Raw genomic sequence first — 115,343 nt, 5'->3', positions numbered from 1 at the left:
TTAAAGAGACATTAATAGAAAGTCTGTCTAAAGTTATATTAGAATCATAAGGATAAAATGAAAGTCTTCGAGCTGGAATAGCATCATATAATAATTCTTTAGAACGCTTTTCTTGTTTATTACAATATTGACAACATGGAAAAAGTAATTTAAAATTTATCGAGACAAAAGGGTATGTAGCCTTTGCTATTATATGATCATATTCTTCCCTATATTTTCCATCAGGAGGATTGAATGGATATATACCACAAAAAGGACAAATAATAAAATTACAATTAGCTTCATGAGTCAACGAATCGTAATGATGCTTAACTGTATTCCATTGATTTTCCATTAACATAGTTTGCGGATAATCATTCCACAAATCCTCAAAGTATTTTTTTAATTTGATAGAGATACTAGAATGCAATTGATCATATGTAATCAAATTATGAGAAAGGTTATCAAATACTGAAATACAATTGTTTTGTACTAAAGCTTCTTGAACCGTTATTTTTTCCCCAAAAGGTAATTTATGATAGCTTGTTACGATTTCTTTTAATGGATTCAATAACCTTACTTTCGAAGCATTGATAATGGTTCTAAAATCTGGATGAACTAGTTTTTCTTCATCAAACTCTTCCAAATCATAGTGAAAAATATTCTTGAATATATAATATATATGTTCATGGAACAGATATATCGGATGATCTATTTCTTTAAAACTAGTCAACATGCTTATCTGATTTTAATTCGTTTTCTTTCGCCATGAGATAACTGTAGGCATCAAATTTTTCAATAGATTCACCAAATGAAAGCAGTTCTTTTTTAACTCTTAATATATCATCCAAAGTATTTATACTCTTTTTCAAATTAATTAATGCTTTATTTGAAAAGTCAGAAATTGTTATGTCTCTATCAAATATAGTTTCCAAAATAAAGCTTACTGACGCTCCAAAAGTTTCAAATTCTGGATTTTCCAACTTCAATGCTTTACCTTCTCTTACAAACTTGTACACATTTTCTTTATGATTATCGCTAATAATAAATGGTGAGTGGGTAGTCATAATCAATTCCTGTTGGTGGATGTTTTCTGGATTGCCATCGGCATCATATTCTTTTCCCGAAACCTTATTGAGCATGGTCACCATTTTGGCACGCCATTTTGGATTAAAATGCGTGTCGGGTTCGTCCATCAAAAATAAACAGCCATCTTCTTCCATCATCATCACAGAGCCGATGACTTCGTTTAACTGATGCTCTCCGTCTGAAAGAGATTTGTAATACAGAATATCTTTTTTATTACCCTCATACTTTTGTCTTTTTATCCTAATTTTTTCAATCCTAAAAATTAATTCTGATGGGTCAGATTTGGATAATTCATCGGTGATGTTTATGGTTTTATGGGCATTGGTTACAAACTTTCGAGTGGCTTGTTTTTCTAGGAGCAAGTTCAAACTTTGCAATTCGTAAAAGGCTTGAAATAATTGAAACGCTGTTTTATAATGATGGTGAAACGCTTGATGAGTAGCTTCATTAATCACAAAGTCCAATATCAAACATTTCGCTGTGTTATCATCTCGCCAAGTAGTAGCGCAGGCTTTAAGTGGATTCCATAAAATTTGTTTTTCTTTTAAGATAGTTGCGGCTTCTTGAGTATTGTGCTTGTAGTTAAACGTAATGCGAAATGAATGCAAATCTTCTATACGAAAAATGCTTTTCAGATACTGTAATGGTGCCGTTTTGCCCAATAGCATATTGGCTATAAAAATGCTGTAGTTACTTTCGGTATCTAAAAAATATAAACGACGATTAGAACGTTTGTTTTCACTATTGACCATTTCTGTAAAGTAATGATACCGCAAACGAATAAATGGATTACTCAACAACTCATTTTGTCCCGAAGTGTAAGCAATAATTTTTGAAGGTAAAAATTGTCCGAAATCATCATCTATTACTGTAAACTTATCTTCTCCCACTAAAGAATAAGACATTTCCAAAAAACCTTCTAAATCTTTTTTGATACGCACATGAACCTCTTGTTGAATAGGGAAGTCTAGATTGATTACATCCTCTTTGAATTTATTTTTATAGATCGTATAAAAATTATTTTCTTTTCTGGGTAAAATATATTCTATCTCAAAACCAAAATTTTTATTTTCGATATAGGATTTTGGGGTTTCTTGTAGCTTTGTTCTTTCCAAATAATAAAAAATCTCTGCCAAGAGTTCTAGAAAATTGGATTTCCCACTACCGTTTAAACCAGCAAATACTTTGGTAGACAATTTACTGTCTTCCGAAGCGACATTAAATTGGTAATCAACATTTGCAGGCAAACTACGAAAGTCTTCTCCTAATATTTTAAGGCGTACTAGCTTCATCTTTTATATGGAAATAAATGCCAGAGCGTTCTTTTTTATTTTTTTTACTGAGGCTTTCTAAATCCTTTTCAGTAAAACTAATATCCGTAATGTTCTCTGTTTCGGCGTTATAAAATACTTGTTCTAACTGCAAAAAATGGTTTTCACTATCTAGAGCAGTTGCAATAAAGCGGTAAAAATCATCAGCATTTTCGTACTGTGGATTTTTCTTTTGTTCGGCAGAACTGTAATAGTTTACTTGTATGTCTAATTCCTTATCTAGAAAATTTAATATCATTTCTGCATTAAAATAATGCCCGCTAAAATGTTTTATTATACTATCTGCAATTTCTTTAAAGCTATAATGCTCCCAACTTTCTAAGTGTCTTAAAGCTTCGAAACCAAATTCTAATCCTTTGTCGTTTTTTTTAGATTTTACTTTTTCAACCTCTACTTTAGATACATCTTTTTGTTCAATAATAACAACAGGTTTATCTTTGGGTTCTTCCTTAATAACTTCAATTGGATTGGGTAGCAAACTCGCATCAAAAGGCACTTTGGAAAGGTCTATATCTCCCTCAAAAACTTTGTGGCTTATCGAGGCATATAATTCTTCCAAATCTTTTAACTGAGCTTCTTGCTCAGTTTTAATAATTTCTATTTTTTGAGCAATGTCTGCAAATTTATTTTGAAGATCTAAATCATAATAGGGGATAGTAATATTTCTAACTTTTGATAATCCTAAAAATGTTCTTCCTGCGTTCGTTGTTACATCTCGAAATTGTTTCTGTATAAATTCACTATTAATCATATCTGCCAAAAAAAAAGGATTAACTAGATCTTTATTTGGGGTAATTTTATTGAAGTTTTGAGACATAATTGCATCAGGAATTTCATTAGGAATTCTTAACGCATTACCTGATGAACCAACAGCTACAATAACAACATCGTCAGGTTTAATTTTACTTCTTTTTAACTCCTTTGCTTTTTTTAAACTAATGAATTTACTATCACTTAAATTAAGTCTACCATCTGTAATATTCTTACCTCTTAAAACTAAAACACCATTTGCAACATAATCATCAGAGGTTAAATTTGAACCGAAAGGTCCACTCGAAAGAGCATGCTGTTCATCTTTTGCTAAATCTTTTAAAGATATATCTTTTATTTTTCTCTCTTGATTAAACATTTGGTAAAAAGTAGCTTTTACCAATTCATCCAATAAATCAATGCCGTTTTTTCGTTCGGCAATGGTGGTTTCTATTTTTTCTAATAGATTAGCTATACGAATTTGATTTTCGTAGGATGGAAGTGGAATTTGTATATTATTAAGTTCACTACGTGTTAATTTCCCTCTAGTGGAGCCTTTTATATGGAAATTTAAATCTGCAAAATTTAAATAGTATCGTAAAAACTCTAAACTGGCTTCCCCGTTCTCTATCAACACGTGTGCATGGTTGTTTACCCATGTCTTACCGTCATAAATATTCGAGCAAACCTCATTTTTACCCCAACTTCCGCCGTCTTCAGCTACACAAAGAATTTTTTCATTAAAAATATATTCATCAATATAAGTAAGAATATTATTTGCTCCAATATATGGATATAACCCTTCTAAAGAAATTTTATATCTATCTATTGAGTTTAAAGGACGTCTTTTATAATCGAGATTAGTTGTTATATCTCCTAAAAATCTATATTCCATTACAACATATTTTCAAGTTCATTAATCAATATTGAAATATTATCTTGCTTTGATTTTAGGTCGATCATAATATCTGCCGTAGGTCGGTGTACTATTGCTTCATATACTTCTTCGCGGTAGCGGTTAAAACTCAAATCATAGCCTTGATCTACCAATTCTTGTTTGGGAACAAAGAAATAACGCTTGGTGCGATCTGTTGGGTTTTCTTGTTCACGCTTGTTGTAATGCTCTATAATTTTATGAACATCGCCATAATCACGATTGCCTTCTCTATCAAAACGGTCGTTGCGTTTATCATCCAAGGTTTTGCCATCGTGCTCCATATCATAAAACCATACACGCTCCGTTTCGCCACCTTTGGTAAAAATCAAAATAGCAGTAGCTACTCCTGCATAGGGTTTGAATACGCCCGAAGGTAGATTGACTACCGCTTTGAGTTCACATTTGTCCATCAATATACTCCGCACATTCTGAAAAGCTTTACCCGAGCCAAACAGCACACCTTGTGGAATAATCACACCTGCCGTACCACCCATACGAAGCATCTTGTAGATACGTTCCAAAAACAAGAGTTCAGTCTTTTTAGTATCAGTAGTAAAGCTTTCGTTGATTTCGGCTTTGTCCAGACTTCCAGTAAATGGCGGATTGGCGAGTACTACATGGTATTCGTTATCTTCATTGTAAAACTTACTCAGTGTATCGTTGTAGTCGATATTAGGGTGCTCGATACCGTGCATCATCAAGTTCATCAAACCTATACGAATCATATTTTGGTCGATATCAAAGCCATAGAATGTCTTTTTGTTCAACACTTCTTTCGAGGCATCATCTACCAATCTGTCTGCCAAAGTACCACGAGTGAAACCATAGTTATCTAATACTTGATGCTCAGGAGAGCTAAACTGTGTCAAGATATATTGGTAAGCTGCCAATAAAAAACCAGCTGTACCACAAGCAGGATCGGCAATTTTGTTGCCCAATTGCGGTTTTACCAATTCTACTAACATTTCTATAATATGCGTAGGCGTACGGAATTGTCCATTTTTACCTGCGGTGCTGAGTTGTTGTAAAAGGTATTCGTAAATATCTCCCTGAGCATCTACAAAGCGATCTTGGGCATGTAAAACTTCATAGATTTCATTGATCTTTTTTACCGCTTCTGTAAGCAAACTGGGCTTGGGTATAATGAAGACCGCATTGTCCATGTGTTTGGCAAAAGGAGAGTCAGTTTCGCCCAATGTTTTGATAAAAGGAAAGATACGGGTTTGCATTAATTGATACATTTCATCTGAAGGTTTGCGGGAAAAATTTTTCCAACGCAGTTCTTCTTTTGCAATGCTTTTATCTTCTTCCTCACCAGGTAAGAAAAATTTACCTTCAAAGATAGACTTGTATTCTGTTTCTAAAAATGCGGCATTTCCTTGTCGTTTTTGGTCATTCTCATCGAGTTGCTTCATAAACAACAAATATGTGATTTGTTGTATGGCATCGATTGGATTACTTAATCCACCTGACCAAAATTTATCCCAGAGTTCGTTTACTTTAATTTTAATTTCTTGATTATCCATTTTTAAAATTATGCTGCTAAAGCATTTATAAATTGTAATATTTCTTCCATCCTTTTTCCGTCAAAAACCCCACGGATTCCATTGGGATGAATTCGGGTAAATGGCGCAGAGATTAAATCTTTGCGTTCTACACTTCCCTTTTCTATCAGAAAAGTTTGCAAAAGTCTTAAAAAATCCAACTGTTTTCCACTCAAATCCGATTGATTGGCAATGAAAGTATCAAAAGCTTTAGTGATGGTCGTGGGCAAATCTTCTAAAATCTCGATTCCCAAAATATGTTTAATAAACTGCATCAAAGCAGCATTCCTATTGTTGTACACTTTTCTGAGCAAATCCACCGTAATGTGTGGACTTTCGTGTGACAGCAACCAAGTCAATTCTTCGATTTCTATGTCGGAGATAGGCTCATTGTCTTTTATTTTTTTCAGAATTGGCAAATCATTAAAGAGTATTTTTATCTTTTCTTCCACCATTTCCTTATAGCGTTCTATGCTTACGGCTTCTTGTTGGGGACCAAAAATTACCCTTTCTTTTTCTAAAAGTACATCTACAAAATTGTATTTAGCAGGAAGCATCCTCATCGTACCTTCACGGTACATCATTAAAGGAGCTAATTGCTCCACCAAATTAGATAATTTCTTTTCTGTGATGGTGTTCCAGTAATAATCTGTTTGTGCTTGTTGTATCAAGTCTTTATGTTTGGCAACCTTATTGAGACTTAAAGGCAATTCTGAGATCTCTTCGATGATGGCATTTTTCAAGGCTTCAAACTTCTTTTTTTCTTCTTGTAAATGTGCAATAGAAATTTCCAAGATGTCTTTTTCAAAACGCATGACTTTAAAATCTACTCCGCTAATTGTGCGAAACAAAGGACGGATATGTTCTTGCAAAAAGAGCAATTTGTCAGAGGTCAATTCTTTAAAAAAGGAAACCGCTTTTACTTGCTCTACTAAAGTAATAGCGTCTCTTATTACGATAGATTGCAAGGGTAAATCAGCAATTGCTTTTTTGACTTTATTTAATGTCGGTTCTACTACTTCTGCATCATCTAATTCTAAACCTATTGCTAACTTATCTACATACAAACCAAATAAACGCACGGGTAAAGGAATTTGACTACTGAGATTTTTTCCTTTAGGATTGAGTTTGAAATACTCAAAATTATCCCAACAATCTAGAATTAAAAAGGTATCTTTTTCAGTACACCAAGACTTTATTTTAGTCGGCTCTAACAAACGAGTGCCTCGTCCTATCATTTGCCAAAATTTGGTATACGAATAGACGGGTTTGGCAAAAACCAAATTTGTAATTTCTCGTACATCAATACCTGTATCCAACATATCTACACTGATAGCTATTCTGGGTAAATCTTGATTTTTGAATTGGTCTAGCAATCCACCTTTACCATATACACGAGGGTCATCGGAAACAATCACTTTCGCTAACTCTCCAGCATATTCAGCATAAAGTGAGTTAAATATTTCCTCGATACGTCTTGCATGTGCTTTGCTGATACAAAAGAAAATAGTTTTGCCGGGCAATACACCATTGTGGTCTTTAATGGATTCCTCCATAAATTCACGAACAATGAGTGTATTGGTGCCTTTATTGATTACCCTTCTTTCTAATTCGGTTCCTTCATAATTGATCTCTGCTACTTCCTTTCCTTCCAAAATCAACTTCTTTTGGTCTTCGAGAGAAATGGTTCTCTTATTAATACCTTCTACTTGAAACTTAGTTTTGATTTTCATTACCTGAAAATCGCTAAGGTAAGTCGGTGTATGGTTTACAGCTTCTTCATACGAATAGGCAAACGTAGGCAAGCCATCCTCACAATCAAAAAGCTCAAACGTATTGTGGTCTATCACATCGGTTGGTGTGGCAGTTAAGCCCAAAGTAATGGTATTGAAATATTGTAATATTTCTTGGTAAGTGTTGTAAATACTTCGATGGCTCTCGTCAACTACAATTAAATCAAAAAAATGCGGGCTTGTTTTAGTGTTTTGATTTCGTATCAAATTCAATATGGTGGGATAGGTAGAAACATATATTCTTCTATCCGTAGCAAAATTAGTTTCTTGATATTGAGGCCAACGCGGCTCATTTGGTAAATATTCTTTAAAATCATCTAAAGCTTGTCCTTGTAAAGCAATTCTATCTACCAAAAACAATACCTTTTCTATCCAACCGCCTCGCATTAAAGCATCAATAAGTGAGATTACAGTTCGGGTCTTACCTGTACCTGTCGCCATAACAAGAAGAAACTTAGAACGTTTTTTCTCTAAAGATTCCATTACAGAACGAATCGCACGAATTTGATACTCTCGCCCTGCAATTTTAGTATTGATAAATTCTTGTGATAAACTTTTACGATGTTTTCTTAAATAAAGATAACGTTCTAAATCGTCACGAGTCGGAAAACCATAAACTCTTTTTGGAGGATAGTTGTCTAAATCCCAAAAGTATATTTCATGGCCATTCGTATAAAAACAAAACGGCAATTCACCTCCAGACTGTTTTTGTAAATGATAACAATACTGTTTTGCTTGCTCTCTACCAATAGCGGCATCCACAATAGATTTCTTAGCTTCTATAACCGCTAATGGTTTACCATCCTTTCCAAGTAAAACATAATCACTAAATTCAGCCCTATATTTAATTACTGGTTCGTTAATAATGTGGAGATCTTCTGTAGATGTAGAAATTAAAAATTCTTCTATAACTTGAGTGCGATCATTGACATTCCAACCTGCTTTTAGCAGGTGACTGTCAATGATTTCTTTACAAGTAGATTTTTCAGTCAAAATAAAAGCACCTTAATTTCATGAAATAACTTTGATTTTTACTAGAATAGTACGATTAATAAATGACTTTTTCTAGTCTTTTATTAAAATAATCTGTTCCATTTTTAAGTAAATGTTCATAAATAAGCTCTGATAAGCCTTCCATGTAGATCGGCACATTTGCACCATTTCCCAAAAACTGATAGCTAAGTACCTTTAAACGATACTCATGCTGATCATCTAATATTTTAGAAATTTCTTGGTATATATAATTTTCTAATATATTGAAAGAATCAAACCTTTCTGTTTGCAATTGATAACAAAACTCTTCCCATACATTTAGTAACCCCAAGTCTGATCGCATTACATCTTTGGGAGCCGATTTTAAGCGCCTTTCAACTATTCTAATTATCTCGTCCAAATAGACGGCGGCAACTTCATCTATCAGACTCTCAGCAACTTTTAATTTACTCATCAGATATTAACTAGATCAGTAAAAGTATCAATAAATGCCCCACTTTTCAAGCTTCGCTCCATAAAAGTTTACATATGCGATTAGAATAGATTTAACTGCTATAAATTAAGAATATCAATAATAATTGAAACGGTAATGCGTACATAAAAAGAATGACTTAAATGTATGATTCAGACCTCCAACTCAACCCTCCTCTACCACCCAGCTTAACTTATCCCCCTGCTCCACGATCTCGCTTTCCACTTTAGGTTGCGCTACGAAATCGACGATTATACCATCCTTTACATGCGGGGCGTGAATAATTTCACCCGCATAATAATGCCGATCGCCAGAGCGGGCCGTACCTGTAAAAAATGAAATGCCCCATGGCGAAGATTAAAGCTTTATCGCCATTGTGGTATCTCCCCTAATCATTCCACTCCAGAATCTTTATAGGCATCGTATTTCTTCAGCTTAATTTCCACCATTCTTCTTTTTAAGCTGTTTAGTAGTTTGTTCTAAATGTTTTACGAAGTCTTGCTCTGCTTTAGAGAGTTCGTTTTTCAGGCTCTCTTTATAGTTGGTGTATTCTTCTTTGGCTTTGTTTAAAGCTTGTTGGTGGCTAACCGTACCGGCATGGGTTAAAATATCATTACCAGTCATTTGTAAAAAGTCATCAACTCGTTTTAGCCAATCTTGCATGTGCATGGGTTTGCGGTTTAAGGCTTGTAATTCGGCTACCTCCAAATAAGCCGTTACCATTCGGTTAAGCACATTGAGTTCTTGCTCATTTAAGTAATTTTTAGCAACTACAATTTCTTGTTGCGTAGGCTGTACGCCCTTAAAGTTCGTTAAGCCTAAAAAAGGTTTGGCTGCATCAATTCTACTATAAACCACTTCTGCGGCGGTTTGTCCATGTGCTGCCCAATGCATTTTGTTTTGTATGGTTTTAAAAAAGGTTTGCGAGGTTTCGGTATTAGGGTCGTAATCTATACTGGTGGCATACACGTCCAATACCTTGCGCCAAAATACTTTTTCAGAAGAACGAATGTCTCTAATGCGAGCCAATAGCTCTTCAAAGTAATCGCCACCACCTGCTTGTTTCAGCAATTCATCGTTTAGGGTAAAGCCTTTTACCAAATATTCACGTAACCGGGCTGTTGCCCATTGCCTAAACTTAGTCCCTTGTAAGCTTTTTACGCGATAGCCGACGGAAATAATTACATCCAGATTGTAGTAGTTAAATGCTTTTTGCTGAAATTCGGAATTTCCGAATTTCTTCATGGTAGCACTTTCTTCCAACTCTTTTTCTTCATAAACGTTTTTAATGTGTTCGTTTATGGTAGATTTTGCTTTTCCAAAAAGTAAAGCCATTTGATCTTGCGTAAGCCAAACGGTTTCGTTTTCTAAACGGGTTTGTATTTTGGTTTGCCCGTCTTCAGATTGGTATAAAATTAATTCTGAATTCATATTAAGCAAGGTTTAAAATTTCATGGATTAAACCATCACGCTCATTTTCAAATGCTAAAATATCGGCTGTTACTTCTTCAATTGCATCGGCATCTTCTTCTTCGTCCCGGTAACTTTTAAGTTTTATACCGAAACGGGAATCGATCACATCTTTATCATCTTTGATGTATTGCTGCTCACTTGCCCAACTTTTACCATAAGGCGGATTCGACAACATAAAACCGAACGTTGTTCCTGCAAATTCATCTGTTGATATGGAAACTAATTTATTATGTACTGCGGTATTCATTGTATGATTTTAAGGTCACAAAATAGCTTTTTTTAAATGATTAAACTAAATAACCATCGATAAAGCAAGCGTCAAATTTGATATTTTTTTTAGATACGCTCTACGGTTTTCCGTACCCTATACAAAAAATAAACTAATCTATTTTTAATTAAAACCCAAAACTAAATAACAGTAAACTCATTCCTCCTCTACCGCCCAGCTTAACTTATCCCTTTGCTCCACTACCTCGCTTTCCACTTTAGGTTGCCCCACAAAATCGACGATTATACCCTCCTTTAAATGCAGGGCGTGAATAATTTTACAAGCATAATAACGCCGGTCGCCAAAGCGGGCGGTACCGGAAAAGAAGGAAATGCTCATGGCAATGATTAAAGCTTTATCGCCCTTATGATTCAGGCTTAAGGATAAGACTGTTTTCGGAAAATGGCTGTTGCTTAAAGGTATAACCAGGTCATTCACTTCAATAATTTCGTAGCCGCCATCATCATCCAGGTCGAAATGAAAGCCCATAACCTGTAACCGTGCTTCGGTAGCCTTAGGATGCCGTTTCAGGAGCGATTCTATTTCGCCCTTAGGCAGAATAAGTTTTACTAATCCATCGGGTTCTATGCGCAAATCCGATTCGCTAAGCCATAAAGTTCCGAGGGGTTTGCCGCTGTTAAACTCGAAACCCTTAAGCAAAGCAATATCACCATCAATCAATTTTTTATGACCTGCCTGTTCCGCTGGGATGGTTTTAAAGATTTCGATAAAACGTTTGTTCAGGCGATTGAGGAGATCGCCATAAGCATAAAGCTTGACTAGCGGTGCAAATGCTTTTCTGATATAAGCGGCATTTCTGCTGGCCATGCCAAAATCGCGACTGCTTTTTTTGCTCGCTTCAGTTTGCTTTTTGTGGGCAGCTTTTTGCCTGACAACATCCGTATTTCCAAGTTTGTAAAAAACAAGATCGCCCAGTTGCCCGTTAATTTTGATAATTCCATTCTGGCTAGCCATAATTTTAGTATATTAGGTTAAACAAAAGGGATGATCACCCAATTTAATCAATCTCTGATTAAAAATCCAAAAAAAATATTCCAAACCCCACCTTTACGCCACATTTACCCCACGTTTCGGCCACCTTCCGGCCAGGCTTGCTCCTACCCTGCTGTATACTTAGTTGCATACTGCTTCGAACTCGCTTTGGTAAAATTAAGGCTTCGTTGAAGATCAGCCATGTCCGAAATTTGCATCGCTTTAGATTAGCGAGTTAACAATAGCTAAATAAAAGGTAAAGAGAAACATAGCTTAGGGTTATTTTGATGTATAGCGATGTCGGTATTTGGGTAAGGAAATGGTATGGGAGGCAAAATACAAAACGCCCGGATATATTAGCCACTCATGCCTTAAGGTTTCTGCCTGCACGGGATCCGATAGCTATCGGATGACGACCATATTAGAAAGTACAAAGATCTCTCCACTACGGTCGAGATGACGACCCAGCGTGCCCCTCAAAGGCCAAAAAACATATCTCTTCGAATGCCTGTCTCTGCTCCATGCTATCTGCACCCTGCTATCCGGCATAGGGTATGATGGAAGGAGAAAACGTTAAAGCTTTTGCACTTCCTTTCAATTACCGCTGTCCCAAGGCAGCACGCCCTCCCCGATTTTTCATCGGGGGCTTGTGCTGACGACCAAAAAAGCTTTGACGAATTTATCCGACATCAGATCCAAGCCTTGATTGTTTGTTTCTTTATCATCAAGGATAAAGAAAGAGCCCTTCGTTGGCTAACCGAGGCAAGCCCGAGCCTGTGGCTAAGAATAGCCAGCACATTAAGATTCCCGCCTGCGCGGGAATACCATCGTCATCTCGACCGCAGCGGAGAGATCTTTGTACCATAATAATATTCAAACCCCTATCAGAACCTTTCCCCTGAAAGAGAAAGAGCTAAAAGAAAAATTAATGCATTCTGCTATCTGCACCCTGCTATCCTGCATAGGGTATGATGGAAGGAGAAAACGTTAAAGCTTTTGCACTTCCTTTCAATTACCGCTGTCCCAAGGCAGCACGCCCTCCCCGATTTTTCATCGGGGGCTTGTGCTGACGACCAAAAAAGCTTTGACGAATTTATCCGACATCAGATCCAAGCCTTGATTGTTTGTTTCTTTATCATCAAGGATAAAGAAAGAGCCCTTCGGTGGCTAACCGAGGCAAGCCCGAGCAAAAAGCCATTTATAGCTAGTGAGTAAACATAAACATCTGCTAAAAACTTAGAGATCCTTCGTACCTCAGGATGACAGAACAACACAGTGATTGTGGTATAAATCGCAGATTACCATTAGTTTACCTTTTTATCTAGCAAAAAAGCAAAAGCCCTTCGGTGGCGGCGAACCGAAGCAAGACTGAGCGAAGGGCAATTTATAGCTAGTGAGTAAACATAAACATCTGCTAAAAACTTAGAGATCCTTCGTACCTCAGGATGACAGAACAACACAGTGATTATGGTATAAATCTCAGATTACCAGTAGTTTACCTTTTTATCAAGCAAAAAAGTAAGGGCCCTTCGGTGGCTAGCCGAGGCAAGACCGAGCGAAAAGCCATTTATAGCTAGTGAGTAAACATAAACATCTGCTAAAAACATAGAGATCCTTCGTACCTCAGGATGACAGAACAACACAGTGATTGTGGTATAAATCGCAGATTACCGGTAGTTTACCTTTTTATCAAGCAAAAAAGCAAAAGCCCTTCGGCGGCAGACCTTTACCGATTTTTCATCGGTAGCCGAGGCAAGCCAGCGCAGCTGTAAAATTTTCTGCAAGTGATGATACCATAAATGTTCGGAAGATGAATAGCAGTTTACATTATAAAGCTATGAGGGGAACTCCCCTCCTAATTTAGGAGGGGCAGGGGGTGGTTAACCATTCAGTAGCAGTTTTCAATGGATAAATCATAATCTTCCGAACAACTATGGTGATGGCACCAGCCGATACATTAAAACGTCTCTGTTGGTGAGCCACCAACCAAGGGTTCTGCAACAAGTTTCAAAGATTTCACTGTTTCGCTATGCAACAATCGAAATGACGAACCACTCGCATATTTTTTCCCTGTCCAACATAACAAAAAAACCATCCTCTTTTACTACCTTTGCGGCTCAAAATTTACAGTAGAATGAGTCAGTCCATTAAAATTAAAAACGCTTTAATTTCAGTATATTATAAGGATGGTTTAGAACCATTGGTAAAATTATTGGCCGCTCAGGGCGTTCAGTTATTCTCTACCGGCGGAACAGAGCAATTTATTAAAGATTTAAATTTACCCGTTACAGCAGTTGAAGATTTAACAGGATACCCATCAATTTTAGGTGGACGTGTTAAAACCTTGCATCCAAAAGTTTTTGGTGGAATTTTAAACCGCAGAGCGTTAGCGGGCGATCAGGAACAAATTGCAGCATACGAAATCCCTGAAATTGACCTGGTAATTGTTGACCTTTACCCATTCGAAGAAACTGTAAAAGCGGGCGGAACACCCGAAGAAATTATTGAAAAAATTGACATCGGCGGTATTTCACTCATCCGTGCAGCAGCGAAAAACTTCAATGACGTAGTGATTATCGCTTCCAAAAACGATTACCCAACTTTACAAGCACAACTCGAAGAACAAAATGGTGAAACCACTTTAGCCCAACGTAAATCATTTGCTAAAACTGCTTTCCATACCTCATCTCACTACGATACCGCCATCTTCAATTATTTCAATCAAGAAGAACCTCTTGATGTTTTTAAACAAAGTGTAACTGAAGCTAAAACTTTGCGTTATGGCGAAAACCCACATCAAGGTGCCGTATTTTATGGAAACCTCGATGCCATGTTTACCAAATTAAATGGAAAAGAACTTTCATATAACAATCTGGTAGATGTTGATGCAGCTGTAGCCTTAATTGATGAATTCGAAGATCCAACTTTCGCCATCTTAAAACATACCAATGCTTGCGGTATTGCCTCTCGTCCAACCGTAAAACAAGCCTGGATGGATGCATTGGCTTGCGACCCCGTTTCTGCTTTTGGCGGTGTTTTAATTACCAATGTGGAAGTAGATTTAGCTACCGCAGAAGAAATTAACAACTTATTTTTCGAAGTATTAATTGCACCTGCTTACCAGCCAGAAGCAGTAGAATTGTTTAGCAAAAAGAAAAACCGCGTTATTTTAAAACGTAACGAAGTTGAATTGAGTAAAAAGCAGTTCAAAACATTATTAAACGGCGTAATTGAACAAGATAAAGATTTAATTATCGAAGGTCCGGAACAAATGACGACTGTTACCGACAAAGCACCAACTGCACAAGAATTAAAAGACTTATATTTCGCTAATAAAATTGTAAAGCATACTAAATCCAACACTATTGTTTTGGTGAAAGATGATGTATTAATTGCAAGCGGTGTTGGTCAAACCTCACGCGTAGACGCTTTAAGACAAGCGATTGATAAAGCCGCTTCATTTGGTTTCAGTGTTAAGGGCTGTGCAATGGCATCTGATGCCTTCTTCCCTTTCCCTGATTGCGTAGAGATTGCTGCTGATACTGGCATTACAGCTGTTTTACAACCAGGTGGCTCTATTAAAGATGCAGATTCTGTTGCCAAGGCAAATGAAAAAGGTATTGCAATGGTGACTACCGGTGTTAGACACTTTAAACATTAGTTTATTTGGTTAGTGGTTAGATGGTGAATGGTTTAGGCAGTTGAGAATAAAAAACTAAAGACCTAAAAAACAAAAAAACCAATGAGGTTAAACAGGCAAGACTGAGCAACTAAAAACCAGCAAACTAAAAAACCAAAGAACTAAACAATAAAAAAGCTATTTTTACATTAAGAATAGTATAGATTTGATAAATAAAGAAATTAAAACTCATACATGGGATTATTCAATTGGTTTACGCAGGAAGTTGCCATCGATTTAGGTACTGCGAATACCCTAATTATACATAATGATAAAGTTGTTGTAGATGAACCATCTATAGTAGCTTTTGATCGCACAACAAACAAAGTCATAGCCATCGGCCGTCAGGCGATGCAAATGGAGGGCAAAACCCACGATAACATCAAAACAGTTCGCCCCTTAAAAGATGGTGTAATTGCCGATTTCAACGCTGCTGAGGCAATGATTAAAGGTATGATCCGGATGTTGAATGGCGGTAAAGGCTGGATGTTTCCTTCCTTAAGAATGGTAATTTGTATTCCATCAGGAATCACTGAAGTAGAAAAACGTGCAGTACGTGATTCTGCAGAGATTGCCGGAGCAAAAGAAGTGTACTTAATTCATGAGCCAATGGCAGCTGCTGTTGGGATCGGAATCGATGTAGAAGAACCAATGGGTAACATGATCATTGATATAGGCGGCGGTACTACTGAAATTGCGGTGATCGCCTTATCAGGTATCGTTTGTGATCAATCTATCCGCGTGGCAGGAGATAACTTCGATTCAGATATTGTAAATTATATCCGTCGTCAGCATAACATCATGATTGGTGACCGTACTGCAGAGAAAATTAAAATCGAAGTAGGTGCAGCATTACCTGAGTTACAGGATGCTCCTGCTGATTTCGCAGTTCAAGGTCGTGATTTAATGACGGGTGTTCCAAAACAAATCACAGTTTCTTATACCGAAATTGCACACTGTTTAGATAAATCGATCTCTAAAATTGAAGAAGCCATTTTAAAAGCATTAGAGATTACACCTCCGGAGCTTTCTGCAGATATTTACCAGACGGGTATTTATTTAACAGGTGGTGGTGCCTTATTAAGAGGCTTAGACAAACGTGTTGCAGCAAAAACAAAATTACCAGTACACGTTGCCGAAGATCCACTTCGTGCCGTAGTTCGTGGAACAGGTATTGCGTTGAAAAACATTGGCGGATATAAATTCTTAATGCAATAAGCGCAGTTACGAATGTAGATTTTAGATTGACGATTGATGAATAGCGAGACGTTAAAAATTAGAACCAAAGCATATTCTATATCAATAGGAAAATTAATAATTTCTCTACCGTACAACGTTTTAAATAAAAATTATTCAAATCAACTGGTTAGATGCTCAAGTTCTGTAGGTGCCAATTATAGGGCAGCATGCAGGGCTAAATCAACTGCTGATTTTTTGAATAAACTAAAAATTGTAGAAGAAGAATTAGATGAATCGATGTTTTTTCTTGAGTTGCTGGAAGAATTTAACCCTGATTTAAAAGTAGAGATACTTAAAAACTGGAAAGAAGGAAACGAATTACTTTCAATTATAGTTTCTTCCATTATTACTATCAGAAAAAACGAACAAAATCGTAAAATATCTTAAATCTGGATTGGAAACTATGCCGGCAATCTTAAATCGTAAATCTAAACCCGTAAATTAGTATGCGTAACCTTTGGATTTTTGTCAGCAGATACAACGCATTTTTTTTGTTTATTATTTTTTTCCTTCTTGGGATTTACTTCACCGTAAAGAATAATGCCTACCAAAGAAGCGTAACACTCAATTCGTCGAATGAAGTTGTTGGAACAGCTTACGAAAGACTAAATATTTTTAAAAGATATTTAAACCTTGGAATGGTTAACGATAGTTTAGCTGCAGAAAATGCTAAACTTAAAGGACAGTTACTGGCGCTAAATACCGTAGATACAGCTAAAGACATTAAAGTAATTGATACCTTAACCGATCAGCAATATACCTATCTGGCAGCCAAAGTGGTTAAAAATTCAGTTACCCTGCGTAATAACATCATGACCATCAATAAAGGAAGTGTAGATGGAATTAAAAACGGGATGGCCGTAATTGCACCTCAACGCGGCGTAGTAGGTTTAATCCGGGATGTTTCCGAGCATCTGGCAACCATTCAATCCCTTCTACATAAAGACACCCGGATTAGTGTAAGTTTAAAGAAAAATCATGCGCTCGGCTCTTTAGTATGGGGCGATGGCAATTTCGACATTAGAAAAGCATTTATTAAAGAGGTACCCAATCACATTAAAATGTATGTGGGCGATTCAGTCGTAACATCAGGATACGGCTCCTTCCCTGCCGGCATTTTTGTAGGAAAAATTGTGAAGCCGAATGTAGCCACCAACGATAATTTCTTATCAGGAGAATTAAATCTAGTGACAGATTTTAGCACTTTACAATACGTTTACGTCATCAAAGATAAAAAGGCAGAAGAACAAAAAGCTTTAGAAAGTTTAGTGAAACCGAATGAATAGCAGAATCATAATCGTAAATATTATCAGGTGGTGTATCCTGCTTTTTGTTCAGATATTTCTGCTCAAGAATATGGGTTTTTACGACCTTTCCACGCCATTTATTTATATCCTCTTCCTTCTGCTTTTACCCTTTGGTATCCCAAACATTTTGCTGTATTTACTGGCTTTTGGAACAGGCTTAACACTTGATGCTTTTTACGATACCATGGGTGTACACGCTACGGCCTGTGTCGTACTGGCCTTTGTCAGGATTTCTTTTATTTCCATTAGTTTAAATAGAGACGCAATTGACGACCCGGAACCATCGTTAAGTTATATGGGTTTCCAGTGGTTTTCACTTTATGCCTTTCTTTGTGTGATTGCACACCATTTGGTGCTGTTCTTTTTAGAAACATTCAGGTTATCAGAAATTGGTTATACCTTAATGAGATGCGGCTTAAGTTGTATCTTTACACTACTTATTATTTTATTGGTAGAGTTTATATTCTATAGAAGAACGTCGCGCTAATGGACCAGTTATTTAACCGAAAATATATCATTCAAGGATTATTCATTGTAATTGCCCTGATTTTACTGGGGAAATTATTTTATATCCAGGTAGTGAGTGATAAATACTTCCTTTCTGCCGAAAGCAACGTTTTACGCAAAATTTATAAATACCCCGCCCGTGGTGCCATTTTAGATCGAAACATGAAAGTGATCGTTCAAAATGAGCCCGTATACGATTTGATGGTGACCCCAAGCGAGGTGAAACCTTTTGATACCCTGGCGCTGGCACAAGCACTGGAAATTTCAGTACCTGATGTACGCAAAAAGCTAAAAAAGGCCAGAGGTCAATCCAATTATCAAGCCACCTTCTTCGAAAGGCAAATTTCTGTACAGGCCTATGCTCGCCTACAGGAAATTATGTACCGGTTTCCAGGTTTCAGAACGCAGGATAGAACCATCAGACACTATCCCGATAGCATTGCTGGACAGCTTTTTGGTTATGTCAAGGAAGTTAGTCCCGATGACATTGAAAAATCGGAAGGCTATTATAAACCAGGTGATTTTATAGGGAAAAGCGGACTGGAGCGCTCTTACGAAGATTTCTTACGTGGAGAAAAAGGTGTAATCAATATGCTTTACGATGCCAAAAACATTGCTAAAGGAAGTTATTCCGAAGGTAAATATGATATAAATGCCGTTTCCGGTGATCGCTTAATCTCCTCTCTGGATATTAGAATTCAACGGCTTGGTGAAGAACTGATGAAAAATAAAGTGGGTGCCATTGTAGCAATAGAACCTTCAACAGGTGAAATTCTTGCTTTTGTAAGCAGCCCAGGTTATGATCCGAATCAACTTGTTGGAAAAGACTGGGGTAAAAACTATATGGGTTTATTGGCTAATCCTTATCGTCCACAAATTGTTCGTCCAATTGCTGGTCAATATTCACCCGGATCATCCTTTAAACCTGTAGATGCTTTAGTGGCATTACAAGATGGCGCTATAGATCCGAATACAACCTTCACCTGTCCCGGATATTACCAAGCCGGAAATCATAGGGTAAAATGCGAACACGTTGATGGCACCATTAATATGCAGCGGGGAATTGCCAGAAGTTGTAATACCTATTTCTGTCACGTTTTTCAGAATATCATCACCAAGAATGGAATGAAAAATCAACGTCAGACCTATGCTCACTGGCATGATCAGATTGCAAAATGGGGCTTCGGACAAAAATTAGGCATAGACATGCCCTTCGAAAAAAAGGGAATCTTTTATCAGGCAGATCATTACGATAAAATTTACGGCAAACGCTGGGGATATACTACAGTCATCTCTCAAGCGATTGGCCAGGGAGAAATCACCTCCACACCGCTCCAAATGGCTAATGTAATGGCAGCAATAGCAAACCGCGGTTATTATCTAAAACCCCATTTAATTAAAGGTATCGGCGATAAAAAGGTTGTTAAAAAAGAATACCTGGAGAAAAACTATGTAGGTATAGATGAAAAATACTTTCAGCCAGTTATAGAAGGCATGAGAGATGCAGTAAATAGTCCGTGGGGGACAGCAAAGGAATCAAGAATTCCAAATATCCTGATGTGCGGTAAAACAGGTACCGTACAAAATCCACACGGTAAAAATCACTCTGTATTTATAGGCTTTGCACCAATGGATAACCCTAAAATTGCCATAGCAGTGATTGTAGAAAATGGTGGTTTTGGTGGATCTTATGCAGCACCAATATCCAGTTTTATTGTAGAAAAATATTTAACAGATTCCATTAAACCAAAGGCAAATGGTTATACAGTTAAAGCATTTGCAGAAACCAATCTATTGCCTGCCATCATTGATAAAACTAAAAAACCAAAACCATTAAAAGGAGATAGCATTTCAGCTAAAAAGCTTGATTCAATAAAAAAATTAAAAGATAGCCTTAAATTGAGATCTGCAACAACAAAAACTGTTTCTACCAAACCAAAAAAATTAAAGACAGTATTAACCGATAAACCTGTAATCCAAAAATAATATGCAGCAACAACAGGGAAATCGTTTCTTTTTTAATGTAGACTGGATTACTGTTTTAATTTATATTGCCCTCTGTGCAGTTGGTTTTATTAATATTTTCGCTTCCGTTCCTCCTGAAAAGTCATCTGTATTTAATTTCAATACCCTATACGGAAAGCAATTAATTTACGTGCTAACAGGCCTGGTGCTTGGCCTTTCGATATTACTTTTCGATGGGAGAGTATTTAATGTATTTTCCCCTTTTATTTATGGAGGCACATTACTGCTTTTGCTGGCCGTTTTAGTCATTGGAAATAAGGTTGCCGGGAATCAGGCATGGATTGCCATAGGCTCCTTTAAGCTACAACCAGCAGAATTTGCCAAGTTTGGCACGGCACTGCTTCTCGCCAGGTATGTAGGTAGTTTTAACCCGAAGTTTAGAGATTTCAAATCCATTGCCATAGCCGCATTAATTGTTGGGGCACCATTAGTATTAATTATGCTTCAGCCAGATACAGGCTCTGCATTAGTATTTTTAGCCTTTATGTTTCCCCTATACCGGGAAGGTTTATCAGGTTATTTTCTATTGATATTCCTGGGAATGATTGTATTGTTTATTGCAGATTTCCTGGTGCCAACATACATTCTTATCCTCATTATCACCGCAGTTGCCGGCCTCTTTATCTACAATAACCGCAGGAAACAGAAAATAATTTTCTCTACTGTTTTGGTTACAGTATTGGCTATAGGATACTTATTCCTAATTAAAGTGGCCTATGAAAAGGTATTGGCTCCGCACCAAAGAAGCAGAATTGAGCTGATGTTAGGCCTTAAAACAGATAACAGAGGTGCGGGTTATAATGTGATTCAATCCCAAATTGCCATTGGCTCCGGACAGGTAACAGGTCGTGGTTTCTTAGAAGGTACGCAAACCAAATATGGCTATGTCCCAGAACAAAGTACCGATTTTATCTTCTCTACTATCGGTGAAGAATGGGGATTTCTAGGCTGTTCGATTGTTATTGCCCTGTATATTTTCCTGCTATTAAGGTTAATCAATCTGGCAGAAAGACAAAGATCTACCTTTTCCAGGGTTTACGGTTATAGTGTAGCCTGCATTCTTTTCTTCCACGTATTTATCAATATCGGCATGACGATTGGCATTATTCCCGTAATTGGAATTCCATTGCCCCTGATTAGTTATGGTGGTTCCTCCCTCTGGAGTTTCACCATATTGTTATTCATCTTTCTAAAACTCGATTCAAACAGAATGGGGTTTTTCTAAGCAATAAAACAAAAATAGCATACAACCCTAACCCTTTTTCCTCACTCACTAACCTCGCTATCTAGCCCCATAACCCTCTAACCAACTTCCCCCCTACCAACTAACCTTCTAAACCCCTAACCCATCTAACCATCTAACCAACTTCCCTATTTACTAAATCTTCTGTTCAATAATTCATAAAACTGATCAACAGTTGCCTGTTTACTGGCCCAATCATACTTCATCGCATAATTGCTTTGCAAAAAGTTATTGGCTGTTTCAAAGCTGTTCATTTTGTTAACGATATCGATTGCTTCCGAATAAGCCAGATTGTATCCTTTGAATAAATCTTTAATAAAAAGCATTTTCTCATTAAGGTTAATGGCCTGTTTCAAATCAGCGATAGGTGCCTTAACCGGTTCATCACCCTGCGCATTGGTTTTAGCCAGCAAATCGTTTAAACTTTGAGCGGGTTTAGCAGCTACAATGGGTTGTTCTGTAGGTTTAACCGGAATCGCTTCCGGTGTAAATATTGGTTTATCATATACTGGCGGAGAAATGATAGGCTCATCCATCTCGACATCTTTAAGCGAAGGTATCGGTTCAGATGTCGTTGCAATAGGCGTTTCAATTAAAGGCTCTTCCGCAAAAACAATAGGCTCAATGGTTTCAGGAACTTTCGGTTCAACCTCCGCTTCATGTTCAATTAAAAAAGGCTCCGGACCAATTTCATCTTCTTCATTCAATACAGCCTCATCCTGGGTAGTTAAAGGCGCCTCTTCTTTTTCATGTATTTTTTTCTTCTGTGCCAGAATCTCTTCTTCAGCCCTACTTAAAGGCCTGTCGAAAATCTCTTCAACAGATTTGGCTTCATAATCAAATTGATCATCAGCACTGTGATTTCCTAAAACAAATTCAAAACTGTGGTCATCCTGGTCTGGCTTAAAAAAGTCCTTTTCAAGTACCTTCTCAGCAATATCATTTTTTATAGCCTCATCATCTAACAGTTCCTGCGCTGGTTTCACGTCTATCCGTTCCTCCTTTTCCTCCGCAGTAATCACCTCTTCCAGTTCCTGAGGATCAAAGGCCTGATCATCCTCTAAATAACTTTGAGGTGTTTCCGGTAAAATGATGGTATTTTGTTCTTCCAATAAAGGCTGATTGATAACCGGATTTGGCTTTTCATTAATCACATTTAGCTTCTGAACAATCCGTACATGATCAGCAAGAAAGTCTGCATTAGCTAAAAACAATTCCAGTTCCAGGTGATTTAACTGTTGTGGATTCTGAGCAAGAAATTCATACTGCTCATTCAATTCTGTTAAAATACTACCGACTTTTTTGAAGATATTTTGCTGATTCATCATAAACTTAAAACGGATTTTGTGCTGATTTATGTTGGTAACTATGTACCCAAAAATAACACATAATTATGATATTTGTTCGGTTTTAAATTAATAGAGAACACACCAGGGCATAATAGATCGGACATGTTATTTAGTGAACAAAATTTTAGAAGGAGAGGCGAGTTTTCAGGCAGTATTGAAGTGGTATGTGGTTCCATGTTTTCTGGCAAAACTGAAGAACTGATCAGAAGATTAAAAAGGGCTCAAATTGCTAAATTAAATGTCGAGATTTTTAAGCCACGAACCGATACCCGTTACCATGAAACAGCCGTGGTTTCTCACGATTTAAATTCCATCAACTCTACCCCTGTTGACAGTGCTTCAGCCATCTTATTATTAGGCACCAACACCCAGGTAGTGGGCATTGATGAAGCACAATTCTTTGATAATGAACTTCCCGATGTTTGCAATAAACTTGCGCTGCGGGGCATACGGGTAATTGTTGCCGGCCTGGATATGGATTTTACGGGCAAACCTTTTGGTCCGATGCCCGCTTTAATGGCCATTGCAGAACATGTAACCAAGGTAAATGCCGTTTGTGTATGTTGCGGTAATCCCGCCCTTTTCAGTTATAGAACAGTGGCAAACGATTCGACCGTTCTATTAGGTGAAAAAGAAAGTTACGAGCCGCGTTGCCGTGCTTGTTATCACCTGGATAAAGGATAGAAATTCACTATCTTAGTCTGTAAAAATAAGGCCTTTAATACCCACCATGGATAACACCATACACCTGAATCATTTACGCACTGAATTGAAAAAATTTGTCTCTTTCAGTGATGCTGAATGGGAAATTTTTAAGCAATACCTCGAGTTCAGGCACTACGAAAAAAAAGAATTTTTTGCTGTTCCAGACAAGGTTTGCGATCATATGGGCTTTATTCTGCGTGGCGCCATGAGGTATTTTCATGTTCGTGAAGGCATAGAAATTACCGGATATTTCAGCTTTGAAAATGAACTGGTGAGTGCTTACAAAAGTTTTTTAACCCGACGTCCCAATACCAACTATATCCAGGCGATAGAAAAAACCACATTGATCCTGATTTCTAAAAAGAACTTTGAGCTCATGGAAAATAATCCGGCCATTGCCTTTAAAATTGAGCAGTTTGGCCGCCGGATTGCAGAATATTATATTTGCTGTTATGAAGATAGAGTAGCCAGCTTTATCATTCAAAGTCCTGAAGAACGCTATCTCGATATGCAGAAGAATGCCGGCGAAATATTTCTGCGCATCCCTCAGCATTATGTAGCTAATTTTTTGGGGATCACACCCGTGTCGCTTTCGAGAATTAGAAAGAGAACCTTAAAGGTACACGCCTAATCTCCGTATTAAATCAAAACCTTATCTTTTGTTAACGTTTTAAACCTCATCCCACAGCTATTTTTGGTGATATTAAAACACGAAAATATGTATGTTATATTAGGAGCCGGCGGACCAAGTGCCAACGCGCTTACAGCAGAATTACTAGCCCAGAATAAAACCGTTCGCCTGGTGAGCAGAAAACCAATTGCTGTTTCCAATCAAAACCAAAGCTGGGTTCAGGCAGATTTATTAAATGAAATGCAGGTAATCGAAGCGGTGAAAGGTGCAACCGTGGTTTACCTTTGCGCAGGGATAATTTACGATGTAAAAATTTGGCAACAACAATGGCCGATAATTATCAGTAATGTGATTACGGCGGTTAAAAGTGTTGGTGCACGCCTGATTTTTCTTGATAACATCTACATGTATGGATTAGTAAAAGGCCCGATTACCGAACTTACACCATATAATCCTTGTAGCGTTAAAGGTGAAATACGTGCCGGCATAGCCACCAAAGTAATGGATGAAGTATCCGCAGGAAATATTCAGGCCAGCATTGCAAGGGCAGCTGATTTTTATGGAGCAGATTCCATGAACAGTTTTATTGATATGATGGTTCTGGATAAGTTTTCAAAAAACCAAAGCGCACAGTGGGTGGGCAATCCTAAAATGCTGCACAACTTTTCATACATACCAGATGTGGGCAAGGGCCTGTACATCCTGGGACAGGAACCAAAATCAGACAATCAAATCTGGCACCTGCCTACAGCCAAACCCATAACAGGTAATGAATTTATGCAGTTGGCCGCACAAATCTATCAGGTTGAACCTAAACATACGAACATTAATAAACTGATGCTGCGTTTAGTCGGGCTTTTCAAAAAAGCGGTTGCAGGTACGGTAGAAATGTATTATCAATATGATCATGACTATCAGTTTGATTCTTCAAAATTTGAGCAATACTTTGATGTCAAACCCACCAGTTATGCTGATGGAATTAAAAATATTTCAGAAACGATGTACAAAAAGCAAAATATTTAGCCATTCCCCTGCCAGTTAAATGCAGAAGGATTATCTTTGATTATGTTGACAAATCAAAAATTTGCACCAAACAAAAACGTTTCCATTTTAGGTTGCGGCTGGTTCGGTCTTGCTTTTGCAAAAAAACTTATTGCAAGTGGCTATCAGGTTAAAGGCTCTACCACTACCCCTGATAAATTGGCTATACTTGCCGATGAAGGCATCCAACCATATCTGGTGAATTTCAGTGCAGATCAAATCGTTGCAGATCAGGAATTTTTTGATGCAGATATTTTATTGATCTGTATTCCACCGAAGCGGAATTCACCAGAGTTAAATGATTATGCACAAAAGATAGCAGCAATCCTTAACGCTGCAATGGGCAAAGTAGAAAACATTATCTTGATAAGCTCCACGAGTGTTTATGGTGATGAAAATCAAATTGTAACTGAAATCAGTGAAACAAAGCCCGATACAGATTCAGGTAAGGCAGTATTAGCAGCTGAAGAAGTGTTGAAAAAGGAAATGCCTGATCACTTCACAATTATCCGCTTTGCGGGATTAATTGGGCCAGACCGAAATCCTGGACGGTTCTTCGCCGGCAAAACAAATATCCCGAATGGTTTAGCTCCGGTTAACCTGATTCACCAAACAGATGCAGTAGGAATAGCAATGGCCATCATAGATAAACAGGCTTTTGGCAGAATTTATAATGTTTGTTCTCCTGATCACCCCAGCAGACAAGAATTTTATACCGCTGCCGCTAAAAATACAGGTTTGGTAGTTCCTGAGTTTATTTCAGAGAAAAAGGCCTGGAAAGTGGTGGAAAGTGTACATGTTCGAGAGTATTTGAAGTATGAGTTTCAGGTAGGAATAGCTTAAGTCCGTTCACCCTACGCTGTCATGCTGAGGCACGAAGCATCCCCAGCCTAAAACCACCGAACCAGACATTCCTCACTCCCTTACCTGCACTTTTATATTCCATTTAATAAGTTCTTGAATCAAGTTCAGGATGACGAACGCCACAAAGTTAACGATGAAATTATGCTATTAAAAAACCACCTCACCCCACACTGTCATGCTGAGGCACGAAGCATCCCCAACCTAAAAGCACCGAACCAGACACTTTTCACTCCCTTATCTGCACTTTTATATTGCATTTAATAAGTTCTTGAATCAAGTTCAGGAGGACGAATGCCACAAAGTTCACCATGAAAACATGCTATTAAAAAAACCGCCTCACCCCACGCTGTCATGCTGAGGCACGAAGCATCCCCAACCTAAAAGCACCAAACCAGACATTTCTCACTCCCTTATCTGCAACTTATATTGCATTTAATAAGTTCCTGAATCAATTTCAGTTTGAAATAGCGTAACCATTCCATTTTTGCGAAGAAGAGCGACGAATTCATATTGTCGTCATTGCGAGGCGGCTTTTTCAGCCAACGAAGCAATCTTTTTCACAAACCAAGTTGCTTCACTGCATCGTTAAACCCTGCCCTTCTTTCGCAATAAAAACACTATTGGAAAACTGGCGAAGTCTTGCTGCACAATGGCCTTCGAGACTTCGCAAGTTGATTCACATTTATAAATCATCACCCCAGCAATCCCAACAACTCTTTTTTACTCAATCCTTTAAAAAACCCACCATCAGTTTGAATTAAATTCTTAACCAAATCTTTTTTTGACGCCTGCAGTTTCATAATCTTTTCCTCAATCGTATCCGGACAAATCAACCGCACCGCCATTACATTCTTATGCTGACCAATCCGATAGGCCCGATCAATCGCCTGATTTTCAACCGCTGGATTCCACCATGGATCAACCAGGTAAACATAATCAGCCGATGTCAAGTTTAAACCCGTTCCACCCGCCTTCAAACTGATTAAGAAAACCGGGATCTCTTCATTTTCCTGAAAAGATTTGACCACCTCTTCCCTATTTCGAGTCTGGCCTGTCAGGTATGCGTACTTAATATTTCTGCTCTCCAATTCTTTTTTAATTAGATCCAGCATGGTCACAAATTGAGAAAACACCAGTATTTTATGATTTCTCGCCTTGCCTTCAATCTGCTCCATCAATACCTCAATTTTTGATGAAGCCTGGAGATACGATTTTCCATCGGCCAACAACGCCGCAGAGTTACAAATCTGTCGCAGCATGGTGATGCTTTTCAACACATGCATGGCACTTTTGGGCAATTCATCTTCGGTTTTACCCAGGATGTAATCTTGAATTTCCTTTTTGTTTGCTTCATAAACCTCCCGCTGTTCTGTACCCATTTCACAATAAAGCACAATCTCTGTTTTATCCGGAAGTTCCTTAGCCACCTGTTCTTTGGTGCGCCGCATCAAAAATGGCCTGATTTTCTTTTGCAACTCTTCTGCCCGCTTTTTATCTTTAAACTGATCTATCGGCGTAGAATATAAATCTGCAAACTGCTGTTTACTCCCAAACAAACCCGGACAAGCAAAAGACAATTGCCCGTAAAGGTCGAAGGTATTATTTTCAATTGGCGTGCCCGTCATCACCACTTTGTTCCGCGATTTTAGCAACCTAACGGCCTTGTATCGTTGAGATTCGGGGTTCTTAATGTTTTGAGATTCATCCAAGAAAATATAATTGAACCGATAATCCTTCAGAAAGCGAATATCAGAAAGTAGCGTACCATAAGAAGTGATTACGATTTCAAACTGATCAAATTCATCAGTAGTTTTGATTCGCTCATTGCCATAAATGGTTTTTACGGTAATAGATGGTGCAAACTTCTCTACCTCGGCTTTCCAATTAAAAATCAATGATGCAGGAACCACCACCAGGTTAGTATTATGACTTACTTTTCCACGTTGTGATAAAATGAAAGCTAGAATCTGGATGGTTTTACCCAGTCCCATATCATCTGCCAAACAAGCACCGAAATTAAAGTCATCCAGAAAATTTAGCCAGTTTAAACCATCTTTCTGATAAGGACGCAAAGTAGCATTCAGGCTTTCCGGAACTTCAATTTCTTGTATAGAATCTGTACCCTCAAACTTTTGCTGGTAGCGTTTCAACTCATTTTTCACTTCTCCATCCAGGAGCGCATCTTCGTAAAGATCGTTTAACGTGGCAAACTTAATTTTAGGCGTTAAAATGGCTTCATCAGTTACCTCTCCTGCATTAAAATAATCGGTAAATTTCTGAATCCATTCATGTGGTAAAATGCCCTGTGTTCCATCATCAAGGGTAATAAACTTACTCTTATTCCGGATTGACTTATGCAAATGCTTCAAGGCAACCTGCTGTTTACCAAACTTTACCTTCACCTTGGTTTCAAACCAATCGGTACCACTTAAAACCTCGATATTAATCTGAGCCTGATGCGGATTGAGTTTATTATTTTTAAGTTGATTAAAACCTAATATATGAATCCCCTTATTGCGCCATACTTCGAAGGCCTCTAAGAACCAGGCTTCTTCTAGAAAACGTTTCCGATGTAAATAGAAAGAATCATTGGTTTCCTGATCGTAGAAATAAGGATGTTGCTTTAGAATGCTGGCAATAAACTGCAGTTCAGCTTCCTCTTCACGGTGGAGGGTAAAAACATTACCGAGTTTATCCTGTGCCTGAATCTGCCGCTTTGAAAGCACCGGAATCTCCAGGTTACCATAACGCATCACGGGTGTAAGTAAAATATAATCTTCTGATTCAGATAAATAAATTAACTGTTCGTTTTCAAGATCGAAACCCTTTTCCTCCAGTTGATCTGCCGTAGCAGGTTTAAGATAGGTATAGTCAACCTTAATGCTACCTTCCAGCTGGATTAAAATCAGTTTTTGAAACTCTGGATACTTTGTTTTATGTAAAATTAAACGGTTGCTTTGCTTTTGAAAAAAGCCAATTACACGTAAAAAATCAGGCCTGGTGATTAAATAAAGCTGGTCTTTCAGTTTAACGAAATATTGATGCACCAGAACCAGCTGATCGAGCTCGTAGGATTTCCCTTCAATGGTTAAGCGACCTGTAATTTCATAGAAATCTTTTAGCTGATTAACTGAAAGGCGTAAATCAAGATCAAGTAGCTGCACCTTTACAGGGCTAATAGTCGAAGCCTGAATATTGGTTTGCTTTTGATCCTGCAGATAAAAAGGAATGTTCTGCGGATTTTTAACGATAGCCTTAAGGGCTTCAATTTCTTCGCCGGTTTGATCGTTATTGTAATTGGCCTGGAAGGTAGAAATGCCACTATAAAACTTCAGTTCATCGCTATCATCCGTCTGAAATAAAAGACTATTCAGGTTTATCCGTTGTAACGGATTTTTAATCTTCCCGGTCTTTGTTTGATCTGCCTTATATAATTCGATGGATAGGTTGCTATAATACCGATGCTGGCCCAATACCAAAATGATTTTACTCAAATCATGTACAGGTTTTAATCTACCTGTACTTTTTTGCTGAGGCAATAAAATATCTGCCATTTGCTGACTTGCCTCTTTATTAAATGGCTGCAAAGCCCCCATTTTAGGTTTAATTTGCAACATTCCCTCCCGATAGCTTAATACAAAAACAGCATCCAGATTCTTCTCCTTTTCTAGTCCGTAATCTAGCGCAATAGCATGTAGTTTTTGCCGACGTAAGCGTTCATCAAAAAAGATAGCCAGATCTTCCCTGTTTAGAATATTGTACAATACCTGCGCCTGATGCGCACATAATTTGTTTTTTGGTGCAGCACAGCGACAAGATAATTTCACCGCATTTTCCGTTTGCTGCACTTGAACGATTGGAAAAACGAAATCTGATTCCTGGTGACTAAAAGCAGCGAAATCAATTTCTATTTGTTCAGGATGGAGATTAAAAAAGCCTTTGGCATGTGTATGAACTTCCTGACTAAGGTGCTTTAAAATGAAAATGCCATTTAAATCCTTCAGGTTGAAATCATGCAATACGTAATCATATGGATTAGAGAATACTGATGATGTTCCTGCCTTATCTTCGCTCATTTAAACAAATTTGTAAAGTGTAAAAATAGCATAAACCTTGCAGGTTTAGAAAATCAGTATTGTTTCAAAATGATTAAGTTTTAATATTACAATGAATTTCTCAGATTGAGATAAAATGGAACAGCAACTTTTTCTGTTTTTCCGTTCAGCACAAATTCCGCAGCCTGCGTACCTAAAAAACTAAAATCGGTCGATATCGTGGTAATTCCATCTAGAATAATCCTCTTTAATGGGGTTTCATTATAAGAAATTACACCTACATCTTTTCCTATTTCGAGTTTTAAAATAATCAGCCGCTCAATTAGGGTAACTAAATCATCCTCCATTAAATTGATATAAACTTCACCAGGTTGAATTTCCTCTTCCTTAATGTTATGGATTACCTTATGCGCGAATGCATATTGCTGGCAAAACCTGTAAAAACCACTTAAAATTTCTTGTGGGAAATAACTGTTCTTAGGGAAAATAATTTTAAGTGTGGTATAATTGGAAAGTCGGCTGAGGGCTTGCTCTAAGGCTGCATAAATGTCTTGTGCAAAATTCTCATAGGCCGCAGCGTAATCTCCGGTTACTCCGGGTAGGAGCTTATCTAAAATGATTAGTTTCTCTTTTGGAATAGTGTTAATGACTTCATGAGCATTCTCTCCCCCTTCCAAAAAATGCGGAATAATGACAAAGTGTGTGTAATCATCCTTTTTGCTGATGATCATTTTCTTGAAGAAAACATAATCATTGTTATAGATGTAAAAATCAATTGCAGCATGCTCTCCGATAGCCTTGGTAAAGGAATCGTAAATGATTTTTTTGTGGGTACTCAGTTTGTTAAAGAGCAAACAAACCTTTAGTTTTCTGGTAAAATCAGTGTTAATGATAAAATACCCCTTTCCAGGAACAGAATCTACCACACCAAGTTTACGAAGATTGCGATAACCTTTTTCTGCAGTATCTCTAGACATTTCAAGACTAAAGCTGAGCTCATTAATAGAAGGAAGCAAACTTCCTTTTTTCAACTTACCCATATCAATTCCATTCAAAATAGCATTGGTTAACTGCTTATACTTTGGTGTTGATGAATACTCATCAATTTGAATATAATTTAGGATATCTTCTGGTTTCAAACGATTCTTTGCTAGGGTTTCGAATATATGAAAAAATCTGCTGCCTGATCAGATTTTGTATTATAACGTTCGCTGAATGGCAGAATAATACTTTAGGTTAATCATATCGGTTGGTGCAGGATTATCATTCCAAACATTATTAATGGCCAATGCAGTTCCAATTGCAGTGGCCTGAGATACAGAAGAAGCATAAACTTCAATATCCGGCACGGCGCTGGCCAGTAAATGCATATAGATGGCATTTTTCCCAAACCCACCGTCCACAAAAATCCGCCTCACGCCAGGATTTAGAATGAGCTTAAGCGAGTAAACCTGTTGTTTAATCAAATCTATAATCAATTGATGATAAGCTTCTTCAGCCGTTTGGAAGATATTTAAATCACGTGCTGGGAAAGCAGAAGTTAATGAAAATGCCATTTGTGCATGTTGATTTTCAGGTACTTTATTAACCAGCTTTAAAACCAATCCGGGATTAAACTTTAAATGTTTGAAGAGGTATGCTGCACGATCGAAATGTGTAGCAATTCGCTTAAGCTGCACCTCATGTTCATTCCCTGCAAAAATTCGGGAAGCCTTTACCGCCTTACCTTTAAAATGCATGTAGCACAAACAATCCTTCTTTAATTCATCGGCCTGAAGTGGCTCCTGATTAAACGGATTAAGGCTGATACACCATGTTCCGGTAGAAAGGAGTACAAAAGGTGTATTAAAGTTTGCCAGGTATGGAATTAATGCAGCAGAACTATCATGCAGGCCCACACCAACACTTACTTCTTTACCCAAAAATGTGGTTTTAATGGTTGTATCTGCAGGCGTGAACTCACCAAATTTTTGATCTATTTCTTCTGTTTTAACCCACTGGTGGTATTCATCTTTGTTGAAATCCCAAAGCTGTGTATGGCAGCCAATACTCGTGATATCTGCCACCGCTTTTCCGGTAAGCAAATAGCTGAGGTATTGCGGTAAATGCAAGGCATACTTGATGCGGTTAAACAATTCAGGCCTTTCATTTTTCAGTCGATAAAGTTGCATGCCAGAATTTAAACTTCCCAAAACAGGTGAAGCAGTTTCCAGAGAAATTTTCTCTTCTCCTCCATATTTCACATAAAATGCTTTTTTAAGCACTTCAGGATATTCCTTTAAATAATTATAAAGTGGTGTTAAGGGTTCTCCAGATTCATCCAGGTAAACAAAACTGGCACCATAGGTTGAAAAATTGATGGCTTTAATATCGAACTCTTTTAACTGCATCACTTGGTTCAACGAATCGTATACGGAAGATTTTAAGCTTTCGAGGTTTTCGCAAGCTTCGCCATCTTCATCTACCGTTTCTACAAAACGTGCCGACCTTTCGTAAACAATGCTATAATTCTCATCAATTAAAAATAGTTTTTTATTCGTTTTTCCAACATCAAATATGGCGATAACAGGTTTAGGCATTTCTACTTCCTCTTCAATTATAAACCTGTAGCTACAGTATTTCCACGGTGATTAACTAAATTACTTCTCACGGCTAAATCGCGGTATAATCCAATTGGCGATAACACTGCACCAGCTCTTAATCTCGCTTCAGCAACCAATGGTCTTAAATCGCTACGGAAAGTATTTTGCAGAATTTCTTGCGCTTTTGCTACGTCATTATTATCCTGAGCAACCTTTAATGCATTTCTATCTACCAATAAAGCCTGTGCATAAGCAATCATAATGGCTTCTACAGATTGCAGTAAATCTTCTAAAGGATCTTTCACGTTGTGTGAGGCATCAATCATCCAGCCTAAATCTTTTGCATGGTTCATGCCTTTTGCATCCATTCCTTCTACCAGTTCGTTAAAAATTAAGAACAATTGATAAGGCTTGATGCTTCCGGCAGTTAAATCGTCATCGCCGTATTTGGAATCATTAAAATGGAAGCCTCCCAGCTTTCCTTCCATTAAAAGTAAGGCTACAATCTGCTCAATGTTGGCATTTGGTAAATGATGACCTAAATCTACCAGCGTGTAAGCTTTCTTACCCAATTTACTGGCATACAATAAAGATTGACCCCAATCGCCAACGGTTGTAGAATAGAAATTAGGCTCGAAGGCTTTATATTCTACGAAGATTTTCCAGTCTTCCGGTAAGGCCGCATAAATTTCCTGTAAGCTTTCCAAGGTATTTTCGAAAGCTTTACGGAAGTTTAACTGACCTGGAAAACAAGATCCATCTGCCAACCAAACCGTTAAAGCATCAGAACCTAAGGCGATCCCATGTTTAATTACTTCGATGTTATGTTCAATAGCTTGCTGACGAATAGCTTTGTTCACATTTTGGAGTGAACCGAACTTATAGCTATGTGCAGAACCTGCCTGATCTTGAAACGTGTTTGAATTCATTGCATCGAACTTCAAGCCATAGCTGGAAGCCAAACTTTTTAAGCTTTCTGCATTCTGAGGAATATCCCATGGAATATGAAGCGAAATTGCACCACTAGCACCATTCAGAGCATGTAGCAAACCTACATCTTCGATTTTCTCTTCAATAGTTCTAGGCTCACCGCCTGTAATAGCAAAACGACCGAAACGGGTTCCGCCCGTACCTAAGGCCCAACTCGGAATGGCAATTTGAAAATCTACTAATTTTTGGATGACGCTTTCTAGGTCAACATGCGACCAATCTTCCTTTAAGAAATCCAACTTGCGCTGGTGTGAAGTAGAAAGGGAATCGTTATGTTTTTCTATTTGGTTCTGCTCAATATTCATTGCAATATTTGGTGTGTTAGGTTAATCATCGGCGAGATCGCCATTATTTTCCAACTGGTGGATGCTCCTTCTAAAAGTCATTTTCGGTCTGTGGAAACCACAGACCGAGAAAACAACTTACTAAAACTAACTTAATTCAATTTCAACATTTTCGATTAGTATTAACGGATCGAAAATGTACGCTATTCTATCTTACAAATGCCATGGCTACCCCGCCATCCACATTTAATACGTTCCCTGTAGATTTTTGCAATAAGCCACCTACAAAAGCGAAACAGGCGTTTGCGATATCATCAGGTAAAATAATCTGGTTTAACAAGGTGCGTTTCGCATAATACGCAGGCAATTCCGCAACGGTAACACCATACGCTTTCGCTCTACCTTCGGCCCATCCGCCAGCCCAAATGTTGCTGTCGCTAATTACCGCATCAGGATTAACTACATTTACCCGAATGTGATCTGCACCCAATTCGGCAGCATTTAGTCTGCTTAAATGAAGTTGAGCAGCCTTCGCACTTCCATAACCAGCATTATTTGGTCCGCTTACCAAGGCGTTCTTACTTACAATATTAATGATATCACCACCAACATCTTGCTTTTGCATCATCTTTGTTGCAGCCTGCGTAATGAAGAACTGGCCTTTCACTAACACATCGTACAATAAATCCCAATCTTTTTCAGAGTGATCACCAATGGTTTTAGAAATGGATAAGCCCGCATTATTGACAACGATATCAATCCCTCCAAAAGCCAAAGCCGCAGCATTAAAAGCACCATCAATATCTTCCTGACTGGTTACATTTAAAAGCGCTGTACTGTAAGCATCTTTACCAAACTGTTTGGCAAATTCAGCTCCGGCTTCTTCCAAACGTTCTGCATTCATATCATTTAAAATGACCACACCACCTTCAGCAACAAATTTCTTGGCAATAGCTTTACCGATACCGCCAGCGCTACCCGTGATTAAGGCAATTTTGCCAGTAAGTGGTTTTGGCTTAGGCATCCGTTGCAGCTTGGCTTCTTCCAATAACCAGTATTCGATATTAAATGCTTCCTGATGAGGTAAAGAAGTATATGATGAAATTGCCTCAGCGCCTTTCATCACGTTAATGGCATTGATGTAAAACTCTGCCGCAACCCTTGCCGTTTGTTTATCCTTTGAGAAGGTGAACATACCTACACCTGGATATAAAATTACCACTGGATTGGTATCACGAATCGCAGGACTGTTTGGATGTTTACAGGTTTCATAATAATCTGTATACATTGCTCTGTAAGCCTCAAACGCAGGTAACAGTTTTTCTTTTATTGCCTTTACATCGGATAGATCAGCATCAATTGCCAAATCTAAAACCAACGGACTAATCTTTGTTCTTAAAAAGTGATCCGGACAGCTGGTACCCATTGGTGCCAAACGCGAAAGATCATTGGAGTTTGTAAATTCTAAAACGCGAACATCATCAGTAAAATGACCGATCATGTGTTGTTTAGAAGAACATAAACCACGAAGTACAGGCGCTAATGCAGCTGCTTGTTTTTTGCGGTTAACATCAGTAGCACTTTCTATTTTTTGTCCGCCGAAAACCGGCCCTTTTTTACCATAGTTTTGAGCAAGATAATCGGAACAGATTTCGATTACATCCAGCGTATTTAAATAACTTTCATAAGCCGTATCACCCCAGGTGAATAAACCATGGGAGCCTAACATAATTCCGCGTATACCTGGATTTTCATCAAGACATTGCTTTAATTGCAAGCCTAGTTCAAAACCTGGTTTTTTCCATTCTACCCAACCAATTGTTCCACCGAATAATTCTTCAGTGATTTTTTTACCGTCTTTAGCCGCAGCAATAGCAATAGCAGCATCCGGATGTAGGTGATCAATATGTGCAAATGGCAGGAAACCATGTAAAGGGGTATCAATTGATGGTGCTTTAGAACTTAAATCAAAAATACAGTGATTAAACAGTTCAACCATTTCATCTTCGTGTTCTACGCCACGGTAAATATTTTTTAAACTGCGGAGGCGATCTATATAAAGAGCAGCTAATCCACTTTTCTTCAATGTTCCTAAATCACCACCCGATCCTTTAACCCACATCACTTCGGTTTCATTACCGGTAAGCGGATCTTTTTCCATTAACTTGCATGAAGTATTTCCACCACCATAATTAGTGAGACGCAAATCTGCGCCCAACAAATTAGAGCGGTAAATTAATAATGCAACTTCATCTCCAGCCAATTTTGCGGCTTCTTCGTCATCCCATAAGTAGCTTACGTACTTATAATTTGTTTCTTTAACAGACATGTATATTAATGATTACTTTTTTTACTTATTATTTAATTGAATTACCATAACCCACAATCAATACTGAAACGATAATGGTTAATATGCCGGCAATAATGGTGGTTAATGTTTTTCGTGATACCCCTTTCCATTCTTTCAAAATCAATCCCCATACGTTGGCAATCAGGATGATAAATGCCATATGTAAAATCCATGAACTGGCACCATTGCCCATTTTGCTTTCTCCCATTCCGTAGAAAAAGAACTGCAAAAACCAGGTGGTTCCGGCAAGTGCAGAAAAGATGTAGTTTTTTAATAACGGAGTTGATTTTTTTGTGTAATCTCTGAAGGTTTTATTACGGGCGTTTAAAATCATACACCAAATAAAATTAGTGGTTAAGCCACCCCAAAGCACTACCACATAGGTTACATTATTTTGAAAAAGGAAGTTACCAGTTTCTGATGGATGGGCAGCTTTCCAGATCTGGTTAGCTGCATCGGCCATGGGTTTCCCTGCTTCTAAACCAAAATTAAAACAAGCACTCAATACGCCTGAAACGATACCAACAAATAAGCCCAGACCGAATTTGAATTCTGTTTTAACTTCGAGTCCGTGTGGATCGGTAATATCTGAGTTGATTTCTTTTTCCTTCATCACCCCTGCCTTACCGCAGATGATGATGCCAATTACGCAAACAAAAAGCCCTAACATCACCATTCTGCCCCAATCGGTTTGCACAAACATGGTGAAGGTATCTTTTCCTTCCTGCGGAAAAACATCAAAATAAATAGATGGCAAAATAGACCCGATGACCATCGATAAGCCGAGAATAATGCTGCTACCCAATGACACGCCGAGATAGCGAACACCTAAGCCATAGGTTAAGCCACCTATCCCCCAAAGCACACCAAAAAAGTAAGTTAAGATTAGAATATGGCCATTGGTAGTGGCTATAATGTCGCTGAAATTTGGAATGGTTAAATATGCGGCTAGTGGCGGTACGATGAGCCAGGAGAAAATTCCACCAACAATCCAGTAGCTTTCCCAGGCCCAACCTTTAACTTTCTTGAATGGGATATAAAAACTTCCTGATGCGAAACCACCGAAGAAATGAAAAATGACGCCTAAAATTGCCTGCATGCTCTATATTGGATATTTGGTTGGTCCAAAATAGAAATTAAGGCATATTTAACTGTCATGCACTGTTATGTCGGTTTACTTGTATTGACGATCTTACGAGTTAGAAGACGATAAAATTACGAAGTAATTTAACGCTCATGAAAAACGAGCATTAGCGTATCTCGTCATTTCGACCGAAGTGGAGAAATCTTTGAAGCTAAATAATAGATAAATCGTCATTGCTAAGAGGAACGACAGCTTGCCCCCGACCTTTCAGGGAAGCAATCTAATCCGCTAGATAGATTGCTTCGTCGGCTGAAAAAGCCTTCTCGCAATGACGATTATACGAATTAGAAGACGATAAAATTACGAAGTGATTTAATGCTTGTTAGAAACGAACGCTAGCATAATCTCGTCATTTCGACCTAAGTGGAGAAATCTTTGAAGCTAAATAATAGAATCTGCGGGCAATAATAAAAAAAGCCGGCAAATCTGCCGGCTATAAAATAACTTCATCTGAAGCCCATTAAAGCAAATGTGATTTCAAGTCAGCTGGCGAATAATTAATCGACTTTAAGGTCTTATCATCTGCCTTTCTGAAAACTAAAAACAGTCCATCAACTTCTTTATAATATGATTCCGTTTGATCTTTATCGAAATAATGTTTAATCGTCAATTCCGCTTCTTCTACTGTTTTGCAGGCCTTGCTCATGTTTGAGCGATGCACTTCATCAAACAGCGTTTTAAACTTACCACCTAAGCCAAATTCGTGTATAGCACCAGCCAGAACATATTGTAAGTCACAAAGTGCATCGGCTACTTCAACTAAATCGTCGTTTTCTACAGCCTCCTGCAATTCCTTTAACTCTTCAGCCAAAAGTGCAATTCTTAAGTTTGCCCTTTGTTTTGAAGGAATAGCTGGGGTTTCTAAAATAGGGTGTTTAAAAGTAGTATGAAATTCTGCAACCTGATTAAGTGAATTTGTTTCTTGCATGTGGTTTGGTTTAATTTATGGCAGCAAAAGTAAAAAAACAGCAAGAATTATCTAAACATAAGTTAAACATCGCCAGCAATTAGTAATGATCTCATCAATATTTCGCTTTATAAAACGAGCAGCATCCAAATGTTACAGGCAAAATGACCTGATTGACCCAAAGGTGCCGATAGTTTTTTAAATCCGGCTTTTTCATACATACCAATAGCAGCAGATAATTCAGGAAACGACTCCAGGTAAATTTCATTATATCCAAAATGCTGTGCAGAGGAGATACTTTTCTGCATCAACATTTTACCTATCCCTTTACCCCTAGCAGAAACAGCTGTATACAATTTTACCAGTTCCACACAACCTTCGGGTAAACCTGATGTTGGGAAAATCCCACAGCCACCAATGATAACACCATCTTCTTCCGCAATCCAGTAAGCCGATTGCGGCAATTCAAAAACTTTAGATAAATGATCCGTTGTCGGATCTGTATAAACAGTTCCAGGTTTATCAATCTTAAACTCTCTTAATACAGTCCTGATTAATGAAGCAAGCTCCTGATTATCCTTTTCCTCTATTGTTCTGTAAATGATGGCCATAATATTTTTTTCTCAAATTTAAAGTTTGACAACTATGCACTGAAGAAATTTGAAACAAAATTGCAGTTGAATTCATTTAATAAAGAAAAAGATAATACTATGGAAAATGATAAAATAGCAAATGAAAACAAAAATGAGCATCCAAAACCAACAGATGAAGTTCAGAAAGAGATTGAAACTGTAGTGCCAACTGCCCACAAAGAAGAAGTTACACCAGGCGAGCCTGAAAATCAGAACGAAGTTAAAGAAGATCAGTCAACAGATGAATCAGAAGACAATGATGCCGAAAAAGTAACTGAAGGCGAGGGTACCGATCAAAGTGAAGAAAAACCATCTGCCTCAACTGAATCAGAAACTAATCAGGAAGCTGATATTGAAGAAGACACTGATGACGAAGGTAAAGAAGGTTCAGATAATGAACATAATGGAATTGAAACGGTAACCCCATAAGGTATCATGCTAATTTTTGTTAAAGCTTTCTTACTGCTGAAATAGTTTTACTAATTTACCGTTATGATTAACATGAAAAATACACTATTGTTATGCCTCTTTACCCTAACTATATTTGGTTGCGGAATAAATCGGCAAGCACAGCAAATTAAAGCGCTGGAAGATTGCACCTATAAAATTACCGGAGTAAAACAAGTATCAATTGCTGGTGCAGACATTAAGCAATTAATGCAACAACAAACTTTCAGTTTAACCAGTTTACCAGGCGTAGCACTTGGTTTGCTGAGAAAAGATATTCCGCTTCGGGCAAACCTGAATCTGGAAATCACCAACCCCTCTAGTAATTTAGCGGCCATCAATCAGTTTGAATACAAAATTCTGGTGAATAATACGGATTTAGCCCAAGGCATCGTAAATCAGAATGTGAGTATTGCTCAAGGACAAACGGTTACCGTTCCGGTACAATTGGTGAGCAATATTTATGGCTTGGTATCCAATGGAAATGTTTTTAATGACATCATTAAAGCAGCACAAAAAGGTTCCTCTTCAAAAGATGAAAAGCTTGGCCTGTTGACAATTAAAATTAAGCCCACTTTTATGTTGGGAAACACCCCGGTCAAGTATCCCGGATACATTACCATCAACAAAGACATCAGTAGTAAAATCCTGTTATAAACAAACCCCCTCGCCGAATCAGCGAGGGGGTTTTTGTTTAAAATCTCTTTCCGGGTTTAAGCAGCATGCCTTGAAAACTGTGCTGGTCAAGACTTTTAGATACTTGCTTAAGTTCTGCAGAAGATAATTTTTCTGGCATAATGGTCGATGAAGCTTTCAAACTTGCCGTTTTTGCCGTGGTAGTTACAAAACTTCCTGTTCTGGCATATAAAAGTGCATAGCTTAATAAGGTCTCCGATTCATCACCCCAGGTTTTTGTTAAATCCTCGTAAGCCTCTTTATCAACAGTTAATCCACTGTAATACCCACCAACGCCAGACTGATTTTTAGTTTCAAATTCCGGAACATACATGTCCAGTTTATCTATCCTGATCGGGAAAAACCCAACAGGTTTACCATAGGTTGTTTCGCCAATCAGTTTTACGTCCATTACAGGTTTTAAACTATTTATAGCCAGCTCACTTGCTGATGCTGTAGATCCGCTTACGATAAAATATATTCTTGATAAAGTTAAAGATCCAGATTTTGCAAATAGTTCAATATTATCTGTTGATCCTGAAGTGTAATCTAGATCGGCATAAGTGGCATACTTCCCATTTACGCCTGTTGTAAAAGGCTGGAGCTTGTCATCACCATCCAATAATGGCTGATGAGCAAGAATAGATGCTTTTCTTTGAGCAGTTGTTAAATTCTGTAAATAGTTATTATAATAAGTAGTGTACATTACCTTACCATTCTGAGCAATTGGAGCAGCAAGATTAATCATCTCGGTTGCTGTAGAAACATAACCACCACCATTATATCTTAAATCTACCACCAGCTCTGTTACACCTAGTGATGCGAAATTGGAAAAAACGGTTTTTAATGCTGCTGAAACATTATTGGTAAAACTGTTGAAAACCAGGTAACCTACTTTCTTAGTACCAACAGTATATACATTAGTATAAAATATAGGATTGACAGTATAGCTTGATGAATTTATAGTAACCGATTTGGTTACGTTATCCAAACCTATAAAAGTAAGTGCAATAGAGGCATTACTGCCGAAAATGGCATCATTTAAAAAGTTCACAGTAGAACTGCTATAAGTTAAATTGGTTCTTCCGTTGATACTGGTAATTTTGCAACCTCTTGATAAGCCCTGAAGACTGGCGGGTGAATTTGGATAAACATATTTCACCCTTAAATCCGAGGTAGTTTGGTAGTTTACAGAGAAGCCATAATCATTTGATGTTCCGTTTACATCCGCTTTCAAAGCAGACACTTTAGCCGTTGTAGCAACATAATCAAAAAAAGAATATTTTGGATCGCTGGAGCCATTTACATATTCATAAGGTTTTCCGGTAGATGGATCTGATGAATATTGTGTAAGGGCATAAAGTTCAGCCTCGTTAGAACTAAAACTACGTGGCTTGAAGGCATCATAAGTTGGCAATGAAGTATTCCAATAATAAAGTTCCTTTGTGTAAAGAAAAATCGAATCTTTAGTCAATTCATCTCTGCTGGCAGCTACAGGCGTAATGGGTTCTTCAGGCGTAGCACTCTCCTTCTTACAAGCCATAAATAAGCTTGTACCCATTAGTATAATAACCATGAGGTAACTGTATTTGTAATATTTCATATTTGCGTAGATAGGGGATTTTGTAGATATACGAGGGTTGCCATTGAAAAGATGCTAAGCAGTAAAATTAAATCATTTCAAGAACTAAATTTATTCTTAATTATTGTAAAAACTCATCTGTGTATCGATAATAAACTGCAATTAATCGATTAAATTACTTTTAACTGAGAATAGATAGGTATGGTATCAGTTCCAAAATAACCTATAATTAGTAAACGAAATAGATCAAACCTTTGAAATTATGACATCTTTATATGGTATTAAACCAAAAAAGCCTTTCATTTCTGAAAGGCTTTTGGAAGTGGTGCCACCTGGATTCGAACCAGGGACACAAGGATTTTCAGTCCTTTGCTCTACCGACTGAGCTATGGCACCATCCGTTTGGGATTGCAAAGGTAGTATTATTTTTTAAAGATGCAATTCTTCTTTATTTTTTTGTTATTCTTTTTTTCCAGATAGGTTTAACATCAATAATATGCTTCAAAAAAATATATTCCAATTCATCTGTTTCATCCATAACCTCACCAAATCTTTTTAAAATCTAAAACCGAAATAATTTTAAGTGAATCTTCATTATCTGGCGAAAAATAAAAGGGTTAAAAACCAAAAAGCCTCTCATTTCTGAAAGGCTTTTGGAAGTGGTGCCACCTGGATTCGAACCAGGGACACAAGGATTTTCAGTCCTTTGCTCTACCGACTGAGCTATGGCACCATCCGTTTGGGATTGCAAATGTAGCGTTCTTTTTTCAAAAGCAAAATTTTTTTTAAATTATTTAATCGCAGAACTGATTATCAATCATTTAAATTTTCATGAAATCATCAAATGAGTTAAAATCTTCCTTAGAATGAATACAAACAAATAAATTTGAACTTTTTTTTATGCATGCATAGTAATTTATTTAGATTATTATCCTAATTTAGCATAAACAATCTAATATTGCATGGTGGCTCAGATCATTTTTCTAGTAATAACACTGGCAGCAATTGTGCTGTTTACCATTAACTTGCGAAAGATTATTCGCAATATCCGGCTTGGAAAATCTGCTGACCGGAATGATCAACCTCAAAAACGGTTAATGACCATGCTTAGGGTGGCGTTCGGTCAATCCAAAATGGTGGTAAGACCAATTCCTGCTTTCCTTCACTTTTTTGTCTATATCGGTTTTGTGATTATCAATATTGAGGTTGTGGAAATTATGATTGATGGGATTTTCGGTACACACCGAGTTTTTCATGGTCTCGGTGGCCTTTATGATTTCCTAATTGCATCCTTTGAAATATTGGCATTTACCGTATGGGCTGCTTGTATTATTTTCCTTATTCGTAGAAACGTGTTGAAATTAAAGCGCTTTGGAGGCGTAGAGATGACTTCCTGGCCAAAGTCAGATGCCAACTATATTCTAATTACCGAAATATTATTGATGTCCGCATTTTTGATGATGAATGCTGCAGACCATCAATTGCAAGTTTTAGGTTCAACACACTACATCACAGCAGGCGCATTTCCAATCAGTCAGTACTTAGTTAACCTTTTACCTTCTTCAGAAAGCGCTTTGGTAGCCGTAGAACGTGGCTGCTGGTGGTTTCACATCATTGGAATCCTGGCATTTTTAAATTATTTACCATACTCCAAACACTTCCATATCCTTTTCGCTTTTCCAAATACATATTTTTCAAATCTGGAGCCAAAGGGAGAATTTACCAATATGGCATCTGTAACCAATGAGGTTAAAGCCATGCTCGACCCCTCTTTTGTTCCTACGGAAGCCGAAGCTGGAAAATTTGGAGCCAAAGATGCAACAGACCTTTCCTGGGTAAACTTAATGAATGCCTATACCTGTACTGAATGCGGACGATGCACCTCTGTTTGTCCGGCGAATATTACAGGGAAGTTATTGTCTCCTAGAAAGATTATGATGGATACGCGGGATAGAATTACAGAGATTGGAAAAAATATTGATCAAAATGGTGCGGAACATCAGGATGGAAAATCTTTACTGGATGATTATATTACCAGAGAAGAGATTTGGGCCTGCACCAGCTGTAATGCCTGCGTTGAAGCTTGTCCTGTAAATATAGATCCCCTTCAAATTATCATGGAACTGCGTAGATTTGCTGTAATGGAAGAATCCCAGGCACCAGCAAGTATCAATGCCATGTTAGGGAATATTGAGAATAATCAGGCACCGTGGAAATATTCACCAGCTGATCGTTTTAACTGGGCGCAGGAAGATTAGTCCTTAGTCTGGAGTTGTGAGTCAACTCTTCAAATAAATAGTTTAACACATGAGTAGTAAGTCAAGTCTTGAGACTAAATAACTGCTACCAATACTTGATACTTAAAAGATGGAATTTAAAGTACCTACAATGGCCGAGCTAATGGCTGCAGGTGAAGAACCGGAAATATTATTTTGGGTGGGATGTGCTGGGAGTTACGATGAACGGGCACAAAAAATCACCCGCGACATTTGTAAAATCCTGCATCATGTAGGTATAAAGTATGCCGTTTTAGGAACTGAAGAAAGCTGCACGGGTGATCCTGCCAAACGTGCGGGTAATGAATTTCTTTTCCAAATGCAAGCCATGACTAACATTGAGGTCTTAAATGCTTATAACATTAAGAAAATTGTTACTGGTTGCCCACACTGTTTCAACACCATTAAAAATGAATATCCAGGTCTGGGAGGAAGCTATGATGTCATCCACCATACCCAATTGATTCAGGATTTAATTAACGACGGCAAACTAAAGGCAGAAGGTGGAGAGAGTTTTAAAGGTAAAAAAATCACTTTCCATGATCCATGTTACTTAGGCCGAGGAAATGGTGTTTACGAAGCGCCAAGGAAGGCACTGGAAGTATTAGACGCACAATTGGTAGAAATGAAACGTTGCAAAAGCAATGGATTATGCTGTGGTGCAGGTGGTGCCCAAATGTTTAAGGAACCAGAAAAAGGTAAAAAAGACATTAATGTGGAGCGTATAGAAGAGGCTCTGGAAACAAATCCGCAATTTATTGCTGCAGGCTGTCCGTTTTGTATGACCATGTTAAGTGATGGAATTAAGCTTAAAGATAAAGAACAGGAAGTTAAAGTATTAGATATCGCCGAAATTACAGCAAGGGCAAACGGTCTTTAATGTTAAATATTCAACCCTGATAGGCTTTAAAAACCTATCAGGGTTATAAGCCGCAAATTTTAGTCAGGTTTTCTCTGATAAAATTTAAATCCTCAGCCTCTATATTTTTAAGCGGAATAATTACCTGAGTAGCCATCGAATCCACATCTCCTCCCCTGTCATTATAGGTTTGGACAATGACATCATCGCCCTTGGTTCGTAAATAGAGTCGACCAACAGCAGTAGTACCTTCATATTCCATATCTTTAAATTTTGCTAACTTAAATGCGAAATATTCAGTTTTACCGTTATTAAAATATCTTTTGTAACGACAAAAGCCATTGTTAGTAATATTGAGTTCGTAGCGTTTAATTTGTTTGGCTTCCTGGCTGATATCATAGTGTTCAGTAAAGGATTTCTGCAAATAACCAACATACTGCTCTATGGATTCCGGATCTGAAAAAGCGAATAATAACGCTGCTACAGCTGAAATAAAGCTTATTTTCAAGCACAGTGTAAACTTTTTCATAAGGGGATGATTTAGGGTAAACTAAATTAATTAAAATTATAAATTTGCATATGAGTTTTTCTCCACAATCAAGAGTCTGGATCTATCAAAGCGATCGTAAATTTACCGCTACTGAAGAAACGGCGATATTAAATAAGTTAGCCACATTTAGCAGCCAATGGAAAGCGCATGGAAATGAGTTATTGGCAAAGGCAGAAATTCGCTATGATTATTTTATTATTTTAACGGTAGATGAAAGTCAGGCTGGCGTTACCGGCTGCTCTATTGATAGCTCTGTAAGGTTGATTAAGGAAATTGAGCAGGAATATCATGTAGACCTGTTTAACCGTTTTAACATTGCCTATAAATTGGGCGACGAAGTGAAGGTTCAAGGCAAAGAGGATTTTGAAACTCTTGTAAACATCAAACAAATTACACAGGATACAATTGTTTTCAATAACATGGTGCAAACATTGGCTGATCTGGAATCTAAATGGGAAGTTCCTTTTAAAGATAGTTGGCACTCCACTGTATTTTCACACTTATTATAGTTTAATAGGATTTTTGTAAATCAGGTTTGGCGGCTACGCTTTAATCCTGACATTTGTTATTTTTGGTTAAGCTTAAAACAATTAGATCAAAAAAGCATTATATTGCTATAATCAAATCCTGTTTATGAAGCGCTGGCTCAAAATTTCCTTAAAAATACTTTCTGCAATTATTATTCTGATTATTTTAACCTGGCTTGCTGGTGCTTTTTATATTAGTCGCAATAAGAAAGAAATACTATCATCCATATTAGCTCAGCTCAATAAAAATTTAAACGGGCAAATCACAGCTGGCAGCATGGTACCTACGCTATTAAAAAGCTTCCCAGGCGTTTCTGTTTCCCTAAATGATGTTTTGCTAAGAGATAGCCTTTGGGCACAGCACAAACACGATTTGCTTAAAGCCAAAGAAATTAACGTTTCCCTGAATATACTTTCTCTGATTGTTGGCAATGTAAATATCAATCGAATTGCGATAAATGATGCCGCCGTATACATTTATACAGATTCTACCGGATACAGCAATACCAGCATATTTAAAAGCAAACCCAAAACGGAAGACAAAAAATCAGCACCTAAATCTTCAGCACTTGAAGTGAAGAAAATCGACTTTAACCGTGTAAGTTTAATCCTTGACAATAAAAAACGCTTCAAGTTATTTAATTTTAATATTGACCAAATTCAGGGTAGAATGCAGTATCCGGATAGTGGCTGGACAGGGAATATAAAACTTAAAACCCAAGTTAATAATTTCGCCTTCAATACCAGAAAAGGTAGTTTCTTAAAAGGTAAATCTTTAGAAGGCACTTTATCTGCTCATTATAGCAGAAAACTAGATGCCGTGATTCTGGATCCTGAAACCTTAAACATTGGGGGCCACCCTTTTAAAATTGGTGCAAAAATAGATCTTGGTAAATCTGCTTTTGCCATTAGCATCGCTGTAGATCAAATATTATTTAGAGATGTAGCTTTGTTGTTGTCTCCTAATATCTCTTCCAAGCTTTTAAAATTCGGGATAGAAAAGCCTATTGATATTCAAGGAAATATTATTGATGATGGCTCGGGGAAGTTCGGAGATCCATTAATTCGGGTGGGCATCAAAGTTCGGGATAATATTCTTTCTATTCCGGCAGGAAAATTAACAGCTGCCAACTTTGATGGTTCTTTTACAAATCAGGATACAGCTGGAGGAATTATTGGTGATGAAAATTCTGTGATAAAATTTCGCAAATTAACAGCCAAGTATTTTAATGCCCCCATCAAGATCGATACATTTACAGTAAATAACCTCGCCAGACCTATTGCCACAGGACTGGTAACTTCCCAGTTTCCACTTACTAATCTAAATAATTCATTAAGTACACAAGATTTCGAATTCAAAGCCGGAACTGCAGATTTAAGGCTTTATTGCCAGGCAGATATTGACAATTTCCGCTTTACAAAACCAGTTATTTCCGGGGGAATCAGAATTGCCAATGCAGATATCACATACCTTCCGCGCAAGCTGCATCTGGTAAAGAGTGCGCTCAATATTATTTTTAATCAGAACGATCTTTCCATACAGGATGGACATTTTCAACTTGGCAAAAGCGAACTAAATGTGAGTTGCAGTATCGCTAATTTTGCGAATTTATATTATTATGATCCGGACAAAATTTTAGTCAATCTTAAAATGCACAGCCCACAACTCTACCTGAATGAGTTTATGCCATTTTTAGGCCCTAGAAGCACTAAAAAGAAAACCGCATCTGGTAATTCAATGAAAACGGCATCAAAACAACTAAGCAACGTGCTTGAGGTTTCTAAAATGAATATCAACCTTACTGTGGGTAAGGCAATTTATGATAAATTTCTGGCGAAAAATCTTGCGGCGGATATTTCACTTCGTGGCGATGGTATATTCTTCAACAAAATAAGTGTAGAACATGCCGGTGGAACACTGTCATTAAACGGAAGCATTATACAACAAACTGGTTCAAATCTCTTTAAAATCAATTCTAAAGTGAGTCATGTAAGCGTGAAGGATTTCTTTTATTCTTTTGATAATTTCGGACAGAATACCATTACGAATAAAAATCTAAAAGGTTATTTATCCTCTTTAGTTGATATATCAGGCAGAATATCACATACAGGCAAAATCATTCCACGGTCTATAAATGGAAAAGTAATCTTTAATCTCAATAATGCCGCATTAGTGAATTTTGAGCCGATGGTAAATGTGGGTAAATTCGCGTTTGCCAATAGAAATCTTTCTAATGTTGAAATCAAAAAACTAGATGGCACACTTAATATCAAAGGAGATAAGATAGAGATTAGTCCGATGCAGATCAATTCCAGTGCGATGAATTTTAATGTTAAAGGCATTTATGCCCTAGGTGCAGGAACTAATGTTGAAATGGATATTCCATTAAGAAACCCTAAAGGTGATGAAAACTTAACCCGCCAGGAAAAACGTGAGGCCAGGATGAAAGGAATTGTGCTTCACCTGAAAGCCATTGATGACGAAAAGGGTGGAATAAAAATTAGATGGAATAGGGATCATGATTAATCAGTTAGGAGTCTTTAGTCCGGAGTCGAGAGTTTTCCCCTTAATGTTTATAGGCAAGTGCTAATAATAACTGTTGATCTAGAATTAATAATTAAAAATCCAACGGGCCTAATCTGTTCATATTTCTTAAGATCAGATATTGGCGATGCCTGATATAGGGTGTTGCATTTTTGGGTGTCCATCTTCTTGGATTTGGGAAACATGCGGCAATCAAGGCAGCCTGCTTTTTTGTTAACTTTACGCAGGATTTACCATAATATTCCTGTGCTGCTGCCTCTGCACCATAAATTCCATCTCCCATTTCAATCACGTTAAGGTACACTTCTAAAATCCGCTCCTTGCTCCAAAAAATTTCAATAAGCAATGTAAAATAAGCCTCGAAACCCTTTCTAATCCACGATCTTCCAGGCCATAGAAAAACGTTTTTGGCTGTTTGCTGTGAAATTGTACTTCCACCTTTAACCTTCTTACCTTTGGCGTTGCTGGCGAAAGCTTTTTCAATTGCTTTCATATCAAAACCAATATGTTGTAAAAAAAGCTGATCTTCTGCAGAAACTGCCGCCCGCTTCATATTATTAGACATGTCCTTAAAATCAACCCATTTTTTTTCGGTTTTAAATGATTTTCCATCAGCCTTCCGTTCGATGTTGCGAAGAGCCATCAGTAGCGTTAAAGGTGGATTAATAAAGCGATAAGCGATTACCCAAATGATAGAAACAAATAAAAAATAAAGAAAAACTTTACTGACAATGCTAATGATTTTCTTTGATAATGGAGTTTTGGAGTTTGATTTAGAAGGTCTTTTTTTGGACATGGCACAAAGGTATGAGAAATTAATGTGGTTATGTAGTACAACAGTTGTAAAGACTGCAAACACTTGTAACGTTTTTTGTATTTTGCCTTAAAATCATCCGAATGAAAAATCTAACCTATCTTACCCTATTGATCATATTAGCAGGATGCTCAACCAGCCGCAACCAAATGCCTCCCCAAAATGAATGGACTCCACTCTTCAACGGGAAAGACATTAAAGATTGGAATGTAAAAATCCATCATCATGATTATAATGAAAATTATGGTAACACTTTTAGGGTTGAAGATGGGATGATTCGGGTAAGTTATGATCAATACGGAGATTTCAATGATCAGTTTGGCCACCTGTACTACAAAACACCCTTCTCCAGTTACCATTTAAAATTGAAATATCGCTTTGTAGGCCAATTACAAAAGGGTGCACCGAGTTATACCTTAAGAAACAGCGGCGTCATGTTCCATAGTCAGGATCCTAAAACAATGCCTAAAGAGCAGGATTGGCCAATCTCCATTGAGATGCAATTTCTAGGGGGTTTAAGTGATGGAAGACCCCGCCCTACCGGGAATATGTGTTCTCCAGGAACTGAAATTTTTTATCAGGGAAAGTTATATCCTGAACACTGCCTTGATTCAAAATCAAAAACATATGATGGCGACCAATGGGTTTCCGCAGAACTAATTGTATTGGGTGATTCCCTGATTAAGCACATCATTAACGGCGATACTGTTTTACAATACAGCAAACCCCACATTGGTGGTGGAGTGGCTAATGGATACGATTCTAAAATAAAAATTGATGGAAAAGCGCTTAAAAATGGTTTTATAGCGTTGCAAAGTGAGGGCCAGCCTGTTGATTTTAAAGATATCTTTATTAAAAAACTTTAAAATTTGACATAAACATTTTATACCTGATTACGTTAATAAGATATGAAAGTAGCATTAATAACAGGAGGAAGTAAAGGGATTGGATTTGGCATTGCCGAATCACTCTTAAAAAGTGGCTATAAAGTAGCCATTACCAGCAGAACAATAGACAGTGCGAACCAAGCTGCATCACAATTGGTTGCCTATGGAGATGTTTTAGCTATTGAAGCTGATGTGAAAAATTTCCAGTCGCAGCAAGGAGCTGTTAATTTAGTGGTTGAAAAATGGGGTCAGCTTGATATTCTAATTGCCAATGCTGGCGTAGGTGCCTTTGCTCCTATAGACGAAATTGATATTGAACAATGGAATGATATCATTGATACCAATCTGACCGGTGTTTTCTATAGCATTAAAGCTAGTGTTGATGAAATTAAGAAAAATCAGGGTTATATCTTTACCATTTCAAGTTTAGCTGGAACCAACTTCTTTGCAGGAGGTGCTGCTTACAATGCCAGTAAATTTGGTTTAACAGGCTTTACACAATCAGTAATGCTTGACCTTAGAAAATACGGAGTGAAGGTGAGTACCATCATGCCAGGTTCTGTAGCCACTCATTTTAACGATCATAGTCCTGACGCCGAAAGCGATGCCTGGAAAATCCAACCAGAAGACATGGGTAAATTGATTGTAGATTTATTAGCGATGCCAGCAAGAACATTACCGAGCAAAATTGAAATCAGGCCAACTACGCCTAAAGGATAAATAGTGGTTAGGTGGTTAGGTGGTTAGGTGGTTAGGTGGTTAGGTGGTTAGGTACAACCAAATAATAGTTTTATAGTTTTTTAATATTCTAATATAAAAAAAATGCCTTTTGATTTGCATCAAAAGGCATTTTTATAATTTCTATAAAGAAATGCTTATTCAGCGATTACTTCAAAAGGAACCTGAACTTTAACTTCTTTGTGTAAGTTTAAGTTAGCAACATACTCGCCAACAAATTTTGGTTCAGTTTCAAAAGTAATACGACGACGATCTACATCAAAACCTTGAGATTTTAATGCTTCAGCAATCTGGATCGTGTTAACCGCTCCAAAGATTTTTCCGCTTTCGCCAGCTTTTGCACCGATAGAAAGTTTAACAGATGTTAAACGCTCAGCGATACCTTCAGCATCTTTCTTAATTTTATCTTGTTTAAATGCAGCTTGCTTTAAGTTCTCAGCTAAAACTTTTTTAGCAGAAACGGTAGCCAATGCTCCAAATCCTTGAGGGATTAAATAGTTACGACCATAACCTGGTTTTACGTTAACTACATCATCTTTCTCACCAAGGCCTTTAATATCTTGTTTTAAAATAATTTCCATATCTCTGAGCCTCCTATTTTAATTGATCTGCAACGAAAGGTAACAAACCGATGTGACGGGCACGTTTAACTGCCTGAGCCACTTTACGTTGGAATTTTAACGAAGTACCAGTTAAACGGCGTGGTAATAATTTACCTTGATCGTTAATAAATTTCAACAAGAAGTTTGCATCCTTGTAATCAATGTATTTAATTCCGTTTTTCTTAAAACGGCAATATTTTTTACGGTTATCCTCTACTTTAGGGGCTGTTACGTATTGAATTTGTTCTCTTGCCATTACGCTGCAACCTCCTTAGTTTTTTTGTTAAAAGCACCACTACGCTTTTTCTCATTGTAAGCAACCGCGTGTTTGTCTAAACGGATAGTTAAGAAACGTAACACACGCTCATCGCGTTTTAATTGAAGCTCTAATTTTGCGATCAAATCACCTGAAGCTTTATATTCAGTTAAGTTGAAGAATCCATTTGATTTTTTCTCAATTGGATACGCTAATTTTCTCAAACCCCAATTATCCTCTTGGATAATTTCGGCACCGTTATCAGTAAGAACTGCTTTAAATTTAGCTAATGCCTCTTTTGCAGCCTCTTCAGATAACAATGGGGTTAGAACGATAACAGTTTCGTACTGATTCATTGTTATAAATTATGTTTTTAAATTTAATCCCGAGGTATATTACGGGGATGCAAAAGTAACAATATATTTCTAAAAATCAAAGCTTTAATTAAAAAGACTAAAGCAGAAAGACTAAGTGGAAAGCTTAAAGACTAAAGAACATAGGACATATTTAAAAACCCTCAATAATAATACCTGGCATAAATACCTAACATACCTCAGGTGGTTTAAAAAAAAACAAAAACTCAATGTAAATAAAAAAAGAGATCACCATAACAGTGATCTCTTTATCAATTAGCAATATTTAACCTTAATATAATTCTATCGTTTTAGAGAACTGTTTGCCTTTGACATTAATGACAAAGGTAAGCGACTCAGAATCCGTTTTGCTGATATTAAACTTCCGTTGTAATACAGATTTATTTTTAAAAACCTCTGTATAAACGTTGTCGTTATATTCGTTCATTACCTGAACTTCAATAGGGTTACCTTCTTCATTTTCAACTTTAAGAACAATAAAGTCTCCCTCTTTTTTGATTAATGGATGAAACAAATCTGAAAATACCGGCTCAGAAACAGTTGCTTTACCATTATAAATTCCAACTTTATAATTAGCCAGTTTGGTATCTGATTCTATTCTAACAGTATACTTTCCATCAGGTAATGCATTTAAATCATAAAGTTTGCTGGTAGCCGTTTTTGCCTGGATATTCTCCTGAAACAAAACTTCATTGTTATTCCCAATAATAGAGAGGTTAACATCTTCATTACCTTCAAAAGAGAAGCGAATTGATTTTTCCTTATCATCTTTAACCTTCAAAGTGAAATCACCATCTTTTGCATAAACACCATTAGCGGTTAAAAACAATACTGCGATTAACCCGATTTGTAAGAACTTTTTCATAATTAAATAGCTTTAAGCGTTAACAATTAATTTATACTGCTAAATTACTGTGCTTTTAAAAGCAGAAAAGAAACCATATTTTCCAATATGTATGCAAAATTAACCTCAACTATAATTTTTTATCTAACAAAGATCAATTCAGCATATTTTATTGTTATTTTTGTTTATAATAATCATGAAAACTTTAAAACCAAGCTTTGAAGTTGTAGAGCCTTCCTTCGGAAGTTCTTTTTATTATTCTAAATACGTGGAAAACGAGAATAATAAGGCCCATTTGTGGCATTATCATCCAGAAATAGAAATGGTTTTTGTAAATGGCGGAGCGGGCAAAAGGCAAATTGGAAGCCACGTTTCCTATTATACAGATGGCGATCTTATATTAATAGGAAGCAATCTACCTCATTGCGGATTTACAGATACCCATACGGGGAACAAAAATGAAACCGTAATCCAAATGAAACCAGATTTTCTGGGCGGTGGCTTTATGACTTTGCAAGAGGCCAAATGGATTGGTGAATTGTTTGATAAGGCTAAAGGTGGTATTGCCTTTGGCGAACAAACTAAAATGGAGGTAGGTAAACTCATTGAAGATATGGAGTTCCAACAACCCTTTAATAAATTACTAACGCTGCTTGGTGTACTTAAAGCACTGGAAACAACCAAAGATTTTAAGATTCTGAATGCATCAGGCTTTTCTATAGAAACACAAATTCAGGATAATGATCGGATAAACATGATTTTTAATTATGTAAAAGATCATTTTCAGGAACAAATCAGTCTGGAGGATATTGCTGAAATGTCTGCCATGACTGTCCCTTCCTTTTGCCGGTATTTTAAAAAAATCACCAAGAAAACCTTTACCCGGTTTGTAAATGAATACCGTGTGGTTCACGCGTCTAAGCTTTTATCTGAAAAACATATGGGCATTACTGCTATTTCCTTAGAAAGTGGCTTCAACAATTTCAGTCATTTTAACAAAATTTTCCATGAGTTTACAGGAAAAAGTGCTTCAGAATATCGGAATGAATTAAAATCCATTATTAAATAAAGCAAGTATCGAGACTAACTTTTCAAGTCTAATGTTCCAAATCCAACTTCTCAAATCGAATATCTTGTATCAGTTTCACTAAAGTTTAATATCCCAATTACTGATTCACCAACTCTTCACTAATCAACACTCTTACTTTTCAACATTCCTAATATTTCAACCCCTCAACATCTAAATTTTTCCTATTTTCGTGCCAATGGAAAATTTTATTGTTTCTGCCCGTAAATATCGTCCGGCTACGTTTGAAACCGTTGTTGGGCAACAGCATATTACGGGTACTTTAAAAAACGCCATTAAAAACAATCAGCTTGCTCAGGCATTTTTATTCTGCGGTCCGCGGGGAGTGGGAAAAACCACCTGTGCCCGGATTCTGGCAAAAACCATTAACTGTACCAACCCTACAGCTGAAATGGAAGCCTGCGGCCAATGTGATAACTGTTTATCTTTTCAAAACGGGCATTCCTTTAATGTTCATGAATTAGATGCGGCATCAAACAATTCCGTTGATGATATCCGTAGTTTGATTGAACAGGTTCGGATCCCGCCACAAGCCGGCAGATATAAAATCTATATTATTGATGAGGTTCACATGTTATCGCAAAGTGCATTTAATGCCTTTTTGAAAACATTGGAAGAACCACCTTCTTATGCCATTTTTATCCTTGCTACAACTGAGAAGCATAAAATCCTGCCTACCATTCTATCTCGTTGTCAGATTTTCGATTTTAACCGCATTCAGGTAGAAGATATTTCCAATCACCTGGCTACTATCGCACAACGCGAAAATATTGCCTATGAATCTGATGGACTACATATCATCGCTCAAAAAGCAGATGGAGGTTTACGTGATGCGCTTTCGATGTTTGATCAGATTGCAAGTTATGCAAACAAAAACATCACCTATAAAGCGGTAATCGACAACCTGAATATTTTAGATTACGATTATTTCTTTAAACTCACCTCCTATTTAACGGCTGCAGAAGTGAGCCAAACCTTGCTCCTCTTCGATGAAATTTTAAATAATGGTTTCGACGGTAATAACTTCATTAATGGTTTAGCTACCCATTTCCGGAATTTGTTGGTAGGTAAAGACGCTGCAACCATTAAATTATTAGAGGTTAGCGAAAATATTAAACAAAAATATTTAGACCAATGCAGACAAACGGAATTATCATTCTTATTGACAGCCTTAAATTTGGCCAACACTTGCGATCTAAATTATAAAAACTCTAAAAACCAGCGTTTACAAGTAGAATTGGCTCTAATTAAAATGTGCCACATTCGATCGGTCGTTCAATTAGCCCAACAGCCTTTAAACCTTAGTAATACAGCAACTGACCAAGATCAGGATAAAAAAAAAACTGATGTCGTAGCTGAAAAAGCAGAAAGTGTACCCACTAAAATTGAAAGCCAAAGCCCACCAGCAAAAACTGAAATACCTTCATCACCTTTAATTGAAGAGAAACCGAAGATAAGTACTCCTGCTTCGGCAAATTCGATAAGTATTAATATTCCTAAAAAAAACGTCGGCACATTAATTCCTTCGCTAAACGATTTGGAACGTCTGGCCAATGGAGAGGAAGATAATGGGCCTAAGAAAGCTACCGGCGAAGCCCGTGAGCCTTTCACTTATGATCAATTATTGGAAGTATGGAATAAATACATTCAGATTTTAAAAAGCACAGATAAGATCAACCTCTTTACTATCCTGAATAATTTTGCCCCAAAACTTCTTAGTCCGGTATTGATTGAGATTTCAGTAGAAAGCAAAACACAGGAGCAATTTGTCATTCAGGAATCAGTAGAGTTGATGAACTTCCTCAGAAATCAATTGCAGAATTTTGCCGTCGACATTACCTTTAAACAGGTGGAACGGAAAATTGAAAACAGATTGTATGGCAATAGGGAAAAGTATGATTATCTGGTTAATAAAAACCCAAAGCTAGATGAATTACGCAAGAGGTTTAATTTAGATATTAATCCATAGAAATATGAATGCAGACCAAAAAGCAAATCTAAAAAACGTCGCGATAGCTGCCTTATCCTTCACATTTCTTTTCGGTATTATTGAAACATTTATTGCAGGCATTGCTTACGCTGTTATTGCAGCCCCTATTGCGGGTCTCGTTTTTGGCTTATTAATGTATTTATTTTTGAATTCGAAAAAAGTGAAGGAACAAACTACACTGGCAAAAAATGATCAGGAAAGAATTATTTATTCAGGTGCTGCTAATCATTTCAAAAATGCAGAAGCAGTAGGCGGGAAATTATATCTGCTAAATGATAGACTGGAATTCAAATCTCATGGATTCAACATCCAGAATCATGCCTTTAACATTTACTTAACTGAGATTAAAGAATTGAACTTTTATAAAACCCTGGGCATTGTACCAAATGGCCTGGAAATTATTTTAAGCAATGGTGAGGTTGAGAAATTTGTTGTAAATAATAGGTCTTCCTGGAAAACAGAAATTGAAAAATCAATAAAGGTACTATAAACAAAAACCAGGATTATACATTAAAATGTACAATCCTGGTTTTTGAAATCATGACTGCTTATAGCAAAGAGCCAATTAAAATATCTGACTATTTCTCTGGTGCGTCGTTTATCGGATAACCTTCTTCATCTAAATCATCACGATCATCTTCAGGTGTACGTGCTAAAATTTCATCTTCTGTATTCAATTTTACACTCTCCCCATTGTCTACGTGCATACCTAATTCCTCTAAATTATCTTCAGCAATGTCTTCATTGCTAGCATATTCATCACCAACATACGGATTGGCTTCATCATAAGTGGAGTCATCATCTTTAGCACCTGCAGCAACGGTTTCATATCCCATCGGATGATCATAATCCTCATCATCACCTTTAACATCCAACTCATAACTTTGTTTCTTTTCATCAAAAGATAAATTCTCTTTATTAATTTCCGGATTTTCTGTAGTGCTATGTATTTTATCTTGTGATCCTTTATTTTCGTTAATTGACATGATAATATCTCCTATTTTAGTTATTATGATAACAAATGGTTTAGCAGATGGTTTTTGAGAGATTATGTATTTTAAAAGGATCGATCAACTATTATAAGTTAATTATCAGGTTATCTAATTCCAAAATACTTTTTATATTAGCATACCCATCCCTATAAATCAAGCATAATCAAATGATTTATATAGACAAATAACTTTACGCTATCATGAATGAAAAATATCACAACAAATACAGAATTTCTTCTGCACGTTTACAAACTTGGGATTACGGCTGGGTAGGTGAATATTTTATAACCATTTGCACAAAAGATAGATTGCATTACTTTGGAGAGATCAAAAATGGTCAAATGATATTATCAAATATTGGTGTGATTGCCAATTTGATGTGGTACGAAATCAGAAATCACCAAAAAAATGTAGAATTAGGTGAATTTATTGTGATGCCAAACCATGTGCATGGGATTTTGATTTTAAATAATATAAATCCTTTGCCTGCAGTACAGACAGGGCATGCCCTGTCTCTAGCTCCCGGGCAACAACGCTTTCAAAATCAGGGAAAAAACACGATATCATCTATAATTGGATCTTATAAATCTGCGGTGACTAAACATTGTAACCGCTTAGGTTTTAAATTTGCGTGGCAACCATTATTTCACGATCATATTATCCGTGATGAAAAATCATTTTCAAATATTTCAAATTATATTACAAATAACCCCATGAACTGGGAAAAAGATAAATTTATTAAAGATGAATAGCATCTTTAATATGAAACATAATGATATAGAAACAAAAATCCCAATCAAAAATTAATTTGATTGGGATTTGAATCTATTTTATTACACCTTATAATCCAGCCAAAGCGGTATTCAAAGTCTCACTCGGACGCATTGCTTTATCGGTCAATTCATCATTTGGATGATAATAACCGCCAATGTTTTGCGGCTTACCTTGAGCACCAATTAACTCTTCATTAATTTTTGATTCGTTTTCTATTAATGCTTTTGCCAATGGCGCAAACCTGGCCTGCAATTCAGCATCTTTGGTTTGAGCGGCTAATGCCTCTGCCCAATATAATGCTAGATAAAAATGTGAACCACGGTTATCAATGGTACCCAATTTTCTACCAGGAGATTTATCTGTCGCTAGGAACTTCGCATTTGCTTCATCCAATGCATCAGCCAGAACCTGGGCTTTAGCATTATTTTGTGTTTGTGATAAATGCTCTAAAGAAGCCTGAAGTGCTAAAAATTCACCTAATGAATCCCAACGTAAATAACCTTCTTCAATGAACTGCTCAATGTGTTTAGGAGCAGAACCTCCGGCACCTGTTTCAAATAAACCACCGCCATTCATTAATGGAACGATAGATAACATTTTAGCAGAAGTACCCAACTCTAAAATTGGGAACAAATCTGTTAAATAATCACGCAAGACATTACCTGTAACTGAAATGGTATCTTCACCCTTACGGATACGGTCTAATGTAAATTGAGTAGCTTCAATCGGGGCAAGAATACGAATGTCAAGACCAGTAGTATCATGATCTTTTAAATAAGTATTTACTTTAGCAATGATTTCTCTATCATGTGCCCTGTTTTCATCTAACCAGAAAACAGCTGGTGTTTCAGACAAACGAGCTCTGTTTACTGCTAATTTAACCCAATCCTGAATGGGTGCATCCTTTGTTTGGCACATGCGGAAGATATCACCTTGTTCAACCTTTTGATCGAAGAAAACTTTGCCATCTGAATCAGTTACCTGAATAATTCCATTAGCTGTAGCTTGAAAAGTTTTATCATGCGATCCATATTCTTCAGCTTTTTGAGCCATTAAGCCAACATTAGGCACAGAGCCTATAGTAGTTACATCAAAAGCACCATGTGCCTTACAATCATCAATAGTTGCAGTATACACACCAGCATAGCAGCGATCTGGAATTAAGGCAATAGTATCCTGAGATTTACCTTCTTTATTCCACATCTGACCAGAAGTACGAATCATTGCCGGCATCGAAGCATCAACAATCACGTCACTAGGTACATGCAGATTGGTAATTCCTTTATCCGAATTTACCATTGCCAAAGCCGGACCATTTTCAATTGCTGCTGCAATTGCCGCCTCAACTTCTGCTTGTTCCGGACGACCAGCGATTTTTGCAAAAACATCACCTAAACCATTGCGTGTATCTACATTAATTTCTTTAAAAAGATCTGCATATTTGGTAAAAACATCAGCAAAGTAAACTTCTACAATTGCACCAAAAATGATCGGGTCAGAAACTTTCATCATTGTTGCTTTTAAATGTGCAGACAATAAAACACCTGCAGATTTTGCTTCTTCAATTTCTTTGGCAACAAAAGATTTCAAAGCAGAAAGGCTTAGTGATGAACTATCAATCACCTCACCAGCTTTTAATGGGGATAAACCTTTTAATTCAGTAACTGAACCATCTTCTGCTACAAATTCGATTTTAAACTGACTGGCATCCTGAACCGTTACCGACTTTTCTGATCCATAAAAGTCGCCTTCTGTCATGCTGGCTACTTTTGTTTTTGAATCTGCAGACCATTTACCCATCGAATGTGGATTTTGTTTTGCATAATTTTTGACTGCCTTTGGTGCCCTGCGATCAGAGTTACCCTCACGTAAAACAGGGTTTACCGCAGAACCAAGAACTTTTGCATATTTTGTTTTAATCGCTTTCTCTTCTTCTGATTGCGCATTATCTGGATAATTAGGAATAGCAAAACCCTGAGACTGTAACTCGGTGATGGTACCTACTAATTGAGGAATAGATGCTGATATATTTGGTAATTTAATGATGTTTGCTTCTGGAGTGGTAGCCAATGTACCAAGCTCTGCCAAAGCATCACTAATTTTTTGATCGTCTTTTAAATACTCTGGAAAGTTTGCCAAAATTCTTCCCGCTAAAGAAATATCTCTGGTTTCTACATCAATACCTGCTGATGCAGTAAAGGCTTGTACAATAGGTAAAAGTGAATAAGTTGCCAACATGGGCGCCTCATCGGTTTTGGTATAGATAATTTTTGATGTATTTGACATGTTAATATTGATTTTGCTTTATAAAGGTTAACTATTTAATCGATTAAAACTACAAACCGACCTTTTCTTAAAATCGCCTAAAGATAAAATAATCGAATGAATTAAGGAACATCCTAATGTTATTTGTGTTTTCCAGAAGCTTAAATTTTATTGACATTTTTTTATCAAAACCTGAATTATTATTTTTTTTTGCAACTAAAATATGACATCTATAATTGCTGCGTTTTTATAAATGGATCAGGATTTGTTATTAAAGAAGACAAACCATATGAGCAATTAAATACGGAAGAATTATCTCCCTGATTTAGTGCGATACAACGCACAGCTCTTAATTTAAACCTATATTCTTTTTTCTATGAGTGAACAAAATTTAGAACAGCTTTTAATGCAGGGACACTATGACCAGGCATTGCCATTACTTCAATCAGGTGAGAAATTATCAAAAGATCTTCCCGAACACCAAAAATCTCAAATTTTAGAGCGGTTGTTCAGTAACGAGCAATATGAACTGCTCAATCAGTTGGTAGACAGCAAATGGATTGAAACTGATGTGTATGAATTTGATAGTTTTGATAAAAGCATCTTTGGCAAAATCATTTGGAACCTTAAAAACGACGATAAAGCAATCAGCTTTTTTCAGGATTTCATCTCTAAATTCGAAAACATCAATGATGAAGTAGAAGCAAAAACCCTTTTAGGCTATTTCCTTGAAAAAGGGGCAAGTGTAGAAAAAATTAAAATACTAATAGATGCCGGGTGTGATATCAATTTCACCAATAATGCTGAAGAAAATTTTATCCATCAGGTCATCAGGACTAACTTGATGAAACCGCAGCTTTCTATCTCTTACCTCGAGCTATTAATTAATGAAGGTTTAGATGTAAACGCAGCCAATATTGTAAAAAAAACACCGCTCATTGCAGCCATTGAATTTAACAAACCAGAATACTTGGACATCTTATTACAAAATGGTGCAAATCCTAATGATTTGGATCAGGATGGAAATTCTGCAATTTATTATGCTGTGGCCCATAAACAGGATTTAAACATTTACCTCAAACTGAGAGATTTTGGCAGCCCGGATTTTGATACCGTTAATAAAAATGGCGTAACAACACTTTTTGAATATTTGAGGATGATGTACGTTAGTGATAAAAACCTTGAACTTTTACGTAACCTCATCAGTGATGGCGCAGATATTTATCAGGCTAGTATTTATTACAGTAAAGAGAAAACACCTGTAGATCTGATCGCAGAAAAACAACCTGAAGTGCTTCAGGCTATTTTAGATTCTGGCAACCTGGATGTAAACAGGCAAGATGATCATGGTAACACCCTTTTGCATAAAGTTTGCGCATTCAATGTAAATTTTGAAGCAGAAAAGGCAAAAGAAACCTATAAAAAAGTAAAAATGTTATTGGAAAACGGAGCGGATACTACTATCAGTAACGACGAAGACAAAACACCTTTGATGCTTGCGTCTGACGATAACCTTAAAATAAAAACGGTAGAACTATTAATGAAAAATTCTTAATCTGATTCAGGAAAAATATGTCAATGTCATTTATAATTGCCTGCGAAAGTGGCAAAAGAAAAATAGCCGAACTTTTATTGGCAAATGGAGAAGTTGAAGTTGGTTACACAGATGAAAAAGGTAGAACAGCATTACATTATGCAGCTCACCGTGGTTATTTAGATCTTGTTCAACTTTTAATTGGCGCTGGAGCTGATATAAATTATGAAGACCATGCCGGAGAAACACCACTGTACTTTGCCTGTTTACAGAAACAAAAGCAAACAGCCCTTTACCTACTCGCTCAGGATGCTAAAGCAGAAATTAAAGATTTAAAAGGGAATAGCTTGCTTCACCTCACAGCACAAAGTGGTCAAATTGAGGTTTTAGAGAAATTGCTGGAGAAAGGTATTGAGGTAGATATTGAAAATAATGAAGCAGAAACACCGCTATTGGTCGCAGCCAGTTGGAGAAATAAAGAAGTTGTAAAACTGCTATTGGATAATGGTGCAAATATAAATACCACTAACAAAAGTGGTAACTCTCCGCTATTATTTGCTGTTGCATCTAAAAACATACCTGTAACAGAACTCCTCTTAGAAAATGGTGCAAACATTAATCATGTTAACCATAATGGAGAAAGTGCATTGCTTCAGGCATGTTATGATAGTAATAGAATGCTAATTAAGCTCCTAATAGATAAAGGTGCAGATGTTTTTGTATCCTCAAAAAATGGGCAATCTCCAATATGGTATGCTTGTTCAAATAACCAAAAAGAAATCGTTGCATTATTTTTAGAGAATGGTGTTGATGTAAATTATGCAAAACCAATATCTGGCGACGAAGAATCGATGTATTCTTACCTCGATTGGGTAGAAACTGCTGCCAATTTATCTTCATCGAGTTCCTTTTCTTTAGATACGGATTATGGTTATGGTGGGGAGAGCTTGCTTCATGTAGCTGCAAAAAGTGGTAATATCAGTATGGTGAAATTATTGCTGGAAAAGGGTGCTAATATTAATATCCAGGATGAAAGTGGTAATACTGCCTTACATTATGCCGCTGCGAATGGAAAAAAAGATATTGTAAAAACCTTATTAGAACATCAGGCAGATGGTACTATTGTTAACGCTAAAGAACAAAAGGCAATAGATTACGCCAACATCAAAGGCTTTAATGAAATCACGGTTTTATTACTTCAGTTTAATCCTTCTACCCAGGCCAGTTTTAGTAAACCGGCTGAAGCCGCCACAGTGGCAAACGAGACACCAAAACTTGACTTGGCAGGCAAAAAACAGGCCTTACTAGATCTTAAGGAGTTATTGGATATGGGAATTCTTTCACAGGCAGAATTTGATGTGGAAAAAGGAAAGATTTTAAGCAGTTAAACCATCAGTAAATATCATTTATAGTTATTCGTTTTAGTGATTTAAATAGAACTTATTTAACAAACATCTCTGCATATAATATGTTATCAAGCTGAATATCTTCTTATCACGAAAATTGAAAAACATGAAAAAATATTATTTTTACGCTTCGATGCTCTCTGTGGCCTTCCTGGCGAGCTGCCAATCAAACTCAAAATCAGGTCCGCAGGGTACAGACACCACCATTACTACGAGTAATGATTCAATTACTTTACCAGCGCCTGATACCACTGCTTCGAAAGATAAATTCAGCAAAGTAATTGGCTGGCCTGAAAATAAAACGCCTGTGGCACCTGAAGGTTTCGTAGTAACAAGATTTGCTAGCAATATCAAAAGTCCACGAAACATGATTGTTGCGCCAAATGGTGATGTTTTGGTTGTACTTTCTAATTCCGAACGCAGCACAAAAGAGAAAGTAGCTAATGTGGTTACCGGAAAAGCAAAATCTGAGGTAGCTGGACAAAGTGCTAATACTATACTTCTTTACAGAGATGCAGATAAAGATGGAAAACCTGAATTGACCACCACATTTTTAACAGGTTTAAACCAGCCTTATGGCATGCTGATCATTGGCAACTCATTTTATGTAGCCAATACAGATGGTGTGTGGCAGTATCCTTACAAAAGCGGAGATACAAAAATCACCAGCACCGGAAAAAAAATCATGAGTTTGCCAGCAGGTGGCTATAATAACCATTGGACCAGAAACCTAATTGCCAATGCTGACAAGAGCAAAATTTATGTAACTGTCGGCTCTGGAAGTAATGTTGGTGAAAATGGAATGGAAAATGAGATTCGTAGGGCTAATATTTTAGAAGTTAATCCTGATGGAACCGGCGAAAAAATTTATGCTTCTGGTTTACGTAATCCGGTAGGTATCGATTGGGCACCAGGAACAAATATGCTTTGGACAGCTGTTAATGAACGTGATGGGTTAGGTGATGATTTAGTTCCTGATTACATTACCAGCGTAAAAGAGGGTGCATTTTATGGCTGGCCGTATTCCTATTATGGTCAGAATGAAGACCCTAGATTAAAGGGCAAAAACCCCGATTTGGTTAAAAAGGCTATAGCGCCTGATGTTCCTGTAGGATCACATACGGCATCTTTAGGATTAGCTTTCTATAAAGGAAATAAATATCCTGCTAAATATCAGGGTGGTGCTTTTGTTGGTCAGCATGGCTCATGGAACCGTTCTGCCATATCAGGCTACAAAGTCATTTTTGTACCTTTTAAAGATGGAAAGCCAGCCGGTAAACCTGAAGATTTTCTTACCGGATTTATTGCAGACACCGATAAAGCAGAAGTGTATGGAAGGCCTGTTGGTGTAACCCTTGCTGCAGATGGTGCCTTATTGGTAGCAGATGATGTAAGTGGTGTAGTTTGGCGGGTAGCTTCAAAATAATTATTCATAACTTATAAGGGAGTAGATGGCTGAATTGCCACCTGTTCCCTTATTTTTTTTAAAAACAAGATATTGAAAATAATCTTTACTAGCCTTTTTCTGTTTCTTTCTGTTACAGCTTTTGCGCAGATAAGTGAAACCGACTCCGTTAAAAAATTAAAGGAAGTAGTTGTTCGTGGCTATTATAATAACCAAACACTGTTAAGATCCGTTTCATCTGTTAGCTTAATTGACACCAATCTCATTCGTAACCAACCCAATACCTCATTGATAAGTACATTCAATACCGTTCCGGGATTAAGAATGGAAGAACGATCACCTGGAAGTTATCGTTTATCACTTCGGGGAAGTTTGCTCCGTTCACCTTTTGGGATCAGGAATATTAAAATTTATATTGATGATTTCCCGCTTACTGATGCTGGTGGAAACACTTATTTAAATGCACTTGATCCACAATCCCTTACCAGCGTGGAGGTTTACAAAGGTCCCGAAGCCAGTATTTTTGGTGCCAATACCGGAGGAACTATTTTGATCACTCCTTTAGCTACAAATCAAAATGCGGTTTCGGCATCTGTTACTGCAGGTTCATACGGTCTATTCCATCAAACTGCCAGCATTCAGCAAAAGCATAAAAATTATAGCTTTAATTTGATGGAGGGTTATCAAAGAAGCGATGGATTTCGTGAAAATAGCGCAATGGAGCGAAAATATATTCAAACCAATCACCAATGGGACTATAATCGTAAGGGTAATTTAAAGTTATATGCTTTTTACAGTGATTTAAATTATGAAACACCTGGAGGTTTAACTTTAGCTCAATTTGAAGTTAACCCTAAATCTGCTCGTCCTGCGACAGCAACCATCCCAGGAGCAATAACGCAGCAGGCTGCCATTTATAATAAAACACTATTTGCTGGTATAGCTAATAATTATCAAATCAGTAAAAATTTTAAACATGTATTAGCTCTATTCGGCAGTTACACAGATTTCAAAAATCCGTTTATTACCAATTATGAGAAACGATATGAACAAACATTAGGACTGAGAACTTTTGTTGATTTTCAGCAATTAAGGGATAAGCTAAAATTTAATGCACAGCTTGGATTTGAGAGCGGTGCAACTAAGACACAGATTAAAAATTTCAATAATAATGCAGGATCTCCCGCTGCCATGCAAGCTTTTGATCACTTGAAAGCCAACCAGAATTTTGCTTTTTTACGTCTTAATTTAGACATCAATAATAAGCTTTTAATTGAATTGGCTTCCAGTCTGAATTTTTACAAGTATCACTATGAGAGCTTTTTCCCTACAGTAATAGCTGAAAAAGAGAGAAAGTTTGATGTAGAAATCATGCCAAAGTTAGCAGCTTCTTATCTGATCACAAAAGAACTTTCTATCAGAGGAACCATTAGTAAGGGTTATTCTCCTCCTACTATTGCTGAAGTAAGGGCTTCAGACAATAATATTAATAATAATCTGCAGGCAGAATCAGGATGGAATTATGAAGGCGGCATCAGGTATAATCTACAGAACAATCGGCTTTATCTGGCAGCGAATGTATTTCAATTCAATTTAAATAATGCTATCGTCAGGCGTTTGAATGCTAATGATGCAGAATTCTTTATTAATGCTGGCGGAACAACACAGCGGGGTCTTGAACTGGAAACCTCATTCTGGCTGATCAGAAATAGCCATTCCTTTTTAAATGGAATTGAGATCAAAAGCAGCTATACTTTTAATCATTTTAGATTTAAAGAATTTACAGCAGATAATTTAAGTTTTGATGGCAATAAACTAACTGGTGTTCCGTCAAACGTCGCCGTGTCCAGTTTGGATTTTCAGTTTAGCAAGGGTCTGTATTTTTTTGCACAGCATAATTACACTTCTTCTATTCCGCTGAATGACGGTAATACGGCATTTGCAAAAAATTATCACCTCATCGAACTTAAAACAGGTATGCGTAATATCCATCTTAAAAAGGTTAATCTAGAGGTTTTCGGAGGGATAAATAATTTACTCAACCAAACCTATAGTTTAGGTAATGATTTAAACGCCATTGCGGGTAGATACTACAATGCGGCACCGGGCCTAAATTTTTACCTTGGCACTTCAGTTAAACTTTAAAAAAGACATCAGGTAATTGAGCTTTAGCCAACACAATTACCTGATGCTATCTATGCTTAATTTGATAAGTCGATTTCTTTAATCGCAACTTCACTTACCACAATGTCTGTCGTAAACTTTTTAGATCCATCTTTCGCCACATATGATCCTGATAATAATTTACCTTCAACCGTTAATCTGGTTCCCTTTTTAATCTGAGCGGAAGCAATGTCAGCTTTATCATTCCAGAATGTAAGCATAAACCAGTTTGTTCTTTTGACCTCTTCACCTGACGCATTTTTGTAATACTCATTTACAGCTAGATTTACCTTCGCTAATCTTTGATTTCCTGAGATATTTTTAACCTCAGCATCTGCTCCTGCAAAACCGCTTAATACTACTTTGTTAATTGCACTTTCCATAATCTTTTAATTTTAAGTTTCTTAATCATTAATGAACGATAGCTTTCCTCACTATCGACAGAACAAAGGTGCAAACAGGGATAAATTTTATTCGGGTGTTAAACAGTTATAGTCATTTATAAACGTTTATACACGAATATTAATCATTTAAAATAGTCCTCACTAACAGAATTTACTTTACCTATGCCTTTAAAAGTATATTTTGCGCACATCTAAAATTTTATTAGTTTTAATCATCATCCCATAATATAAATCTGATTATATATATGGAACGCTTGTGTTTAGATTGCGGTGAGGCTGTTAGAGGCAGAACTGATAAAAAGTTTTGTGATGATAGTTGTCGTAATAATTACAATAACCGTTTAAAAAGTGAAAACGGTATCGTATTCAACAGGATTAATTTAATTCTTAAAAAAAACCGCACCCTGCTGTCTAAGTTCAATCCCGATGGAAAAATTAAGATATCGAAAAAGAAAATGGTAAATGCAGGCTTTAATTTTGATTATTACACCCACACTTATCAAACTCAAAATGGCAAGCGTTATATCTTTTGTTATGAATTTGGTTATCTGGCACTGAATGAAGAGGATTTTCTATTGGTGAAAAGAGAGGAAAAGTGATTATCATACGCTATTGAAACTTAGCAATTATCGGGTATTATTAACTTCATTTCTTTGGTAGTTTTGTAGATAAGAAATGAGGTTATGAAAACACAGGAAGAAATTAACTATTATAGAATTGCAGATGCAATAAAATATATCCAGTTAAATTTCAAAAACCAACCAAGTTTAGAAGAGATTGCTGAAAAAGCAAATTTAAGCCCATACCATTTTCAGCGGCTATTCAGCGAATGGGCCGGTACCAGTCCGAAAAGATTTTTGCAGTACATTAGCATTAGCCATGCAAAAAAATGCCTGAAAGAAAATCAGGCATCATTATTTGAAACGGCATTGGAAACAGGTTTATCTGGAACCAGCAGACTACATGATCTCTTTGTGAATATTGAAGGAATGACTCCGGGCGAATATAAAAATGGAGGTGCAAATTTGAATGTTAATTACAGCTTTGCTGAAACACCCTTTGGAAAAATCATTGTAGCCGCAACATCAAAAGGCATTTGCCATCTAGTTTTTATAGAAGATGAGCAAATCGCTTTGGAGCAATTGATCTCTAAATTTCCGGCAGCAAATTTTCATCATAAATTAGATTCTATTCAACAAAATGCGCTTTTCATTTTTCAGAACGACTGGACGAAATTACAAGAAATCAAACTACATTTAAAAGGTACAGATTTTCAATTAAAAGTATGGGAAACCTTATTAAAAATCCCTATGGGTAGGTTATCCACATATGGAAGCATTGCCAACAAACTTGAAAATCCAAAAGCGTGCCGGGCAGTCGGCACAGCCATTGGCGATAATCCTGTAGCATTTTTAATTCCCTGCCATCGGGTAATCCAATCCAGTGGTGCCTTAGGTGGTTACCATTGGGGTACCGAACGTAAAATGGCCATTATTGGCTGGGAAGCTGCAAAAATAGATGAATAATAAAATATAAAAAAGATATAAAATGGATTTGTTTAGTGTGATAAAAGATATTGATCAGAATTTTCTTCCTTATGATGGAACAGTGCGGTATTTTGGCCAATTGTTTTCCAACGAAAAAGCAAATACCTATTACGAGGCACTCCTGAATACCATCGAGTGGAAGAATGATGAAGCTTTTATCATGGGCAAACACATCATTACCAAAAGAAAGGTAGCCTGGTATGGCGATCAGGAATATGCTTATACCTATTCCAATGCGACCAAATATGCACTTCCCTGGACGAGCGAATTAATCGAACTCAAACAAATTGCAGAAGAGAACACTAAATCTAAATACAATTCCTGCCTGTTAAACCTTTACCACAATGGCAATGAAGGCATGGCTTACCACAGTGATGATGAAAAAGCTCTGGGTAAAAATACCAGCATTGCTTCAATGAGTTTTGGTGCCGAAAGAAAGTTTCTTTTTAAACACAAAGCATCAAAAGAAACCATTGGCCTATTTTTAGAAAACGGAAGTTTGCTGGAGATGAAAGATGCCACCCAAACCCATTGGCTACATCGTTTACCTCCAACAAAAAAAATCAGCACGCCACGGATAAACCTTACCTTCCGATCGATGGTTGCAGGATAATCATTCTATTTTTTAAATTCGCTAATGTCTACGATGCGGTCATCATCTGGATTTTGCTTTAAAAAAGAAGCTCCTTTTGCATTTGTAGCCCAACTGTAACCTTTTCTGATTTCATTAGCAACATTGCCAGATTGCATCACATCCGCAGGAAGTTTTAGTGTAGACGTTTCTCCTGTACGATAATTAACCTGATAAAGCGAGTTTCCCGTTAAAAAAACCAAAGTTTGCTTATCAGATGAATTAAATAAAAAATCGCCTTGTATCCGTTCATTTTCGCTTTGCCTTTTGATAGGATAAATCTTTCCATTTACCAATGCAATGGCAAAATCATTATTCACAATGATATTGCTTAAGCTCATTTCTTCTATTCCCTTGGTATATTTTCGATCACTTTTTCCTTCTGACGCTTTGTATAAACTGGTCACACTTACTTTTCCATCCTTTAACGCAATCACATAAAAAGGAGAAACTAAACCAGAACCGTCTTCTACCTGAACCAACGCAGCCGTTTTTTGTGTATTGATAAACCTGGCTTGTTTAAATTGATTGGCCAATGGCTTTGGATTATCCTGAATGGCTACAGTAGTATCTTTAAACTGAACCGTAAAGTTTTCCTTACCTTCGGCTGTAGCGGGTTCAACAGTAACAATATTCAAAGTTTCATTTTTAACCTTTGGAAATTCATTGAAGTCTTCGTTATCATAAACTTTTGAAACATAAGTGGTTTCCAGTTTACCCTGTTTACAGGCAAATAAGCTGATGGAAAGTAAAATGGCTAATGCTGTAGTTTTCATAGATTTTTATTGTCGCTTTTTTTCGCTAATTTATTATCTTTATTTCTTACCTCCGATTAAAATTTCAATTTAAATCATTTAACCTCAAATGAATTATTGGATTAATTATTGTTAATCATTGTGAAATCGCAAAACCTATGAAAAATCTATTACTGCTTGGAATTATTATCTGTCTTTTTAGTGGATGTTTAGAAAAAGATGACCCTAAAAAACTGGCGCATACCAAATGGGAATTAACTGAGTTACCAGGATTAACATTACCTGCCAATGCAAAAGCAACACTTAACTTTGGAGATAGTTTAGCAGTTAATGGTAAATCTTTTTGTAATTCCTATGGAGGCAAAGTTGAAATAGTAGATCGCAAGATTAAATTAAAAGACATAATCAGTACCCGGATGTTTTGTCAGGAAACAGATGCTGCCGAACGTGCATACGTACAAGCCATTAACCAGGTAAACAAGGCTAAGGTAACGGAGGAAAAACTAATACTGTTGAATGATGAAAAAGTCTTGCTTATTTTTAAAAAGGCTGATTAATAACAAAAACAGATTCAAAAGATAAGGGATAAAGTATTTTGAGTATTTTCGGGGCTTTTAAGAATGAAACATGCTGTTAAAACTAAAGGATAAATTAAGCTTCTTTTTCTCTACTGTGAGAAATGCATTTGTCTTATTTCAACAAAACGACCCCTTACGATTAGCTGGTGCAACAGCGTTCTTCACCAATTTTGCACTGCCACCAATATTGATTATCCTGATCCGCCTATTTGGTATGTTTACTGACAGGCGGATCTTATTTACCAATATCTTTCAGCGTTTGGCTAATATACTGGATGAGGATAGTATTAAACAGATTAAATTGACCCTTCGCAATATCAGGGGAATTGACCAGGCTTGGTACATCACTCTATTCAGTTTTGTCTTTTTTCTATTTGTTGCCACTACCCTATTCAATGTTATTAAAAACTCGTTAGAACAAATCTGGAATATCGGTAACAAGGATAAAAAGGGGATTATTAATACCCTTAAATCAAGAGCCATATCTATAACCATCATCTTGTTTGCCGGCATCCTATTTTTTATCGGTCTACTTGCTGATAGTGTTCAGGCGATTATTGGTGCCTATTTAAAAAGCAGTTCACCTTCATTTAATCTGATATTAACTTCCATACTTAATCAGATTGTCTTTATCATTATTGTTACCACTTGGTTTACAATGCTGTTCAGATACTTAACTAATGGCAGACCAACATGGAAAGCAGCCATTTCAGGAGGCTTACTTACAGGTTGTCTTTTTACGGTTGGTAAATACATTTTAAGAATTTTACTTCCATTGAGTAATATCAGCAACATTTATGGATCAGCCGGGTCTATTATTGTGATTATGCTTTTTGTATTCTATTCTTCCCTGATATTTTATTTTGGAGCATCATTTATTAAAGCATTAAGCGTAGGAAGAGAGACACCAATCATTCCAAAAAATGGTTCTTTTGCTTATGAGCTCACAGAGGTTGATCTCTAAAAAAACATCATAAAAAAGGGCAGATCAAATGTCTGCCCTCTCCTATACTGATCATTTTAGTATCAGATTAAAAAATTCTATATCCTAAACCAACAGTTAACAAATTCAGCTTTGTTCCAGGGTAACCATCTTTATTTAATTTAGACAAGCCCAATTCGTAACGTGCATCGATGCTTAATTTCTTAATATCAAGTGCTGCACCAAATTGCCATGCAAATGCTTGATTTTTAAAGTTTCCATTAAAAACATTTCCAGTAGCCTGACCAAAACTTTGTTTCTCATCTAAGATAAATGAAACCATTGGTCCAGTGTTTAATCTAACGCCAACGCCCAAAGCACCAATCTTAGTTCCAACCAATAATGGAACATCCAAACTGGTAAAACTTACTTTATTTACCTGGCCTGTTGCATCACTAACTAGATTCGTTTTCTTACCTGAGATATAAAGCTCTGGTTGAAAATGAACGCCTGCCCCACCAATTCTCGCCCACAAACCGCCGTAAAAACCAGCACGATTATCACTACTGAAAGTATTATCGCTATCAAACTTTGAAAAATTTGCTCCGGCTTTTAAACCTAGCTGGAAAGTTGGTAATAACTGTGCGCTTGCAAAAAAGCATGCAAATAGACAGGCAATAGTTAATGATAAAGATTTCATATAAAATAGGATTAAAGTTAATTAGCTAGTCGCATTGTTGATTGCTTCTTGTTCTTTCAAGGCATCAACATTGTTCTTATCGCCAAAATTCTGTGTTTTCCCTGCAAAGTAATCTAAAATTCCTGATATAGTATCTAAGTTATCTGCTAAATTTTGGTGAATATCTGGTAAATCTTTTTCTAACCTGCCATCGCCTAGTTCGATATTATCTACTTCAATTTTACCAATCTTTTGGATAAGTGCGGTTTGTGAGTTTTGTAAATCTTCTAACTCACGCACAATTTTTTCCATTAATTCGAATTTCTGTAAGGTATTCATAGGTTCTTTATTTTAATTTATACTAATATCCTTATAAACCCACTTAGCCTCAATTTGTTTTTATTTACCTCATCTTCCCTCAAAATTTGGAATCATCACTTATAACTAATAAATTAGTTTAAATATTTATAGTGATGAAAAACATATTCTACTCCCTGCTGCTCATGTTATTATCACAACAATGCTTTGCAAAATCCTCAACAGTTGATCAAGAGAAATTACTCGATCTTTATCAAAACCAGAAATATGCAGAAGCTGCTCTATATTTAAGAAATATCTATACAGATAATACCAATAATCAAAAAGCATTAATCCAAATAGGGTATTGCTTTTTAATGGCTAGTAATAATGTAGAAGCTGAAAAATATTATAGCAAGGCCTACCAACTCCAGCCGCAAAATCTGTCCATCTTGTTCAGTTTAGGGAATATCAGCACCCGGCGGGGAAATCAACAAATGGCAAAAAAGTATTATGGGGAGATTGTTAAAATCGACAGTAATAATTTTAGCGTTTACAAGCTCCTTGCTAATTTATATCATTCGGTAAAAGACTCCATGAGATCTGTTTACCTTCTGAAGGCCAATCGACTTAATCCAAATGAAGCGGATATTGCCATTGATCTGGCAGAAGTACACGGTGTGAACCAAGAGTATGAAAAAGCGTATCATGTGCTAGATGTCGCCATTAAGGCTGATATTGAAAATCTGGTATTACAACGGACAAAACTTCTTGTAGCCAATCAGTTAAAAAAGTACCAGGAGGTAATTACTTCGGGAGAAATATTGTTGAAAGATGGAGATGATGCAACAGTAATTAGAGATGTAGCCAAGGCCTACTATTACACTAAAAAATATGATCAGGCCATTAAGCATTTTTCTAAACTCGAAAAACTTTTAATGCAGAATGAGAACACACTATATTTTACATGCTTAAGTTACCGCTACCTCAAAAACTATAAAATGGCCGCAATTTATGCTAAAAGAACAATTGAGGAGGCTATCTCACCAAATACAGCAAGTTATTATGCATTATTAGGCCTAACTTATGAAGAAAATAATCAATTTAAGTTGGCTAACGCAGCTTATAAAAAAGGATTGCAGTTTAAGGCAACGCCAACCCTTTACTATCGCCTCGCTACACTTTATGATACTAAACTAAAACAGCCTAAACCTGCTTTAAATTATTATAAGCTTTACCTTGGAAGTAAACCAAATGCAGAAGATGACCAGGTAGAAATCAAATTTACCAAAGAAAGAATAGCGCAATTGAATCTTGCCTATTAAACCAAACCCTCAAAAACTGGTTTTACATGATCCCAGAACTCATCCAAAGCAATGATTCTTGGCTTAAAAAATGAAATGAGTTGGGGCCAGTGTTGCTGGTTAAAAATACTTACCCCAGATATAGTGATTGATATCTGACTGATGGTTTTCCCGTAATCATCGGTAAAATCTCTTGTCCAGTCCCACTCCTCTTCTAATGTATTGGTAAGCATTAGTTTAAATTCTTCAAACTGATCAAAAATGAGGTGACGAATATCCTGATCTGGATGAGACAACTGAATAGCAATACTTGCTTTTTTATTGTCAACATCCATTTTAAAGAAGATATTTTTTACTCCTGTTTTATAGTTGATCCAATGAACGGTGCTGCCACTTGCCGAAGGAACGGGTTTCATGTATTGCCCAAAACTAATCCAAAACTGTTGCCTTAACCTGGCCGCTTCATCTTTACTGTACATACCAATTGATTAATTAAAAGGCAAATTTATTTATTCATTAACCTGGCCACGTACTTGCCAATAATATCAAACTCTAAATTAACGGTATCGCCCACCTGAACTTCCTGTAAATTTGTATGCTCAAAAGTATATGGAATGATAAAGACAGAGAATTCATCAGCAGTAGAGTTAACCACAGTTAAGCTAATCCCGTTTACACAGGCTGATCCTTTTTCTACTGTTACATTTCCTGCACTTGAATCATATTTGAAACGATATTCCCAGCTTCCATCCAATTCTTCACGTTTAATACAAACAGCTGTCTGATCAACATGCCCCTGAACAATATGACCATCCAAACGTGCATTCATCTGCATACACCGTTCTAAGTTTACCCGGCTGCCTACCTTTAAATTACCTAAGCTGGTTTTGCGCAATGTTTCATCAATAGCGGTTACTGTATGTGATCCATCCTGAAGTGATACAACCGTAAGGCAGACGCCATTATGGGCCACACTCTGATCTATTTTAAGTTCTTGACTAATGGCTGATGAAATGGTAAAATGAATATTGGTATGATCATTTTTGATGGCGGTAACTTCGCCCAGTGTTTCTATAATTCCGGTAAACATGTATGATTAGGTGTTGAGATTTCTGCAAGATTCTTTTCTAATTATTCAGAAGAAAGTCTGACAGAAATCTGTATTAATATTTTAATCTATTTTTTCTCCAGTTGGATGATTGTGAAGGTGCCTGCTCTGGCGCTTTCTTAAATACATCCTTTTTAAAGAACTTTGCAGCAACAATTGCGGCAATCATCGCTTCATCTTCATTGATTTCGTTTAACCCATCTGGTCTGAAATATTTGGACACGAAATGGGTATCAAAATTACCACTTTTAAAAGCTTCATGTTGCATGACAAAATTACCAAAAGCCAAGGTAGTTTCTATCCCCGTAATCTCATATTCTGCTATTGCCCTCACCATTCTGGATATTGCTTCCTCGCGATCCTTTCCGTAAGTAATCAGCTTTGCAATCATCGGGTCATAATAAATCGGAATTTCCATGCCTTGTTCAAAACCATCATCCACCCGCACACCATTTCCTTTTGGCGTTTTATAAGTTTTAAGAATTCCGATATCCGGAAGAAAATTATGGCTAGGATCTTCCGCATAAACGCGAAGTTCTATCGCATGACCATTTATTTTTAAATCATCCTGATTAAAACTTAAGGGCTTTCCTTCAGCAATTTTAATTTGCTCTTTTACTAAATCCACACCAGTGATGAATTCCGTAACGGGGTGTTCAACCTGTAAGCGTGTATTCATTTCCAGAAAGAAAAAATCATGGTTTTCATCCAGAATAAACTCCACTGTTCCAGCTCCGGTGTAATTTACGGATCGAGCTACATCAACCGCACACTTGCCCATTTTCGCCCTGATTTCAGGAGTAAGTACAGATGAAGGTGCCTCTTCAACCACCTTTTGATGACGGCGTTGTACCGAACATTCTCGCTCAAACAGATGAACAATATTACCATAATGATCTCCGAGAACCTGGATTTCGATATGTCGAGGTGAAGTAACGTAGCGTTCTATAAACACTGCTCCATCGCCAAAGGCGGAAGTGGCTTCACTCACTGCAAGATCCATTTGCTCTTCAAAATCATCCACGCTTTCTACAATCCGCATACCTTTTCCACCTCCCCCTGCGGCTGCTTTAATCAGGATAGGAAAGCCTACTTCAACAGCTCTTTCTTTTGCCTCATTCACATTGGTAATGGCTTCTTCCGTTCCGGGAACCATGGGAATTTGATATTTTAATGCTGCTGCTTTAGCTGATAATTTATTCCCCATAATCTCCATTGCTTCGGGAGATGGCCCAATTAAGATTAACCCAGCATCTGCAACCTTTTTTGCAAAAGCCGCATTTTCAGATAAGAAACCGTAGCCGGGATGAATCGCATCAGCGCCTGTTATTTTGCATGCATCAATAATTTTTTCACCAACCAAATAACTCTGATTTGATGGCGCCGGGCCAATACATATCGCCTCATCGGCGTAACGTACATGCAGCGCATTTCTATCTGCTTCAGAAAATACAGCAACAGTTTTGATCCCCATTTCTTTTGCAGAACGCATAATGCGCAAGGCAATTTCCCCACGGTTAGCAATGAGGATTTTTGAAATAGGCATTTGAAATTTAAAATTTTCAGGCATTTGGCTATTCAATTTAAATAATGCAGGGTTAGCAATGCAGACTTCGAACTTCTAATTGTAAACTCCCGACTTCACTACAAATGTAATATTATTTCAATCGCACGATCAATCATCGCCTGACTAAGATCTAAATGGGTTACCAATCTTACCGTGCTTGCGCTGGTAGTACCGCAATACAATCCTTTTTCTCTTAATTGCTGTGCAATTTTTTCAGCTGTTCCGGCGGCCACTTCAAAAATAACAATGTTGGTTTCAACAGGCAATACAGAAAGTACATACTTGGTACTCAATAACGCAGTTGCTAAGGCCTGAGCATGCTGATGATCTTCCCTTAACCTTTCTACATGATGATCCAGTGCATATATTCCTGCTGCAGCTAAAAAACCTGCCTGACGCATTCCTCCGCCAAAGGCCTTTCTAATTTTGCGGGCTTTCCTGATCATATCTTTACTGCCTAAAAGTACTGATCCAACTGGTGCACCCAGCCCTTTAGATAAGCATACCGAGATGCCATCAAAATACTTTCCGTAATCATGTGCCTTATCGCCAGTGGCAATTAAAGCATTAAAAATCCTGGCGCCATCCAGATGCAATTTCAATCCTTTGATATTGCAAAGGTGATGAATGGGGGCAATCTGATTCAGACGATAACATTTTCCTCCACCTTTGTTTACGGTATTTTCCAATACCACTAAACTGGAATTTGGATAATGGATATTGTCTTCATTAATTTCAGGCTCTATCAGTTCAGGGGTTAAAATTCCTCTGTCCCCATACAATAATCTTACTGAAGCACCCGAATGGTAAGCAATGCCGCCAATTTCATAACGGTAAACATGAGCGGTCTGGTCACAAATGACTTCATCCATAGGCTGGGTAAAACATTTAATGGCAATTTGATTGGTCATGGTGCCCGATGGACAAAATAAACCTGCCTCCATATTAAAAATATGACAGAGTTTTTCTTCCAGTGCTGCAACCGTTTCATCCTCGCCAAAAACATCATCGCCTACCTGCGCAGTCATCATTGCTTCCAGCATACCTGGAGTTGGCTTGGTTACCGTATCGCTCCGAAAATCTAAAAAGTTGTTATTCATTTGCACTTAAATTGTAAAATCTTCTTGACTTGTTAAAAAAAAGACTAACGTCTTTTCGGGTATAATAATAAGATTTTGAGGCGATTAAAGCCCCTGTATAGTGTATTTTTTACACACTTAAATTTCAACAACAATAAATTGTTAAAAAATTATTAAAAAAAAGGATACAAAATATAAGAGTTTTTATACTTTTATCGTGCTAAAACCAAAAATAAATAAAATGATAGTAATTGCAGACGGTGGATCGACCAAAACAAACTGGTGTCTGATTAACGAGGCCGGCAGAAAAATTTACTTTAACACCGAGGGTTACAATCCATATTTTTCAAAAGGAGAATACATTGTAAAATCTCTAAATGAAACTCTTCCAGACCACTTGGAAAGAGAAAAACTAACTGCTGTTTATTATTACGGCGCTGGATGTTCTACCCCGGGTAATGTAAAGATTGTGGCTGATGCCATGAAACAGGTTTTTATTAATGCCGAAATCTTTGTTGGTCATGATCTTCTTGCTTCTTGCAGAGCACTTTTAGGTAACGAGCCTGGATTTGCAGCTATCTTAGGAACAGGTACCAACTCTTGTTTATATGATGGAAAAGACATTACCCTTAATATTGATTCTTTAGGTTACTTCCTGGGTGATGAAGGTAGTGGTTCATTCATAGGTAAACGCATCTTAAGCGATTACATGAAGGGTTATATGCCAAAAGGTTTACGTGAGGCTTTTTATGATAATTATGCCTTAACGAATGAAGATATTTTTGATAACATTTACAATAAGCCATTACCAAACCGTTTTTGTGCCAGCTTCAGTAAGTTTTTATATGACTTCAAGGATAACTATGAAGATTATGCCTTCAGCACAATAGATTATGCCTTTACTTCATTTTTTGAAGCCTTAGTGATTCACTATCCAAATTATAAAGACCATAAATTAAACTGCGTGGGTTCTGTAGGTTACAGCTTTCGCGATATTTTAAGTATTGTTGCTGATCGTTACGAAATGGGTGTTGGTAAAATTATCCGCTCACCTATAGATGATTTAGTTCATTACCATTTAGAAACAGCTAAGAAGGGATAGTTTGGAGTATTGAGTTGGGAGTCAGTCAATAGTCCTAAGTCAAGAGTCTTAAAAACAAAAAAGTCCCGGTTTGAAAATTTCAAACTGGGACTTTTTGCTTGCCTATATAGCCGTTCAAAGCTATTTACTCCATCTGTTAAAAAGAAATTTCTTTGCCAAATAACTTGGCGTATTTGCGTTTATCAAAGCGATAAAGTGTTGCAGCACGATAAGAAACACCTTTTTGTTTTTCGTCAAGCTCTTTTAACACACCAAAGCTTACAATCTTTTTTCTAAAGTTTCGCTTATCCAGTTTTTTACCCAAAATAAGTTCATATACGTGTTGTAACTGCGTAAGCGTAAATTTTTCAGGCAACAATTCAAATGCAATTGGCTGGTGTTTAATTCTACGCTTGATCTTTTCCAACCCTTTATCATAAATCTTCTGGTGATCGAAAGCCAGTTTTGGAAGATCAGTAATCGGCATCCAGTTGGCCCGTTTTGCATAGGTACTAATAGGACGAGGTTCTTTATCACCGCCTAAACGAATGAGTGCATAATAGGCCAACGTAATTACTCTACCTTGTGGGTGCCTATTGGGATCGCCGAAAGCATAATACTGCTCCATGTAAATTCCACGCAAGCCAGTAAGCTCATATAAAATCCGGGCAGCAGATTGATCTAAGCTTTCATCAGCACCTACAATATTGCCGGGCAATGCCCACCAATCTTTAAAAGGCTCTTCATTTCTTTCAATAAGCAGGATTTTTAATTCCTTACCATCAAAGCCAAACAAAACGCAATCTATTGAGAATACTGAATCTAAATGAGGTAAAATTTCTTCCAAGGTAAATTTTAATTATATTAAACAGATAAAGGTATGACTTTCAATATTAAGTAAAAAAAATAAAAAAAATTACTTAGTGTAAAAATTACACACTATATTCGTAACATAGATGGAGCCAAATATTAAAAACATAGCCGTACTTACTTCTGGTGGTGATGCCCCAGGCATGAATGCGGCAATTAGAGCTGTTGTGCGTACCGGAATTTACCATGGCATTAACATGTTTGGTGTAATGCAAGGATACCAGGGTTTAATTACAAACAACATAAAACCAATGGATGCCCGATCTGTAAGCAATATTTTACACTTGGGGGGAACAATTCTAAAAACAGCACGCTGTTTAGAGTTTAAAACAGATGAAGGTCAACAAATTGCCTATCAAAATTTAAAGAAAAATAACATTGATGCCTTAGTTGTGATCGGCGGAGATGGGACCTTTACTGGTGCAAAGCGATTTTCTGAAACTTTTGGAGTGAAGGTGATCGGTATACCTGGAACAATTGATAACGATTTAGTAGGTTCTGATTTCACCCTGGGCTACGATACTGCCATTAATACAGTTATAGAAGCTATTGATAAAATCAGAGATACTGCAGATGCACATGACCGGTTGTTTTTTATTGAGGTGATGGGAAGAGATTCAGGATGTATTGCGTTGAGAAGTTCAATTGCCAGTGGTGCTGAAGCTGTTTTATTACCTGAAAGAGCAACCAGTGTAGAGGAGTTGATTAAGAAACTCGCTTTGGGTGCAGCAACTAAAAAATCATCAAGCATTGTAATTGTTGCTGAAGGGCACAAACAAGGTGGCGCTTATGATATTGCTAAAAAAGTAAAAGAGACATTTGATCATTACGACACGAAAGTCACGATCTTAGGACACCTTCAACGGGGAGGCAGCCCAAGTAGTTTCGACCGTATATTAGGAAGCAGACTTGGTTTTGCCGCTGTAAACGCACTTATTGCAGGAGAAACTGAACAAATGGTAGGCTTACATGGCAATGCGATTAAGCTAACCAGCATTTCGGAAGCCTTAACCGCACATAGCTTTAAGCTTGAGCCAGATTTAATGGAAATGACTGAAGTTTTATCCATATAACATGATAGCAGTAGTTTACAGTGGATCGAGAACTGCATTTTGGAAATTAACCCAAAATGGTAAAGTGGTTGCACACTGCAATACAACTGGAATTAATCCAACATTTGTTGATGCTAAAATGATTCTGCAGATCCTGAACAAAAAAGTTGTTCTGGTAAACCATGCTGAAAATATTAAGAAAATATATTTCTTTGCAGCTGGCGCTTCATCTGCTGACAGGAAAGATGAATTGGCCAACACCTTATCTTCTTTTTTTAGATACAGTAAGGTTTTTGTCGAAAATGATTTGTTTGGCGCAGCTAAGGCTGCCTGCTATGATCAGCCTGGAATTGTTGGTATGTTAGGGAGTGGTTCAAATTGCGCATACTTTGATGGTAAAAAACCTGTTAACAATTGCTTTGGACTAGGTTATATTTTAGGAGATGAGGGATCTTCTAACTATTTTGGCAAAGTGCTTTTAAAAAGCTTTTTGAGTGAAGCGCTACCTGAAGATCTTGAATCAAAGTTTATAAGAAATTTTAACCTGGATCGCCCACAAATTTTAGAAAGAATATATAATAAGCCACAGGCCAATATATTTTTAACCTCTTTCTTTGATTTTTTTACACAAAATATAAAACACGAATATATCCTCAAATTAGTTGATGAGGGTTTTGAAAAATATTTTCAAACTTATATATTACCCATGGTTGCCAAGCACCAGGAAGAAGACATACATTTTGTTGGAAAAGTAGCTGCTGAATTGGAAGATCAGTTACAACTGGTTGCTGAAAGACATAAACTTAAAATTAAAACCATTATTAAAGAACCAATACTAAATTTATTAAAACATTACACTAATTAACAAAAACAATGAGCAAAATTGGAATAAACGGCTTTGGCCGTATCGGCAGACTGGTTTTCAGAGCCGCATTAAAAAGAGGACTAGAAATTGTAGCTATTAACGACTTAATTGAGCCGGATTACATGGCCTACATGTTAAAATATGATACTACACATGGTAAATTTGATGGTACAATTGAAGTTGTAGATGGTAACTTAGTCGTTAATGGTAAAACAATTCGTGTAACGGCAGAAAGAAATCCAGCAGATTTGAAATGGGATGCAGTAGGTGTTGAAGTAGTAATCGAATCTACAGGTTTATTCTTAACCCGTGCTGATGCTGAAAAACATATCGCAGCAGGTGCTAAGAAAGTTGTTTTCTCTGCTCCGGCTAAAGATAGCGACATCCCTACTTATGTTATGGGTGTTAATCATGATAAATTAACGGCTGATCAAACTATCGTTTCTAACGCATCTTGTACTACAAACTGTTTAGCTCCTATTGCTAAAGTTTTAAATGATAACTTCGGAATCGTTGAAGGCTTAATGAGTACTATCCACGCAGTAACAGCTACTCAAAAAACTGTTGATGGTCCTTCGGCTAAAGACTGGAGAGGTGGCCGTGGTGGTTTCTCTAACATCATCCCTTCATCAACCGGCGCAGCTAAAGCAGTAGGTATGGTATTACCAGAATTAAAAGGTAAATTAACTGGTATGTCTTTCCGTGTTCCAGTTGCAGACGTTTCTGTAGTAGATTTAACTGTTCGCTTAGAAAAAGCAGCAACTTACGAAGAAATTAAAGCGGCAATGAAAGCTGCATCTGAAGGTGAATTAAAAGGCGTGTTGGCTTACACTGAAGATGAGGTTGTATCTTCTGACTTCATTGGTGATGATCACGCTTCTATTTTCGATGCAAAAGCAGGTATTTCATTAAATGATAACTTTGTAAAAGTGGTTTCATGGTATGATAACGAGTGGGGATATTCATCTGCACTTGCTAAATTTGTTGAATACTACGCAAGTTTATAATCAAAAATAGCCATTAGGCTAAATAAAGTATATTTAAAGCGACATTATCTTTGATAATTGTCGCTTTTTTATTACAAATCTAATTTTCACTAATAAAATATTATTTGTAATCACCCATATAATACTTAAGCACTTAAAAAATAGTCTTTAAATAAATATTATCCTTAAAAAAGTCTCATAAAAGACACAAGACATCTATCATTTTTAAAAATTTAACTAAAAAAGTGATTTATTTAACTTATAAAGTTAAAATTTAATACTATTTAACAATTACTTAACATATTTAGGACTTATATTTGAAACGTGGTTATTTTTAAAGGCAGTTTGCTTCCGAAAAGTGGGCAACAATTAAAAAATGACAAAAAAAATATATAAAAATTTCATAGTGTATTTTTTACACTATCATTTTTTTTACTATATTTGTAGAGTAATAAACGGAACGATGTTTATTACCATTAAAAAAGATAAATCATTCTCCTGCTAAAATTATTTTAAATGGAGGATTAAAGACAAAGCCTGGCTCATAACAGGTTTATATTTGGTTAGAAAAAAAGGAGACACTCGGATGAGGTCTCCTTTTTCTTTTTCAGATAAATAAGGAATTTGGGGTTTGAATATATATAGAAAGAAAAAGTTAACTAATCATCATAACCCGGAAAGATTACATTCTGTAAAAACTGTATTAATATTCTGAAGCAATAGACTTTTGCTAATTTCTAATGTAAAATAAACTGCAGGTAAACTAATGCCCTTCCTTAAAGTTGATAAAGACTAATCTGCCGATTGGCAACTTGATGTAACCAAGTAAAGATTTTGAATTTGGACTCATCATATAATGAGATAGAAGCAAATACATCAATAAATACTTTTTCTAAAATGATTTCAGCGGTTTGTTCATCTGCAACTTTTCTGCGCACCATTCCGTAAATGGCTGCAGCATATTGTTTATATAAGGATTTAAAAGCTTCAGAATTACCAGCTCTTAAATTACTAAGAAAAATTTCCTGATCATGAAGCCAAATATCTAAGCCATAGCTAGAATCTGGTTGGTTGGCTAGATTAAATAAAACTTGCATTTTGCTGATCAGTTTAGTATCTAACACCACATTTGTTTTATTTGTTCGATGAATGCACCAACTATCAAACAACCCAGCGGAATATGTAGAGAATCAAAGAGGATAGCCATTAATGCTAACACCTGAAATTGAAAAAAGCCATTGATTCCTCATGAAAACTTAAATATTCATACAGGTTTTGTACATTTGATTCGTTAATGAAAATTTTAATCTACTTTTTGAGTTTAGCCATCCTGCTGTTATCTTGCATCACTTGCGAAGATCAATTGAACTTGGATCTCAATCTAAAGAGAATTAATACAATCACAAAAATCTCAAAAACTGAAAGTATCCCTGATAATGACCACTGTTCACCATTGTGTACCTGCAATTGCTGCGGACAACCCATTGTAAACATCAGTAACGATATATCAGTTGTAAAGCCTAAATTATTTTCATTAAATAAAAAGAAATCTGGTTATAAAAGTAGAAATGTAACCGATTATACTCAGAACATCTGGCAACCGCCAAAATTGAATAATGTTTTTATCGTTTAACCGATTCCATTAGTGACCTCTATTAAGGGTCCGATTTATTCAATTTATTATATACCAATGCAAAAAATAATATTATTGCTATGCACATTTTTTTGTGTAGCCAGTGCTTGCGCACAAAACAGTCTTAAAATATCAGTCAAAAATAAGGTAGATAAAACCATTCTCAGTAATGCAACAGTGCTGATTAAAGGCACTAACCTTCTTGCTAAAACCAGTGCAAATGGTACAGCAAGTTTCGGTAATATCCCAGATGGTAACCAAATTATTATCATCAGAAATGTGGGTTTCCAAGAACAACGCCTACCCCTTACCTTCCCTTTAAACGAGGTTAAAACTTATGAAGTTTTTCTGGAACCAGCAGAAGATGAATTGGAAGAGGTTATTGTTTCTTCTACAAGAACCAGCAGATCCATCCAGAATACCCCTACTCGGGTAGAAACCATCGAACTGGAAGAAATTGATGAGAAAAGTAATATGCGACCGGCAAATGTTTCAATGATTCTGCATGAAAGCACGGGAATTGCCGTCCAGCAAACCTCAGCAACCAGTGCCAATGCCAGTATCAGGATTCAGGGGCTTGATGGTCGCTATACACAGCTTTTAAAAGATGGTTATGCCAGTTTCGGGAATTTTGCCAGCGGGCTAAGCATCCTGGAAATTCCGCCCCTTGACCTGGCGCAGGTTGAAATTATCAAAGGTCCATCCTCTACACTTTATGGTGCAGGAGCCATTGCCGGAGTGGTCAATTTCATTTCCAGAACACCAAGGGAAAAGGCTGATTTCAATTTCATCCTCAATCAATCAAATGTAGGCCAAACCAATATTGGTGCATTTAGTATGCAACGGAAAGGAAAATGGGGTTATAGTTTATTGGCATTAACTAATTTTCAAAAGGCTTATGATGTAGACAAAGATGACTTTACGGAACTCCCAAAAACGGACGATTTCACCGTTCATCCAAAATTATTTTATTATCCAAATGAAAAAACAACCTTAATTATTGGTAATGCCTTTACGAAAAGTAACCGCACAGGTGGAGATATTTTTGTAATTAACGATGGTGCAGATGCCAATCACCGATATTTTGAAAGCAATAAAAGCCTTCGCAACACTTCTACACTAGATTTTAGCTATAAGGTAAATGCGTCTAATTTATTAAAAATTAAAACCAGCTTCAATTACTTTAAACGAGATATAGCCATTCCTGATTATACCTTTAACGGAATCAATTACAATGCCTATACAGATATAAGCTATTTAAAAAACATCAAAAATCAAAGCTTGATTTTTGGGCTGAACATCGTATATGATAAGTTTGCTGAGCAAGATCAGCTTCCGAATCTGGCAAAAAATTTCACCACCAGAACTGCCGGTCTTTATGCACAGCAAACCTGGGATTTATCTGATCGTTTTAAGCTGGAGAGTGGCATAAGATTAGATTTAGTTAATTATTTCAATACGCTTTACCGCAAAAATGAAGCCTTCGTTTTACCAAGGATTTCTGCTTTGTACAAAATCAACGATCATTGGAGTTCAAGAATTGGTGGCGGATTGGGTTACAAAACGCCAACCCTCTTCACAGAACAAACTGAAACTTTTCAATACCAGAACCTTCTTCCGCTTAACAATGTTAAAGCAGAAAAAAGTTATGGCGGTACCGCAGATATCAATTATAAAACTTCCTTAGGTGCTGACTGGTTAATCAGCCTTAACCAAATGTTTTTCTATACCAGAATTAATAATTCTACTATTTTGCTTCAGGATAATTCAGGTTCATTTCATTTTGAAAATACTCCTCAACCTGTACAAAGCAGGGGCTTTGAAACCAATGCAAAAATCATTTTTAAAGAATACTTTAAACTTTTTGCAGGTTATACCTTCACTGATGCAAAAGCAGATTACCTGCCCGTTATTCAAAACATCAGGCTTTTACCAAAAAACAAACTGAATCTGGCTTTACTTTATGAAAAAGAACGCAATTTTAAGCTGGGGCTGGAAGGTTATTTTACCGATCGCCAATACCTTTATAACAATCAACTCACCAGTGCTTTTTGGGAATTTGGCTTTATGGCTGAAAAGGTTTTTGGAAAAATTTCCGTATTTATTAATGCAGAGAATTTCACCGATACCAGACAAAGCAGGTATAAAAGTGTGGTCAACGGATCACACCTTAACCCAAATTTCGACGATATCTGGACACACACTGAAGGCAGGACCTTTAATGGTGGGATTAAATTGAAGCTTTAAAAAGATAATCAACTAATTTCAAATAACAGTTGCCAAAGAAAACTATTTTCATATCTTTGCATCCGCTCTGGAAGCTTCCACTCCAGAGTTTAAGAAAGCCTTCCAGCAATGGGAGGCTTTTCTTATTTAATTCTATTTGCTTTTAAATATGGTCACAGCCAATGGAGGAAGGGTAATATCGATTGAATATTCCTGTCCACTATAACCCTCCTTATTGGGAATAATTTCTCCATTGTTATTGATTCCACTTCCGTAAAAGACAATGTCATCGGTGTTAAAAATCTCTTTCCATTTGGTTTTAAAGGGTACGCCAATGCGATAATGTTCGCGAACTACAGGTGTTAAGTTGATGGCAATGACCAAAGTATCTTTTGCTTTTGGTCCCTTCCTCATAAAAACAAATACCGATTCATCAGTATTATCTGCATCAAGCCATTCAAACCCTTCATAACTAAAATTGAAATGATAAAGTGCAGGTTCTTTCCGGTATAAAAAATTTAGCGCCTTAACCGTTTCCTGCATTCCTTTATGTCCGGGGTATTGAAGCAGGTGCCAGTTTAACGACTGCGTAAAGTTCCACTCGCTAGTATCGGCAAATTCATTTCCCATAAACAAGAGTTTAGCTCCGGGATGGGTAAACATATAACCATAAAGCGCCCTCAGATTTGCAAACTTCTGCCAGTCATCACCAGGCATTTTGTAGAGCATAGGCGATTTTCCGTGCACCACTTCATCATGCGAAAAGGGAAGCATAAAGTTTTCAGTAAAAGCATAGGTCATACTAAAGCTAAGCTGATGATGAAAATGTTTTCTTTCCAGGGTATTCACCTTGAAATATTTGAGCGTATCATTCATCCAGCCCATCATCCACTTCATTCCGAAACCAAGACCGCCAGTATGAACAGGGTGTGTTACGCCCGGATAAGTACTACTTTCTTCAGCAATGGTTTGAACCCCTTCAAAATTCCCATATATAGCCACATTAAGATCCTGAAGAAATTGAATGGCACCTAGATTTTCACTTCCACCGTATTCATTAGTAGCGGCATCGCCATCTTCTCTTGAAAAGTTAAAGTAAAGCATAGAAGCCACGGCGTCTACACGCAATCCATCAGCATGATATTGGTCTATCCAAAAAACGGCATTGCTGATTAAAAATGAACGAACTTCGTTGCGGTCATAATTAAAGATATAAGATTTCCAATCGGGATGAAATCCCTTTTTCATATCCGCATGCTCATAAAGGTGTGTCCCATCAAACTCATAGAGCCCGTGCCTGTCTCCGGGAAAGTGTGAGGGTACCCAATCCAAAATTACTGCAATATCTGCTTTGTGAAATGCATCAATAAGGTACATTAAATCTTGTGGAGTGCCATAACGGGAACTTGCGCCAAAATAACCTGTAATCTGATAGCCCCAACTTGGAAAATAAGGGAATTCCATTACCGGCATTAACTCTACATGAGTAAAACCCATTTCTTTAACATAGGGCACTAGCCTACTGGCCACTTCCCTGGCATTAAGCACACGTTCAGGATTTCCCGGATCACGTTCCCATGAACCCAAATGCAACTCATATACCGAAATCGGTTGATCAAGGGCATTGATCTTTGCTCTTTTGGAAAGCCAAGTTTTATCTTTCCACGCATAATCAGTGTCCCAAACCACACTAGCCGTTTGTGGCGGATGTTCCCATTTTCTAGCATAGGGATCGCCTTTTAAATGTTCGGATTCATCGAAACCTTTAACAAAATATTTATAAACTGCGCCTTTAGAAACTCCGGGGATGAATCCTTCCCAAATTCCAGACTTATCCAGTCTCTTATAAAGTGGATAAGTAGCATTGTTCCAATCATTAAAATCACCTACTACACTAACCTTCAGGGCATTTGGTGCCCATACCGAAAAATATATCCCTTCTGTTTTTTCTACATTGATGAGATGAGAACCCATTTTTTCATACAGTCTGAAATGCTTTCCAACGGAAAAAAGATCAATATCATAATCTGTAAACAGGCTATATACCCAAACTGATTTGCTGGTATCTATGGGTGTAACGGCTATATTTTTTTCAGGTTGTTTTTTTAATGGCATAGTAAATTGACTAGATATATTTAACCCCAAACACTAAACAGCGTTTGGGGCTAAAAGATTTACAGACTTAAAATCTGTATTTCTGTAAAGTTTTTAAGGCATTTGAAGTGCAGCACATTTTTATCATCTACCTCATAATCGCTTACCTCTTTATTATCAACAATGATTTTTTTCACCTGAAATTTTAGTCCCATTAACTGGCATGCATAAAATTCATAATTCGGAGTATAAAGTCCTTCAATCCTTTGGTTAACCCTCAGCATCCGGGAATCTGCCTTTACGGTAAATTTTTTCTCCAGATAAATATCCTGTTCAAAGGCAAAGGTATCTCCATGATCTTCATACATGTATGAATTAACCTCATAATCACTGCTATAAATATTTAGAGAAACTTCGGTAATGGCCTTTTCATCAACATACTGCATCACCGGGTATTCTGGTATCACAGCACCAGCTCTTACAAAGATAGGCATGCTGTCAATTTTCGCTTCTACCGTATATTCGTTCCCACCTTCCAAAACTTCATTTGTCCAGAAGTTGTACCACGTACCTTTTGGCAGATAAACCTTTCTGGATATTGCGCCTTGTTCTAAAACAGGACAAATTAATAATTTATCGCCATAGCAAAATTCATCCTGACGGAAACTGTTGCTAATATTCTCTTGCTCAAGCATCACCAATGGCCTTAAAATTGGAAAACCATAACGGTGATGTTCCCAGAAAACGGAATAGAGATAAGGCATCAGGCGATATCTAAGCTCAATAAATTTCCTGTTGATATCTTCAAAAAATTCACCAAAACTCCAGGGTTCCCGCTCGGCTGTATCACCTGCAGAGTGTGCCCGCATAAATGGCGAAAATGTACCTAACTGAATCCAGCGGGTAAACAATTCCCCATCAGGTTCGCCACTAAAACCACCTATATCCGTTCCACAAAAAGGTACGCCAGAAACAGATAAGCGCTGGCATTGAATGTTTCCTATTTTAAGGTGTTCCCAGGTGGCAATGTTATCTCCTGTCCACACGCTAGCATAACGCTGCATACCTGAATAACCTGCTCTGGTTATGGTAAAAGGGCGTTTGTTGCGCATGAGTTTTTTAAGCCCTTCATAAGTTGAGCGAACCATTTGCATGCCGTAAACATTGTGTGCCTTGCGGTGTGATCCGCGAAAGCCATCATAATTATGGCGAACATCATTTGGAAAGGTTCCTGAGCCAAAAACAGCTGGCTCATTCATGTCATTCCAGAAACCTGCAACACCCATATCTACCAGTTCCTCATACAATTTACCCCACCATTTTCGCACTTTTGGGTTGGTAAAATCGGGAAACTGACAACGGCCAGGCCATACATGGCCTTCCATAAAGTAATCATCACTCCTTCTGCAGAAGTATTTATTATCTTTTCCTTCTTTAAATACCCAATAATCATCATCTACCTTAATTCCCGGATCAATCATCACAACAGTTTTGAAACCATCATTGGAAAGTTCCTTGATCATTCTGCGTGGATCAGGAAAATATTTTTTATTCCAGGTAAAACAGCGATAGCCGTCCATGTAATCGATGTCCAGATAAATGGCATCACAAGGAATTTTTCGATCTCTGAATTGCTTGGCAATTTCTTTAACCTTTGTTTCAGGATAATAACTCCAGCGACACTGCTGATAACCCAACGTCCATTTTGGAGGCATTGGATGGGTTCCTGTTAAGCTGGCATAACGTTTAACCACATCCATAATATGTGGCCCATGGATATAATAATATTGTAATTCGCCGCCATCTGCCCAGAAGCTGGTTTTATTTACATCCTCACCACCAAAATCGAAATATGATTTAAAAGTGTTATCGAAGAAAATGCCATATGCAGCTTCATTATGCAACCCGATATAAAAAGGAATAGTTCTGTATAATGGGTCCTGGTTCCAACCAAAAGAATAGGCATCAGTATTCCAGTTTTCGAAGCGACGGCCACGAAGATTAAAATTTCCTGATTTATCCCCTAGTCCGAAAAAGTTTTCTTCCGGATGGCATTTTTTTGTCGCGTAAATATAATAACCGCCAAAATCAGTATTCTCTTCCCAATGCATGGAGTTTGCCTCATCAACCATCACCAAATTGGTGATGTTATCAGAAAAGGAAATATGAAAGTTCTCTTTCTCTATTTTGCAGGTAACAGAATGGGTAGATATGGTATAATGACTTTCGTGCTCCTGCATTTTAAATACAGACACTTTTTGATCTACTTCAGGTACTGCATAAGAAAAATCATCCAGAAAAACGCCATGTGGCGCCATACGAACCCGAATAATCTCATCACTCACTACACGTATCTCAACCCTTGCATCTCCATCAGAGAAATAAAATCGATTCCCTTCTTTTTTTACTTTTTTTACGGCGCCGAGATATTGTTTAACAATTGGTTTAACCGATATGTCAACAGGATTGTTTAAATGCTGTATTTCCTGTTCAGTATCTACCAGTTCATTTACCTCATTTGGCTTATCGTTTTGCTCTTCCATCCTTTATTTATTCAAAATTTACTTTAAATCAGCTCTTAAACCGGGATGTGCTTAAGAAAGTACTATTATACAAATATTTTATAGCAAGATATAGATTTTTCAGTGTGTTTGGTTTGAGAGCCGAAATCTATTTTAATTCCATCACAAAAACTTTTCCCTGAGCAGAATTGGATTGAACATTAATAACATATTTTTTGCCTTCATTTTTAAAGACATACATTGCAAAAGGTTCGTCATCAGCTAAACCAAGTGTTCTTTTTTTACCGTTGAACAGATTTTCATGAAGCTTTTTTTTAGCTTCTTCATTGGATGGAAAGGTGCCTTCATAAATCATTGGTGCGCCTGATTTCTCTATCCATTCATCAAATGTATCGTCAAATAACAATTTATTAAAAGGCTTACCCTGATGGTCTTCAAATGCCAGAATCCCTAACTTCCCTTTTGTTGGGTATATTCCGCTTCCGATATAATTATTGAATACCACATCATCAAAAATTTCTGACGATCCATCTTTAGCATCTGCCATAACCAATTCACCTGTAGGCGTAAAGAAAGGAAATGTACCTATATTTTTAAGTTCAGGAACTTTGGCCCAAACAATGCTATCACCAGCTACAATCGGACTTTTTTGCTGATTTTGTTCCGTTGAAGTCAGGCTGGTATCTTGCTCATCATTTGAACTATCTTTCTTTTGTTTGCTGTTACATGCAGCTAATGAGAGACTAATGGCAATCAGGATAAATACTTTTTTCATTGGTTTGGCTAATCAGATTTATTGTAGTTTTCTTGTTCTGTAAATGTGCAAAACATTAATCAAAAATAATGAATTGAGTTGCTAAAAATAAGTACAATAAAAAAACCCGATACTTTTTAGGTATCGGGTGGCAGAGTATTTTTTAATTTACCTTTAAGGATTAAAAGAATAAGATATATAGTAAATGGCACCCGCAGCAGGGTTACCGTATGAAGTGATGTAATATTTATTCATCACGTTCGATCCACCTAACTTAATTGCCGATTTTACAGAAGGGATTTGTAAACTCACCTGTGCATCAAGCGAGCTATACGCCGGAACATCGCCAGAAGCAAATGAAGAATTCCAGTAAAATTTATCCTGCCAGCGGTAAGACACATTAAAGCCAAAGTTTTTAATAATTTCCCTGTTGCCTAAACCCAGATTAAAACGAATTTTTGGCGTATTAAAATCATTGATGTAGTTTACAGGTAAATCGCCAATCTGGTTATAGGAAACATTTCCGCTTAAAGTCCACTTATTAATCAGATAATCCAATCCTAAAGCTGCACCATAGGAGGTTACCTCTCCTGCTGCATTAACCGGAACACCAAATTTCACAAAAGTTGGACTGGCAAGCGTACCTACATTTTGATAAACATCAACAGCGGTAATGAAGTCTTTATAAATATTGTAATAACCATAAGCATCAATCAACAGGTTAGGCATAATTAAACCTTTGTACCCTAACTCGTAAGACTGCACACTTTCAGGACGCACGCCCCTGGTATCGAATGTATATTGTTGTAGCAACGCCGGATTGGCTGTACCTGTAGCTGCAGACGAAATAAAAGCACGATAACTTACATCGGTAAAAGGCTTATTAGTATCTAATTTATATTTCCCGAAAATAATTTCAGGCAAACCGCCAATCAAGCGTTGTGATCCGCCACCTACAGAAAGATCAATATATTGGTTTTGTGTGGTTGGATTGCGGTATCCGGTTTGGTAAGACAGCCTGATATTATTGTTTTTTGCTACCGTAAAAACTCCAGTGATTCGCGGTGTAAAGCGGCCTTCAAAATTCTGGCTTTTATCATATCTACCTGCAAAAGTAACCTTTAGTTTATCATTAAGCATTTTTTTACCAACCTGAGCAAATGCACCGTATTCATTGATATCGATGGATTCATTTAAATCATTAAAGATGGTTCCGGCAGAATTAAGATCATACAAACGATAGGATGCACCAACCTGAAACTCCACTACATTGTTAAATGCATTGGTAAAATTATACATGCCCTCATAGTGATAGAGATTGGATTTATCATCGAATTTCGCTCCATAAACACTTTTTGTCGGATCTGTGCTATTGATTGATGTAGCACTGATTGTAGTATTCATGATGGTATTTTTTGCAGCTTCATATTCAGCACTTCCTGGTAAAAACCTTCCTTGGTTGGCCGCATTGCGGGCAATTACATGTGCCGCGGCATCGCTTTGCCCGGCAGCCCTAGCCCCTACATAATTACCAATGTATTGTGGAAACCATGTGGTAGATGGCTTAGAAACTTCATTAATATAACTACCCAAAATGGAAGAAATATATGAATCTCCAGAACGCTCCTGGGTGGTGTATCCTTTTAAATAAAAATCCTGCCCCTTCAATTCAATTTTATACTGACCAATGTTGAAGTTCCTTAAAGAATAACGATCAGAGCCCGTATAAACGGAGGTACCTGTTCCCCAGTTGGCCTGTGCCACAGCCTGAATGGTGCTGGTAAAATTATAATAAACTGCTCCGGAAGCCTTAAGAGATTTAGTATCATAATCCACTAGGTCTGATTCATTATAACCTGTTCTGGATACATTCTGATTTGGAATTAAACCCGGTGTGTTTAAGCCTACATAAAAGGGCTGGGTTTGAGCATTTGAAGCTAAAAACGTATTAATCTGAGTTTGGCTAGGAACTAATCCTCCAGTAGCTAAACCGTAGTTCCGAACGTAAGTAGCCGTTCCGGCAGCCACTACACTTTGCGCAACATTACGCATATTCTGGCTTACTTCATCTCCATATACATTTATACCATCGTAATTTGTGTCACTGCTACGGTCACCTGTTTTTGCCGTTCTGGCATTCCGGTCAAAGTTAGAATAGTTATTTCCAAACCAGTCTTTTGCCTGAAGAAATGAAAATGCAGCCTTCACACCAAATTTTTTGTTCCATGATTTTGCCAACCGAACATCAAGTTGGTTAAAAGGTTGTACACTGCTGTTATCATCGTTAACATGGTTAACACCAGATTTATATTGAAAACTAGCTCCTTGATATTTAAATGGATCTTTGGAAGTCATTAACAAGGTTCCATTGATACCGCCTGCACCATACAATGCGGAAGATGCACCTGGTAAAAGCTCTACGTTATCAATATCCAGCTCGGTGATGCCCACAATATTACCTACAGAAAAATTCAGACCGGGGGCCTGATTATCCATACCATCAATATATTGGTTAAACCGCGTATTTCCGTTAGAATTAAAACCTCTCGTATTAATTGATTTAAAGGTTAAGCTTTGCATGCTGCTTTCCACACCTTTCATATTGTTTAAGGCATCATAAAATGAGGGGGCAGCAATTTCTCTAATGGTGGCGGCACTCATCCGCTCAATGGAAACCGGCGATTCAAGGATCCGTTCGGGAGTTCTGGATGCGGATACAACTACATCACCACCTAAAACAACTGCGGTCTCCATCTCTATATTAATTCCTGAAGTGGCATTGGTAATTTGCTGCTCTACGGTACCATATCCTACAGATGATGCAACCAGCGTAAAAGGAAGTTTTACTGAAGTTGAAAAGCTAAAAGTACCATTTGAGGTAGAAGCCGTACCCCCAGATTGTCCTTTAATGGTAAGGCTTACGCCTGCCAGCCCTTCTTTTGATTGTCTGTCTTTCACGATTCCTGTAACCGTAATACTTTGTGCCTGTGCAAATGAGTTAATTGTGCACATGAATAATAACACAAAGAAGATCTTTGTAAAAATTCTGCTCATAGATAGATGTATTTGGTTTGTATTATTAGTTATATAAACTTAAATCCTTTTTTTTAGATTCACAAACAATATTGGTGTAATATTTACGTATGAATTAATAATTTTGATTGACATTCAGTTTGTTGTATTTTGCAATCATTATAATTTGTCAGTTTACTTTATCTTAGTAATCTTGAGATCTTAGCTAATCATCATGAATAAATTAAAAGCAATATTTTGCATCATTATACCTATAAGTCTGGCTTTCCTTTTTAATACAAAAATTGGAAGTGCTCCCCCCGTTCTTAAATTCCTAAACCCCTTTATGGGTTTTTGGCAAAATGCAGAGAATAATCATTTTATGTTCAACCATAAGGTGAAGATTAAGGGTGCATTAGATCAGGTTGAAATCGTTTTTGATGACAAGATGATTCCGCATATTTTTGCGCAGAATGATCATGATCTTTATCTGGCTCAGGGCTACGTAACCGCCATGCACCGCCTTTGGCAAATGGATTTTCAAACTCGGTTTGCAGCAGGTAGAATCAGCGAAGTGGTGGTTTCAGAACCTGCACGGGAAAGCGACCGTTATCAACGTAGAATGGGTATGGTATATGGTGCCGAAAATTCGCTTAAGGGGATGATGGCCGATCCAAAATCAAAAGAAATGATCTTGGCATACACGGAGGGAATTAACGCGTATATTAAAACTTTGTCTCATGCAAATTATCCTCTGGAATATAAAATATTAGACTTTAAGCCAGAAAACTGGACGCCATTAAAATGTGCACTCTTATTAAAACAAATGTCGGCCATTTTAGCTATGGGATCAGATGAATTTTACATGACCAATATTCTGAAAAAGTTTGGCCCTGAAATCACTAAAAATCTTTTTCCTGATTATCCGTTTAAAGAAGACCCCATTATTCCGGTTGGCACAAAATGGAATTTCACGCCATTGCCTATTCCTAAAACCCCGGAAAGTTTTACTGCTTCTCAAACTGGTAATGTGCAAACAAAAGAAAAGGTAGAAGGCATAGGCAGTAATAACTGGGCACTCTCAGGAAGTAAAACAGCATCAGGATATCCTATTTTAGCCAATGATCCACATCTGGAATTGAGCCTGCCTTCCATCTGGTATCAGATTCAGTTACATGCCCCAGGCATTAATACTTATGGTGTTTCTCTTCCTGGTGCGCCTGGAATTATCATAGGCTTTAACCAAAGAATTGCCTGGGGTGTTACCAACGTTGCTGCAGATGTTCTTGATTTCTATCAAATCAAATTTAAAGACAGTTCTCATAATGAATACTGGTACAATAATAAATGGAATAAAACGACTAAACGCCTGGAGGTGATTAAAATCCGTGGAAGTAAAGATCTTATAGACACTGTTTACTATACCCATCAAGGGCCTGTAGTTTATCTTCAAAAATCAAATTTTGTTAAAGCGAACAGCGTGCCCGTGGGTGATGCTTTACGATGGATTGCACATGACAGTTCAAACGAACTCATGACTTTTTACTACCTGAACCGGGGCAAAAACTACAATGATTATAGAAAAGCATTAACATATTATACCGCACCTGCTCAAAACTTTGTGTTTGCGAGTGTAGATAATGATATCGCAATTACACCGAATGGTAAGTTTCCACTCAAATGGAAAAACCAGGGAAAGTTTATTCTGGATGGTACCGATCCGGCATATGATTGGCATGGCTGGATTCCGGCTTCGCAAAACCCGACTGTAAAAAACCCACCAAGAGGTTTCGTAAGTTCGGCTAATCAATCTTCAACCGATCAAACTTATCCTTATTATCTTAATTGGGAATTCTCACCTTATGAACGAGGAAAGCGAATTAATGATCGGCTTACGGCGATGAATAAAGCTACACTGGATAGCATCAGGCTGATGCAAACTGATAATTACAGCATTCTGGCCCAAAACCTGATTCCGGCAGTATTGCCACTCTTAAATCCTGAAAAGTTAAACGCTACGCAAAAAGAGGCTTTAAGTTATGTAACCAAGTGGAACAAACGTTATGATGCGAATGAAATTGCTGCCAGTATTTTTGAAATCTGGACCAAACGCCTTGCATTTGATATCTGGGATGATGAATTTACGGTTAAAGGTGTTCCTATGCGCTATCCTTCCAGAGACCGCACGGTTGAAATGATCTTAAAAGAACCTGCTGCCAAATGGTTTGATAATGTAAACACCAGTCAGAAAGAAACTCTTTCAGATTTGGTTAATGAATCCTTCAAATATAGCTGTGATAGTTTGGAACGTAGATTTGGTCCGATAAATAAAGACTGGAGATGGTCTAATCTAAAACAAAGTAATGTGCCACACCTGGCAAAAATACCTGGATTTGGATCTAAAGTATTGCAAATTGGCGGCGCAAAAAGTACCATAAACGCATTAAGTGAAAGCAATGGCCCATCCTGGAGGATGGTTATCGAACTTGGTAAAAACCCTAAAGGACATGGTGTTTATCCGGGTGGGCAATCTGGTAATCCAGGAAGCAAGTTTTATGATAATATGATTGATACCTGGGCTAGTGGTCAGTTATATGATTTGTTTTATATGCAAACGCCAGATGATCAGTCTGGAAAAGTTATCTCTCGTTTAAAAATTTCTAAATAATTTAAAATGGTTTTCATTGTTATTGTCATCATCTGCTTTCTGCTCCAAATGATTGCACCTTGGTGGATTATTATTGTTGTAGCCTTTGCCACTTGCGGCATTATAGGTAAAACCGGCAAAATTGCCTTCTGGCATTCTTTCTTCGCCATATGCTTATTATGGATTGGCTATTCATTATTTAAAAGCTTACCAAATGACAACTTACTGGCCAGCCGTGTGGCCGTGATGACTGGTGTAAAGCTTTGGTGGGCATTATTACTGGTAACCGGGATTTTAAGCGGCTTAGTGGCTGGCATTAGTGGTTACTGTGGCTATCAATTTAGAATGGCGATGCTTGCCAAAAAAACTGACGATAAAATAGCATAAGGCTTCGTACTTTTACGTCGTGAATTCTATACCAACAGATATTTTTGCAATAAATGATGCACAGGCTTTTCAAGACCAGGCTTTAGCTACCTTTAAATCACAGGCCAAAAACTGCCAGGTTTATCAGGAATATATCCATCATTTAAAGATTGATGTCGATCAGATATCAACCATTGAACAAATTCCATTTCTGCCCATTGGTTTTTTCAAAACGCATCAGATAGTGAGTAATCAAAATCCTGTTGAAATAATTTTTAGTAGCTCAGGTACTACAGGGATGACACAAAGCAGCCATCACGTAACCGATGTGGCTTTATATGAGCAAAGCTACCTGCGTGCTTTTGATCATTTTTATGGCAAAGTATCTGATTACTGCTTTTTGGCTTTGCTTCCTTCCTACCAACAAAGATCAGGTTCTTCTTTAATTTACATGGTTAATGATCTGATTGAAAAAAGTAATCATCCACAGAGCGGGTATTTTTTAGATAACCATGATGATCTTTTGCAAACCTTAGTAGACCTTAAAAACAAGAAACAACCTACTGTTTTAATTGGTGTAACTTATGCCTTGCTAGATTTTGTAGAGAAATTTGACATCAGTTTCCCTGATCTTATTGTGATGGAAACAGGTGGTATGAAGGGCAGAAGAAAAGAAATGGTTCGGGAAGAACTTCACCAGCAATTAACCGAAGGCTTTGGTGTACCTGCTATTCACAGTGAGTATGGAATGACCGAATTGCTTTCTCAGGCTTATTCTTTAGGTGAGGGCGTTTTTCAGTGTCCAGGCTGGATGAAGGTATTAATCCGGGATACCAATGATCCTTTAACACTAATTCCTGAAGGAAAAACTGGTGGGATAAATGTAATTGATCTCGCCAATATTAATTCTTGCTCTTTCATCGCCACGCAGGATTTGGGTAGAATAAATGCTGACGATAGTTTTGAAGTTTTAGGCAGGTTTGATAACGCTGATATTAGGGGTTGCAATTTGCTTGTGCAGTAATTCAATTACTCTAAAAACTCAATTAGCTAAAACAATTACCTCCTAAAAAGGATTATTGATACAAAACTTAGACTATGAGAAATATCTTTTTAGCAGCACTAACTATAACAGGTTTATTTGTGGCTTCATGTAATGGGAAACAAGCAGATCAGGAAAATGCAGATAGTACCTATAAATATTCAGATACGAATAAAAAAGATTCAGCAATGATGGATACCACAAAAGGTAAGGTATATGCAGATTCAACGACTAATGCTCCAGCTGATGCCAAGCACTAGTGTGATCCTTTTTGACAACTAATTGTTAATTATTTTTATCTAAACAATAAAGGCTCAATTACTTTGAGCCTTTATTGTTTAGAGTCTATTCTGCAATCAGCAAGAAATAGTTTTTCTTTCCTTTTTGCACCACAATAAACTGATCATTGATCAGGTTTTCAGTATTAAAAACCTGCATGGCATCAGCTACTTTTTCTTTATTTACTGAAACACCTCCACCCTGAATTAATTTCTTTGTTTCGCCTTTAGAAGGAAAAACGGTAGCTTTCTCTGCAAGTAAAGTTGCAGCATCAATACCAGCGCTTAATTCTGATTTTGAAATATTGAACTGAGGAATACCTTCAAACATTTCCAGCACCTGGTTTTCTGACAAGCTTTTCAAAAATTCCAGTGAGCCATTTCCAAATAAAAATTCCGAGGTTTTAATAGCTGTTTCCAAAGCCTCAGCAGAGTGAGTTTTAATTGTAATATCTTCTGCTAACGCTTTTTGCAAAATACGCAAATGCGGTGCTGCATTGTGTTCTATTTCTAAAGCTTCGATTTCCTCTTTATTTTTCAGGGTAAAAATCCTAATCCATTTCTTCACATCATCATCCGATGCATTTAACCAAAACTGATAAAATTTATATGGAGATGTTTTCGCCGGATCTAACCAAACGGCACCACTCTCCGTTTTGCCAAACTTAGTTCCATCTGCTTTTTTAATGAGTTGTGTGGTAATGGCATAAGCCGTTCCGGCATCTTTCCTTCTTATTAACTCAGTACCGGTTACAATATTTCCCCACTGATCGGAACCACCCATCTGCACCAGGCAGTTTTCGTTTTTCCATAAATGATAGAAATCATAGCCCTGAATCAACTGGTAACAGAATTCGGTAAAAGATAGACCAGAATCTCCTTCTAAGCGTCTTTTAACGCTATCCTTCGCCATCATATAGTTTACGGTAATATGCTTGCCTACATCTCTGATAAACGTAAACAGGTTCATGTCCTTAAACCAGTCCGCATTGTTTACCATTACCGCACCATTTCCACCCTCTTCAAATTTTAAGAATTTGGAGAGTTGATTTTTCATTCCCTTTAGGTTATGCTCAATCATTTCTGGTGTTTGAAGGTTACGTTCATCCGACTTACCAGAAGGATCTCCAACCATACCGGTAGCTCCTCCAACCAATGCAAACGGCTTATGCCCTGCATTTTGGAAGTGAATGAGCGTCATAATTTGCGTTAAATGGCCAACATGAAGTGAGTCAGCAGTAGGGTCGAAACCGATATAACCAGATGTCATACCTTCATTCAACTTTTCTTCAGTATTTGGCATTATATCATGCAGCATGCCGCGCCACCTTAACTCTTCAACAAAATTTGTCATTATATAGGCAATTTATTCTTCGTGGGTGCAAAGATAAAATTTTCACTTACTTTAATGCAAATTAGTTAGCACCAGAAACCAGCTTTTATTATACTCAAATCAGTACACTCAATTACGCCGTTCATTTCCAAATAACCTGATTAAAAGCCTCACATGGCCGGAGAAAATTCAGATATACCATTAATACCTTTTTACTGTTGATATTTCGCATAACTAAAGAAAATATTACCTTGCAACATGAACTTTCTATCCCATTATTATTTCGAAAGATTAACGCAGGATGCTAACATAGTAATGGGGACGGTTTTGCCCGATCTGATCAAAAACGCTTCGAAGGAATCTAATTTATACCCGCAGAAAAATGAATTTCTTTTTAAAGGTAATCCAGATGAAGAAAACTTGCTTAAAGGCTGGAAAAGACATTTAGCTGTTGACTTATATTTTCATTCATCTGATTTCTTTTTGGAAAAAACTGCACTACTAAAAGAACTCATTAAACCTATAGTAACCGATACGCCGATTCGCCCCTCATTTCTGGCCCATATTAGTTTGGAATTACTGTTAGATCATTTATTAATTGAGCACAATCTTATTCAGGTTAATCATTTTTACGATAAACTAATTGCTGTTAATCCCAGTTCATTAACTGATTTTCTTGAGCATTGTGGCCTTAAAAACCAAATCATTTTCACTAAATTCCTGGAAAGCTTTATTAGTAGCAAATATTTATTAAGCTATCAAAAGCTGGAAAACATTAGCTATGCCTTAAATAGAATCTGCATGCGCCTGTGGCCCGAAACTTTAAACGAATTTCAACTCCAGGAACTAACATTTCAATTGGGAATTTTTAAACCCATTTTAGCAAATGATTTCATGGTGATTTTTGATGAGATTGAGCAAAAATTAATATAAATCATTCCGATAATCACTTCAACAACCTTGCAATTTGAAAGTGATACTTTCAAATTACAAGGTTTAATCATATATTTGTTGCAATCTGAAAGCCAGCATTTCAAATTACAAGGTTATGATTGAAAGATTAATAAAGCAAAAAATTATTAAAGGTTTGAAAAGTGTTCCAATTGTTGCGCTTTTAGGGCCAAGACAAGTGGGTAAAACAACACTGGCATTTCAAATTTCCGGCGAATTTTCAGATAAAAAAACGAGCTATCTCGATCTTGAACTAGATACTGATATCAACAAGCTTCAGGATTCTGAAAGCTATTTAAAAAGATTCGAAAATGTAATCCTGATTATTGATGAGGTTCAGCGTAAACCAGATCTTTTCCCTAACCTAAGGGGAATAGTCGACCTTAGGAGGCGCGCAGGTGAGCAAGCTGGTCATTTTCTTCTGCTGGGCTCAGCATCTAGAGACCTGCTACAACTTTCATCAGAAACATTAGCAGGAAGAATCAGGTACATAGAACTTACGCCTTTTAATGCACTGGAAATTTATAATCATGATCCACTTGGGTTTAGCGTAGAAAAGCTTTGGTTCAGAGGTGGATTTCCAGGGAGTTTTCTTGCTATTGATGCTGAAGAAAGCTGGGAGTGGCTAAATGATTTTATTTCTACTTATGTAGAACGCGATATTCCACTCATGGGACCAAGCATACCGGCAAACCGGTTAAAAAGATTTTGGTCTATGCTTGCTCATTTTAACGGACAGCAAGTAGTTTATACCGATTTAGCCAAAAGCCTGGAGGTGAGCCATCCAACTGTTAAATTATATCTGGATGTATTAACAGATTTTTACATGGTGAGGCAATTGCAACCGTGGGCAGGAAATACTAAAAAAAGATTGGTAAAATCTCCAAAAATCTATATCCGCGACACCGGAATTCTTCATAAACTGCTTAACATATCCAGTCTGGAAGACCTTCTTGGGAACCCATCACTAGGATCAAGCTGGGAAGGCTTTGTAGTAGAAAACATTATTAACCAATTATCCAGCAAATGGCAGTATAGTTATTACAGATCCGCCACACAAACGGAGATTGATCTTGTTTTGGAAGGTCCAAATCATAAAATCTGGGCAGTTGAGGTTAAAAGATCCGCCTCACCTAAGATTAAAAAAGGTTTTCATATCGCATGTGAAGATATTGGCGCAACAGCTAAATTTGTAGTGTATTCTGGCACTGAAAGGTATCCACTACCAAACAATACTGAAGCCATTGGTCTGATTGAGTTTCTTCAACTGTTAAATAAAGACAGTGATCAGGATCCAGTTTAATGGCATTTAAAAAATCGCTGCATACTATTGTCATTCATTAAGCATAGCAGGTTAAATCTGAAAAATCAGGAGATACGTTTGAAATGAGGTCATTTTAGATGATTAATTCATTCATTTCTCCCAGCTTTTTGTTCTTCAAAAACGTAAAAGCGAGGTAACCTTTTTTATCTTTGTGCTATGTCGCTGTTTACAATAAAAGAAGAAATGGATGCGCTGGTTGCCGAACTTAACCAGCACAATTATAATTATTACGTGTTGGCCATGCCAACTATAGGCGATTTTGAGTTTGATAAAAAATTAAAGCATCTGGCTGAACTAGAGCTGGCGAACCCAGATTACGCTGATCCAAATTCACCAACTCAACGTGTTGGTGGCGATATCACGAAAAATTTCATCACTGTTCAGCATAAATATCCCATGCTTTCTCTTGGCAATACTTATAATGAGCAAGATCTTCGCGACTTCGATGAAAGGATTCGAAAAGCAATAGGAGATAATTTTGAATATGTTTGCGAATTAAAATTCGATGGACTATCGATTAGTTTAACATATGAAAATGGAAAACTGATTAGGGCGGTAACCCGTGGCGATGGTACAAAAGGCGATGATGTGACCAATAATGTGAAAACAATTCACACTATTCCCCATCAAATTAAACCAGACCAGGCACCAGAACATTTCGAAATCAGAGGCGAGATTTTCATGCATAAAGCTGCTTTCCTTCGTTTAAATGCTGCCCGTGAGGAACTTGGTGAAATCGCATATGCTAATCCCAGAAATTTTGCTTCCGGAACCATCAAAATGCAGGACAGCAAGGAAGTGGCTAAACGACCACTTGATGGTTTTATCTATTTTCTCTATACCGATAAAAATGAATTCAAAAATCATTGGGATAGTCTGGAAGCAGTAAAAAAATGGGGATTTCATGTTTGCGAGCATAATCGCCTGGTTCAAAATATAGATGATGTATTGGCTTTCATTCATCACTGGGAAAATGAGCGTTTTAAATTAAGCTATGATATTGATGGTATCGTTATTAAGGTAAATAGTTATGCGCAGCAGCAGGAATTGGGTTTTACGGCCAAATCTCCACGTTGGGCTATATCATATAAATATAAAGCTGCTGAAGTAGAAACCATTCTTGAAAAGGTTACTTATCAGGTTGGCCGTACCGGAGCAGTTACGCCAGTTGCAAATCTCAAGCCCGTTCTACTTGCAGGTACAACAGTAAAAAGGGCAACTCTTCATAATGCCAACGAAATCGAAAGGTTAGATTTGCACGAAGGCGATGCTGTTTTTGTAGAAAAAGGCGGAGAAATCATTCCGAAGATTATTAGAGTGAATCTGGATAAGCGCCTTGCCGGATCTAAAAAAGTTCATTATTTGCATAACTGCCCCGAATGTGGAACCGAACTCATTAGAAAAGAAGGCGAAGCAGTTCATTATTGTCTCAATGATGAAGGTTGCCCACCACAGATCATAGGGAAAATACAACATTTCATTTCTCGCAAGGCAATGAATATTGATGGACTTGGAGATGAAACCATTGAAACCTTTTATAAATATGGCTTGGTGAATCACATCAGTGACCTCTATACTTTATATCAAAAAGCAGATCAATTAAAAGGTCTGGATCGGTTTGGCGAACGCTCTATCGAGAACATGCTAATGGGCATAGAAAAATCGAAAGAAATGCCTTTTGAAAAGGTACTCTTTGGTTTAGGTATTCGTTATGTAGGCGAAACAGTTGCCAAAAAACTATCAGCTGGCGTAAAAAACATAGATAATCTATCTAAAGCTACTGTTGAAGAGCTGATAGCCATAGATGAAATCGGACAAAGAATTGCAGAAAGTATTGTTGAGTACTTCGCAAAAAAAGAGCATCTGGATCAAATAGAATTATTAAAATTAGCCAATTTGCGCTTCGAAATTGAAGAAAAACTAATTGAGCTGGCAAGTGATAAACTTATTGGAAAAACATTCGTAATTTCGGGAGTTTTTGAAAGTTATAGTCGGGATGAACTCAAAGATATGATTGAAGCAAATGGCGGTAAAATACTTAGCGGAATTTCTGGCAAGTTAAATTATCTTGTTGCTGGTGATAATATGGGCCCATCCAAACTTGAAAAAGCAACCAAGTTAAAAGTTCCGATTATCAGCGATGATGATCTTTTGAAAATGCTTAAATAAAAAATGTGTGAATGATAGATTTAGAGAATGACCGAATGCTCACATTCTTCATTCTCTAAATCAAAACTCAATAATTAAAATATATAATGAACAAATTTCAGGGTACTGGTGTGGCATTGGTTACACCTTTCAATGCAGATGGATCTGTTGATTATAACGGTTTAAAAAACCTGATTAATCATTTGATCGACGGAGGGATAGATTACCTCGTTTCTTTAGGTACAACTGGTGAAACCGCCACCATGACTAAGGAAGAGAAGAAGAAGGTGTGGGCCTATACTGCTGAAATTAATAATAACAGATTACCATTAGTTGCCGGAATTGGGGGCAATAATACACTTTCCGTTGCAGAAGACATTAAGTCTTTCGATACGACAGGTTATAGTGCTATTTTATCGGTTAGTCCATACTATAATAAACCAACACAAGAAGGGATTTATCAACATTACAAATATTTAGCTGAAGTTTCGCCACTGGATCTTATTCTATATAATGTTCCAGGACGTACCATGAGTAATATGAGCCCGGAAACTACTTGTAGGTTAGCACATGATTTCAAAAACATCATTGCCACTAAAGAAGCATCAGGAAGTTTTGATCAGTTTAACCAGATTATGAGGGATAAGCCTGAAGATTTCCTTTTAATTTCTGGTGATGATCCGATTACACTACCGATGATTGCCTTAGGTGCCTCTGGGATTATTTCAGTTGTTGCCAATGCCGTCCCTAGGCAGTTTTCTGACATGGTTAGACAGTGCCTAAATGGAGATTTTAAAGGTGCCGTTCCTGCACATTTGAACTTAATTGAATTTACACGTTTGGCTTTTGCAGAAGGAAATCCTGCTGGCATAAAAGCTGCACTGAAACATTTAGGTGTGTGTGGTGATACGGTAAGGTTACCATTGATAAAAGCCTCTTCTACATTGGACGAGACTATTGTAAATGAATTAGAAAAGCTTGCTCAACTGGCATAATCTATAAAATATACCGGTTTGAAAAATTAAGCTTATATATATCATAAACAGGTTAACACTATTGCATATCCACGATAGCTTTAACCTGTTTTTTTATGCGTAATTAAAAAATTACATCGCATTATTTCATTACAAGTCAATAACTTACAGCACTACTTTAAATCTCTTGCTATTTTGCATTAATATTCCAAGCAGGAATACTATGCAGACATAGAAATTGAATGTATATTGAAATACACAAATAAAACACATTCAATGAAAAAACTACTATCATGGGCCCTGCTGGCAGCATTAGCCAGCGGCTGTGCCACCCGCAACCCAAAAAACGCCAGAGCATCAACACCTGTTATTGGAATGAATCTCGAAGACTTTAAATTATCTTATCCCCGTGCCAACCTGGTCTATCTGGCTAATGATACCACCACTTATGAAATAGATATTGATAGAGGTATGAATGACTTGAAGGCCATGTCCGATTTCTTTCACTTCAAAAAGGATAAGCTTTATAAATTTGAACATAAAACGCATTATTTTAATCAGTCAAAGGTTCAAATTAACACATCGAAAGATCAAAAAAACTAATATCTATAGAATAGATGATTATACATTCAATAAAACAACAAAGGCCCTCTTCAAATTTTGAAGAGAGCCTTTTAATTGATATTAAATCTTCTTAATCTTTATTTTTTGCATCCTGCACTTCTAAACGAATAGCCTGAGCTAAGTTTTTTAAATCCTGCATACCTTTACGAACACGGGTGCCAGCAGCGCTATTACCTTTGTTATAGAACTTATCTGCATCAGCTTCCAAAGCTGTAATTAAACTTTTTACTTCTTCAAATTTTTTCATTTTTTTGGACTCCTATCGTTTTTAAGGGTTTGATTTTTAATTACCTAGCTCTAATTTAAATGGTTTGTTGCACAAACAAAAATATTAATCAATAAAAATAGCGGTTTAAAGTGCTTTTTTTCTTCTTAAGACTGATCAAGGCCAGATGAAAAAATATTATTAAAGCAAAAAAGCCAATTATTTAAAATAATTGGCTTCCATATTTCATTATTATGATCACTTAAGCAATTGCAAACTGATTTTCTTTATAATAACCGTTTTCTAATTTTTCTGACACTTCGCTGAATGCATCTAATGTCCTTTGAACATCTTCTAATGTATGTACAGCAGTTGGTATTAAACGCAATTCGATCATTCCTTTAGGAATTACCGGATACACTACGATTGAACAGAATATACTATAATTTTCACGTAAATCAAAGGTAATGGCTGTAGCATCAGTTAATTCCCCCTTTAAGAAAACCGGTGTCACTACTGAATTGGTTACGCCTAAATCGAAACCGCGTTCACGCAACCCTCTTTGTAAAGTCGTAGCAATTTCCCATAATTTATCTTTAAGCTCAGGTTTGCTTTTTAACAACTCCAAACGCTTTAATAATCCTTTAACCATTGGCATAGGTAATGCTTTGGCAAAGGTTTGAGAACGCATGTTATACCTTAAGAAATTTGTAATTTCTTCTGTAGAAGCTACGAAAGCACCAATACCAGCCATTGACTTAGCAAATGTACCAAAGTAAACATCAATGCCTTCAATGCAATCCTGTGCCTCATGTGTACCTGCACCGGTTTTACCCATGGTTCCAAAACCGTGCGCATCATCAACTAAGATTCTGAATTCAAAATCATTTTTAAGATCTACGATTTCTTTTAATTTACCCTGCGCTCCACTCATTCCGAAAACACCTTCGGTAATTAACAAAATACCGCCTCCAGATTCTTTTGTAAGCCTGGTAGCACGTTCTAATTGCTTACGGGCGCTGTCTATATCATTGTGCTGATAAACAAATCTTTTACCCATATGTAAACGAAGACCATCAATAATACAAGCGTGTGATTCTGCATCATAAACGATAACATCATTTCTATCCACTAAGGTATCGATAATCGAAACCATACCCTGATAGCCATAATTTAATAAGAATGCATCAGGTTTACCAACAAAAGTTGCAAGTTCCTGCTCTAATTGCTCATGATATTTTGAGTTACCACTCATCATTCTAGCACCCATCGGGTAAGCCATACCGAATTCTGCTGCTGCCTCTGCATCAGCTTTTCTAACCTCCGGATGATTGGCTAAACCTAAATAATTATTTAAGCTCCAAACTAAATGCTCTTTTCCTTTAAATTGCATGTGTGGTGCAATTTCTCCCTCTAATTTTGGAAATGAGAAATACCCATGTGACCATTTTTGGTGTTGACCAAGTGGGCCCATGTGTTTTGCTATCTTGTCGAATATATCCAATGTACTATGTATTTGTATAATAAAAATTTTGCGAATTTAAGCTTTATTGATCTTAAAATCAATTAGATTAATCTTTTGCTTGTCAATTAAGATTTTTTAACAATCTAATTTTATGCCAAAAAAGCCCCCGATGTAATATCGAGGGCTTAAAATTATATTTGGTATGAATTAATCAACGTTATCGTGTAAAAAAGAATTATTCGGTCTGATCTCTGTACCACCATCCTGATCGTTGCTGAGCGTAAAACGACTCACCTGAGACTCTGATGAATGCTGAACTTGCTGCAATTGCATTTGTTTACGTTTATAAGCAGGTTCATTTTCTAATTCTTGAAGGCCATTTGTAGTGCGCAATTTCATACTTAAATCTTTCAGGCGTAAAATACGTTCTTTAGATTTTTTTAATTGCTCTTCCATAGATTCATCGTTTTTGTCGTCATCTAAACCTACCACTGGCATTTCAGGTTCTGGTGTTGGTTCAGCAACTGGTGTATCAAAAACATAATTAGGCTCAGCCAATTTAATTTCAAATTCAAAACCGGTTTCTTTCGACTCTTCTACCTGAGGTTCTTCTTCAACAAGTGTATGACGAACAATATGGGTATCTGGTTCCTGATGTTTCTGCGTTTCCGGTTTATTAAACATTCCACCAAAAAGATCAGCTTGAGACACTTCTTCTTTAGCCTTTAAAACCGGCTCATAAGAATGCTCTGTCTTTGGTTGAATAAAAGAATTTACGGCTTCAATCGGGCGAACCAATGGTGCTTCTTCTGGCGTTAACAGCGAAATTTTCTTTTTATTTTTTTCTTCATGTACCCGTTCTTCAGAAGTCTGGAAACCAGTCGCAATAATCGTTACCGATAATTTATCTTCCAGAGATTCATCTGTACAGTTACCCCAGATTAAATCTGCAGATAAACCAGCTTTATCCTGAATATAATCAGTAATGATAGACACTTCATCCATTGTTACCTCACGAAGACCAGAACTGATGTTCAATAAGATATAACGGGCGCCTTCAATTTCATTATCTTTTAAAAGTGGAGAAGCTAAAGCGCCTTCAACAGCCTCCAAAGCACGATCTTCACCATCAGCAGAGTGACTACCCATAATGGCAACACCACTATCTTTCATCACCGTACGCACATCTTTAAAATCCACGTTGATATAACCTGGAACAGTAATGATTTCGGCGATACCTTTAGCAGCGGTAGTTAAAATATCATCGGCCTGGCCAAATGCAGAACCTAAGGTTAGGTTTCCAAAAATCTCGCGCAAGCGATCATTTGAAATAACCAGATAAGAATCTACATATTTCTTCAACTCTTCCATTCCTTCATCAGCTTGAAGACGACGTCTTTTCCCTTCGAATGAAAATGGAGTGGTGATGATAGCAACAGTTAAAATATCAAGTTCTTTAGCGGCTTTAGCAATAATCGGAGATGCACCTGTACCTGTACCACCACCCATTCCTGCAGTAATAAAAAGCATTTTGGTTGTACTACCCAGCATGGCTTTAATATCATCTATATTCTCTATTGCTGAGTTTTTACCAACCTCAGGAATAGAACCAGCCCCCATTCCTTCGGTTAAACTAGCACCCAATTGTACCTTGTTAGGTATAGGACTAGATTCCAAAGCCTGGGCATCTGTATTACAAATAATAAAATCTACACCAGTAATACCCGACAGGTACATATGGTTTACTGCGTTGCCGCCACCGCCTCCAACACCAATTACCTTGATGATTGAAGACTTATCTTTTAACATTTCGAACTGCATATCTTTATGAATCAGTTGTTTAAAAATTTTTAAATTCTGTTCATTACTCAATGTAATATTAACACTTTTTCAACATACGTTTTCCACAATTGTTAAGAATGTGGAAAACTCCCTTTTTGTGGAAAAGTTTTAACTTTTTAAGTAATCTTCATCACTCACATTCATGTCGTCCTGAATGAATGTTTTCGTTTTCGCCAATAATTTATCAAACAAACCTGGTCCACGTTTCTCTTTCTCTTTTATCGTTTTTGGCTTCTCTACGAATACGCCTGGCTGCTTCATTTCTTCAATCAGCTCTTCTGCTTTTTGAATACCTTTAATCAATAATCCAACGCTGGTTGCATACATTGGGCTTTTCAGGTCATCATAAATCGTTTTCGGCATATCTTCATATTTAGATAAATGCTCATTTGGATAACCAATACGGCAATCTAAACCTGTTACATATTCTACTGCCTGAGATAAGTGTTTTAACAATGCACCACCACCAGTAATCACGATACCACCAATTAATTTTTTCTCGTATCCGGAAGATTTGATTTCGTAATATACATGCTCAATAATTTCTTCCATCCTTGCCTGAATCACATAAGCAAGGTTTTTAACCGATATTTCCTTTGGTTCCCGGCCACGTAAACCTGGTACGCAAATGATTTCATTTTCTTTGTTCTCCTCAGCAAGTGCAGAACCGAAACGTGTTTTTAATAACTCAGCCTGATTACGCATCACAGAACAACCTTCTCTGATATCTTCAGTCACACTGTTACCTCCAAATGGAATTACGGCAGTGTGGCGGATAATACCTTCATGGAAAATGGCAATATCTGTAGTACCACCGCCAATATCTACCAATGCAATACCTGCTTCTTTCTCTTCATCGCTCAACACAGATTCAGAAGACGCCAGTGGCTCAAGAATTAAATCCTGAGTTTGTAATCCTGCATTGTTAACACATTTGATGATATTTTTAACAGCCGTAACCTGACCAGAAATGATATGGAAGTTAGCCTCCAAGCGTACTCCAGCCATACCAATAGGATCTTTGATTCCTGGCTCATTATCGATGGTGAATTCTTGTGGCAATACATGGATAATCTCCTCTCCAGGAGGCATCACCAATTTAAACATATCATCGATCAGCTTATCGATGTCTTTTTTACCTATTTCGTTATTTAACTCCCTTCTTGTTAAAATCCCTCTATGCTGTAAGCTCTTAATGTGCTGACCAGCAATCCCAACATTTACCACCTGTATTTCTACGTTGGATTGTCCGCTTGCAATCTCTACTGCCTGCGCGATGCCCTGTACTGTTTTTTGAATGTTAGAAACCACTCCACGTGTCACACCCGCCGATTCTGCCTTGCCTATTCCTAAGATTTCTATCTTACCATGTTGGGTTCTGCGACCAACGATAACACATATTTTTGTAGTACCGATATCCAATCCTACTACAATGGGAGACTGACTGGTAAATTTTGCCTTGTCCATATTTGTTAATTTTGCTGAGTTTTATATTGTTTTTCTAGGGCTTTTATTTCTCTTTCTCTTGCTTCCTTCTGTTTCTTAAGTGCTTGTGCGCTTAATACTGGTTTTGCCTTAGCTGTTGTTTTTTGCTTTTCTTCTTTTTTGGTATCTTTCGCCTTTGCAGCCTGAACTACAGGCTTTTTCGGTTCAGTCTTTTTTTCGATCTTTTTAACCTCTGTTTTTTTTAATTCTGGTTTTTTAACCTTAGGTTTCTTTGGTTCTGCCTTTTTAACTTCTGGTGTCAGAGTTGTTTTAACAGGCTCTTTTTTAATCACTGAAGCGATAGCATCTTTAACCAATGAATCTGATACCGTTTGCCGAACACGCACACTATCCATCTTTGTTAACCGCTTTAAATTTCTTGCGATTTCAGATGAGTCGCGTTTTTGACATACAATCTGGTTGGTATATTTGATATTAATGGTTTTATAGGCTTCCCAACCTACCTGTGGCATTGCTTTTTTATAGAAGATTAAAAGGTTATTCATTTTCTTTTCCAATGAATCTGCATTACCCAGAATGATGCGTTGATTACCCACCCTTGGAATCAGTTCCATATCATTCTGCTGATCTACTACAACCTGCTCAATCTGTGCGTCCCAAAGCGTATCTTTTTTGATGTATTGTGCAGTTTTATAAAGGTCTCGGGCTAATTTGGTATGCAGGGTATCAACACGGCTTCCAAAAACCTCGGTGATGTGTCCGGTAGCCACCAGCACATTTGCGGTGAAATTTGAAGAGGTCGGCATTTTTAAACCATCGTTGTCTATGTAGAAATCTTGTCCTGATTCATTTAATATACGTACAATGGGCTGTCTTTGTTTGACCTCAATATTTAAAACACCATCCATATCTACATAAACTTTTGCAAATGCGATGTAAGGATTAGATTGCAGTTTCTTTTCTATCTTATGAATGTTGATTTTCTCCAGATTACGTCCTAAAAGCACACCCTGATCTTCCTTTAAAATAGCATCAATTTCTTCTCTTTCAATGAAGTTATCTGCACCTGGAATTAAAATTTTTACATCGGTACATTTTACGTTTTGCTTTTTTACGTTGATAAAACTTAAAAGCACCACCACGCCTGCCAGGCTAATCAGCCAGGCAAAGCCAGTAAATATTGCGCTCCAGTCAAATCGTTTAAGCATGATTTAATATATTTTTAAGTTGTTCGATAATCGTATCAATGTCTCCAGCACCTACTGTTAAAATTAACTCAGGTTTTTCATCGCTGACATATTGGATTACCCCATCCTTTTCCATAACTCTTTTGCTTTCCAATGTAATTTTATCAAGTAAAAATTGAGCATTAATCCCTTCGAGTGGTAATTCGCGGGCCGGGTAAATATCCAGCAATAATAATTCGTCAACCGTACTCAAAACACTAGCAAAGTCATCAGCAAAATCTCGCGTACGGGTAAACAGGTGTGGCTGAAAAATTACCGTGAGTTTCTTCTCAGGATATAATTGTCTTACCGCATCGAAGCAAGCCCTTAATTCTTCAGGATGATGGGCATAATCATCAATATAAATCTGTTCATCATTATTTACAATATATTCAAAACGACGCTTTACGCCTTTAAAATTCGCAACCGCCTGTTTTACTTTTTCTGCATCTATACCCAGTTGTAAAGCAATGGCTATGGCAACCGTTGTATTTTCTACATTATGCTTGCCTGGCAACATCAAACTAATATCTCTTAGTTTCTGGTTTGAATCAGCATAATCAAAAACAAATTTCGATCCCTCTACTCTTAAATTTTCAGCCCTTGAAATAGCTGTAGCACTAGCGGCATAGGTAAGTCCATTTGCAAGTGATAATCCCTCATGCATATATAGCGTACCTTCATGTTTTAACTGACCTGCATATAACCGGAAGGATTCTTCCAGATGGCTTTTATCTCCGTAAATATCCAAGTGATCAGCATCCATTGAGGTAACAACGGCAATATCAGGGTGTAAAGTCAGAAATGAACGATCATATTCATCTGCTTCTACAACCACTACATTATTCTTACCAAATAATACGTTGCTGTTGTAATTACTGGCAATACCTCCTAAAAATGCAGTACAATCATAACCCGTATCTTTCAAAATATGTGCTACAATAGATGAGGTTGTTGTTTTTCCATGCGTACCGGCAATACCGATACAAAACATTCCCTTACTAATAATCCCTAAAACTTCAGATCTTTTTTTCAAAATGAAACCCAGATCCCTGAAATGATTTAGAATTTTAGAATCTTTCGGAATAGCGGGCGTATAAACCACTAAAGTATCTTCTTGTGGATTTAGAAATGTTTCAGGCAATGTAGATACCTCATCAACGTAAGTGATCTGTATACCTTCATTCTCTAATATTTCAGTTAGTCGGGTTTTAGTTTTATCATAACCACAAACCACCTGACCTCGTTTAGCAAAATAACGGGCAAGCGCACTCATGCCGATACCACCGACACCTACGAAAAACACCCTTTTTATTTTACTTAATTCCATTTTTATTAGATTTGAGATGGGAGATATGAGACACTAGACAAATGGTCTGATCTCAAATCACACATCTAGTTTCTCATATCTTTACTTAATCAATTTCAATACTTCACCAGCAATAATTTCATCTGCTGCCGGCAAAGCCATTTTACCTATACATTCAGATAACTTTACACACTGGCTTTCATCATTCAGCAACTCTAAGGCTGTTTTTACTAAAGTATCTTCAGCAGAACGGTCGTTAATTAACAATGCGGCGCCATTTTTAACCAATGCCATCGCATTTTTAGTCTGGTGATCTTCCGCAACATTTGGAGAAGGCACCAAAATTACTGGTTTTTTGATCAGACAAAGCTCTGCTATGGTTCCTGCTCCTGCTCTCGAGATAATTATATCAGCAGCTGCATAAGCCAAATCCATTTTATTCAAAAACTCCAGGATGCGCACATTGGGGTGATATTCAAGTCCCAATCTTTCAATTATCCCTTTGTAATAAAACTTGCCCGTTTGCCAGATAACCTGAACATCCTGAGCTAAAATTTCAGGCAGGTGCTTTTCGATGGCTTTATTCAAGGTTCCTGCGCCTAAGCTTCCACCCGTAACCATAATGGTTTTTTTCAATGGGTCTAGCTTTAAGAGCTCAGCACCTGCGTGATGTTTACCTTTGATATCCACTACGTCTTTCCGAACCGGATTTCCTGTTTTCAAGATCTTGTCTGCCGGAAAAAACTGATCCATCTCATCAAAAGCGACACAAATCTTTGATGCTTTTTTCCCCAGCCACTTGTTGGTTATTCCAGCGTATGAATTTTGTTCCTGTATCAAACTTGGAATCCCTTTCAAGGAGGCCGCATACAACAACGGACCTGAAGCATAACCACCTACACCTATAACCACATCAGGTTTAAAATCTTTAATAATCTCCAGGGCTCTTCTTACACTTCCGATTACTTTAAATGGCAAGGCCAGATTTTTCATAATCGAGCCGCGTTGCATGCCGCTGATATTTAAGCCAATAATTTTATATCCAGCAGCAGGAACTTTTTCCATTTCCATGCGTCCGTTTGCGCCCACAAATAAAATTTCACAGGAAGGAACCAAGCGTTTTAGCGCATTGGCTATGGCTACGGCAGGAAATATATGCCCGCCGGTGCCACCACCTGATATGATAATTTTTGGGGAATTATTCATTTTTTATCTTTAATTATTGAATGAAGGAATTTTGAATGAGGGAATGTTTACTAGCGATAGCTACATTTCATAATTCTGTTATTCTATCATTCTTTATTTTTATCTCTAATTATTGAATGTGTGAATTTTGAATGTGGGAATGTCTACTAGCGATAGCTACATTTCATAATTCTGTTATTCTATCATTCTTTATTTTTATCTCTAATTATTGAATGTGTGAATTTTGAATGTGGGAATGTCTAC

97 protein-coding genes and 2 tRNA genes (1 of these 99 only partly in view) are annotated in these 115,343 nt (G+C 37.1%); 48 read left to right on the top strand and 51 right to left on the bottom strand.

Annotated elements, in window-relative coordinates; all coding sequences use genetic code 11:
- From EV200_RS01825 to EV200_RS01785, 9 genes are all read right to left on the bottom strand, one after another.
- A protein-coding gene (locus EV200_RS01825) for a hypothetical protein (protein ID WP_165877836.1) crosses the window boundary here: on the bottom strand, nt 1–715 show its 5' portion. It extends 353 nt beyond the left edge of the window; 715 of the gene's 1,068 nt are visible here — the first part of the coding sequence; the start codon lies at nt 713–715; its stop codon lies beyond the left edge, outside the window.
- Entirely contained in the window at nt 705–2,360 is a 1,656-nt protein-coding gene (locus EV200_RS01820; protein WP_132529114.1) for a restriction system-associated AAA family ATPase, read from the bottom strand. The genes EV200_RS01825 and EV200_RS01820 overlap by 11 nt, the downstream gene beginning before the upstream one ends.
- Entirely contained in the window at nt 2,341–4,044 is a 1,704-nt protein-coding gene (locus tag EV200_RS01815; protein WP_132529113.1) for a restriction endonuclease subunit S, read from the bottom strand. Before EV200_RS01815 ends, EV200_RS01820 begins: the two co-directional genes overlap by 20 nt.
- Nucleotides 4,044–5,612 (bottom strand): type I restriction-modification system subunit M, encoded by a 1,569-nt coding sequence (locus EV200_RS01810; protein ID WP_132529112.1) that lies wholly within the window; start codon nt 5,610–5,612, stop codon nt 4,044–4,046. Before EV200_RS01810 ends, EV200_RS01815 begins: the two co-directional genes overlap by 1 nt.
- A gap of 8 nt (nt 5,613–5,620) precedes the next feature.
- Nucleotides 5,621–8,416, bottom strand: coding sequence for a type I restriction endonuclease subunit R (locus tag EV200_RS01805; RefSeq protein ID WP_132529111.1), 2,796 nt, complete (start codon nt 8,414–8,416; stop codon nt 5,621–5,623).
- A 55-nt stretch (nt 8,417–8,471) separates the two neighbouring features.
- The gene (locus EV200_RS01800) at nt 8,472–8,870 is read right to left on the bottom strand and encodes a hypothetical protein (RefSeq protein WP_132529110.1); all 399 of its coding nucleotides are present in this window, start codon (nt 8,868–8,870) and stop codon (nt 8,472–8,474) included.
- 453 nt (nt 8,871–9,323) lie between these two features.
- A complete protein-coding gene (locus tag EV200_RS01795; protein ID WP_132529109.1) occupies nt 9,324–10,319 on the bottom strand; it encodes a virulence RhuM family protein in 996 nt (331 codons plus the stop codon).
- 1 nt (nt 10,320) lies between these two features.
- Nucleotides 10,321–10,608 carry a DNA methyltransferase family protein gene (locus EV200_RS01790; protein ID WP_132529108.1) on the bottom strand — a complete coding sequence of 96 codons (288 nt, stop codon included), beginning with the start codon at nt 10,606–10,608 and terminating at the stop codon, nt 10,321–10,323.
- 177 nt (nt 10,609–10,785) lie between these two features.
- Nucleotides 10,786–11,604: a hypothetical protein gene (locus EV200_RS01785; protein ID WP_132529107.1), complete on the bottom strand. Its 819-nt coding sequence runs from the start codon at nt 11,602–11,604 to the stop codon at nt 10,786–10,788.
- Between the two features lie 2,152 nt (nt 11,605–13,756).
- On the opposite strand from EV200_RS01785, the gene purH reads away from it, so the two are divergent.
- The 7 genes from purH (at nt 13,757) to rodA (ending at nt 21,604) form a co-directional block, all read left to right on the top strand.
- Nucleotides 13,757–15,283 (top strand): bifunctional phosphoribosylaminoimidazolecarboxamide formyltransferase/IMP cyclohydrolase, encoded by a 1,527-nt coding sequence (gene purH, locus EV200_RS01780; protein ID WP_132529106.1) that lies wholly within the window; start codon nt 13,757–13,759, stop codon nt 15,281–15,283.
- Between the two features lie 213 nt (nt 15,284–15,496).
- Complete coding sequence (locus EV200_RS01775; RefSeq protein WP_010601761.1) at nt 15,497–16,519, top strand: rod shape-determining protein; 1,023 nt, start codon at nt 15,497–15,499, stop codon at nt 16,517–16,519.
- 36 nt (nt 16,520–16,555) lie between these two features.
- Nucleotides 16,556–16,927 carry a four helix bundle protein gene (locus EV200_RS01770; RefSeq protein WP_132529105.1) on the top strand — a complete coding sequence of 124 codons (372 nt, stop codon included), beginning with the start codon at nt 16,556–16,558 and terminating at the stop codon, nt 16,925–16,927.
- Between the two features lie 59 nt (nt 16,928–16,986).
- Nucleotides 16,987–17,826, top strand: a complete 840-nt coding sequence (gene mreC, locus EV200_RS01765) for a rod shape-determining protein MreC (RefSeq protein WP_132529104.1) — start codon at nt 16,987–16,989, stop codon at nt 17,824–17,826.
- Nucleotides 17,819–18,334 (top strand): rod shape-determining protein MreD, encoded by a 516-nt coding sequence (locus tag EV200_RS01760; protein ID WP_132529103.1) that lies wholly within the window; start codon nt 17,819–17,821, stop codon nt 18,332–18,334. Before mreC ends, EV200_RS01760 begins: the two co-directional genes overlap by 8 nt.
- Nucleotides 18,334–20,340: a penicillin-binding protein 2 gene (gene mrdA / locus EV200_RS01755; protein WP_132529102.1), complete on the top strand. Its 2,007-nt coding sequence runs from the start codon at nt 18,334–18,336 to the stop codon at nt 20,338–20,340. Before EV200_RS01760 ends, mrdA begins: the two co-directional genes overlap by 1 nt.
- Nucleotide 20,341: 1 nt before the next feature.
- Nucleotides 20,342–21,604 (top strand): rod shape-determining protein RodA, encoded by a 1,263-nt coding sequence (gene rodA, locus EV200_RS01750; protein ID WP_132529101.1) that lies wholly within the window; start codon nt 20,342–20,344, stop codon nt 21,602–21,604.
- Nucleotides 21,605–21,750: 146 nt separating this feature from the next.
- Here the strand turns inward: rodA and EV200_RS01745 are convergent, their stop codons facing one another.
- Nucleotides 21,751–22,950 carry a hypothetical protein gene (locus tag EV200_RS01745; protein ID WP_132529100.1) on the bottom strand — a complete coding sequence of 400 codons (1,200 nt, stop codon included), beginning with the start codon at nt 22,948–22,950 and terminating at the stop codon, nt 21,751–21,753.
- A 123-nt stretch (nt 22,951–23,073) separates the two neighbouring features.
- Between EV200_RS01745 and EV200_RS01740 the strand changes: the two genes are divergently transcribed.
- The 4 genes from EV200_RS01740 (at nt 23,074) to EV200_RS01725 (ending at nt 26,191) form a co-directional block, all read left to right on the top strand.
- Complete coding sequence (locus EV200_RS01740; RefSeq protein WP_029283148.1) at nt 23,074–23,655, top strand: thymidine kinase; 582 nt, start codon at nt 23,074–23,076, stop codon at nt 23,653–23,655.
- A gap of 46 nt (nt 23,656–23,701) precedes the next feature.
- On the top strand, nt 23,702–24,307 hold the full coding sequence (locus tag EV200_RS01735) for a Crp/Fnr family transcriptional regulator (RefSeq protein ID WP_132529099.1): 606 nt from the start codon (nt 23,702–23,704) through the stop codon (nt 24,305–24,307).
- Nucleotides 24,308–24,394: 87 nt separating this feature from the next.
- On the top strand, nt 24,395–25,330 hold the full coding sequence (locus EV200_RS01730) for an NAD-dependent epimerase/dehydratase family protein (protein ID WP_132529098.1): 936 nt from the start codon (nt 24,395–24,397) through the stop codon (nt 25,328–25,330).
- 42 nt (nt 25,331–25,372) lie between these two features.
- Nucleotides 25,373–26,191, top strand: a complete 819-nt coding sequence (locus EV200_RS01725) for an SDR family oxidoreductase (RefSeq protein ID WP_132529097.1) — start codon at nt 25,373–25,375, stop codon at nt 26,189–26,191.
- Nucleotides 26,192–26,904: 713 nt separating this feature from the next.
- Here EV200_RS01725 and EV200_RS01720 read toward each other — a convergent pair.
- The 8 genes from EV200_RS01720 to EV200_RS01685 form a co-directional block, all read right to left on the bottom strand.
- A complete protein-coding gene (locus EV200_RS01720; protein WP_132529096.1) occupies nt 26,905–30,288 on the bottom strand; it encodes a DEAD/DEAH box helicase in 3,384 nt (1,127 codons plus the stop codon).
- An 86-nt stretch (nt 30,289–30,374) separates the two neighbouring features.
- On the bottom strand, nt 30,375–31,406 hold the full coding sequence (locus EV200_RS01715; protein ID WP_132529095.1) for a GntR family transcriptional regulator: 1,032 nt from the start codon (nt 31,404–31,406) through the stop codon (nt 30,375–30,377).
- Between the two features lie 60 nt (nt 31,407–31,466).
- The gene (locus tag EV200_RS01710) at nt 31,467–32,846 is read right to left on the bottom strand and encodes an FGGY-family carbohydrate kinase (protein WP_132529094.1); all 1,380 of its coding nucleotides are present in this window, start codon (nt 32,844–32,846) and stop codon (nt 31,467–31,469) included.
- 17 nt (nt 32,847–32,863) lie between these two features.
- Complete coding sequence (locus EV200_RS01705) at nt 32,864–34,144, bottom strand: TIM barrel protein (protein ID WP_132529093.1); 1,281 nt, start codon at nt 34,142–34,144, stop codon at nt 32,864–32,866.
- A gap of 187 nt (nt 34,145–34,331) precedes the next feature.
- Nucleotides 34,332–36,452: a bifunctional aldolase/short-chain dehydrogenase gene (locus EV200_RS01700; RefSeq protein WP_132529092.1), complete on the bottom strand. Its 2,121-nt coding sequence runs from the start codon at nt 36,450–36,452 to the stop codon at nt 34,332–34,334.
- Between the two features lie 28 nt (nt 36,453–36,480).
- A complete protein-coding gene (rhaT, locus tag EV200_RS01695) occupies nt 36,481–37,572 on the bottom strand; it encodes an L-rhamnose/proton symporter RhaT (RefSeq protein ID WP_132529091.1) in 1,092 nt (363 codons plus the stop codon).
- A 505-nt stretch (nt 37,573–38,077) separates the two neighbouring features.
- A complete protein-coding gene (locus EV200_RS01690) occupies nt 38,078–38,545 on the bottom strand; it encodes a pyrophosphohydrolase domain-containing protein (RefSeq protein ID WP_132529090.1) in 468 nt (155 codons plus the stop codon).
- A gap of 107 nt (nt 38,546–38,652) precedes the next feature.
- Nucleotides 38,653–39,135 carry a GNAT family N-acetyltransferase gene (locus EV200_RS01685; protein ID WP_132529089.1) on the bottom strand — a complete coding sequence of 161 codons (483 nt, stop codon included), beginning with the start codon at nt 39,133–39,135 and terminating at the stop codon, nt 38,653–38,655.
- A 99-nt stretch (nt 39,136–39,234) separates the two neighbouring features.
- On the opposite strand from EV200_RS01685, the gene EV200_RS01680 reads away from it, so the two are divergent.
- Nucleotides 39,235–39,585, top strand: a complete 351-nt coding sequence (locus EV200_RS01680; protein ID WP_132529088.1) for a hypothetical protein — start codon at nt 39,235–39,237, stop codon at nt 39,583–39,585.
- 72 nt (nt 39,586–39,657) lie between these two features.
- Nucleotides 39,658–40,260, top strand: a complete 603-nt coding sequence (locus EV200_RS01675; protein ID WP_029283121.1) for a Rossmann-fold NAD(P)-binding domain-containing protein — start codon at nt 39,658–39,660, stop codon at nt 40,258–40,260.
- 37 nt (nt 40,261–40,297) lie between these two features.
- On the opposite strand, the gene EV200_RS01670 is transcribed toward EV200_RS01675, so the two are convergent.
- The 3 genes from EV200_RS01670 to EV200_RS01660 form a co-directional block, all read right to left on the bottom strand.
- Nucleotides 40,298–41,881, bottom strand: a complete 1,584-nt coding sequence (locus EV200_RS01670; protein ID WP_132529087.1) for a S41 family peptidase — start codon at nt 41,879–41,881, stop codon at nt 40,298–40,300.
- A 302-nt stretch (nt 41,882–42,183) separates the two neighbouring features.
- Nucleotides 42,184–42,256, bottom strand: a tRNA-Phe gene (locus EV200_RS01665).
- A gap of 264 nt (nt 42,257–42,520) precedes the next feature.
- Nucleotides 42,521–42,593, bottom strand: a tRNA-Phe gene (locus EV200_RS01660).
- A gap of 229 nt (nt 42,594–42,822) precedes the next feature.
- Between EV200_RS01660 and EV200_RS01655 the strand changes: the two genes are divergently transcribed.
- Entirely contained in the window at nt 42,823–44,118 is a 1,296-nt protein-coding gene (locus EV200_RS01655; protein ID WP_132529086.1) for a (Fe-S)-binding protein, read from the top strand.
- Between the two features lie 109 nt (nt 44,119–44,227).
- Nucleotides 44,228–45,016, top strand: a complete 789-nt coding sequence (locus tag EV200_RS01650; protein ID WP_132529085.1) for a (Fe-S)-binding protein — start codon at nt 44,228–44,230, stop codon at nt 45,014–45,016.
- Nucleotides 45,017–45,059: 43 nt separating this feature from the next.
- On the opposite strand, the gene EV200_RS01645 is transcribed toward EV200_RS01650, so the two are convergent.
- Nucleotides 45,060–45,524 (bottom strand): hypothetical protein, encoded by a 465-nt coding sequence (locus tag EV200_RS01645; RefSeq protein WP_132529084.1) that lies wholly within the window; start codon nt 45,522–45,524, stop codon nt 45,060–45,062.
- 50 nt (nt 45,525–45,574) lie between these two features.
- Between EV200_RS01645 and EV200_RS01640 the strand changes: the two genes are divergently transcribed.
- Both EV200_RS01640 and EV200_RS01635 read left to right on the top strand, forming a co-directional pair.
- Nucleotides 45,575–46,054 carry an ABC transporter ATPase gene (locus EV200_RS01640; RefSeq protein ID WP_132529083.1) on the top strand — a complete coding sequence of 160 codons (480 nt, stop codon included), beginning with the start codon at nt 45,575–45,577 and terminating at the stop codon, nt 46,052–46,054.
- Nucleotides 46,055–46,178: 124 nt separating this feature from the next.
- The gene (locus EV200_RS01635; protein WP_132529082.1) at nt 46,179–48,599 is read left to right on the top strand and encodes an AsmA-like C-terminal region-containing protein; all 2,421 of its coding nucleotides are present in this window, start codon (nt 46,179–46,181) and stop codon (nt 48,597–48,599) included.
- Nucleotides 48,600–48,690: 91 nt separating this feature from the next.
- Here EV200_RS01635 and mtgA read toward each other — a convergent pair whose 3' ends face one another.
- Nucleotides 48,691–49,413, bottom strand: coding sequence for a monofunctional biosynthetic peptidoglycan transglycosylase (gene mtgA, locus EV200_RS01630; protein ID WP_132529081.1), 723 nt, complete (start codon nt 49,411–49,413; stop codon nt 48,691–48,693).
- 101 nt (nt 49,414–49,514) lie between these two features.
- On the opposite strand from mtgA, the gene EV200_RS01625 reads away from it, so the two are divergent.
- Both EV200_RS01625 and EV200_RS01620 read left to right on the top strand, forming a co-directional pair.
- Entirely contained in the window at nt 49,515–50,297 is a 783-nt protein-coding gene (locus EV200_RS01625; RefSeq protein ID WP_132529080.1) for a 3-keto-disaccharide hydrolase, read from the top strand.
- A gap of 42 nt (nt 50,298–50,339) precedes the next feature.
- Entirely contained in the window at nt 50,340–51,038 is a 699-nt protein-coding gene (locus EV200_RS01620) for an SDR family oxidoreductase (RefSeq protein WP_132529079.1), read from the top strand.
- Nucleotides 51,039–51,193: 155 nt separating this feature from the next.
- Here the strand turns inward: EV200_RS01620 and rplI are convergent, their stop codons facing one another.
- The 4 genes from rplI to EV200_RS01600 all read right to left on the bottom strand — a co-directional run bounded on the left by rplI (nt 51,194) and on the right by EV200_RS01600 (nt 53,153).
- Nucleotides 51,194–51,637 carry a 50S ribosomal protein L9 gene (gene rplI, locus EV200_RS01615; protein ID WP_132529078.1) on the bottom strand — a complete coding sequence of 148 codons (444 nt, stop codon included), beginning with the start codon at nt 51,635–51,637 and terminating at the stop codon, nt 51,194–51,196.
- A 13-nt stretch (nt 51,638–51,650) separates the two neighbouring features.
- Nucleotides 51,651–51,914 carry a 30S ribosomal protein S18 gene (gene rpsR / locus EV200_RS01610; RefSeq protein ID WP_010599582.1) on the bottom strand — a complete coding sequence of 88 codons (264 nt, stop codon included), beginning with the start codon at nt 51,912–51,914 and terminating at the stop codon, nt 51,651–51,653.
- Complete coding sequence (gene rpsF / locus EV200_RS01605) at nt 51,914–52,270, bottom strand: 30S ribosomal protein S6 (protein WP_029283098.1); 357 nt, start codon at nt 52,268–52,270, stop codon at nt 51,914–51,916. The genes rpsR and rpsF overlap by 1 nt, the downstream gene beginning before the upstream one ends.
- 289 nt (nt 52,271–52,559) lie before the next feature.
- Complete coding sequence (locus EV200_RS01600; protein WP_132529077.1) at nt 52,560–53,153, bottom strand: hypothetical protein; 594 nt, start codon at nt 53,151–53,153, stop codon at nt 52,560–52,562.
- Nucleotides 53,154–53,328: 175 nt separating this feature from the next.
- On the opposite strand from EV200_RS01600, the gene EV200_RS01595 reads away from it, so the two are divergent.
- The 3 genes from EV200_RS01595 (at nt 53,329) to EV200_RS01585 (ending at nt 56,699) form a co-directional block, all read left to right on the top strand.
- The gene (locus EV200_RS01595; RefSeq protein WP_132529076.1) at nt 53,329–54,201 is read left to right on the top strand and encodes an AraC family transcriptional regulator; all 873 of its coding nucleotides are present in this window, start codon (nt 53,329–53,331) and stop codon (nt 54,199–54,201) included.
- Between the two features lie 196 nt (nt 54,202–54,397).
- Complete coding sequence (locus EV200_RS01590) at nt 54,398–56,188, top strand: DNA polymerase III subunit gamma/tau (protein WP_132529075.1); 1,791 nt, start codon at nt 54,398–54,400, stop codon at nt 56,186–56,188.
- A 4-nt stretch (nt 56,189–56,192) separates the two neighbouring features.
- Nucleotides 56,193–56,699, top strand: coding sequence for a hypothetical protein (locus tag EV200_RS01585; protein ID WP_132529074.1), 507 nt, complete (start codon nt 56,193–56,195; stop codon nt 56,697–56,699).
- 88 nt (nt 56,700–56,787) lie between these two features.
- On the opposite strand, the gene EV200_RS01580 is transcribed toward EV200_RS01585, so the two are convergent.
- The gene (locus EV200_RS01580; RefSeq protein WP_132529073.1) at nt 56,788–57,195 is read right to left on the bottom strand and encodes a hypothetical protein; all 408 of its coding nucleotides are present in this window, start codon (nt 57,193–57,195) and stop codon (nt 56,788–56,790) included.
- Nucleotides 57,196–57,401: 206 nt separating this feature from the next.
- Between EV200_RS01580 and EV200_RS01575 the strand changes: the two genes are divergently transcribed.
- Complete coding sequence (locus tag EV200_RS01575; protein ID WP_132529072.1) at nt 57,402–57,953, top strand: transposase; 552 nt, start codon at nt 57,402–57,404, stop codon at nt 57,951–57,953.
- An 88-nt stretch (nt 57,954–58,041) separates the two neighbouring features.
- Here EV200_RS01575 and EV200_RS01570 read toward each other — a convergent pair whose 3' ends face one another.
- A complete protein-coding gene (locus EV200_RS01570; protein WP_132529071.1) occupies nt 58,042–60,261 on the bottom strand; it encodes an NADP-dependent isocitrate dehydrogenase in 2,220 nt (739 codons plus the stop codon).
- 355 nt (nt 60,262–60,616) lie between these two features.
- Between EV200_RS01570 and EV200_RS01565 the strand changes: the two genes are divergently transcribed.
- The 4 genes from EV200_RS01565 to EV200_RS01550 all read left to right on the top strand — a co-directional run bounded on the left by EV200_RS01565 (nt 60,617) and on the right by EV200_RS01550 (nt 66,730).
- Entirely contained in the window at nt 60,617–61,795 is a 1,179-nt protein-coding gene (locus EV200_RS01565) for an ankyrin repeat domain-containing protein (RefSeq protein WP_132529070.1), read from the top strand.
- A 23-nt stretch (nt 61,796–61,818) separates the two neighbouring features.
- Nucleotides 61,819–63,162, top strand: coding sequence for an ankyrin repeat domain-containing protein (locus EV200_RS01560; RefSeq protein WP_229676705.1), 1,344 nt, complete (start codon nt 61,819–61,821; stop codon nt 63,160–63,162).
- Between the two features lie 124 nt (nt 63,163–63,286).
- Complete coding sequence (locus tag EV200_RS01555) at nt 63,287–64,606, top strand: PQQ-dependent sugar dehydrogenase (RefSeq protein ID WP_132529068.1); 1,320 nt, start codon at nt 63,287–63,289, stop codon at nt 64,604–64,606.
- Nucleotides 64,607–64,678: 72 nt separating this feature from the next.
- Nucleotides 64,679–66,730: a TonB-dependent receptor gene (locus tag EV200_RS01550; protein WP_132529067.1), complete on the top strand. Its 2,052-nt coding sequence runs from the start codon at nt 64,679–64,681 to the stop codon at nt 66,728–66,730.
- A 56-nt stretch (nt 66,731–66,786) separates the two neighbouring features.
- Here the strand turns inward: EV200_RS01550 and EV200_RS01545 are convergent, their stop codons facing one another.
- On the bottom strand, nt 66,787–67,131 hold the full coding sequence (locus EV200_RS01545) for a single-stranded DNA-binding protein (protein WP_132529066.1): 345 nt from the start codon (nt 67,129–67,131) through the stop codon (nt 66,787–66,789).
- A gap of 266 nt (nt 67,132–67,397) precedes the next feature.
- On the opposite strand from EV200_RS01545, the gene EV200_RS01540 reads away from it, so the two are divergent.
- From EV200_RS01540 to EV200_RS01530, 3 genes are all read left to right on the top strand, one after another.
- Nucleotides 67,398–67,751: a hypothetical protein gene (locus tag EV200_RS01540; RefSeq protein ID WP_132529065.1), complete on the top strand. Its 354-nt coding sequence runs from the start codon at nt 67,398–67,400 to the stop codon at nt 67,749–67,751.
- Nucleotides 67,752–67,835: 84 nt separating this feature from the next.
- Nucleotides 67,836–68,678 (top strand): methylated-DNA--[protein]-cysteine S-methyltransferase, encoded by an 843-nt coding sequence (locus EV200_RS01535; protein ID WP_132529064.1) that lies wholly within the window; start codon nt 67,836–67,838, stop codon nt 68,676–68,678.
- 22 nt (nt 68,679–68,700) lie between these two features.
- Nucleotides 68,701–69,312, top strand: a complete 612-nt coding sequence (locus tag EV200_RS01530; RefSeq protein ID WP_132529063.1) for an alpha-ketoglutarate-dependent dioxygenase AlkB family protein — start codon at nt 68,701–68,703, stop codon at nt 69,310–69,312.
- Between the two features lie 5 nt (nt 69,313–69,317).
- On the opposite strand, the gene EV200_RS01525 is transcribed toward EV200_RS01530, so the two are convergent.
- The gene (locus tag EV200_RS01525; RefSeq protein ID WP_132529062.1) at nt 69,318–70,106 is read right to left on the bottom strand and encodes a hypothetical protein; all 789 of its coding nucleotides are present in this window, start codon (nt 70,104–70,106) and stop codon (nt 69,318–69,320) included.
- Between the two features lie 137 nt (nt 70,107–70,243).
- Between EV200_RS01525 and EV200_RS01520 the strand changes: the two genes are divergently transcribed.
- Together EV200_RS01520 and EV200_RS01515 are read left to right on the top strand one after the other, a co-directional pair.
- Entirely contained in the window at nt 70,244–70,642 is a 399-nt protein-coding gene (locus EV200_RS01520; protein ID WP_132529061.1) for an META domain-containing protein, read from the top strand.
- Between the two features lie 70 nt (nt 70,643–70,712).
- On the top strand, nt 70,713–71,627 hold the full coding sequence (locus EV200_RS01515) for a YihY/virulence factor BrkB family protein (protein WP_132529060.1): 915 nt from the start codon (nt 70,713–70,715) through the stop codon (nt 71,625–71,627).
- Between the two features lie 67 nt (nt 71,628–71,694).
- Here the strand turns inward: EV200_RS01515 and EV200_RS01510 are convergent, their stop codons facing one another.
- Nucleotides 71,695–72,285 carry a porin family protein gene (locus EV200_RS01510; protein ID WP_132529059.1) on the bottom strand — a complete coding sequence of 197 codons (591 nt, stop codon included), beginning with the start codon at nt 72,283–72,285 and terminating at the stop codon, nt 71,695–71,697.
- 21 nt (nt 72,286–72,306) lie between these two features.
- A complete protein-coding gene (locus EV200_RS01505; RefSeq protein ID WP_029283053.1) occupies nt 72,307–72,603 on the bottom strand; it encodes a hypothetical protein in 297 nt (98 codons plus the stop codon).
- A 134-nt stretch (nt 72,604–72,737) separates the two neighbouring features.
- Here EV200_RS01505 and EV200_RS01500 point away from each other — a divergent pair, with 134 nt between their 5' ends.
- Nucleotides 72,738–73,886 (top strand): tetratricopeptide repeat protein, encoded by a 1,149-nt coding sequence (locus EV200_RS01500; protein ID WP_132529058.1) that lies wholly within the window; start codon nt 72,738–72,740, stop codon nt 73,884–73,886.
- Here the strand turns inward: EV200_RS01500 and EV200_RS01495 are convergent.
- From EV200_RS01495 to EV200_RS01480, 4 genes are all read right to left on the bottom strand, one after another.
- Nucleotides 73,883–74,344, bottom strand: coding sequence for a DUF4268 domain-containing protein (locus EV200_RS01495; RefSeq protein WP_132529057.1), 462 nt, complete (start codon nt 74,342–74,344; stop codon nt 73,883–73,885). The two genes, EV200_RS01500 and EV200_RS01495, sit on opposite strands and share 4 nt — an antisense overlap.
- A gap of 26 nt (nt 74,345–74,370) precedes the next feature.
- Entirely contained in the window at nt 74,371–74,955 is a 585-nt protein-coding gene (locus EV200_RS01490; protein ID WP_132529056.1) for a riboflavin synthase, read from the bottom strand.
- Nucleotides 74,956–75,028: 73 nt separating this feature from the next.
- Nucleotides 75,029–76,543 carry an acetyl-CoA carboxylase biotin carboxylase subunit gene (gene accC / locus EV200_RS01485; RefSeq protein WP_229676706.1) on the bottom strand — a complete coding sequence of 505 codons (1,515 nt, stop codon included), beginning with the start codon at nt 76,541–76,543 and terminating at the stop codon, nt 75,029–75,031.
- 74 nt (nt 76,544–76,617) lie between these two features.
- Complete coding sequence (locus EV200_RS01480) at nt 76,618–77,640, bottom strand: threonine aldolase family protein (RefSeq protein ID WP_132529055.1); 1,023 nt, start codon at nt 77,638–77,640, stop codon at nt 76,618–76,620.
- Between the two features lie 220 nt (nt 77,641–77,860).
- Between EV200_RS01480 and EV200_RS01475 the strand changes: the two genes are divergently transcribed.
- Entirely contained in the window at nt 77,861–78,721 is an 861-nt protein-coding gene (locus EV200_RS01475) for an N-acetylglucosamine kinase (protein ID WP_132529054.1), read from the top strand.
- A gap of 136 nt (nt 78,722–78,857) precedes the next feature.
- Here the strand turns inward: EV200_RS01475 and EV200_RS01470 are convergent, their stop codons facing one another.
- Nucleotides 78,858–79,547 (bottom strand): NUDIX hydrolase, encoded by a 690-nt coding sequence (locus EV200_RS01470; RefSeq protein ID WP_132529053.1) that lies wholly within the window; start codon nt 79,545–79,547, stop codon nt 78,858–78,860.
- Between the two features lie 109 nt (nt 79,548–79,656).
- Here EV200_RS01470 and pfkA point away from each other — a divergent pair, with 109 nt between their 5' ends.
- The 3 genes from pfkA to gap are packed head-to-tail and all read left to right on the top strand — an operon-like array spanning nt 79,657 to nt 82,494.
- Complete coding sequence (gene pfkA / locus EV200_RS01465; RefSeq protein WP_132529052.1) at nt 79,657–80,643, top strand: 6-phosphofructokinase; 987 nt, start codon at nt 79,657–79,659, stop codon at nt 80,641–80,643.
- 1 nt (nt 80,644) lies between these two features.
- Nucleotides 80,645–81,487: a hypothetical protein gene (locus EV200_RS01460; protein ID WP_132529051.1), complete on the top strand. Its 843-nt coding sequence runs from the start codon at nt 80,645–80,647 to the stop codon at nt 81,485–81,487.
- Between the two features lie 8 nt (nt 81,488–81,495).
- Nucleotides 81,496–82,494 (top strand): type I glyceraldehyde-3-phosphate dehydrogenase, encoded by a 999-nt coding sequence (gene gap / locus EV200_RS01455; protein WP_029283032.1) that lies wholly within the window; start codon nt 81,496–81,498, stop codon nt 82,492–82,494.
- Nucleotides 82,495–83,249: 755 nt separating this feature from the next.
- Here gap and EV200_RS01450 read toward each other — a convergent pair.
- Nucleotides 83,250–83,570, bottom strand: coding sequence for an RNA polymerase sigma factor (locus EV200_RS01450; protein ID WP_132529050.1), 321 nt, complete (start codon nt 83,568–83,570; stop codon nt 83,250–83,252).
- A 197-nt stretch (nt 83,571–83,767) separates the two neighbouring features.
- Between EV200_RS01450 and EV200_RS01445 the strand changes: the two genes are divergently transcribed.
- Together EV200_RS01445 and EV200_RS01440 are read left to right on the top strand one after the other, a co-directional pair.
- Nucleotides 83,768–84,106 carry a DUF6660 family protein gene (locus EV200_RS01445; protein ID WP_132529049.1) on the top strand — a complete coding sequence of 113 codons (339 nt, stop codon included), beginning with the start codon at nt 83,768–83,770 and terminating at the stop codon, nt 84,104–84,106.
- 57 nt (nt 84,107–84,163) lie between these two features.
- Nucleotides 84,164–86,353, top strand: a complete 2,190-nt coding sequence (locus EV200_RS01440; RefSeq protein WP_132529048.1) for a TonB-dependent receptor — start codon at nt 84,164–84,166, stop codon at nt 86,351–86,353.
- A gap of 132 nt (nt 86,354–86,485) precedes the next feature.
- Here the strand turns inward: EV200_RS01440 and glgB are convergent, their stop codons facing one another.
- From glgB to EV200_RS01420, 4 genes are all read right to left on the bottom strand, one after another.
- Nucleotides 86,486–88,447: a 1,4-alpha-glucan branching protein GlgB gene (gene glgB, locus EV200_RS01435; protein WP_132529047.1), complete on the bottom strand. Its 1,962-nt coding sequence runs from the start codon at nt 88,445–88,447 to the stop codon at nt 86,486–86,488.
- A gap of 59 nt (nt 88,448–88,506) precedes the next feature.
- Nucleotides 88,507–90,969, bottom strand: coding sequence for a glycoside hydrolase family 31 protein (locus EV200_RS01430; RefSeq protein ID WP_132529046.1), 2,463 nt, complete (start codon nt 90,967–90,969; stop codon nt 88,507–88,509).
- Nucleotides 90,970–91,096: 127 nt separating this feature from the next.
- Nucleotides 91,097–91,723, bottom strand: a complete 627-nt coding sequence (locus EV200_RS01425; protein ID WP_132529045.1) for a hypothetical protein — start codon at nt 91,721–91,723, stop codon at nt 91,097–91,099.
- A 153-nt stretch (nt 91,724–91,876) separates the two neighbouring features.
- Nucleotides 91,877–94,756, bottom strand: a complete 2,880-nt coding sequence (locus tag EV200_RS01420) for a TonB-dependent receptor (RefSeq protein WP_132529044.1) — start codon at nt 94,754–94,756, stop codon at nt 91,877–91,879.
- A 304-nt stretch (nt 94,757–95,060) separates the two neighbouring features.
- Here EV200_RS01420 and EV200_RS01415 point away from each other — a divergent pair, with 304 nt between their 5' ends.
- The 4 genes from EV200_RS01415 (at nt 95,061) to EV200_RS01400 (ending at nt 99,029) form a co-directional block, all read left to right on the top strand.
- Nucleotides 95,061–97,382 (top strand): penicillin acylase family protein, encoded by a 2,322-nt coding sequence (locus EV200_RS01415; protein ID WP_229676707.1) that lies wholly within the window; start codon nt 95,061–95,063, stop codon nt 97,380–97,382.
- Between the two features lie 6 nt (nt 97,383–97,388).
- Nucleotides 97,389–97,748: a hypothetical protein gene (locus EV200_RS01410; RefSeq protein ID WP_132529042.1), complete on the top strand. Its 360-nt coding sequence runs from the start codon at nt 97,389–97,391 to the stop codon at nt 97,746–97,748.
- Nucleotides 97,749–97,767: 19 nt separating this feature from the next.
- Complete coding sequence (locus tag EV200_RS01405) at nt 97,768–98,751, top strand: LuxE/PaaK family acyltransferase (protein ID WP_132529041.1); 984 nt, start codon at nt 97,768–97,770, stop codon at nt 98,749–98,751.
- A gap of 74 nt (nt 98,752–98,825) precedes the next feature.
- Entirely contained in the window at nt 98,826–99,029 is a 204-nt protein-coding gene (locus tag EV200_RS01400; protein ID WP_132529040.1) for a hypothetical protein, read from the top strand.
- Nucleotides 99,030–99,114: 85 nt separating this feature from the next.
- Here the strand turns inward: EV200_RS01400 and tyrS are convergent, their stop codons facing one another.
- Nucleotides 99,115–100,401, bottom strand: coding sequence for a tyrosine--tRNA ligase (gene tyrS / locus EV200_RS01395; RefSeq protein WP_132529039.1), 1,287 nt, complete (start codon nt 100,399–100,401; stop codon nt 99,115–99,117).
- Nucleotides 100,402–100,638: 237 nt separating this feature from the next.
- Between tyrS and EV200_RS01390 the strand changes: the two genes are divergently transcribed.
- From EV200_RS01390 to EV200_RS01370, 5 genes are all read left to right on the top strand, one after another.
- Complete coding sequence (locus EV200_RS01390) at nt 100,639–101,313, top strand: ACP phosphodiesterase (RefSeq protein WP_132529038.1); 675 nt, start codon at nt 100,639–100,641, stop codon at nt 101,311–101,313.
- Nucleotides 101,314–101,428: 115 nt separating this feature from the next.
- The gene (locus tag EV200_RS01385; RefSeq protein ID WP_132529037.1) at nt 101,429–102,634 is read left to right on the top strand and encodes an ATP-binding protein; all 1,206 of its coding nucleotides are present in this window, start codon (nt 101,429–101,431) and stop codon (nt 102,632–102,634) included.
- 177 nt (nt 102,635–102,811) lie between these two features.
- Nucleotides 102,812–104,824: an NAD-dependent DNA ligase LigA gene (ligA, locus tag EV200_RS01380; protein WP_132529036.1), complete on the top strand. Its 2,013-nt coding sequence runs from the start codon at nt 102,812–102,814 to the stop codon at nt 104,822–104,824.
- Nucleotides 104,825–104,910: 86 nt separating this feature from the next.
- Nucleotides 104,911–105,798, top strand: coding sequence for a 4-hydroxy-tetrahydrodipicolinate synthase (gene dapA, locus EV200_RS01375; protein ID WP_132529035.1), 888 nt, complete (start codon nt 104,911–104,913; stop codon nt 105,796–105,798).
- Nucleotides 105,799–106,053: 255 nt separating this feature from the next.
- Complete coding sequence (locus EV200_RS01370) at nt 106,054–106,380, top strand: hypothetical protein (RefSeq protein ID WP_132529034.1); 327 nt, start codon at nt 106,054–106,056, stop codon at nt 106,378–106,380.
- A 91-nt stretch (nt 106,381–106,471) separates the two neighbouring features.
- Here the strand turns inward: EV200_RS01370 and EV200_RS01365 are convergent, their stop codons facing one another.
- The 7 genes from EV200_RS01365 to murG form a co-directional block, all read right to left on the bottom strand.
- Nucleotides 106,472–106,648, bottom strand: coding sequence for a histone H1 (locus tag EV200_RS01365; protein WP_132529033.1), 177 nt, complete (start codon nt 106,646–106,648; stop codon nt 106,472–106,474).
- A 220-nt stretch (nt 106,649–106,868) separates the two neighbouring features.
- Nucleotides 106,869–108,110: an aminotransferase class I/II-fold pyridoxal phosphate-dependent enzyme gene (locus tag EV200_RS01360; protein ID WP_132529032.1), complete on the bottom strand. Its 1,242-nt coding sequence runs from the start codon at nt 108,108–108,110 to the stop codon at nt 106,869–106,871.
- 168 nt (nt 108,111–108,278) lie between these two features.
- Nucleotides 108,279–109,892: a cell division protein FtsZ gene (gene ftsZ, locus EV200_RS01355; protein ID WP_132529031.1), complete on the bottom strand. Its 1,614-nt coding sequence runs from the start codon at nt 109,890–109,892 to the stop codon at nt 108,279–108,281.
- Between the two features lie 129 nt (nt 109,893–110,021).
- A complete protein-coding gene (gene ftsA / locus EV200_RS01350) occupies nt 110,022–111,380 on the bottom strand; it encodes a cell division protein FtsA (RefSeq protein WP_132529030.1) in 1,359 nt (452 codons plus the stop codon).
- A 5-nt stretch (nt 111,381–111,385) separates the two neighbouring features.
- On the bottom strand, nt 111,386–112,567 hold the full coding sequence (locus tag EV200_RS01345; RefSeq protein ID WP_132529029.1) for a cell division protein FtsQ/DivIB: 1,182 nt from the start codon (nt 112,565–112,567) through the stop codon (nt 111,386–111,388).
- Complete coding sequence (gene murC / locus EV200_RS01340; protein WP_132529028.1) at nt 112,560–113,915, bottom strand: UDP-N-acetylmuramate--L-alanine ligase; 1,356 nt, start codon at nt 113,913–113,915, stop codon at nt 112,560–112,562. Before murC ends, EV200_RS01345 begins: the two co-directional genes overlap by 8 nt.
- 81 nt (nt 113,916–113,996) lie before the next feature.
- Complete coding sequence (murG, locus tag EV200_RS01335; RefSeq protein ID WP_132529027.1) at nt 113,997–115,100, bottom strand: undecaprenyldiphospho-muramoylpentapeptide beta-N-acetylglucosaminyltransferase; 1,104 nt, start codon at nt 115,098–115,100, stop codon at nt 113,997–113,999.
- Nucleotides 115,101–115,343 lie beyond the last annotated feature (243 nt).

It is taken from the genome of Pedobacter psychrotolerans, from assembly GCF_004340665.1.
Lineage (GTDB): Bacteria > Bacteroidota > Bacteroidia > Sphingobacteriales > Sphingobacteriaceae > Pedobacter > Pedobacter psychrotolerans.
This window is presented reverse-complemented; position numbering and strand designations above follow the sequence as displayed.

Excerpts from the sequence above, each read along its gene's own strand:
- EV200_RS01820 (WP_132529114.1), bottom strand. The coding sequence starts at position 2,360 with ATGAAGCTAGTACGCCTTAAAATATTAGGAGAAGACTTTCGTAGTTTG.
- EV200_RS01815 (WP_132529113.1), bottom strand. The coding sequence starts at position 4,044 with ATGGAATATAGATTTTTAGGAGATATAACAACTAATCTCGATTATAAA.
- EV200_RS01810 (WP_132529112.1), bottom strand. The coding sequence starts at position 5,612 with ATGGATAATCAAGAAATTAAAATTAAAGTAAACGAACTCTGGGATAAA.
- EV200_RS01800 (WP_132529110.1), bottom strand. The coding sequence starts at position 8,870 with ATGAGTAAATTAAAAGTTGCTGAGAGTCTGATAGATGAAGTTGCCGCC.
- EV200_RS01795 (WP_132529109.1), bottom strand. The coding sequence starts at position 10,319 with ATGAATTCAGAATTAATTTTATACCAATCTGAAGACGGGCAAACCAAA.
- EV200_RS01790 (WP_132529108.1), bottom strand. The coding sequence starts at position 10,608 with ATGAATACCGCAGTACATAATAAATTAGTTTCCATATCAACAGATGAA.
- EV200_RS01785 (WP_132529107.1), bottom strand. The coding sequence starts at position 11,604 with ATGGCTAGCCAGAATGGAATTATCAAAATTAACGGGCAACTGGGCGAT.
- purH (WP_132529106.1), top strand. The coding sequence starts at position 13,757 with ATGAGTCAGTCCATTAAAATTAAAAACGCTTTAATTTCAGTATATTAT.
- EV200_RS01775 (WP_010601761.1), top strand. The coding sequence starts at position 15,497 with ATGGGATTATTCAATTGGTTTACGCAGGAAGTTGCCATCGATTTAGGT.
- EV200_RS01770 (WP_132529105.1), top strand. The coding sequence starts at position 16,556 with ATGAATAGCGAGACGTTAAAAATTAGAACCAAAGCATATTCTATATCA.
- mreC (WP_132529104.1), top strand. The coding sequence starts at position 16,987 with ATGCGTAACCTTTGGATTTTTGTCAGCAGATACAACGCATTTTTTTTG.
- EV200_RS01760 (WP_132529103.1), top strand. The coding sequence starts at position 17,819 with ATGAATAGCAGAATCATAATCGTAAATATTATCAGGTGGTGTATCCTG.
- mrdA (WP_132529102.1), top strand. The coding sequence starts at position 18,334 with ATGGACCAGTTATTTAACCGAAAATATATCATTCAAGGATTATTCATT.
- rodA (WP_132529101.1), top strand. The coding sequence starts at position 20,342 with ATGCAGCAACAACAGGGAAATCGTTTCTTTTTTAATGTAGACTGGATT.
- EV200_RS01745 (WP_132529100.1), bottom strand. The coding sequence starts at position 22,950 with ATGATGAATCAGCAAAATATCTTCAAAAAAGTCGGTAGTATTTTAACA.
- EV200_RS01740 (WP_029283148.1), top strand. The coding sequence starts at position 23,074 with ATGTTATTTAGTGAACAAAATTTTAGAAGGAGAGGCGAGTTTTCAGGC.
- EV200_RS01735 (WP_132529099.1), top strand. The coding sequence starts at position 23,702 with ATGGATAACACCATACACCTGAATCATTTACGCACTGAATTGAAAAAA.
- EV200_RS01730 (WP_132529098.1), top strand. The coding sequence starts at position 24,395 with ATGTATGTTATATTAGGAGCCGGCGGACCAAGTGCCAACGCGCTTACA.
- EV200_RS01725 (WP_132529097.1), top strand. The coding sequence starts at position 25,373 with ATGTTGACAAATCAAAAATTTGCACCAAACAAAAACGTTTCCATTTTA.
- EV200_RS01720 (WP_132529096.1), bottom strand. The coding sequence starts at position 30,288 with ATGAGCGAAGATAAGGCAGGAACATCATCAGTATTCTCTAATCCATAT.
- EV200_RS01710 (WP_132529094.1), bottom strand. The coding sequence starts at position 32,846 with ATGCCTAAACCTGTTATCGCCATATTTGATGTTGGAAAAACGAATAAA.
- EV200_RS01705 (WP_132529093.1), bottom strand. The coding sequence starts at position 34,144 with ATGAATATTGAGCAGAACCAAATAGAAAAACATAACGATTCCCTTTCT.
- EV200_RS01700 (WP_132529092.1), bottom strand. The coding sequence starts at position 36,452 with ATGTCTGTTAAAGAAACAAATTATAAGTACGTAAGCTACTTATGGGAT.
- rhaT (WP_132529091.1), bottom strand. The coding sequence starts at position 37,572 with ATGCAGGCAATTTTAGGCGTCATTTTTCATTTCTTCGGTGGTTTCGCA.
- EV200_RS01690 (WP_132529090.1), bottom strand. The coding sequence starts at position 38,545 with ATGCAAGAAACAAATTCACTTAATCAGGTTGCAGAATTTCATACTACT.
- EV200_RS01685 (WP_132529089.1), bottom strand. The coding sequence starts at position 39,135 with ATGGCCATCATTTACAGAACAATAGAGGAAAAGGATAATCAGGAGCTT.
- EV200_RS01680 (WP_132529088.1), top strand. The coding sequence starts at position 39,235 with ATGGAAAATGATAAAATAGCAAATGAAAACAAAAATGAGCATCCAAAA.
- EV200_RS01675 (WP_029283121.1), top strand. The coding sequence starts at position 39,658 with ATGAAAAATACACTATTGTTATGCCTCTTTACCCTAACTATATTTGGT.
- EV200_RS01670 (WP_132529087.1), bottom strand. The coding sequence starts at position 41,881 with ATGAAATATTACAAATACAGTTACCTCATGGTTATTATACTAATGGGT.
- EV200_RS01655 (WP_132529086.1), top strand. The coding sequence starts at position 42,823 with ATGGTGGCTCAGATCATTTTTCTAGTAATAACACTGGCAGCAATTGTG.
- EV200_RS01650 (WP_132529085.1), top strand. The coding sequence starts at position 44,228 with ATGGAATTTAAAGTACCTACAATGGCCGAGCTAATGGCTGCAGGTGAA.
- EV200_RS01645 (WP_132529084.1), bottom strand. The coding sequence starts at position 45,524 with ATGAAAAAGTTTACACTGTGCTTGAAAATAAGCTTTATTTCAGCTGTA.
- EV200_RS01640 (WP_132529083.1), top strand. The coding sequence starts at position 45,575 with ATGAGTTTTTCTCCACAATCAAGAGTCTGGATCTATCAAAGCGATCGT.
- EV200_RS01635 (WP_132529082.1), top strand. The coding sequence starts at position 46,179 with ATGAAGCGCTGGCTCAAAATTTCCTTAAAAATACTTTCTGCAATTATT.
- mtgA (WP_132529081.1), bottom strand. The coding sequence starts at position 49,413 with ATGTCCAAAAAAAGACCTTCTAAATCAAACTCCAAAACTCCATTATCA.
- EV200_RS01625 (WP_132529080.1), top strand. The coding sequence starts at position 49,515 with ATGAAAAATCTAACCTATCTTACCCTATTGATCATATTAGCAGGATGC.
- EV200_RS01620 (WP_132529079.1), top strand. The coding sequence starts at position 50,340 with ATGAAAGTAGCATTAATAACAGGAGGAAGTAAAGGGATTGGATTTGGC.
- rplI (WP_132529078.1), bottom strand. The coding sequence starts at position 51,637 with ATGGAAATTATTTTAAAACAAGATATTAAAGGCCTTGGTGAGAAAGAT.
- rpsR (WP_010599582.1), bottom strand. The coding sequence starts at position 51,914 with ATGGCAAGAGAACAAATTCAATACGTAACAGCCCCTAAAGTAGAGGAT.
- rpsF (WP_029283098.1), bottom strand. The coding sequence starts at position 52,270 with ATGAATCAGTACGAAACTGTTATCGTTCTAACCCCATTGTTATCTGAA.
- EV200_RS01600 (WP_132529077.1), bottom strand. The coding sequence starts at position 53,153 with ATGAAAAAGTTCTTACAAATCGGGTTAATCGCAGTATTGTTTTTAACC.
- EV200_RS01595 (WP_132529076.1), top strand. The coding sequence starts at position 53,329 with ATGAAAACTTTAAAACCAAGCTTTGAAGTTGTAGAGCCTTCCTTCGGA.
- EV200_RS01590 (WP_132529075.1), top strand. The coding sequence starts at position 54,398 with ATGGAAAATTTTATTGTTTCTGCCCGTAAATATCGTCCGGCTACGTTT.
- EV200_RS01585 (WP_132529074.1), top strand. The coding sequence starts at position 56,193 with ATGAATGCAGACCAAAAAGCAAATCTAAAAAACGTCGCGATAGCTGCC.
- EV200_RS01580 (WP_132529073.1), bottom strand. The coding sequence starts at position 57,195 with ATGTCAATTAACGAAAATAAAGGATCACAAGATAAAATACATAGCACT.
- EV200_RS01575 (WP_132529072.1), top strand. The coding sequence starts at position 57,402 with ATGAATGAAAAATATCACAACAAATACAGAATTTCTTCTGCACGTTTA.
- EV200_RS01570 (WP_132529071.1), bottom strand. The coding sequence starts at position 60,261 with ATGTCAAATACATCAAAAATTATCTATACCAAAACCGATGAGGCGCCC.
- EV200_RS01565 (WP_132529070.1), top strand. The coding sequence starts at position 60,617 with ATGAGTGAACAAAATTTAGAACAGCTTTTAATGCAGGGACACTATGAC.
- EV200_RS01560 (WP_229676705.1), top strand. The coding sequence starts at position 61,819 with ATGTCATTTATAATTGCCTGCGAAAGTGGCAAAAGAAAAATAGCCGAA.
- EV200_RS01555 (WP_132529068.1), top strand. The coding sequence starts at position 63,287 with ATGAAAAAATATTATTTTTACGCTTCGATGCTCTCTGTGGCCTTCCTG.
- EV200_RS01545 (WP_132529066.1), bottom strand. The coding sequence starts at position 67,131 with ATGGAAAGTGCAATTAACAAAGTAGTATTAAGCGGTTTTGCAGGAGCA.
- EV200_RS01540 (WP_132529065.1), top strand. The coding sequence starts at position 67,398 with ATGGAACGCTTGTGTTTAGATTGCGGTGAGGCTGTTAGAGGCAGAACT.
- EV200_RS01535 (WP_132529064.1), top strand. The coding sequence starts at position 67,836 with ATGAAAACACAGGAAGAAATTAACTATTATAGAATTGCAGATGCAATA.
- EV200_RS01530 (WP_132529063.1), top strand. The coding sequence starts at position 68,701 with ATGGATTTGTTTAGTGTGATAAAAGATATTGATCAGAATTTTCTTCCT.
- EV200_RS01525 (WP_132529062.1), bottom strand. The coding sequence starts at position 70,106 with ATGAAAACTACAGCATTAGCCATTTTACTTTCCATCAGCTTATTTGCC.
- EV200_RS01520 (WP_132529061.1), top strand. The coding sequence starts at position 70,244 with ATGAAAAATCTATTACTGCTTGGAATTATTATCTGTCTTTTTAGTGGA.
- EV200_RS01515 (WP_132529060.1), top strand. The coding sequence starts at position 70,713 with ATGCTGTTAAAACTAAAGGATAAATTAAGCTTCTTTTTCTCTACTGTG.
- EV200_RS01510 (WP_132529059.1), bottom strand. The coding sequence starts at position 72,285 with ATGAAATCTTTATCATTAACTATTGCCTGTCTATTTGCATGCTTTTTT.
- EV200_RS01505 (WP_029283053.1), bottom strand. The coding sequence starts at position 72,603 with ATGAATACCTTACAGAAATTCGAATTAATGGAAAAAATTGTGCGTGAG.
- EV200_RS01500 (WP_132529058.1), top strand. The coding sequence starts at position 72,738 with ATGAAAAACATATTCTACTCCCTGCTGCTCATGTTATTATCACAACAA.
- EV200_RS01495 (WP_132529057.1), bottom strand. The coding sequence starts at position 74,344 with ATGTACAGTAAAGATGAAGCGGCCAGGTTAAGGCAACAGTTTTGGATT.
- EV200_RS01490 (WP_132529056.1), bottom strand. The coding sequence starts at position 74,955 with ATGTTTACCGGAATTATAGAAACACTGGGCGAAGTTACCGCCATCAAA.
- accC (WP_229676706.1), bottom strand. The coding sequence starts at position 76,543 with ATGCCTGAAAATTTTAAATTTCAAATGCCTATTTCAAAAATCCTCATT.
- EV200_RS01480 (WP_132529055.1), bottom strand. The coding sequence starts at position 77,640 with ATGAATAACAACTTTTTAGATTTTCGGAGCGATACGGTAACCAAGCCA.
- EV200_RS01475 (WP_132529054.1), top strand. The coding sequence starts at position 77,861 with ATGATAGTAATTGCAGACGGTGGATCGACCAAAACAAACTGGTGTCTG.
- pfkA (WP_132529052.1), top strand. The coding sequence starts at position 79,657 with ATGGAGCCAAATATTAAAAACATAGCCGTACTTACTTCTGGTGGTGAT.
- EV200_RS01460 (WP_132529051.1), top strand. The coding sequence starts at position 80,645 with ATGATAGCAGTAGTTTACAGTGGATCGAGAACTGCATTTTGGAAATTA.
- gap (WP_029283032.1), top strand. The coding sequence starts at position 81,496 with ATGAGCAAAATTGGAATAAACGGCTTTGGCCGTATCGGCAGACTGGTT.
- EV200_RS01450 (WP_132529050.1), bottom strand. The coding sequence starts at position 83,570 with ATGCAAGTTTTATTTAATCTAGCCAACCAACCAGATTCTAGCTATGGC.
- EV200_RS01445 (WP_132529049.1), top strand. The coding sequence starts at position 83,768 with ATGAAAATTTTAATCTACTTTTTGAGTTTAGCCATCCTGCTGTTATCT.
- EV200_RS01440 (WP_132529048.1), top strand. The coding sequence starts at position 84,164 with ATGCAAAAAATAATATTATTGCTATGCACATTTTTTTGTGTAGCCAGT.
- glgB (WP_132529047.1), bottom strand. The coding sequence starts at position 88,447 with ATGCCATTAAAAAAACAACCTGAAAAAAATATAGCCGTTACACCCATA.
- EV200_RS01430 (WP_132529046.1), bottom strand. The coding sequence starts at position 90,969 with ATGGAAGAGCAAAACGATAAGCCAAATGAGGTAAATGAACTGGTAGAT.
- EV200_RS01425 (WP_132529045.1), bottom strand. The coding sequence starts at position 91,723 with ATGAAAAAAGTATTTATCCTGATTGCCATTAGTCTCTCATTAGCTGCA.
- EV200_RS01420 (WP_132529044.1), bottom strand. The coding sequence starts at position 94,756 with ATGAGCAGAATTTTTACAAAGATCTTCTTTGTGTTATTATTCATGTGC.
- EV200_RS01415 (WP_229676707.1), top strand. The coding sequence starts at position 95,061 with ATGGGTTTTTGGCAAAATGCAGAGAATAATCATTTTATGTTCAACCAT.
- EV200_RS01410 (WP_132529042.1), top strand. The coding sequence starts at position 97,389 with ATGGTTTTCATTGTTATTGTCATCATCTGCTTTCTGCTCCAAATGATT.
- EV200_RS01400 (WP_132529040.1), top strand. The coding sequence starts at position 98,826 with ATGAGAAATATCTTTTTAGCAGCACTAACTATAACAGGTTTATTTGTG.
- tyrS (WP_132529039.1), bottom strand. The coding sequence starts at position 100,401 with ATGACAAATTTTGTTGAAGAGTTAAGGTGGCGCGGCATGCTGCATGAT.
- EV200_RS01390 (WP_132529038.1), top strand. The coding sequence starts at position 100,639 with ATGAACTTTCTATCCCATTATTATTTCGAAAGATTAACGCAGGATGCT.
- EV200_RS01385 (WP_132529037.1), top strand. The coding sequence starts at position 101,429 with ATGATTGAAAGATTAATAAAGCAAAAAATTATTAAAGGTTTGAAAAGT.
- ligA (WP_132529036.1), top strand. The coding sequence starts at position 102,812 with ATGTCGCTGTTTACAATAAAAGAAGAAATGGATGCGCTGGTTGCCGAA.
- dapA (WP_132529035.1), top strand. The coding sequence starts at position 104,911 with ATGAACAAATTTCAGGGTACTGGTGTGGCATTGGTTACACCTTTCAAT.
- EV200_RS01370 (WP_132529034.1), top strand. The coding sequence starts at position 106,054 with ATGAAAAAACTACTATCATGGGCCCTGCTGGCAGCATTAGCCAGCGGC.
- EV200_RS01365 (WP_132529033.1), bottom strand. The coding sequence starts at position 106,648 with ATGAAAAAATTTGAAGAAGTAAAAAGTTTAATTACAGCTTTGGAAGCT.
- ftsZ (WP_132529031.1), bottom strand. The coding sequence starts at position 109,892 with ATGCAGTTCGAAATGTTAAAAGATAAGTCTTCAATCATCAAGGTAATT.
- ftsA (WP_132529030.1), bottom strand. The coding sequence starts at position 111,380 with ATGGACAAGGCAAAATTTACCAGTCAGTCTCCCATTGTAGTAGGATTG.
- EV200_RS01345 (WP_132529029.1), bottom strand. The coding sequence starts at position 112,567 with ATGCTTAAACGATTTGACTGGAGCGCAATATTTACTGGCTTTGCCTGG.
- murC (WP_132529028.1), bottom strand. The coding sequence starts at position 113,915 with ATGGAATTAAGTAAAATAAAAAGGGTGTTTTTCGTAGGTGTCGGTGGT.
- murG (WP_132529027.1), bottom strand. The coding sequence starts at position 115,100 with ATGAATAATTCCCCAAAAATTATCATATCAGGTGGTGGCACCGGCGGG.